The organism is Paracoccus sp. S3-43 (genome assembly GCF_029027965.1).
Lineage (GTDB): Bacteria > Pseudomonadota > Alphaproteobacteria > Rhodobacterales > Rhodobacteraceae > Paracoccus.
The window spans coordinates 1-111008 of record NZ_CP119082.1 but is presented as its reverse complement, the minus strand read 5'-3'; the positions used below and the strand labels follow the sequence as shown (position 1 = coordinate 111008).

Here is a 111008-nt window from a genome sequence, read left to right as displayed (position 1 = left end):
TCTGGCCGGCGATCTTGTCGCCGTCGCGATAGAACACGAACAGCGCGATCAGCATGAACAGCAGGTTCAGCGCCAGGTGGAAGGCCAGGTTCCCCGCCGCCAGCACGCTGCGATAGATCGAGGCGATGGTGTTGCCGCTGGTCAGCTGCACCAGATCCGCGATGGCGCCGGGCCTGCCGATATGGCGCATCCACTGTTCGTCGATCCAGTCGCCGATCTGCGGCAGGTCGACCATCCACAGCGGCGTGTCGGCGCCGTTGGCGTTCACCTCGAACACCCAATAGATCCATTGCTGCAACTCGCGGAACGCATAGAGCAGCGCCATCGTGACCGGCACGACCAGGAACAGCACGATCACCAGCACGAACAGCGCCGCCGTGGCAGTGCGGTCGATTCCCAGGGCGCGCTGCGCACTGCGCGACAGCGGCCAGCTGGCGAAAGCGATGATGGTCGCGGCCAGCACCGGCACCAGGAAGCCGTGAAAGAAATAGATCGCGGCGGCGATGATGAAGACCAGCAGCCAGCGGGCGGCCGAGATGTCGCTGATCAGCGGAAAGGGCATCGTCGCCGGATCCTCGGCGGCGGGGGCGCCGGGGGGGACATCGGGCCGGGGCGTTGCCTGTTGTGGGTCGATCATGCGGTCGCGCCTGCCTTCCGGGTGCTTCGCCTTGTTTCCCTGACTGTTGCATTGTTGATCGCGGCGTCAACCCGTCTTTCGGCCGCGGCGCTTGCCGCGTCGCGCATCTTGGGATAGCCGCCGGGACTTTCAGCAGGAAAGGTCCAGCCATGACCCGCAGCCTTGCCATCGACTTCGGAACCTCGAACACCGCCGTGGCGGTGCTGGATCGGGGGGCGGTGCGGCGGGTCCCGGTCCAGGCGGGATCGGACACCCTGCCCACCGCCGTCTTCTTTCCCGCACGCGGCGGCGCGATGCAGATCGGCGATGCGGCGGCCCAGGCCCTGATCGGCGGACAAGAGGGGCGCTATATGCGCGCGCTGAAAAGCGTGCTGGGAACGCCGCTGCTTCACGAATCGCGGCTGATCGCTGGCCGGCGCCGGACCCTTGCGGATGTGATCGCCGCCTTCCTGGCCGAACTGCGCCGGCGGGCCGAAGCCGCGACCGGCCAGCCCCAGACCCGCGCCCTGTCGGGCCGTCCGGTGCATTTCCACGCCGATCCCGCCCGCGACGCCCAGGCCCAGGCGGATCTGCGCGACTGCTATCACGCGGCGGGCTTTGATCATGTCGCCTTCCTGCCCGAACCCGAGGCCGCCGCCCTGGCCTGCCACGGCATGGGGGCGGCGGGCCGGACCGGGCTGATCGTGGACATTGGCGGCGGCACCTCGGACTTCTCGGTCTATCGCGCGGAAGGCGGGCGGGTGCGGATTCTGGCCAGCCACGGCATCCGCCTGGGCGGGACCGATTTCGACGCCGCCCTGTCGCTGACCCACGCCATGCCGCTGCTGGGCCACGGTTCGCAGCTGCGCCGAGAGATGGGGCCGGGCCTGCTGCCGGTGCCCAACGCGATCTATGTCGACCTGGCCGCGTGGGCGCACATTCCCTTTGTCTATACCCCGGAAAACCGCAGGCTGGCCCAGCAGATGGCCCGGCTGGCGGTGGATCCGGCGCGCATGGACCGGCTGGTCACGGTGCTGACGGACGAGTTGGGCCACGACCTGGCCTTCGCCGTCGAACGCGGCAAGATCGCCGCCAACCGGGGCGACGAGGCGCGGATCGGCATGGGCTTCATCCAGCCGCGTCTGGCCGCGCCGATCGACGCCCGGTCCCTGGCCGAGGCGCTGCACGGCTTCGGCGCGGATCTGCAAGGGGCGGTCACGGAGACCCTGTCGCGCGCCGGCGTCGGGGCGGGCGAGATCGGCGACGTGGTGCTGGTCGGCGGGTCCAGCCTGATGCGGCTGGTCACGAATCTGGCGGCGCGGATCCTGCCCGATGCCCGGCTGCACCGGTCCGAGGCCTTTACCGCCGTGGCCGATGGTCTGGCTTTGGCGACCGGCTTGGAACAGTATTCCGGCGTTTGACGAACAGGCAGGAAACACTGGTTTTTCTGCTGGCCGAAACTTGCATTTTTACCTCCGCTGAAGAATAGCGTTCCGCGAACCGGAGGATTCCGCCCCGGCCAGATCAAGAGTTGACGCCATGAACAGCCAGGCCCCAACCCCGATTCCCCCAACCCCGATTCCCCCGGCGACGCTGACGCATTTGCAGCGGCTGGAAGCCGAAAGCATCCACATCATGCGCGAGGTGGTGGCGAATGCCGAAAACCCGGTGATGCTGTATTCGGTGGGCAAGGATTCCGCCTGCATGTTGCACCTGGCGAAAAAGGCCTTTTATCCGGCCCCCCCGCCCTTCCCGCTGCTGCATGTGGACACGACCTGGAAATTCCGCGCGATGTACGATCTGCGCGACCGCGCGGCCCAGGCGGCGGGGATGGATCTCATCGTCCATCACAATCCCGATGCGATGGCCCAGGGCATCAACCCCTTCGACCATGGCAGCCTGCATACCGACCTGTGGAAGACCGAGGGGCTGAAGCAGGCGCTGACCCAATACAATTTCGACGTGGCCTTCGGCGGCGCCCGCCGGGATGAGGAAAAGTCCCGCGCCAAGGAGCGGATCTTTTCCTTCCGCTCGGCCAACCACCGCTGGGATCCGAAGAACCAGCGGCCGGAACTGTGGAAGCTCTATAACACCCGCAAGGCCAAGGATGAATCGATCCGGGTCTTTCCGCTGTCGAACTGGACCGAACTGGATATCTGGCAATATATCCACCTGGAAGGCATCGACATCGTGCCGCTGTATTTTTCCGAACCGCGCCCGGTGGTCGAACGGGACGGGCTGCTGATCATGGTCGATGACGACCGCTTTCCGCTGCGCCCCGGAGAGGTGCCGCAGATGCGGTCGGTCCGGTTCCGCACGCTGGGCTGCTATCCCCTGACCGGCGCGGTGGAATCCGACGCCCGCACCCTGCCCGAGGTGATCCAGGAAATGCTGCTGACCACCACCTCCGAACGCCAGGGCCGCGCCATCGACAAGGACCAGGCCGCCTCGATGGAGAAGAAGAAGCAAGAGGGGTATTTCTGATGAACGCGCCCGATCCCGTTTACGTCACCGACGCGCTGATCGCCCAGGACATCGACGCCTATCTGCTGAAGCATCAGCACAAGACCATGCTGCGCTTCATCACCTGCGGGTCGGTCGATGACGGCAAGTCGACGCTGATCGGGCGGCTGCTCTATGACAGCAAGATGATCTTCGAGGATCAGCTTGCCAACCTTGAACAGGACAGCAAGGTCTCGGGCACCCAGGGCGGGGATATCGACTTCGCGCTGCTGGTCGACGGGCTGGCGGCGGAACGCGAACAGGGCATCACCATCGACGTGGCCTATCGCTTCTTCGCCACCGACAAGCGCAAGTTCATCGTAGCCGACACGCCGGGCCACGAACAATACACCCGCAACATGGTCACCGGCGCGTCCACCGCCGATCTGGCGGTGATCCTGATCGACGCGCGCCAGGGCGTGCTGACCCAGACGCGGCGGCACAGCTATCTGGTTAACCTGCTGGGCATCAGGAATATCGTGCTGGCCGTCAACAAGATGGATCTGGTCGATTACTCGGCCGAGCGCTTCTATGAGATCGTCGCGGATTATTCGCATTTCGCCAAGCAGATCGGCATGGACAGCTTCCTGCCGATCCCGATTTCCGGGCTGAAGGGCGACAATATCGTCACCAAAAGCCCCGAAATGCCCTGGTATCAGGGGCCGACGCTGCTGGGCCATCTGGAAGACGCGCCGATCAACGACGCGCGGATGCAGGACCGCCCCTTCCGCATGGCGGTGCAATGGGTGAACCGCCCGCATCTGGATTTCCGCGGCTTCGCGGGCCAGATCAGCGCGGGCACCGTGCGGCCGGGCGATGCGATCCGGGTGCTGCCCTCGGGCAAGACAACCACGGTCAAGGCGATCCCCGGCTTCGACGGCGATCTGGCGCAGGCCGTCGCGGGCCAGTCCGTGACCCTGACCTTCGCGGATGAGATCGACTGTTCGCGCGGCGACGTGATCGTGCAGGCCGACGCGCCTTGCGAGGTCGCCGACCAGTTCGAGGCGACGCTGGTCTGGATGGCCGAAGCCGAGATGCTTCCGGGCCGACCCTATCTGCTCAAGATCGGCACCCAGACCGTCACCGCCACCGTGACCGAGCCGAAATACGAGGTGAACGTCAACACGCTGGAACATCTGGCCAGCAAGACGCTGGGTCTGAACGCCATCGGCGTGGTCAATATCTCGACCGACCGGCCCGTCCCGTTCGAAGCCTATGCCGACAACCCCGACCTGGGCGGCTTCATCCTGATCGACCGGATGAGCAATGCCACCATCGCTGCCGGGATGCTGCATTTCGCGCTGCGCCGGTCGCAGAACATCCACTGGCAATCGACCGACGTGGACCGCGACGCCCATGCCGCGCAGAAGAACCAGCGGGCCCGCGTGGTCTGGTTCACCGGCCTGTCGGGGTCGGGCAAATCGACCATCGCCAATATCGTCGAACGCAAGCTGCACGCGATGGGCAAGCACACCTTCCTGCTGGACGGCGACAACATCCGCCACGGCCTGAATCGCGACCTGGGCTTCACCGATGCCGACCGGGTGGAAAACATCCGCCGCGTAGGCGAGGTCGCCAAGCTGATGGCGGATGCCGGGCTGATCGTGCTGACAGCCTTCATCTCTCCGTTCCGGGCGGAACGGCGGATGGTGCGCGACATGATGGCAGAGGGCGAGTTCATCGAGGTCTATGTCGACACGCCGCTGGAGGTCGCCGAGGCCCGCGACGTGAAGGGCCTTTACAAGAAGGCGCGGTCCGGCCAGCTGAAGAACTTCACCGGCATCGACAGCCCCTATGAGGCGCCGGAAGGCCCGGAACTGGTGGTCAACACCACCACCCTGTCGGCCGAGGATGCCGCCGACCGGGTGATCGCCGCGATCCTGTCCCAGGGCTGAAGCCGCGTTTTCATCGCCCGATCAGGGGCGGTCGCCCGTCAGGCGGCGGGCGACCAGTCCATGTTCGCGAACCCCTCGCGGAAGGCGAAGCGCGCCAGATGGCGGTCGATGATGTCCTGAAGCGTCGCGACCGCAGCCGTGTCGGCGCCCGCGACAACGCAGGTCAGTTCCGCCTGGCTGGCCGTCAGCCGGGCGGTGCCCAGGTCAAAACGGATGCTGCCGGCGTCGCCCTCGACCTCGGCGGGGATCTTGTGGGCGAAATGCTTGCACAATTGGACCATGTAACGATGCGCCTGTCCGGTCGCAAAGCGGCCCGTGCTGGAAAGCTCGTTGGTCATCGCCTGTCCCGTTTTCCGTTGCCACCTTGCCGCAACAGGCGTCGGGCGGTCCGGTTTGTCAATGCGCAAGAAAGTGAACGGAGATGTCTTGCCAAAAGGGTAATTTCTTGGCGCGCGCAGGAACCCCCTTGCGCCTCAAACGTTGAAAACCCGTAGTGAAATTGCGTTTTTGCAATGGCTTATCGAGTATGCCCGCCCTTTTCTGGCGGGCATTTTTCTGGGCCGGTCATGGCATGGCGCGACCACTTGGACCCGAAGATGTCGTCCGCAACCTGCGCTATCGTCAGGGTTGTATCCGCGCCGATGATGCGGTCGCCGCCGCCCAGGTCGATCACCACCCCGGCCGAGGTCCGGGTCATGCGATCGCGCATGATACCGCCGGATCCGCATCCGGCAGCCGATCCGGGGCGTCGGAACGGCGGCCCTGTCATGCGCCCTCAGTAATCCCGTTCGAAATAGATCCCCAGGGTGCTGTCGCCCTCGGTGCCCACCGATCCGCGCGCGGTCAGGGAATCGGTCACGTCCAGGTTCAGGTTCAGGCTGCTTTTGCCGTCCGCGCCCACCGCGACATCGGTATAGAGGTTGTCGGACAGGTATTTGCCCGCGCGGACCTGGACATTGCCGTCGTCGTCGGTGGCCAGATCCAGGTCGTCCAGGCCCACCTGGTTGCGCAGGTTGCCGATGATCCCCTCGCCCCCGCGCCCGGCCAGGGTGGCGATGGCATTGGCAAGCTGGGCGGCCTGGAGCGGGCTGATATTGTCCAGGCCCCGGCCGAACAGCAGTTGCGACAGAACCTCTTCCTCGGGCAGTTCGGGCGAGGATTCGAAGGTGATCTCGGGGTCGCGCACCTCGCCGTCGATGATGATGCGGGTGGTGATGCCGTCCTGTTCGGTTTCGGCGACCAGCCGGATCACCGGGATCAGGCTGCCTTGCAGTTCGACCAGCCCCTCGGACAGGGTGAAGCGTCGGCCCAGCAGGTCCACGCGCCCCCGGATCAGTTCCAGAAAGCCGATAGGGATGGCGTTGCGCGCGGTGCCCTGCACCCGCAGCGACCCGCCCAGTTCGGCATCGACGCCCCGGCCCCGCACGAACACCTGGTTCGGCGCGTTGATGACCAGATCCAGCCGCGGCGGCGCCGAGGGCGGGGTCGAGGGCGGCCCGGCCAGCCCTGCCTCTCGGGACGCATCGCTGGGATAGGGTTCCAGCCCGGCCTTGGCGCGGGTGGACCGGACGGGGCGGGTATCGCCGACATGATGGATGTCGGGAATCGCCTTGGCGCCGCCCAGCCCGGTCGAGGGGATGCGGATTTCCGTCTCGCCCAGGTCGATGGTGCCGGAAATCAGCGGCCCGTCCGCATTGCGGCCCGACATGCGCAGGTTGCCGCTGATCTCGGTCTGATACAGGTTCGGGTCGCGCGCGATCACCCGGTCCAGCACAATCGCCAGATCCAGCGTCCCGCCGGTCAGGTCGACCGGGCCGCTGACCTGCACCCGCCCCCCGGCCGAGACATCGGCCCCCGCGTCCAGGGCGATCCGCCCGCCCGCCAGATCGGCGGTGGCGTTCACCCCCTCCAGCCGGATGCCGACGCCGGGATCGGTGATCTGACCGTTCGTCAGCTGGACGCGCCCGCCAAGCGATTGCAGCGATGGCGGGCCGTTGACGGTCAGGTTCAGCGACAGCGGGCCTTCGATGCTGCGGGTGCGGATGAAGGTATTGGCGATCGAGGCGTCGCTGCGGCCCGTGATCGACAGGTTCATGGTGGAAAAATCCCGCGCCACGCTGCCCGCCGCCTGCAATTGCGTGCTGCCCGGCGCGGTGGCGGTCAGGTTCAGGGCGAAATTCGCGCCCTCCTCTCGCACGGTGCCGTCGACCTGCACGGGGCCGGGGAATTCGGGCTGCACCAGGCCCAGGTCGGCCAGCCGCGCGGCGACGGTCATGCCGCTGGCGGTGTCCCCACCGGCCTGGATCTGCACCTGAGGGTTCTGCACGTTCAGCCGCTGGAAGGACAGCCCGGCAGGCGCCTGGGTGGCCGCGATATCGAAGCTGGTCTGGCCGCGCAGCAGCGGATCGACGCGGGGCTGGCCCAAGGACAGGCCGGTCCCGGTTCCGGTGGCGGTGATGCGGCGGGTATCGCCCTGCTGGACCACCTGGGCATCGGCGTTCAGGGCGCCGCTGATGCCGTTACCCAGAAACCGCAGATCCTGGGCATTCACCTGCGCCGTCACGTCGGTCTGGTCGCCCCCGACCGTGCCTGTCGCGATTGCGTTCAGGCGGGGATTGTCGATGCGGGCCTGTTCGATGGCCAGGACGCCGTTCCGTTCGGTCCCCGTCACGGCCAGCCGGGTCTCCCCGGCCAGCGCGCCATCGACCTGCGCTTGGCCGAAGGCCAGGTCGCGCCCGGTGCCCGACACTTCCAGCCGCCGGACGCCGTCGCCCGCCTCGCGGAAGCTGCCGGTCAGATCCAGCGCGCCGCGCCAGCCGGGGCCGAAGGGCGCCAGGGACCGGACCGCGACATCGGCGGCGATATCCGTGACGCCGGGACCATAGACGCCGCGCGCGGTCGCGTTCATCTGGTCGTTGACCAGTTCGACGTCGCGCAGGGTGACGGTGCCGTCCTTCTCCTCGGCCTGGACCCGCAGGCGGGTGGTGCCGGTCAGCGCGGCGTCCGCGTTCTGGACGCCGAAGGACAGGTTCTGGCCCGACCCGGTCATGTCGACGAACCGGGTGCCGTCGCGTTCGGTCAGCCGGGCCATGGCGTCGAAGCCCCCGGTCCAGCCGTCACGGATCGCCGCGAGATCGGGCACGGCCAGATCGACCGTCGCGTCCAACGCGCCTTCGGCAAAGCTGCCGCGTCCTTCGGCGCGCAGTTGCGGGTTGGCGATGCGGAACACCTCGACTTCATAGCCCTGCGGCTTTTCGGCGGCCAGGACGGTCAGCGTGGTCTGGCCTTGCAGGGCGTTGTCCAGGGCTTCAACGCCGATGCGCAGATCCTCGGCCTCGCCGCTGACGGTCAGCTGGCGCGCGCCCGACGCGCCCGACAGCTTGGCATCGGCCTGCAACGCGCCCGAGAAATTCGGATCCGCGTCTTGCAACGACGGCATGGAAATCGTCGCCGTCACGTCGCTGGACAGGCTGTTCACATAGCCCTGGGCTTGGGCGGTCAGCCGCTGGGCGTTGATGGAAAGATCGGTCAGCTTGATCCCGGTCCGGTCGCGCCTTGCGCGCAGGTCGATGGTGGACCGGCCTGCCAGAAGGCGGTCGAGCTGCGGCTGATCGACAGTGATATCGGTCCCCGCCACGGTCGAGGTGATGGCGAAGTCACGCCCCAGAAAGTTGTAATAGCCCAGGACGCTAGCATCGGTCTGCCCGGACAGGTCGCGCCCCGCAAGGGTCGATATCCGGCTTAGATCGTCATGACGCGCCTGCATGTTGCCGGACAGCACGAAGCCGGTGGACAGGCCCGACAGTTGCAGCATGCCCTGCAATCCGTAATCGGAGCCGCTGACATTCAGCGCCGTCATCTTCACCGCGTTGCCGGGGGTGAAATCGAAATCGCTGCTGCCGGTGATCTCTGGGCCGACGGCCTGGGCCAGACCCGCATCGGCAAAGACCATCTGCCGCGATCCGAACCGGATGCCGCCGTTCACCGATTGCAGGCTGCCGCCGTCCAGAACCACCGCGCCGGACCCATCCAGCCGCAGGTCGCCCAACAGCACGTCGCCCAGATCCAGGGCGCCGACACGGCCGTTCAGCGTCCAGCCCTGGCCACGGGCCGCGTCGTATTGCAGTTCAAGCCGCCCGGATTCCACGGTCGAGTCCTCGCCCGCGAAGGGCAGGGGGACCGGCACCTGCGCCGCGCCCGCGTCGGATCCAAGTGCGATCAGCAGGTTCGCGTTCTGCGGCGCCCCCTGGGCATTGACCGCCAGCGACCCGTCCAGCGACAGGGCCTCGGTCGCAAGGTTCAGCGTGGGGATGTCCAGCCGCCCGTCGTCGCCGCGCCAGCCTTCGGCGCGAAGCTGGACCTGGTTGCCGAAAAAGGTCCGGTTCTTCGGCGCCAGCAGCGAGGCGACGTCGCCGCCCAGTTGCAGCGCGAAATTCGTGCCCGGATTGCCCGACGCATCGGGACCGCCCGCCGCCGAGACCCGCCCCGTCACGCGCGGCAGGCCATCGGTGGCCAGCTTGATGTCGACGCCGAAATCCTTGATCTGGCCTTCGCCGCTGATCTCCGCCACGACCGAGGGCTTGTCGTAAAGGTCGATCAGGTTGACCAGCAGCCCGTCCGCGGCCTCGTCCAGGGTCAGGTTCACCCGCAGAACCTGCGTCGCGTTCGAATAGCCGGTGTCCAGGTTGAAGCTGCCGCGCGGCCCGTCCAGCCGCTGGATCGCCAGCTTGGCTTGCCCCTCGCCGCCTTCCAGGCTCATGCCGCCGGCCATCGAGATGGCTGCGGCCAGGCCGATCACGGGTTCGCCCAGCTCCACCCGGTCGGCCCGGATCTGGGTGATGTTCAGGGCCACGGGCAGTTCCGGCAGGGCGAAGCCGCCGAATTCGCGCGCCTCGGCCGTGGGGGTCTGGCCGGTCGCGGGCAGGCGGGGCAGCAGGATCTCGCGGGCCGACATTTCGGCGATCTCGATCCTGCCGCGCAGCAGGGCCGAGCGGTTCCACTGGATCGCCCCGTCGTTCAGCGTCAGCCAAGCGCCCTCGCCATCGGCGATGGTGATCCGGCGGAAGGTCGCGCGCGACGACAACGCGCCTTCGAAGCCGTCGATCACGACCTCGCGCCCGGCACTGGACAGGTTGCGTTCCAGAAGCCGGGTCAGAAAGCCCCGGTCGTCGCTTTCCTGCTGCGAAATCTCGGCGGCGGTCTGGGCCATCACCGACAGCGGGAACAGGATCGCGAAGGCGAGCAGCCACAGTTTGCGCATCAGCCCGGCGCTCGTCAGTCCCGTGTTCATCGGCCCGGTCCTCATCAGAACGCCTGCCCCAGTCCCAGATACAGTTGCACGCCATTGCCGGTGTCCCCTCCGGTCGGCCCGGCCACGTCGAAACGCAGCGGCCCGATGGGCGTGTCGTACCGAACGCCGATCCCCGCCCCCGAGTGCCATTCGCTGGCCCCGTTCCAGCCATCTTCCGCCCAGACCTCGCCGTAATCGGTGAAGGCCACCACGCCGATCCGTTCGCGGACCTGCCAGCGGACCTCGGCGGACAGCGCCGCCACGCTCATGCCGCCGGTCTTGATCGGGCCGTTCGGGCCCTGGATTTCCTCGACGCCCAGCGACTGATAGGGCTGGCCGCGCACGCTGCCGCCGCCGCCCGAGAAGAACAGATAGTTGCGCGGGGTATTCTGGATCTCGCTGCCCAGGACGCTGCCGAAGCGGGCGCGGCCCGCCAGGGTGAAGCGGTCGCCCTCGCCCAGGGACCGGAAGGCGCGGCCCTCGCCCAGGACGCGGATGCCGGTATCGGTGCCGTCGAAACCCTTGAAGGGGGTGGCGTCGCCTTGCAGGTAATAGCCGCGCCTGGCGTTGTTTTCGTTGTCGCGCGCGTCCCACATCACGCTGGTCGGAAAGGCCAGAACCTTGAAGTCGGTCTCGCCCAGGTCGTCATAAACGCGCGAGAACTGGTACTGGATCGCCGTGTCGAAGGTGAAGCGGTCGCTGAAGATGTGGTTGAAGCCCAGCCCGACGATGCCGGTATCCTCGTCGTAATCCTCTTCTCGCATCCGGGCCAGGCTGGTCAGGACATAGGCGGTGGTGTCCGGCGTGACCGTGGCGGGACGGTCGATGCGCAGGGTCACTTCCTCATCCTTGCCGCTGGTGTCGGATCCGATATCCTTGACCTTGGCGTCGATGCGCAGCCGTTCGCCGCCGCCCAGCAGGTTGCGGTGCATCCAATAGGCCGACAGCATCGCCCCGTCGGTGGTCGAGATCTCGAACCCCGCGCCGATCCGGCGGGGCTTCTGTTCGACCACGGTCAGGTTGACGTCCATGCTGCCGTCGGGGTTCAGCGTCTCGGCCTCTTCCAGGGTGATGGCGGAAAAGACGCCGGACCGGCGCAGGCGCTTCCTGACATCCTCGACATCGTCGGGGTCGAAGCGTTCGCCCTCGGGCAGGCCGGCGATCTTGTGCAGCCGGCGCGGGTTCATGCGGTCATGGCCGCGGATGTTCAGCCGCCCGAACCGGACCGAGGGGCCGGGCGACAGGTCGATGCGGCTGTCCACCACATTGGCGAGGTGATCGGCGGTGATCTCTTGCCCCGACACCTCGGCCTTGGCATGGCCGACATCGCGCCAGCCGTCCACCCCCGCGCGGGCGGCGCCGCGGATCGTGCCGGTTCCCGCGATCCCGCCCTGGCGATAGTCGCCGGGCAGGTCGGTCCGGGGCGCCACCGGCGCGATGGCGGCGCGCGAAAAGCGGAAGCGGGGGCCGGTCTGGACGCTGACGACGACCTGCCGGACGATGCCCGGCGCGTCCAGGGGGGCGATCTCGGCCGCCTCGACCCCGTCCAGGGTGATGTTGATGATCGCCGAATAATAGCCCCGGTCATACAGGTTGCCCAGGATCCGCGCGTAATCGCCCCGCGCGGCGGCCAGCACGTCCTGGCCGGTGGTGCGATCCTCGGACAGCGCGCCCGCGATCAGCGAGGCGTTGCGCAGCGGCTGGTCCAGGTCGTCGGCCCCCTGGACGCGGAATTGCAGATCGACCGGCCCTTCGTCGCTGCGGCCCCCGAACAGCCCCGAAAACGGCGAGGACGCGGATTGCGCCCAGGCCATCCCCCCCAGGCCCATCACCGTGGATGCCACCAATGCCGCCCGCAGATATGCCCGCATCGTCCTGCCTTGTGCGTTCTTGCTTTGCGCCCATAAGAACAGGACGCCCCGGCGAATCCAAGCGATTCATCCGCGAAAGCCGGGGCAGAGGACAGGTTTCCGCCGCCTGTTGCGTTCAGGCCAGCGCGGCCAGGCAGCCTTGCAGCGCGGCCATGTCGTCGCGGATCAGGAAGATCGGCGTGTTTTCAGGAATGTGGCGCATATAGGGCTGGGCCAGGAAGGACGCGTTGAACAGATCCATCCGGTCGGCGATGCTGCGCCCGACGCTGCCCGCCAGGAACAGCCCCTCCAACGGCATGAATCGCAGCGCCAGTTCGCGGCACAGCAGGCCCACCAGGTCGGTGAACAGGTCATAGGTGGCATTGGCCGCCGCATCCCCCGCGTCCGAGGCCGCGTCGATCTGTTCGCTGCGCACCGGCGGGGTGCCGGTCAGCGCCGCGTGCAGGCGCGACAGCCCGCGCCCGGCAAAGGCCTCCTCGGTCGAGATGAAGCCCTTGATCGCCTCGGGTCCGACCGCCTCCAGCAGCCGCAGATAGATGTTGGCGGGCAGGTGGGTATGGCCTTCCTCGGCCTCCATCGCGGCGATCGCGCCGCCGGGCAGGCTGCGCACGGCGCAGACGTTGAAGCCGGTGCCCAGGTTCACGACCAGGGCCTGGCCGTTGCGCGCCCGGTCGGCGGGCGCGTGGCGCAGGGTGGCAAGGCCATCGCCGGACAGGACGGGGGTGGCATAGCCCATCGCGGTGAGGTCGTTGATCAGCCGGACGTGGTCGGCATCGGTCAGCCGCGCCAGCCGATCCTCGTCGAAATCCCAGTCGCGGTTGGTCAGGCGCGCCCGCCCGCCGCTGACCGGGCCTGCCACGGCGATGCAGACGGCGCTGATGCGCGGCTGGTCCTGTTCCTGAAGGAACTGGCGGACAACATCGTCGAAGCTGGCATGGTCGTCGCCCCGGAAGCGCGTCACCGTCTGCGTGTCGATGCTGCCGTTGCGCGCGATGGCCAGCCGGGCATTCGTGCCCCCCACATCGCCCAGAAGTATCGCCATCGGGGACCGTCCTTCCTGTCGCCTCAGCCGCCTGTTCGCCGACAGGATTGCCCGGTTTCGATGGGCGGCGCAACGCCGCGTCCGGGCGAATGTCGGAACCCTTGTCGGCACCGGGGTGTTTTTCCACAAGCAAACACTGGATGAAAGGCCCTGATCATGACCCGCATCGCACTCCGCATCGCCCGTCTTGGGCTGGCCGGCAGCGTCGCGGCCTTGATGGCCATGCCCGCCCTGTCCGCCACCCGCCCCGACCAGCCCGTGCAGGCTTGGCCCGCCATGGCCGGGGTCGATACCGCCACGCTGCTGGAACAGGCCCAGGATCTGCCCACCTCCGACATGGCGGTGGACGACCAGCCCTATTGCGCCGACAACGCCGAGATCCGCGCGACCCTGCGACACGACTTCAACGAAGCCCCGGTCCCCGGCGACGGCCATGCCGCGACCGAGCTGTGGGCATCCGAACAGATGGGCACCTGGACCCTGGTCGCCCCGCGCCGCGACGATACCAGCTGCATCATCGCCTCGGGCATCGGCTATGACCAGGCGCGGGACGTGGACGTCTATTACCAGACGGCGGGCCTGCGCTAACCCACCCGCCGCAGGAAGGCCCGCGTCCGGTCGTCCCGCGGATCGCCGAAGATCTGCGCGGGTGGGCCCTGCTCGACGATCCGCCCGCCGTCCATGAAGACGATCCGGTCGGCGATCTCGCGCGCGAACTGCATCTCGTGGGTGACGATCAGCATGGTCTGGCGGCCGTCGGCGATGCTGCGGATCAGATCCAGCACCTCGCCCACCCATTCGGGATCCAGCGCGCTTGTCGGTTCGTCGAACAGCAGCAGATCGGCCTCAAGCGCCATGGCCCGGCCGATGCCCACCCGCTGCTGCTGGCCCCCCGACATGGCCGAGGGATAGCTGTCGCCGCGATCGGCCAGCCCGATCCGCGCCAGGACCTGGTCCGCACGCGCGGCGGCCCTGGCCTTGGGCCAGCCGCGCACGGTGGTCAGTCCCTCCATGATGTTCTGCCGGGCGGTCTTGTTGGCGAAGAGCGCATAGTTCTGGAATACGAAACCCGTCCGCCGCCGCAGCGCCAGCACATCCGCGCGGCTGGCGCGCGCCGCGTCCACGGACAGATCGCCGATGGTGATCCGCCCCGCATCGGGCCTGTCCAGCCAGTTGATGCAGCGCAGCAGCGTCGATTTTCCGGTCCCCGACGGGCCGATGACCGCCACGCGCTCGCCCGGCTTCAGGCACAGGTCGATGCCGTCCAGCACGGTGTTCGCGCCGAACCGCTTGACCAGCCCGGCGATGTCGATTTCGCATTTCATCGCGCCACCGCCTTTCCCAGATGGCGTTCCATCCAGCGTTGTCCGACCGACAGGATCTCGACCATGATCCAATAGATCACGGCGACGACCAGGAAGGCTTCCAGATACAGGAAACTGCCCGCCGCCTCTTTCTGCGCCGCGCCCATCATCTCGGTCACGCCCAGGGTGAAGGCCAGGGACGTGCTTTTGATCAGGTCGATGAAATAGTTCATCAGCGTCGGCGCGGCGACGCGGGACGCCTGCGGCAGCACGATGCGACGCAGAAGCTGGCCCTGGGTCATGCCGATGGACTGCGCGGCCTCCCATTGGCTGCGGTCCACGCCCAGGATCGCGCCGCGGATGGTTTCCGCCATATAGGCCGCGAAATGCAGCGTCAGGCCGATCACCGCCGCCGTGATCCCGTCGATATTCGTCAGCGCCGGGACCAGTTGCGGCAGCCCGTAATAGAACAGGAACAGCTGCACCAGCAGCGGCGTGCCGCGAAAGAAGCTGATGAACACCGCCACGATGCTGTCGGCGACCGGCACGCGCAGCACGCGCAGGATGGCCAGCAGCACCGCCAAGGCCAGCGCCGCCGCCATCGCGATCAGCGCCATGCCCAGGGTCAGCGGGACATAGCCCAGGATGACCGGGACCAGATCCCCCATATAGGCGGTGTCCAGCCCCCTCATTCAGCGGCGTCGGCCAGGGGCTTGGTCACATCGGCATCCAGCCATGTCCGCGAGATCTCGGCCAGCCTGCCGTTTTCCTTCAACTGGGTGATCGCCGCATCGACCCTGTCGCGCAGCGCGATCCCGGCCTCGTCCTTGCGGAAGGGCAGGGCGTTTCGGATCTCGTCGAAGGGCTGGCCCGCCAGCGCCAGGGGCAGGGGGCTTTGCTTGATGACCTGGGCCGAGGACACGCGGTCCATCACGAAGGCATCGACCCGGCCAAGCGCGGTGTCCTGTTCGATGTTGCTTTCATAGGTGCGGATGTCGATTTCGTCGGCATAGGGCAGGGCGCGCAGCAATTCCTCGAAATTGGACCCCAGGTTCACCGCGACCGACTTGCCCTTGAGGCTTTCGGGTCCGGTGATGGTGTCTTCGTTGCCCGCCTTCACCACCACCTGCGCGCCGTCATAGACATAGGGCTGGGTAAAGGCGAATTTCGCCTCGCGCTCCGGGGTGATGGTGATCTGGTTGGCCACCGTGTCGATGCGGCCCGATTCCAGCGCGCCGATCAGCCCGGAAAAGGACATGGTGACGAATTCGATCTGGTCGCCGGTGATTTCGCCCACGGCGTTCATCAGATCCACCTCGAAGCCCTGCAATTCGTCGGCGCGGGTGAAGGTGAAGGGGAAATAGCCGCCCGACATGCCGACGCGGATCGTATCGGCGGCGGCGGGCAGGGCAGCGGGCAGGGCGGTGGTCAGCGCAAGGGCGGCAGAAAGGATCAGGCTGCGCATGGAAAACTCCTTTATCTCCATCACGTTCAGATGCGCCGGGCGGGCAGGCCGCGCAAGCGTCTGGGCCGCGAAAAGGACCGGCGCCACCGCTCTGACAGGCAAGCCGGGAAAACGGTTGCCGGGAAACGGCGCAGCGGGAACAATGTTCCGCCCGCTTCCGGCGAACCACGGGGCCGCCAAGCGGACAGGATGGATGAATATCAGCCTCCGTCGCATCCTCGGCCCGCCACCAACGGCAGGGCCGAAGGGCTGGCACGAGGGCTGGACGCGGCCATCGACCGATACGACCTGCCGACCGCAACAGGTGTCGCGCGGTCCGGGCGCGAAGCCGCCTATGCCTGACCCGTCAGCGCCTTGATCGCCGCGACGTGATCCGGCGCGGCGGCCAGGGCGTCGGCCGTCAGCGCGCGGGCTTGGTCCATCAGTTCGTCCGGCGGCGCGATGCGGTCGATCAGGCCCCAGGACAGGGCTTCGGCCGCGTCGATCCGCGCGCCCGCCATCAGGATCATCCTGGCCCGCGCAGGCCCCACCAGGGCCGCAAGGCGCGGCGGATCCGAGGGCTGCGGCAGAAAGCCCAGCCGCATCACCGGATAGAAGAACCGCGCCTCGGGCACGGCGATGCGCAGGTCGCAGGCCAGCGCCATGCCGAAGGCGCCGCCCGCCAGCGTGCCGTTCAGCGCCGCGACCGTCAGGCAGGGCAGGGCGGCGATGCGGCCCGACAGGCGTTCCCATTCGGGCGAGGTGGCAAGCCCGGCCTTGGCCTGATCCAGGTCGGCCCCGGCGGAAAAGACCTTGCCCGCCGCGGTCAGCACCACGGCCCGGCAGCCGGCATCCGCAACCTGGTCGAAGGCCGCCCTCAGATCCCGCAGCATCTGTTCGGTCAGCGAATTGGCCTTGCCGGGCCGGTCGATGGTGACGACGGCCAGGCCGTCCTGGTTCACGAAACGGATCACGCGATTGCTCCCTTGGCGTTGCCGGGCCACTGTGCGACAAATCCCACGAGCAACGACTTTCCGAAAGGTATCAGGCATGGTCCGCCCCCTTGCAACATCCCTCCTGGCGCTGACCCTCGGCGCGGGTTCCGCCCTGGCAGATGTCACCCCGGCCCAGGTCTGGGAAAACCTTCAGAAATACAGCGCCGATTATGGCTATCAGGTCAGCGGCAATGTCGAGGACGCGGGCGGCACGCTGACCGTCACCGACGCCGTCTTCACCATGGCGGGCGAGACGGGCGCCAGTTCCGTCACATTTCCGAAGATGACCTTCCAGGAAACCGGCGACGCCAAGGTCCGCGTCACGGTGGACGGGGACGTGGCGCTGGACAGCCGCTTCACCGTCCCGGCCCAGCAGGAACCCGCCCCGGACGCGCCCGAGGGCACCGACGCCCCGGCCGATCCCGCCCCCGCGGAAACGGTCGAGATGACCGTAACCGGCACGATCAAGGTGCCCGGCAACGAGATGGTCGTATCCGGCACGCCCGAGGACATGCTGTACGAATACACCTATCCGACGATGGCCTTCGATTTCATCCTGCCGACCGAACCGGGGCGGGATGCGACGATCCCCGTGACCGGCACCGTGACCGAGATGACCGGATCGCAGCGCAATGTCGCAGCGGAGGGCGGCATCGACAGCAGCTTCGACATGAAGGCCGCCCAGGCCGAGATGCGGATCGACGCCCGGATCCCCGGCGACGGCACCGCCGGCGGCACCCCTGGCGGCACGGGCGACGGCGCGGGCGCGGGCAGCGGCACCATGGACGTCCAGGTGGCGGTCACCAACCTGACCGGCAAGGGCACCGCCAAGACCCCCGGCCAGTCCTTCGACCTGGGCAGCCAGATGGCGCAGGCCCTGGCCGCCGGCCTGGTGTTCGACACGACACTGGCCTATGAGACGCTGGCAGGCAGCTTCGATGTCGCGGGCAAGGACGACAGCGGCCAGGACCAGAACGCCAAGGGCAGCTTCGCGTCCGGGGCCAGCGACATCGCCGTTCGGATGTCGGGGCAGGGCCTGGGCTACAAGGCGGCGTCCGCCGATGCCAAGGCGGAAATGACCGTCAACACCCTGCCCTTCCCGATCAGCTATGCCGTCCGCCAGATCTCGGCCGAGATGCTGCTGCCGGTGTCCAAGGGCGATGCCGCGCAGCCCTTCAAGTTCGCCTATGTGCTGGACGGGCTGACCTTCTCGGACGCGATCTGGAACCTGTTCGACCCGACCAGCCAGCTGCCGCGCGACCCGGCCAGCCTGACCGTCGACCTGTCGGGCGATGCGGTCGTGACCCAGGATCTGTTCGACCCGGCCCTGGCCCAGCCGCAGCCCCAGGCCGACGCTGGCACTGGCACTGGCGCCGATGCCGCGCCCGAGGCGCCCTTCGCGCCCAAGTCGCTGACCGTCAACAAGGTTGCGCTGGATGCGGTGGGGGCCAAGGCCGACATCGCCGGAACGCTGGAATTCGGCGACAACCCGAACGAACCCGTGGGCAAGCTGAACGGCAGCTTTGAAGGCGTGAACGGGCTGATGGACAAGCTGGTCACGATGGGCTTGGTCCCGCAGGAACAGATGATGGGGATGCGGATGATGCTGGCGATGTTCGCCAAGCCGGTGGACGGCCAGCCCGACCAGCTGACCTCGGAAATCGAGTTCCGTGAGGGCGGGTCGATCTTCGCCAACGGCCAGCAGGTCAAGTAACCCAGGCCCAAGGGGCCATCGGCCGGGGCCACGGTCCCGGCCTTGTCATTCGCCGCCATCAAGGAGAGACGCATGTCACCCGTGGATTTGCAGGTGCTGGCCGAATCGCTGGTCGATGCGGCGCGGCGCGCGGGGGCCGAAGCCGCCGACGCGCTGACCAGCAGCGGGCAATCCATCGGCATCGACATGCGCGGCAGCGCCCTGGAACATGCGGACCGGGCCGAGGGCGTGGAAATCGGCCTGCGCGTGCTGATCGGCGGGCGGCAGGCCAGCGTCTCGGCATCCGACCACAGCCCCACCACCATCGCCCAGATGGCCGAACGCGCCGTCGCCATGGCGCGCGAGGCGCCGGTGGACGACATGCTGGGCCTGGCCGATCCCGGCCAGCTTGCCCGCGACACCGATGCCCGCGCCTTGCAGATCGCCGAGGACCGCCCCGATCCGTCGCCCGACCACCTGCAAGACCTGGCCCTGCGGGCCGAGGCGGCGGCCCGCGACATGCCGGGCATTTCCCAGGTTGAATCCGCCAATGCCGGGTTCAGCCGCCGGTTCCTGTGGCTGGCGGCCTCGAACGGGTTTTCGGGCGGATACGAGCGCACCACCCACACCATCTCCACCGTCGCCATCACCGGCGAGGGGCTGGGCATGGAACGCGACTATGCGGGCGAATCGCGCGTCTGGGCCGAGGATCTGCCCACCCCCGAGGAGATCGGCCGCCTGGCCGCCGAACGCACCCTAGCCCGCGCCGGATCCCGGAAGCCGCCGACCGGGGCCTTTCCGATCCTCTATGACCGCCGGGTCGCCTCGTCGCTGATCGGCCACCTGCTGTCGGCGGTGAACGGCTCGGCCGTCGCGCGCGGCGCAAGCTGGCTGCGCAAGGATCTGGGCCAGCCGGTCCTGCCCGAAGGCTTCGATCTGACCGAGGATCCGCTGCGCCCGCGCTATCCCTCGTCCCGTCCCTTCGATGCCGAGGGGCTGGCGACGCGTCCGCGCAAGATCGTCGAAAACGGCGTCTTGCAAGGCTGGACGCTGGATCTGGCGACCGCGCGCAAGCTGGGCATGGACAGCACCGCATCCGCCGCGCGGGGCATGTCGTCCGCGCCTTCGCCCAGCAACAGCAACGTGGTCCTGACGCCCGGCGCGGCGACGCAGGACGACCTGATCGCGCGGATGGGAACGGGGCTGATCGTGACCTCCATGCTGGGCGCCTCGATCAACGCCACCACCGGGGATTATTCGCGCGGCGCCGCCGGGTTTTGGGTGGAAGGCGGGCGCATCGCCTGGCCGGTCAACGAATGCACCATCGCCGGAAACCTGCGCGAGATGCTGATGACCATCGTCGCCGCGAACGACGCCCTGCCCTGGCGCGCGGCCGAGGTGCCCAGCCTGCTGGTCGGGGGGATGACGGTTGCCGGGGCCTGAGGACGACCTGGCGCTGCTGGTCCGCGCGGCGCAGATCGCCGGGCCCATCGCGCTGTCCTTCTGGCGCGCCCAGCCCAAGGCCTGGGACAAGCCCGACGACGCCGGACCCGTGACCGAGGCCGACCTGGCCGTCAACGACGCGCTGCAATCCCTGCTGACCGGCGAACGCCCCGATTACGGCTGGCTATCCGAGGAGAGCGAGGCCGATGCCGCCCGGCTGGACGCGCGGCGCTGCTTCATCATCGACCCCATCGACGGCACCCGCGCCTTCATCGCCGGGCAGGAAGGCTTTGCCCATTCGCTGGCGGTAGCCGAGGGGGACCGGATCATCGCGGCGGTGGTGCATCTGCCCGCGATGGACCTGACCTTCACCGCTCATGCGGACGGCCCGGCGCTGCTGAACGGCGGGCCGATCCGGCCCAGCGGCGCGGGAATCACCGGCGCGCGGGTGCTGACCTATAAATCCGCGACCGATCCCGAATATTGGAAGGACGGCCGGACGCCGCCGTTCCGCCGCGAGTTCCGGCCCTCGCTGGCCTGGCGGCTGTGCCTGGTGGCCCAGGGTCGCTTCGACGCCGCCCTGTCGGTGCGTCATGTCTGGGAATGGGACATCGCGGCGGGCAGCCTGATCGCCAGCCGCGCGGGCGCCCTCGCCACCGACCGGCACGGCCAGCCGATGCGCTTCAACAGCCCGCGCGCGATGGTGGACGGGATGGTCGTCGCGGGTCCAAGGCTGCATGAGGAATTGCGGGCCGGGATGCGCGATCCGTGATATGATCGGGCGAACCCCCTGGCCGCGACAGGCATTCCGATGGCCCGCAAAGACGTCAGCATCGCCAATTTCAACCTTCTGAACCTGAACCTGCCCGGCCAGCCGATCTATGACGGCGACGGCTGGACCCAGGCCCAATACGACGCCAAGATCGACTTTTCGGAACGCGTCCTGGACGACATCGACGCCGACATCATCGGCTTCCAGGAATGCTGGAACGCCGAGGCCTTGGCCGAGATTTTCGACCGCCCCGCGCTGCGCGGCCGCTATGACCTGGTGGCCCGCACCACCGATCCGCCGGGGATCCAGGTCGCCCTGGCAGTACGCAAGGGGATGCTGCAAGGCCCGCCCGAATGGATCGCGGATCTGCCCGACGATGCCCGCTTCATCGACCTGAAGGAAGCCCGTGACGCCGAAGAATCGGTCAGCGTCACGATCCGCAGGTTTTCCCGGCCCCTGCTGCGGGTGCTGGTCAACAAGGCCGACGGGACGCCCGACATCACCGTCTTCGTGGCCCATCTGAAATCCAAGGGGCCGACCACGCTGCGGGACGACGACGGCAACCCGGTGCTGCGTCGGCACCGCTTCATCGCCCAGACGGTGGTGTCCCATGTCCGCCGCATGGTCGAGGCGGGGGCGTTTCGCGCCATCCTGAACGATACGATGCGCCGCAACGACCGGCCGGTGGTGGTGCTGGGCGATCTGAACGACGCCACCACCTCGGTTTCGACCGAATTGCTGACGGGAAATCCCGGCTATCGCTTCTTTGCCAAAAGCACGGCGGGCAGCAAGTCGGATGCCGGGCTTTACACCGTCGAAAAGCTGCAACAGCTGCGGTCCTTCCGGCACGTCTATTACACCTATATCCACCAGAACCAGATGGAATCGCTGGATCACATCCTGGTGTCGGATTCGTTCTACGACCATTCGTCGATCCGCCAATGGTCGTTTCGGGAAATGCGCGTGCTGAACGACCACCTGACGGCCACGGATGCCAAGCGCAGGCGGCTGGGCTATAACGACCACGGCATCATCGTGGCGCGGTTCGACTGGAATCCGATGGTCGAAGAGGCCGAGAAGATCCTGGCCCAGGAAGGCCCGGCCGCCTAGATCAGCCCCGACCGCGTGACCCCCAGCAGCCCGCCCTGGCGCAGGGTGGCGACCGGATAGCTGTCGCTGCCCATCAGGTCCAGCGAAAAGCCCGGCTCGTTCCGGCGCAGCGCCTGAAGCGCCGCCAAGGCGCCCGGCTCGTCATGGCGGTGGTATCGCAGCGCCGCCAGGAACCGCAGCGAGGGGCGGTTTTCCGGCGCGAACTGCTGGACGGCGTCGAACCGCTGTTCCGCCTCGGCAAAGCGGCCCAGCCGGGTCAGGGAAATGCCCATCCGCAACTGCCAGGTCGCGGGGTTCAGCACCGACAGCGCCTCGGCCAGACCGGCCCGCGCCTCGCGATGGGCCTCTTTGTGGCGGCCCAGATCGGTCAGCGCCTGCGAATAGGCATAGCGCGCCAGCGGGTTGCGCGCATCCGCCTGGACCGCCTGCTGGGCCAGCCAGAAGCTGACCTGGCCATGGTTCATATACCCCTCGACCACGGAGCCCACGGCTAGGGCGGTCGCGCTGTAGGGGTCGGCCTCGCGCGCCTTGGTGGCGAATTCCCGCGCCTCCTGGATGCTTCGCTCGGGGTCGGGCACCAGGCGCTCGAAGACCTGCGTGGTCAGCACCCAGGCCCGCAACGCCATGGTCAGCGAGGCGTTGACCCCGTCATCCATGCCAGCCAGGGCCTGTTCGGCGCGTTCCAGCCGAGCCCGGTTGAAGCTGAACACATCGGCGAAGGAGACGCCCAGTGCCGCGTCGATGGTGCGCAGGGCTTCCAGCACGCGCATGACGCCCACGCAGATCTGGGCGGTGCAGTCGCCCATGGCGGTGGTCAGATCGCCCCGGTCCAGCACGAACTTGTGGGACCAGAACAGCCGGCTGCTGGGCCGGTGGGACAGCTTGACCAGCACATGGATGGCCTGGCCCAGGCGGTTCGCCACCGCCGACAGGACGATGGCGGACTGTCCCGGATCCGCCCGGTCGGGCATGGCGACCATCGGCACCAGGTCGCAGACCCGGCCCGCGGCCTCGCCCAGGATCATCGCCGCGATCACCCCGGTTTCGCTGTCGCCCGCGACAGGATCCGCCGTCAGCAGGACCGGCAGCAGCGAAGGCGCGGGCGCCTGGGGCGTGACGGCCTGTTCCGCGTGCATCCGCGCGTCGCGCAGCCAATCCTCGAATTCGGGGTCGGGAATATCCAGGTCGGCGGCGAATTCCGGCATCTGCCCGTCGGGGCCGGGCATGGCGGTCATGTCCAGCCGGACCATCTGCCCGTCAAGGCCCACCCATCCCGGCCCGCCGACCAGCGCTTCGCGCGCGTCCGCCAGGCTGATGCGGATTTCCCGCAGCACCTGGCGCAGGCTGGCATTGGCGTTTTCGGGTTCGCGCGTGCTGAACAGCAGATCCTGCAACCGCGCCCGCAGCACCCGCATCGCGGTCGCGCTGCCCATCACCGCCAGGGCGCCACGCGCCCGCATCCCGCGCGGCGTCAAGCGCACGCGGCCCGGCCCGGTCAGTTCGACAGGGCCCATGAGGCGAAGGGTAAGCGGTTGCATGCAAACAAAAGCTATAGGCGAAATCCAGAGTCGTTGTTACGCTTTCCCCTGCGGCAAAGATACAGCGTTTTCGATTCCCAGTCGGCGAGGTTCCGTCATGTCCCTGCAACACGGCCAGCATGGTCAGCACGGCCAAGCCGCGAATGCCGCAGGCCAGACCTCCGACGAAGCGCTGCTGGCCGCCGCCCTGATGCGGTCGCGCGATGCCATCTCGGGCACGGAAATCGTCACGCCCGACCCCTTCCAGGCTGGCGAACTGGACCTGGCCGCCCGCCTGCCCCGCCTGGCGCGCGAATACCGCAATGCCGTCATGATCTCGGAATTGCTGGAGGATCTTGTCTTCGTCTCTGAAGACGACGCCCCGCCAGGCAAGACGGCGCGGGCGGTGGCGCTGTCGCGGCGCAAGACCGGGGATCCCGTCGATCATGTGCCCCTGGCCCGGATCGTCCGGCCCGGCCTTGCGGATTTCAGCCAGGCCGCGCCGCTGGTGGCCGCCTATGCCGAACTGCGCGCGGACCGCCTGACCGAGATCCTGGCCCAGCAACGCCACCTGATCCCCTTCCTGTCCAGCATCCTGCCGCTCGACCCCGTCCGCAACCCGGCCCTGGCCGAGATGCTGGAGGTGGGGCTGGATCTGGTCACGCCCGTGGTGATGCGCGTCAAGCTGGCGCTTGGCTGCCCCCGGCCGAACCAGTTCAGCGACCGCATCCAGCCGCTGATCCCCGAACCGGCCCATCCCACGCTGCCCAGCGGCCATGCGACGCAGATCTTCACGCTGGCGACCATGCTGTCGCTGCTGGCCGATCCGGATGCGCAGGTGAAGCCCGACCATCAGATCTATCGCCTGGCCTGCCGCATCGCGGTCAACCGGACGGTGGCGGGCGTGCATTTCCCCGCCGACAGCGCCTCGGGCGCGGTGCTGGGCATCCAGCTTGGGCGCTATGTCATGGCGCGGGGGCTGGGCGGCACCGTGGGGTCGGCGGAATTCGACGGCGGCCTGTTCAGCAACCAGGCGGAACCGCGCGATTTCCATGCCGAGATCCTGGACCAGATGATGAACGGCGACGATCCGTCGACCCGGTTCGGCGATGACAGGACAGCCGCCCGCGCCGCCCCCCTGTGGCGGGCCTTGTGCCAGCGCGCCCGGCAGGAGTGGCAGAATCGATGGAGCTGAAGCGCGATCCGCCCCCCGCCCGCTGGTCCGAACCGCGCGCCGCCTATGACAGCCTGCGGACCGGCATGTCGCCCTATCTGCATTACGTCCATGATCTGCGCGCGGAACGAGGAGAGGCGCCGCACCGCGAGGATCACGGGCCCGACGCGGGCGCGGATCTGCCCGGACAGATGGAACGGGCGGTGCAGGCCCTGATCCGGCAGAGCTTCGAATGACGGCCCTGGCCATGGCCATCCTGTCCGCGTTCCGGGACTTCCTGGACGACCCGGCCGGCGTGCTGTCGCAAGGGTCCGCCAATCCCGTCGATCGCGACTGGCAAAGCCCGGATCTGGACGATCCCGCCTGGGAGTTCCTGTCGCCCCAGGCGCTGCCCGATCCCAGGGCCGGCTGCATCATCGGGGTGATCGACGACGCGATCCCCTTTGTCCACCAGCGGTTCACGCTGCCGGGGAACCTGTCGCGGACGGCCTCGGTCTGGTTGCAGGATGCGCGGTTCCGGGCGGACCGGGGCGGCGACCTGCCGTCGGGCGCCGAATGGCGGGGGGCCGAACTGTCGGATCTGCTGGCCCGCGCCGCCACCGGCGATCTGCCGGGCGAGGATGCGATCTATCGCCTGACCGGGGCGGTGGATCTGGCCCGCCCGGCCATTCCGTCGGGCGCGTTCGAAACCGGCCATGGCGCGGCGGTGGCGACGCTGGCGGCGGGCTTCGATCCATCCGACAGCCGGGCGCGGAACCATCCGCTGATCGCGGTCTGCCTGCCGCCCCGGATCACGGCGGATTCCTCGGGCGTGCTGGCGCCGCTGCCGATCCTGACGGGGATCCTGTTCATCATCACCCGCGCCCGCCGCCTGTGCCGGTTCATCGAACGGCGGGGCGGGCTTCCACACGGGTCGGTCCGGCTGCCGGTGGTGATCAATATCAGCCTGGGCCTGACCGCCGGGCCGCGCGACGGATCCACGCTGATCGAACGGTTCATGGACGCGGTCTCTGCCCGGCAGGCGGCCGATCTGGGACCGGTGCGTTTCGTGCTGCCCTCGGGCAATCACCGGCAGGACCGGCTGCGCGCCCGGCTGCGGCCCGGCCAGCAGATCGGCTGGCGCCTGCCGCCCGGCGACACCACCTTCAACGCGATCGAGATCTGGGGTCCGCCCCAGGATCACGCCCCCCGCGGCGACGTGCAGATCACCCTGACGGCGCCGGGTCTGGCGCCCGCCACGACGGCCCTGACCCTGCCCTGGCAATATTCGGTCCTGTCTGGCCCGGACGGCCGGCCGCTGGCGCGCGCCTATTACACGCCGCACCATCTGCGCGACGGGCGGTGGCGCGACGGCATCGTGGTGATCGCCCTGCCCACCTGCCCCGAACGACTGGGCGAGCCCTTCGCGCCGCCCGGCGAATGGCGGATCCAGATCGCCGAGGGGACGCCCGAGGGCATCTATGACCTGTCCGCGCAGCGCGACGCGGTGATCCGGGGCTTTCGCCGGGGCGCGCTGCAAAGCTGGTTCCACGATCCCGCCTATCGCAACTGGGACGCAAGGGGATTCCCGATCCTGACGGATGCCCAGAACGGCGGCGATCCCCTGGCGATCCGCACCGATACGGTCAACACCTATGCCACCGGCGACTGGCCGCTGCGGGGCGGATCGGCCTGTCGGCGGGACGAACGGGCGACGGTGCCGACCGCGCTGCTGAACGACACGCAGCCGGGCGATTGCCTGGCGCCGGTCGATCAGGCGGTGAACAATGCCCGCATGATCGTGCGCGGGCGCGACAGCGGCAGCTTTGCCCTGTCCTCGGGCACCTCGCTGGCCGCGCCACAACTGGCGCGATGGATGGCCCTGCAACTGTCCCAGGGCAAGGTGCTGGACAGCCGCGCCGCGATTCGCCGCCTGGCGGAAAGCCAGTCGGCCCGGCCCGCGCCGACGCCGCTGGTCGATTTTCCGGCGCGTTTTCACGAATACTGACCCCCGCCCCGCGTTTTTCACGCTTTTCCGGGCGAACAGGCCCGCCGGGATTCACGCCCGTTTCACGGCCCCGGCCCAGAGTGATTCCATTGTAACCGATCATCGGTCGCACGGGGTGACGCCTCGCTTGGCAGCAGCAGGAGGAAAGAACGACATGCCGGGTGACACAATTCCGAATTTCAACAACGTGATCGCCGCGCTTCAGCTTCTGGGCGGTGGGCCGGGGGGTGCGCGGAATGCGCCGGTCCAGACGCCCGACGACCTGACGGTGGCGGTGCCGGGACGATCAGGAATCGGCGCTCCTCTCGCCGAGGCCGACCGTCCCACCTGGGCCGCGTTCCGGCGGCTCGAGCAGGAGAACCGGCTTCTTGTCGATCATGTCGAGATGCTGGCCTGCGCCCTGGGTGCCTGCCCGAATTGCTGGGGCGGCATCGAGGATTGCGAAGATTGCGGAGGCGTCGGGCGTCCCGGTGCCTTCGCGCCCGACCGGGCCTGTTTCGACCGGTTCGTGCTGCCGGTCATCGTGCGCGTCATGGGTCGCGCCGATCCGGACTGCGACCCTGCATCCCGCCCCGGCGATTACCGGGATCGGGATAACCCGCCAAGTCCCTCTGTTTAAACGGTGTTCCCTGTCCCTTGCGGGTTGTTTGGCGGATGGTTTCCGGGCCATCCGCCAAATTTTTTTCTGCCCTCAGATTTTCCTGCCCCTCAGAACAGGGGATCCAGGGCGAAGGGATCGGCGGGGGCGGTGGTGGCGATGGTGCGGCCCGGACCTGACAGGGTGGCGATCTGCTGGGCCAGCAGCGTGATGGCCGACGACGCCGCCGCAGCCGAGGCCGCCGGGCTGGACGATCCCATCGGCACGGAAATATCAAAGCTGCGGGCGTGGTTCGCCCCCCCGCTGGCCTCGTCCCCCACGAAATAGCGCCCCGACAGGCGATAGACGCCGTTGGCCTGGGCCAGGGCCTTTTCGACGCGGACCTCCAGCACCCGCTGGGGCGGTTCGGCCAGGGGCCAGGGCTCGCCGATCACCGTCGCGCCCGAGACGTCCGAAATGGCGCGCGCCAGCGACTGGGTGAAGGCGCGCTGCGGGTTGTCGGCCCACAGGCTGTCGGGGTTCGACCGGACGGCGCCGTCCTGGGTCTGGAAGGCGACCTCTTGCGCCGAGGCGTATTCGGGCAGCGACACATCCTTCAGTTCGGCGCTGCCCAGGCGGTTGGGCACCTGCCCCCCCGTGGCCGGCGGGTCGATCAGGTAACGCGCGGTCTTTTCCGGGTCGGAACAGGCGGACAGCCCCAGAAGGCCAAGGCAGGCAAGGGCAAGCGGCAGGCGGTGGGTCATGTCATCGTCCCAGAATGAAGGCGCGGGGGTTGCGTTCGATCAGCCGGGCCAGCGACCCGAAGGCCGCCGTCGCGCGGCGCAGTTCGCGCAGCATGTTGATCGCCTCGGTGTTGAAGGCCGAACGGTCGCCATAGGAGGCCAGCACCCCGTCCGCCCGTGCCGCCGTCGCCTCCAGCCGCTGGATCAGCTGCGGCAGGCGCTGAACGGATTGCGCCACCTGGTCGGCGGCGGTGCTGGCGCTGTCCAGGGCGTCGTTCAGGCTGCCCGCCGCATCGCCGTCGCGCAGGTCGTTCAGCAGGCCGGAGGCGGCTTGCAGCGTGTCGGACAGGTTGCGCGGCAGTTGTTCGGCATCCTCGCTGCCCAGCATGGCGCGCAGGTCGGCCAGGATACCTTCGGCCTGGGCGCTGATTTCCGAGAAGTTGAAGTCTTCGACCGCCGCCGCCGCCGCGTCGATCTGTTCGACCATCGCGGGGGCATCGGCGGCGGCCAGCTTGACTGCCTCGGCGGCGGCGGCGGCTTCCTCGACCAGGCGGGCGATGTTTTCCGCGGTGCCGCTGTCGCGCAGGTCGCGGGCCATGCTGCCGATATCGGTCGCGGCGCCGCGCGTCTGGTCCAGCGTCTGCCGCAGGGCTTCGGGAATGGCGCGGGTGTCGTCGGAACTGGCGATGTCGGTGATGCTGTTCATCATGTCGGTGGCCGACCGCAGCACCTCCTCGAACGGCAGGTTGCCGATGCGGGCCATGAATCCCTGGGCGCTGGCGCTGAAATCGTCCAGTTCGCCCGCGACCGAAGGAATGATCGGGTTCGGTTCGGCCGCCAGGTCGATGCTGGCCGGTTCGGCATCCGGAATTTCGACCAGTTCGACCTTCAGCGAGGTGCCCAGGAACCCGGCGCTGGCGACGCGCGCGCGCAGCCCGTCGGCCACCGCCTGTTGCAGGAAGGCCAGCGCGTCTTCGGGCGTGGCCTCGGCGCCCAGGCCCAGCCGCACGGGCGAGATCGCCAGGGTCACGGCCTGCCGGATCTCTCCCTCGGGCTGGTCCAGCGTCACCGCCAGATCGGTGACCTGGCCCACCCGCAGGCCCTGGAACTGCACATCCGCGCCCTTGGCCAGCCCTTGCAGGGAATCGTCGATCAGCATGGCGATGCGCAGCGGCTCGCCACTCTCACTGGCCAGGATGTCGTTGCGGGCGGTCTCCTCGTCGGGTTGCAGGGTATAGACATGGCCCGGCTCGACCGGGCGGCCGCCGCTGACCAGCGTGTCGAAGGCGACGCCGCCTTGCAGGACCGAGGACAGCGAGTTCACGTTGAAGGACACGCCCGACGCACCCAGCGACAACGAAAAGCCCGACGTGTCCCAGAACACGGTCGAGGTGGTCAGCCGCTTGTCATGCGGCGCCTCGATGAAGGCGTCGGCGATGACCTGATCCTCGGTATCGGCCAGCCGCAGGTTTTCCATCCGCCCGACCTGGACGCCGCGATACAGGACCGGCGCGCCCTCGCTGATGCCGTCGGCATTTTCCATCGACAGCGTGACCTGGGTGCCCGGCGTGTCCACGCGGATCAGCGGCGCGCGTTCCAGCCCGAGGAAATGATCCTGGGGCGTGGTCACGTTCGCGTCCCAATAGCCTTCGATAAAGGATCCGGTCAGCACCGTGTCCAGGCGCGTCACCCCCTGGGCCGTGACCTGCGGGCGGACGATCCAGAACGACGTCTCGGCGTCGATATAGGGGGCGACATCCTTGTCCACGCGGATCTTGACCACCACCCGCGACAGATCCGAGGTGAAGCTGACGGATTCGACCTGGCCCACGGTGATTTCCCGGAACCGCAGCGCGGTTTCGCCGGGCGTCACGCCGGTCGCATCGGTGAATTCGACCTCGATCACCGCGCCCCGGTCGGCATAGGCGTTCCAGGCGATGCCCAGCGTCACGATCAGGGCGATGATCGGGACCACCCAGATGACGTTGATCCCGGCCTGGGCGGCGCGCGCGGCGGTCTTGCGCACGGGGCTTGCCGGTCTCAGCGGCGGCGGCGTGTCGGTCATCGCGGTGTCAGTCCTGCCCCTGGGATCCCGTCCGGCTGCGCAGCGGAAGCCCGCGCCAGATCAATCTTGGATCAAAGCTTTGCGCGGAAAGCATGGTGAAGGCAACAGACAGCGCGAAGGACACGGCGGCCGGGCCGGGATGGATGGATGCGACGAAGCCCAGTTGCACCAGGGCCGACAGGATCGCCACCACGAACACGTCGATCATCGACCAGCGGCCGATGAATTCCACCACCTCATAGATCTTCAGCCGGGCATGGGCCTGTTCGACGGTGGCGGGACGCCCGGCGACGGTGGCCAGCCAGGCGATCGCCAGGAACTTGGCCACCGGCACGATCACCGAGGCGACGAAGACGATAATGGCGATGTCGTAATTGCCGTAATGGATCAGCTCGACCACGCCTTGCAGGATCGTCGCCTCGGAACTGCCTTGCAGGCCGGCGAAGGTCTGGGTGCGCATCATCGGGAACAGGTTGGCGGGGACATACATGATCAGTCCGGCGGCCCACCAGGCCCAGACCTTTTGCAGGCCCCGCCGGTCGGGCGGCACCAGATCCGCGCCGCAGCGGTCGCAGGTCGTCCGGTCCTGCGGCCAGACGCGGCCGCAGGACCGGCAGCCCAGCAGGCCTGCGCGATGCGCGGTCGGGATCGGGGCGCTGTCTTCGGTCACGAAACGCGGCTCCCGGCCATTTCGCGCCCGTCGGTATGCAGGCCCGCATCCTCGATCGCGTCCCAGATGGTCGTCTGGCACATGAACCCGCGCGAGGCGAGGTTGACCAGGATCAGCGCGCAGAACGCCCAGAAGGCGGGGCCAAGATGCACCGTCGCCAGCCCCGCGACCTTGATCAGGGCGACGGCGGTGCCGATCACGAAGATCTCGGCCATGGACCAGGGGCGCATCAGTTCGGACCAGCGAAAGGCCCGCGCCGCGTGGCGGTAAGGCGGCCGGCCCTGGGCCAGCGGGGTCAGCGTATAGACCAGCAGGAAGGCCCGCAGCACCGGCAGGCCGACGATCATCACCATCACCGCCAGCACCAGGGGCAGCAGCACCCCGTCGGCAAAGGCCATGCCCACCCCGAACAAGGATGTGGCATTGCCGAACCCCATCCGCGAGATCTCCAGGAACGGAAAGAACACCGCCCCCATCATCAGCACCATCGACGTGAAGGACAGCGCGATCAGCTGCACGAAGGCTCCGGCGCGCGGCTTGGCCAACACGAAGCCGCAACGGATGCAGCGCGCGGTTTCGCCGGGTTGCAGCTCTTCCTCGACATGCAGGGCATCGCAGCGCGGGCAGGCCATCAGCCCCCGTCCGGTCGTCAGATCAATGCCGTCCCGCGCGTCCATGCCTGCCAAGATAATGCCCCGCCCTGCCTGCGCAAGCGGTCAATGCCGCGCGCCCGCCCGCGCGGCCGAGGTCAGCACCACATTGCGTCCGTCCGCCGCGACATTGCCCGCCTGGACCGCGAATTCCAGCCGCAGCACGAAGCTGTCGCCCTCGACCCCGGTGGTGGCCTGACCCTCCAACTGGGTCGTGAAAGCCTCGATCAACTGGCTGCCAAGGCCGGTGCCGCCCGATTTGTCGGTCTGGTCGATGGAATTCGCGATCTCCAGCACCCCCCGCCCCGGCGCCGGAGAGGTCAGGCTGATCCTGACCCAGGGCGCATCCTGGCCGGGGGCGGCGCCCGCGTATTTCAGCGCATTCGTGAAGGCCTCGGTCGCCAGCAGGGACAGGGGCACGGCCTGGTCGGGCAGCAGGACCAGGGCCTCGATCTGGGTCTCGACGCGCAGATCGCTGCCCGGCTCGACCGAGGCGCTGACCATCTGGTTCACGATGTCGCAGATCAGCCGCCCGGCCTCGACCGCGTCCAGATGTTCGGCCTGATAAAGGTTGCGATAGATCGTCGCCAGGGCCGCGACCCGATCCTGGACCGACCGCAGCACGCGTTTGGCATCGGGATCGTCGATCACCCGGCTTTGCATGTTGATGATCGAGGCGATCAGTTGCAGGTTGTTCTTGACGCGGTGGTGAACCTCTTTCAGCAGGACGGTCTTTTCGGCGACCGCCTCCTCCATCGCTTCCTCGTCGCGGATCAGGATCCGGGCCATGTTGTGGAAGGTCTGGCTGACATCGAAGATCTCGGTCGGGGCGTCGGACAGCACGGGCGGCGGTGTGGTGCGGTTGCCGATGGCGAAGCGGCGCATCTGTGATCGCAGGACGGTGATGTGACGCAGCACCATGCGGAAGACCGCGAAATAGGCCACCGCCAGCGATACCAGCCACAGGGCCACGGGGATCGTCACCGCGCCCAGCCGCGACAGCTGGAACAGGCCGACGCTGGCGGTCCGGGGCGACCAGCTTCCCAGCGCATAGACCAGCCCCGGAACGGCGGGGACCACCGTGAAGGTGCGCGTCTGCCCGTTGCCCGCATGCGCCTTGAAGGTGGTTTCCGTGCGCGACAGCAGATCGACCAGGTTCACGTTCTGCGGCAGGATGTCCCGGGTCGAGATCTGGGCATCGCTGTCCGAGGTCAGGATTTCGCCCCGATGGTTGAAGGTCACGATGCGCGCGCCCTCGGTGCCGAAGGTGATGTTGTGGGTCGACCGCAGCAGCTCGGTGGTCAGCGTCAGGCCGATATAGCCCAGCATCTGCCGGTCGCGATACAGGGGCTGCGTCACCAGCACCACCGGACGCTGGGTCACGGTCCCGGCATGGAGCGAGGTGACCAGCGTTCCGGGTTCTTCCATGAACCGCTTGTATCCTTCGGACTGGGTGAAATCGACTGGCTGGTCCGCGCCAGACGAATTGCAGATGCTGATCCCGTCCAGCGGCACGAATCCCGCAAAGACATAGGTGGCGCTGCGTTCGATGAAATTCCGCATCAGGTCGGCGCAGTCCTGCGGCCGGTCCAGCGATTCCAGCACCGCAGGGCCAAGCGCGTCGGCCGATCCCAGCGCGCTTTGCAGCAGTGCCCGTTCCCCCGCCGCGGCCGAGGAGGTGCGCCCCAGCAGGGCCAGTTCGACCCCGCGCTCGGCCTCGCGCACCAGGCTGAAGTTCTGGATCAGAGAGATCAGCCCCAGCGGCAGGATCGCCACCGACAGAAGGGCGCCCAGCCGGAATCCCAGCTTGCGCGTGAAATCCAGCCGATCGCTGATCCGCCGGAACACCGGCGCCGCCTAGCGGGCGATGGTGTGGCTGGACGCCATCACGGCACGGGTGGCCTGATCGGTCATGTCCAGATCCTCGCCGTTTTCCATGTGCAGCAGTTCGGCCAGCTTGCGCCGCCCGCGATTGGCCCGCGACTTGACGGTGCCGATGGCCACGCCGGTCATGTCCGCCGCTTCCTCGTAGGAAAAGCCCGAGGCGCCGACCAGGATCAGGGCTTCGCGCTGTTCGTCCGGCAGTTGCTGGAACGCCGTCCGGAAATCCTTGAGCGCCAGCCGCCCGTCGTGGTCGGGGCGCGTGGCCTGGCGCGCGGCGTGGATGCCGTCGCTGTCGCTGACCTCGCGCTTGGTCTTGCGGCGCGCGGAATAGAAGGTGTTGCGCAGGATCGTGAACAGCCAGGCCCGCAGGTTGGTGCCCGGCTGGAACTTGTCCATGTTGGTCCAGGCCTTGACGATGGTGTCCTGGACCAGATCGTCGGCGCCTGCGCCTTCGCGGGTCAGCGACAAGGCAAAGGCGCGCAGGGCCGGCAAATGGTCCACCAGCTGATCGCGCGGATCAATGGTCGTGGAAGTCTTCATCCTGTCACCGTCCACCGTCGCGGGTCGTCGCTTTTGGAAATGGGTCACTCTGCTGGCGCAGTTGTTCGAGAAGAGCAAGAAAACGGTCGGGAATGTCTTCGGTCGTGTCCTGTTCAAAGGCGCGACGCAAGTTTTCGTCGATCTGCTTCTCGACTGCCGCCTTGCGACGGTCATCTCGCTTCGGTGTCATTCTTTTGTTAGTCCCGGTAATCTTGTGCGCACGTTGACCAACCTGTAGGGGTTAGGACAGGTTCCGCACAATATGTGAAATTCGAAGGATGTGAAACATGTCGTCTGCCGACCTTGCCCAGTCCATCGGGCGCGAGCTGCCCTATCTGCGGCGATATGCGCGTGCGCTGACAGGCAGCCAGCACGCCGGTGACAATTATGCCGCAGCCACCCTGGAAGCCATCCTGTCGGACCGCTCTGTCCTCGAGGCCGAGGAGGATATCCGCATCGGCCTGTTCCGCACCTTCCATGCGATCTGGCAAAGCTCGGGCCAGCCCATCGACGATGCCGACCGCACCGCGCGCGAGGCGCGGGCGCAGGACCACCTCCGGGGCCTGACCGCCAATTCCCGCGAGGCGCTGCTGCTGCGCACGATCGAGGAATTGCGCTATGACCAGATCGCCCGCGTCATGCAGATCGACCAGGCCGAGGCCGAGGAACTGGTCCAGATCGCCCTGTCGGAAATGGGCGCGTCGCTGCGCGGCAAGGTCATGGTGATCGAGGACGAGATGATCATCGCCATGGACCTGAAGGGCATCGTGCAGGCCATGGGCCACGAGGTGACGGGCGTGGCCCGCACCCATACCGCCGCCATCGAACTGGCGGGCCAGTCGCGCCCGGATATGATCCTGGCCGATATCCAGCTGGCCGACGGATCGTCGGGCATCGACGCGGTGAACGAACTGCTGGGCGACCTGGGCGACATTCCGGTGATCTTCATCACCGCCTTCCCGGAACGGCTGCTGACCGGCGAACGGCCCGAACCGGCCTTCCTGATCTCGAAACCCTATACCGAGGAACAGGTCCGCTCGGCCGTCAGCCAGGCGATGTTCTTTTCCTCGACCGAAGGGCTGGACGCGGCCTGATCCGTCTTTTTGCGCAGACAAAAGGCGGCGGGTCATTCCGCCGTCTTTTTCGCATCCGCCAGCAGCGATGCCCGCGCCTCGCGCGCGGCGCGGATGCGGCGGCGGCGGGCCAGTTCGACATTGATCAGCGCCCCCAGCAGCACCGAAAACCCGGCCAGATAGAACCACATCAGCAGCGCCACCACCGTGCCGATGGATCCGTAAATCCGGTTATAGCTGTTGAAGCTGCTGAGATAGGCCGAGAAGGCGACCGAGGCCGCCGCCCACAGGATCGCCGCGAAGAGCGCCCCCCAGGTAAAGACCGGGGTGCGCGGTGTCTTCACGTTCGGGCCATAGCGATACAGGATGCCGATCCCCAGGACCACCAGCAGGAACATCGCCCCCCAGGGCAGGCCCGCCACCAGCCAGCCGCGCACCTGCTCGAAGACCTGGAAATTCAGAAGGATCGGCACGATCACGATGGTGGCAAGCCCGGCCAGCGAAATGCCGACGATGGCCAGGGTCAGCGCATAGGCCAGCACGAAGCCGAAGATCGTCGAATGGCCGCGCACCCCATAGGCGGCGTTCAGCCCCCCCACCACCGCCTCGACCCCGGCGCGGGCGGCGATGGTCGCGACCATGAAGGACACGAAGGACGTCCAGCCGACCGAGGTGCGCCCGGTCGAGGTCAGCGACAGCACCTGCGCGTCGATCAGGTCGGCGGCGCCATCGGGCAGGAATTCATGCGCCACGTCCATATAGGTCATGATCACGTTCGGATCGAACCACAGGCTCCACAGCGCCAGGATCGCGGCAAGGCCCGGAAAGACGGCGAACATGGCATAAAAGGCCACGCCCGCGGCGATCAGGCCCATATGGATCTTGTCCATGCGTTCGAAAACGGCCGCCCAGAAGGACCAGATTTCTCGCAGCATCGGCACCGCCGTCCTTGTGTCAGCCCAAGGTCATGGCGTCACCGGCAGGCGGATCTGTCAACCGCCATATCGCGCCCAGACCGCGCTTTCCCCCAGACGTGCGACAAATTCGGCATGGGCCGCGGCCTCGGCCGGGGTCAGGCGCGAAGGCAGCGGCGCCGGGCGGGGATGGCGCGGGCCGCCGGCGCCCTGGGGTCCGGCGACCACGCCGCCCAACGCGGGCTGGTCCAGCACCAGGTCGGGCTGCCTGCCGCCGATCAGCTCCAGATAGACCTCGGCCAGAAGCTCGCTGTCCAGCAGCGCCCCGTGCCGCTGCCGGTTCGAGTTGTCGACGCCGAAACGGCGGCACAGCGCGTCCAGCGAGGCGGGCGAGCCGGGGAATTTCTCTCGCGCCAAGGCCAGGGTGTCCAGGGCGCGCGACCAGGGAAGGGCGGGGCGGCCCAGGCGGCGCAGTTCGGCATTCAGGAATTTCATGTCGAAGCTGGCATTGTGGATCACCAGCCGGGAATCCTCGCCGATGAAAGCCACGAAGTCCTGAACGATCTCGGCGAATTTCGGCTTGTCGCGCAGGAAGTCGTCGCCCAGGCCATGCACCTCGAACGCGTCGGGGGGCATGGGACGTTCGGGGTTGATATAGACGTGATAGGTCCGGCCGGTGGGCAGGTGGTTGAAAAGCTCGATCCCGCCGATTTCGACGATGCGGTCGTCCTTGTCCGCGTCGAAGCCGGTCGTTTCGGTGTCCATCACGATCTCACGCACGGGCGGCGATCTCCTTCACGATATGGTCGACGGCGCGGCGCGCGGCATGGCGGCTGTCGGTCGGGATGATCCAGTCGGCCCGCGCCCGCTTGTCCGCATCCGGCATCTGCCGCGACAGGATCAGGGCCAGCAGGTCGTCCGTCATGCCCGGCCGCGCCAGCACCCGCCGCCGCTGCGTGTCGGCATCCGTCGAGACCACCGCCACGCCGTCCATCAGCGCCTGATAACCGTTTTCGTAAAGCAGCGGAATATCCAGAACGACCAGCGGCGCATCGGCGTGGCGGGCGACATGCGCCTCGCGATCCGCCGCGACGATCGGATGGACGATGGCCGACAGCCGGTCCAGGGCGGCCGGGTCGCCCGCGATCACGGCCTTCAGCGCCGCGCGGTCGATGCCGCCGTCCCGCAGCGCCGCCGGAAAAGCCGCCGCCACCGGCCCGACCGCCGCGCCGCCGGGCGCATACAGGCGATGCACGGCCTGGTCCGCGTCCCAGACCGGATGGCCCAGGTCGCGGAAGATCTGCGCCGTGGTAGACTTGCCCATGCCGATGCTGCCGGTCAGGCCCAGCCGGAAACTCATTCCAGCACGACCCTGCGGGTTTCTTCGTCAATCTCGGGGCGGCGGCCGAACCAGCGTTCGAAGCCCGGCGCGGCCTGGTGCAGCAGCATCCCCAGCCCGTCCACCACCCGGCAGCCCCGCGCCTGGGCGTCCAGCAGGAATGGCGTCATCAGCGGCGTATAGACCAGATCCGTGACCAGGGCGGCCGGCGACAGCGCGTCCAGCGGCACGCGCAGCGGCTGCTTGCCCTCCATCCCCAGGGACGTCGCGTTGACCACGGTCGCCGCGCCTTCCAGCATGTTGCCCGCCTGCGCCCAGTCATAGACGACCAGCCGCGCCCCGAATTCCGCCTTGATCTGTTCGGACCGGATCCGGGTGCGGTTGGTGATGCGCAATTCCTTGACGCCGCTGTCCAGAAGCGAGGCGACCACCGCCCGCGCCGCGCCCCCCGCGCCGATGATCGCCGCAGGCCCGGCATCGGGCTGCCAGTCGGGCGCGTTCTGGCGCAGGTTGGCAATGAAGCCATAGCCGTCGGTATTGTCGGCATGGATCTTGCCGTCGGGCCGGAAGATCAGCGTGTTCGCCGCGCCGATCAGCGCCGCCCGGTCGGTGACGGCATCGGCCAGGGTCAGCACGGCTTCCTTGTGCGGGATCGTCACGTTGATACCGACGAAGCCCAGGCGGGGCAGGGCGCGCAGAACCTCGGCCAGGTGTTCGGGCATCACCGGCATGGGGATGTAATGCCCGGCGATCCCGTAACGGCGCAGCCAATGGCCGTGCAGGCGCGGCGACCGGGAATGGGCGATGGGCATCCCGATCACTCCGGCAAGCGGGACATGGGCGGGTCGGCTGGGCTGATCGTCGGTCATGGCAGGCATCCCTTGGCTTGCCGTCCAGCCTAGGCCGCCCCGCCCCCGAAAAAAAGCATCCTTTTGCAAGGGGATGCCCAGTGTGGCCATCCTGCCTGTGGATAAGATCCGGGGGGAATCGGGTCGAATCATGGGGGCAGGATGGGGCGCCGCGGGCCGGGGTGAAATCCCAGCCGGAACGTCCGACGAACGCGGGTGTTGCGTCCCCAGGTGCATAACTGCCCCGCCCGCCGCCGCGGATCTGTGGAGAACGCCGCAGCAGCACCCGTCTCCACAGACTTATCCACATCTTAACTTTTTGAAAATCTTTAGGTACTTAAATTTTTTTCGTAATCTTCCCGGAATTATCCACATCCGGCGGATCCGGGGACGAATCGTTGGATTTCCGCTTTATCCCGCTGTCCACAGGCCCTACATCAACATCATCCTTTATCTTTCTTTTCTATTTAAGAAGAAGAATGGCGATGCTGGACGGGCTTTCGGTGATCTATCCCTATGCCAAGGCGTTTCACGTCATGGCGGTGATCTCCTGGATGGCCGGGCTGTTCTACCTGCCCCGGCTGTTCGTCTATCACGTCGAACGCGGTCAGGGGCCGGAACCCGCCAGCAGCCTGATCATCATGGAACAGAAGCTGCTGCGGCTGATCATGAACCCGGTGATGATCGCCACCTGGATCAGCGGGCTGGCCCTGGTGCTGACGCCGGGCATCGTCGACTGGTCGATGGTCTGGCCCTGGACCAAGGCCGCCTGCGTGCTGGGCATGACCTGGTTTCACATGTGGTGCGCCGGTCAACGGCGCGTCCTGCTGGCGGGGCAGGGCCATCCCGGACGGCGCTATCGCATGATGAACGAGGTGCCGACCCTGCTGATGGCGGGGATCGTGCTGTCGGTGATCGTCAAGTTCTGACCGCCACGATTGACTCGGGCGCCGCCGTTGTCTATGTGACCACCAAGCCCGGCCGTCCGGCACGGGGATTCCCGATCTGTATCTTGACCAGCCGTGCGGCCATGCCGCGCGCGATTGCGGTGCCATCATGTCCGAAGAACGTCTGAACCTGTCCGAACTCAAGGCCAAAAGCCCGGCCGAACTGCTGTCCCTGGCCGAGGAATGGGAGATCGAGAACGCCTCGACCATGCGCAAGGGCGAGATGATGTTCTCGATCCTCAAGGAACATGCCGAGGAAGGCTTCGACATCGGCGGCGACGGCGTGCTGGAGGTCGTGCAGGACGGTTTCGGCTTCCTGCGGTCCACGGCCGCCAACTATCTGCCCGGCCCCGACGACATCTATGTCAGCCCCGAGATGATCCGCCAGCACAGCCTGCGCACCGGCGATACGGTCGAAGGCGTGATCCGCGCGCCCGGCGAGAATGAGCGTTACTTCGCCCTGACCAAGGTCGAACGCATCAATTTCGAAGACCCCGATAAGGCCCGCCACAAGGTTGCCTTCGACAACCTGACGCCGCTTTACCCGAACGAGCGACTGAAGATGGAGATCGAGGATCCGACCCTGAAGGACCGTTCCGCCCGGATCATCGACCTGGTGGCGCCGATCGGCAAGGGCCAGCGGTCGCTGATCGTGGCGCCGCCGCGCACCGGCAAGACGGTGCTGTTGCAGAACATCGCCCATTCGATCGAACGCAACCATCCCGAATGCTATCTGATCGTGCTGCTGATCGACGAACGCCCCGAGGAAGTCACCGACATGCAACGCTCGGTCAAGGGCGAGGTCGTGTCCTCGACCTTCGACGAACCGGCCAGCCGTCACGTCGCGGTGTCCGAGATGGTCATCGAGAAAGCCAAGAGGCTGGTCGAACATAAACGAGATGTTGTGATCCTTTTGGACTCGATCACCAGGCTTGGTAGGGCGTTCAACACCGTCGTCCCCAGTTCCGGCAAGGTTCTGACCGGCGGCGTCGATGCGAACGCCTTGCAGCGGCCCAAACGCTTCTTCGGTGCCGCGCGCAATATCGAGGAAGGCGGATCGCTGACCATCATCGCGACCGCGCTGATCGACACGGGCTCGCGGATGGACGAGGTGATCTTCGAGGAATTCAAGGGCACCGGCAACAGCGAGATCGTGCTGGACCGCAAGGTGGCCGACAAGCGTGTCTTCCCGGCCATGGACATCCTGAAATCCGGAACGCGGAAAGAAGAATTGCTGGTCGATTCCAAGGACTTGCAGAAAACCTATCTACTGCGCCGAATCCTGAACCCGATGGGCACCACCGACGCCATCGAGTTCCTGATCTCCAAGCTGAAGCAGACCAAGTCCAATTCGGAATTCTTCGATTCGATGAACGCCTGACGGGGCCGCTATGGATCTGATCTTTGCCGAAGCCACCCCGCCTGGGCGGGGTGGCGTTTCCATTATTCGGATCAGCGGTGACGGCGCGCGGTCGGCCGCCGAACGACTGGCGGGCGCCCTTCCCTTTGCCCGCCGCGCCTATCTGCGCGATATTCGGGACGGCGACGACATCCTTGATCGGGCCTTGGTGATGTGGTTCGAGGCAGGCCGCAGCTTCACCGGCGAGGAAGTGGCCGAGATTCACTTGCACGGCGCGCCGGTTATCCTTCGCCGCATGGGCCAGATCCTGACAGTCCTGGGCCTGCGTCTGGCCGAGGCGGGGGAATTCACACGCCGGGCGTTCCTGAACGGCAAGATGGACCTGTCCGAAGTCGAAGGCTTGGGCGATCTTCTGGCCGCCGAAACCGAATCGCAACGCCGCATGGCCTTGCGGATGAGCGGCGGCGAACTGGCGCGCAAGGCCGACGGCTGGCGATCCCTGCTGATCCGGGCAGGCGCGCTTGTGGAAAGCAGCGTCGATTTCGCCGACGAGGAGGTTCCCGAGGAGATCCCGGCGGAAGTCTCTGATCTGCTGGCGAAGTTCCGAGAGGAGTTGGACGGCCAGATCAAGGGATATGCCGCGGCGGAACGGATCCGCAATGGTTTCGAAGTGGCGATCATCGGTCCGCCGAATGCAGGCAAGTCGAGCCTTATCAACCGCCTAGCGCGCCGCGAGGTAGCCTTGGTGTCCGAGATCGCGGGAACCACCCGCGACATCATCGAACTGCGGCTGGATTTGCGGGGATTGGCGGTGACCCTGCTGGATACGGCCGGGCTGCGTGATGCACGGGACAGAATCGAGAGCTTGGGGATAGACCGCGCGCGCGGGCGTGCCTTGGCAGCGGATCTGCGGATCCATCTTTCGCCAACAGGGGCGGTGGATGAGTCTTTGTGGCAGCCGGGCGATCTGAAGGTGGTCAGTAAAGCGGATCTGGGGGGAATCTCCTCTGATTTGTCCGTCTCATCGGTAACGGGCGAGGGGATCGACCGCTTGCTGAATGATCTGTTTGACGCTTTGTCTGACAGGACGGCGGGTGCCGGCTTGGTAAGCCATCAGCGACAGTTGGGCGCCTTGATCGAAGCGCGGGAGGCGGTGACCGTAGTGGAGAATCTTCCCGCAGAATTATTAGCCGAAGCGATCCGCCGTGCGGCCAGTTCACTGGATCGTTTGCTTGGCAGAATCGGTGCAGAAGACTATCTGGATGTCATCTTCACCTCGTTCTGCATCGGAAAATAGGTGTTTCACGTGAAACAATACGACGTCATTGTGATCGGTGCCGGCCATGCGGGAATCGAAGCCGCCTCGGCTTCGGCGCGCGTGGGTGCGCGAACGGCGCTTGTGACGATGAGGCGGGAAGACATCGGAACCCTGTCCTGCAATCCCGCGATTGGCGGGCTGGGCAAGGGCCATCTTGTCCGGGAAGTCGACGCCCTTGACGGGTTGATGGGTCGAATTGCCGATCAGGCGGGTATCCAGTTCCGGCTTTTGAACCGCAAGAAAGGTCCGGCTGTTCAAGGGCCTCGGGCACAGATGGATCGTGCATTGTACCGAAACGCGGCTTTCAAGGCTGTCTCCAGGCAGGCCGATCTGACGCTTATCTTTTCGGAGGTCGCCTCGCTGATCGGAACTGATCGAGAGGTATCGGGAGTCGAACTGGCTGACGGGACGGTTCTTTCTTCGGCGGCCGTCGTATTGACGACCGGAACTTTTCTGAACGGCATCATTCATATCGGCGACGTCAGTCGGCCAGCAGGGCGTTGGGGGGATCAGGCGTCCAACCGTCTTGCAGACTCGTTGATGCGTTATGACCTCCCCTTAGGGCGATTGAAGACGGGGACGCCGCCGCGATTGGATGGCCGGACGATCAACTGGGAGATTCTGGAAACCCAGCCTGGCGATGACGAGCCGACACTGTTTTCGTACCTGAGTCACGATATCGAAGCACCTCAAATCAGCTGCGGTATTACGCACACCAACTCCGCCACTCACGATATCATTCGCCGAAACCTGTCCCGTTCGGCGATGTATGGGGGGCATATCTCGGGTCGGGGACCGCGCTATTGCCCGTCGATCGAGGATAAGGTAGTGCGTTTCGCCGACAAGGAATCCCATCAGATTTTTCTTGAACCCGAAGGCGTGAATGATCACACTGTTTATCCCAACGGAATTTCTACCTCGCTGCCTGACGATGTCCAACTGGAATATGTTAGATCGATCAAAGGGTTAGAGAATGCCGATATCCTTCAACCCGGATATGCTGTCGAATATGATTACGTCGATCCACGTGCGCTGACGCAGACGCTGGGCCTGAGGGACGTCCGCGGACTTTATCTTGCAGGCCAGATCAACGGCACCACGGGATACGAGGAAGCGGCCGCGCAAGGCGTCGTCGCGGGATTGAATGCAGCGATGACGGCACTTGACCGGGACGAGGTCGTTTTCAGCCGGGCTGACAGCTATATCGGGGTAATGATCGACGATCTCACGACACGTGGCGTGACCGAGCCATATCGGATGTTTACCTCGCGGGCAGAGTTTCGCCTGACCTTGCGGGCGGACAATGCTGATCAACGATTGACTTCCATGGGTTTGAAATTGGGCTGCGTCGGCGCGGAAAGACGTGCTGCCTTTGAAGCCCGGCAAACGCGCTATGAGGCCGCACGGCAGAATCTCGAAGCTGCCAGCTACAGTCCCAGTGCCCTGAGCAGGGCGGGTATTGCGGTCCGGCAGGACGGTCAGCCGCGGACGGTCTTTGGCCTTCTCGGTCAAACCGATCTTCCGCTCGCCCATTTGACGGATCTTTATCCTGCCTTGAGCAGCATTGGGCCGGAAACATTACAGCAGATCAGAAATGACGCTCTCTATCATCAATACACCGAGCGCCAAGCCCGCGATGCTGAAATGCTGCGGAATGATGAAGCGATTTCTCTGCCTCAGGATTTTGATTATCGTCAATTATCTGGTCTTTCAGGAGAATTGACTGCCAAGCTGACGTCGGCCAAGCCGACAACCTTGGCGGCTGCCGCCAGGATCGAGGGAATGACACCTGCCGCGCTGACCCTCTTGCTGACCGTGACGCGCATGGCAGGCAAGCGTCGCGCATGAGTGTTTCACGTGAAACAACGGAGCGGCTGGAGATCTATCGCGCTCTGCTAAAGCAGTGGAACCCGCGCATAAACCTTGTTGCGCCGTCCACCCTGGTGAATTTTCAGACCCGGCACATAGCCGATTCCCTGCAGCTTGCTGAACTTTCCGACGCCTCGGAAGGGGCGTGGATCGACCTGGGAAGCGGCGGCGGGCTGCCCGGCCTCGTTATGGCAATTGCAAAAGCCGACTCCAAGGTCGCGTTTACCTTGGTGGAAAGCGATCAGCGCAAGGCAGCTTTTCTGCGAACCGTCGCCCGGCAGGCCGATTTGCCTCATGTCACGGTGCTGGCACAAAGAATCGAAGCCATTTCTCCGCTGAATGCCGCCTATGTCAGCGCCCGCGCCCTTGCCCCGCTTCCGCAGCTTATGGCATATCTGGATCTGCACCTTGCGCCGTCTGGGACAGCCTTTCTCATGAAGGGCCGGCAGTGGCAGGCAGAAATCGAACAGGCCAGCCAACACTGGAGATTCGATTACGTCTCCCATCCCAGTCGCACGCAGGAGGGTGCGGCGATATTGGAAGTAAGCGGGGTCAAATATGGCGCATAGCGTCGTCGCCATTGCCAACCAGAAGGGCGGGGTGGGCAAGACCACCACGGCGATCAATCTGGGCGCGGCCCTGGCCATGCAGGGGCACCGGGTTGTCCTGGTCGATCTCGATCCGCAGGGAAATGCCTCGACCGGCCTGGGGATCAATGTCGAGCAGCGGCTAAAGACCGTCTATGACCTTCTGGCGGTTCAGGATTCCTTGGCCGATTGCAGCATGGAAACCGATATTGCGAACCTCTCCATCGTCCCGGCCACCTCGGATCTGTCGTCGGCCGATGTGGACCTGTCGCAGGTCAAGGATCGCACCCGCCTTTTGCGGCGCAAACTGGATCAGGCCGAGGCGGACAGTATCGTTCTGATCGATTGCCCGCCGGCCTTGGGACTGCTGACCGTGAATGCGATGGTGGCGGCCGACGCCGTTCTGGTGCCGCTGCAAGCGGAATTCTATGCGCTTGAAGGGCTGTCGCAACTGCTGTCGACGGTCAAGCATGTCCGGCAAAGCGGCAATCCGAACCTGCGGGTAAACGGCGTTCTGCTGACCATGTCGGATTACCGCAACAACCTGTCCCAGCAGGTCGAGGCGGATGCCCGCGCCACCTTGGGCGATCTGGTCTTTGCGACCGTCATTCCCCGCAACGTGCGCGTCTCTGAGGCGCCGTCCTTTGCGCAGCCGGTCCTGCTCTACGATCCCGCGTCCAAGGGCAGCGCGGCCTATCGCCAATTCGCGGCCGAATTCGCCGCGCGCCTGAAACTGGTCAAGGAGGAAGCCTGATGTCCGACAGTAAACTTGCCAAGCGCGGTCTGGGGCGCGGCCTGTCGGCGCTGATGGCCGATCTGGATCTGGATGGACCGGCAGATGCGAAGCCGATCAAGGACCGCACCATGGTCCCCATCGAACAGATCACTGCGAATCCCGACCAGCCCCGGCGGCATTTTGATCAAACCGCCTTGCAGGAACTGGCGGATTCGCTGCGGCAAAGGGGGGTGTTGCAGCCGCTGATCGTGCGCAGCCATCCCCAGGACGATGGGCTTTACCAGATCGTCGCCGGCGAACGCCGCTGGCGCGCCGCGCAGATGGCGCAATTGCACGAACTGCCCGTCATCATCCGCGACCTGACGGATACCGAGGTTTTGGAAGTCGCGATCATCGAGAACATTCAGCGCGCGGATCTGAATGCCATCGAAGAAGCCGCGTCATTTCGGCAGCTGATGGACAAATTCGGTCATACCCAGGAAAAACTGGCCGAGGCGTTGAACAAAAGCCGCAGCCATATCGCCAACCTGTTGCGCCTGCTGACCCTGCCCGACCAGATCCAGGATTATGTCAAGGATGGAAAGCTGACGGCGGGCCATGCGCGCGCCCTGATCACGGCGGATAATCCCCTGGCCTTGGCTCGTCGGGTGATCGACAATGGTTTGTCTGTCCGGGAGACCGAAGATCTTGTGCGTCTCAAGACGAAAGCCACTACGGATGGTGAGAAGGTCCGATCAGCGCGGAAAACGGACAAGGACGCCGATACGCGCGCCCTGGAAGCCGACCTGTCTGCCCAGTTGAAGATGCCCGTGACGATCGACCACGCGTCGAATGGGGCGGGGGTCGTCACCATCGGCTATCGACACCTCGAAGACCTTGAGCGCCTTTGCCAGATTCTCGGCCGATAGGCTCTAACTTATTGAAATCTAAAGAATATCTTCGGATATATCTATATCCCGAAGCCTTCCCGCATCGACATGGACAAGGTATAAATCCGGTCGCCTTCGCAGCACCGCCCCTGCGCCCTGATCGCCGGATAGCTGTGCGATATCCGCGAACATGGATCGCGGCAGGCTGGCGGGCGGCGTGATGCGGTTGCCATCGCTTGCCGCCGCCGGGGCAGGCGCCAAGGCGATGCGCAGCAGCAGCGCTGCATCGACATGCGGCATATCGCCCAGCACGACCAGGGCGCGGTCATCGTCCACCGCCGCCAGTCCGGCGCGCAGGGACTGCGATTGTGGTCCGATGCTGCGGATGATGCGGAACTCGGGCAGCAGGTCTTCCACCGCGGGGTCGGCGGTCACGGCCACGGCAGGCAATCCGCTTGCCAGGATCGCCTCGGCGACATGACGGACCAGAGGTTTGCCTCGATAAGGGGCTTGCAGCTTGCAGGCGGTCCCGAACCGCCGCGATGCGCCAGCCGCCAGCAGGACGACCGTGGTCACGATGCCCGCTCCAGAACCTCGGCCAGGACCGAGACCGCCAGGACGCGCGGGTCGCGGGCCGATTCGATCAGGCCGATCGGGCCGTGCAGGCGGTCCAAGCCCTTCGTGACGCCCAACTGGCGCAGCCTTTCCATCCGCATATCGCGGGCGCGCCGCGATCCCTGGGCGCCGATATAGAAGGCAGGCGATTCCAGGGCGCGGGCCAGGATCGGCGGTTCCCAGTCGTGATCGTGGAAGAACAGGACCACCGCGCTGCGGTCGTCGATGTCCAGATCGGCGGGCAGGGCGGGCCAGGGCAGCAGGCGGGTGGGCGAAGCCCGCGCCTCGGCCCGCGACAGGGTTTCCCGGTCGGGTGCCAGCACCAGATGGGGATAACCGGCCGCCCGCACCAGATCGGCGAAGATGGCGGCCTCGGGGCCCTGACCGAAGATCAGGAAGCGGGGCGGGGGCGGCAGCGCGATGCGAAGCCCGTCCGGCGTCGCGCCGGTCGGTCCCGGCTTGCAGCGGTGCAGGCGCAGATCCGGGCTGATGCAAAGCGCGACATGCTGGCGCGCCGCGCGTGCCGCCGCGATCTCGGCCAGCAGGGCCGGGCAGGGGCGGGGGATCAGGGTCACCTCCAGCCCGCCGCCGCAGGGCAGGCGCAGGTCGAACCAGGGCGAGCCTTCGCCATAGCGCAAGCGAACCGGCCCGTCGGACAGGGCCGTCCGGGCATGGCGCGCCAGATCCGTTTCGATGCAGCCGGAACTGAGCGTTCCGACCTGTCGATCCCCACAAAAGGCCATCATCTCGCCCAAAGGGCGATAGGATGGGCCGGTGATGCCGGTGATGATCGCCAGGATCGGATGATCGCAGGCCAAGGCCGCCGCCAGCGGATCGTCCGGCGCGGCCCCCGGCAGGGCAGGAAAGGCCCCTGCCTGCATCACTCCAATCCGGCGATGATCTTGTCCGGCGTTGCCGGAAGCTGCCGGACGCGGACCCCGCAGGCGTTGTGGATGGCGTTCAGAACAGCCGCGCCCGCGCCGCAGATGCCCAGTTCGCCCAGGCCCTTGGCTTGCAGCGGGCCGACATAGGCATCGCGTTCGTGCAGGAAATGCACCTCAAGTTCTGGGACATCGGCGTGGCAGGGAATATGGTATTCCGCCAGGTCTCGGCTGACGGCATGGCCGTCGCGAGGGTCGTGTTCCATTGTCTCGGTCAGGGCGATGCCGATGCCGAAGCTCATGCCGCCCAGGCATTGCGACCTCGCGGTCTTTTCGTTCAGCACCCGTCCGCAGGCGAAGACGCCCATCATCCGGCGGACGCGGACCTCTCCGGTCCAGCGGTTCACGGCAACCTCGGCCCAGTGGCTGCCCCAAGTCGCCTGACGGTGGGTCTTTTCCGTCTTGCCGGGCTGCAAATGCCCTTCGGCGGTGATCTGGCCGTCGATCAGCTCCGACAGCGGGCGCGACACATTCCCGGCGCGGGCCATGCCGTCGTGCAGCGTCAGGTCGGATTCGCCGCAACGCATCGTCCTGGCGATCTGGCTGCGGATCTCTTCGCAGGCGAGATAGACCGAATTGCCGCTGGAGGCCGCGCCGAAGGACCCCCCCGATCCCGCTGCGGGCCGGAAATCCGTGTCGCCCAGCCGGACCTCGACCCGATGGGCGGGCAGACCCAGCATTTCGGCGGCAAGCTGGCCCAGGATCGTATAGGTGCCGGTGCCGATATCGGTCATGTCGGTCTCGACAATGGCCTGGCCGTCCTGGTGCAGGGTGACGCGCGCACGGGATTCCACCAGCATGTTGACGCGCACCGCCGCCGCCATGCCCATGCCGATGAACCATTCCCCCTCGACGCGCCGCCCGGTGGGTTGGCGCGCCGACCAGCCGAAGCGTTGAGCGCCGTCGCGCAGCGCCTCGGCCAGCTTGTGGCTGGAAAAGGGGCGGTCCGTCACCGGCTCGGCATCGGGGATGTTGCGCAGGCGAAGGTCGACCGGGTCGATCCCGGCGGCCTCGGCCAGTTCGTCCATGGCGCATTCGAAGATGGTGACGCCGACCGCCTCGCCCGGCGCGCGGACCGATCCGGCGCAGCCGCGATGGATCCGGGCAATGGCATGGACGATCTGGCGATGCGCCGCCTGATAGGTGAAGGGCGTGGCCTGGGTGACGGGTTCGGAAAACTCGCTGCCCGGCAGGTTGGATACCAGAACGTCGTGGCCGATGCCCGACAGCACCCCGTCCGCATCGCAGGCCAGCCGGATCCGCTGGCGGGTTTCCGACCGGCGATGCGCCAGGTCGAAGACCTGCTGGCGGGACATCGCCACCATCACCGGCCGGTCCAGCTCGCGCGCGGCGATGGCCGCCGCCACGGCTTCGGCATTGATGCCCAGCTTGGATCCGAAACCGCCGCCGACATAGGGCGCCAGCAGCCGCACCTTGCTTTCGCGGATGCCCAGGGCGTCGGCCATCTGCTTGCGGTTCGACGACAGCATCTGCAATCCGGCCCGGATCGTGACGGTGCCGCCGTCCCATTCGGCGATCGCGGCATGGGGTTCCATCGCGGCGGCCATCTGCGACGGCGTGTGCCAGACCTGATCGACGGTCACGGCGGCGTCGCGCATCGCCTGGTCCAGATCGCCCGTGGCCGACTGCTTTTTCGGCGGCAGTTCGGGCGTCACCGATTCCGGGATGACCGGCACCGTTTCGGGGGCATAGCGGATGGCGATGTTCTGGGCGGCATGACGCGCCCCCTCGAACGTGTCGGCCACGACCAGGGCGATGGCCTGGCCCATGTATTCGACCCGATCCGGGCCCGAGGGCGGGGCCTTCTGGGCCTGCCCTTGAGCGGCATAATGGATCATCCGCTTGTCCCGGATCACCGCCAGGGCGCCCGGCGCATCGCCGATCTCCAGCACCTTGCCCGCCGGAATCTCGGCCTGGACCAGCACCCCATAGGCCATGTCGCGGGGCCGCGCCTCGGCGGCATAGGTGGCGCGGCCGGTGACCTTCAGCGGACCCTCCAGCCGGTTGAGGGGCTGGCCCAGCACGCCTTGCGCCATATGGTCCAGGCGGTCGTCATGGTTCGGGCCATCGACCCGCAGGTGCCGTGTCATGGCCTGGCCTCCATTCCGGTTGCATCGCGCAGGGTGGCGATCAGGCTGCGCCGCAGCAGGGGAATCTTGAACTGGTTTTCGCCCCAGGCCTTCGCAGGGCGCAGCAGGATCGCCGCCGCCTCGGCGAACAGCGCGTCCGAGGGCTCCCGGCCCGTCAGCGCCGCCTCGACCGCGGGGTCGCGCCAGGGCTTCGCGGCCACCCCGCCGAACGCCAGGGCGGCATGAGAGATCCGGCCGTCCTCGATGCCGATCACCGCCGCGACCGAGACCAGGGCAAAGGCATAGGAGGCGCGGTCGCGCACCTTGCGATAACGGTGCTGTCCGCCGATCGGGGCGGGCAGGGTGACGCCGGTGATGATCTCGCCCGGCCGCAGCACGGTTTCGACATCGGGGGTATCGCCGGGCAGCAGGTGGAAATCGGCCAGCGGCACCCGGCGGGGGGCGGGGCCGTCGATCTCGACCACCGCATCCAGGGCGCGCAGGGCCACGGCCATGTCGCCGGGATAGGTGGCGATGCACTGGTCCGACCCGCCCAGAATCGCATGGTTGCGCGTCACCCCGCCGATGGCCGCGCAGCCCGCGCCGGGATCGCGCTTGTTGCAGGCCATGCGGCGGTCGTAGAAATACGGGCAGCGGGTGCGCTGCATCAGGTTGCCGCCGGTCGTGGCCATGTTGCGCAACTGGCCGCTGGCACCCGCCAGCAGCGCGCGCGACAGAACCGGATAATCGCGCCGGATGATCGGATGCGCGGCCAGGTCGCTGTTTCTGACAAGCGCGCCGATGCGCAGCCCGTCGCCCTCGGGTTCGATCCGGTTCAGATCCAGGCGGGTGATGTCGACCAGGGCATCGGGGGCCATCACCTCGTGCTTCATCAGATCCAGCAGGTTGGTGCCGCCCGCGATGATCGTGGCGCTTGCCGGCAGGTCGGCCAGCGATCCCGCCCGGAGATAGGTGAATTCCCTCATGCCGCGTCCTCGTGCCGGTCGCCCGCGCCGGCCGCCTGGCGGATGGCCGCGACGATATGGGTATAGGCGGCGCAGCGGCACAGATTGCCGCTCATCCGTTCGGCGATTTCCGCGTGGGACAACTCGAACGGCCCCTCCAGGCTGGCCGAGGCGTGGCTGGGCCAGCCCGCCGCGATCTCCTCCAGCATCCCGGCCGCCGAACAGATCTGGCCCGGCGTGCAATAGCCGCATTGGAAACCGTCATGGTCCAGGAACTGCTGTTGCAGGGGCGACAGGCGGTCGGGACTGCCCAGCCCCTCGATGGTGGTGATCCGCGCGTCCTCGGCCATGCAGGCCAGGGTCAGGCAGGAATTGACCCGGCGGCCGTCGATCAGCACCGTGCAGGCGCCGCATTGGCCGTGGTCGCAGCCCTTCTTGGTGCCCGTCAGCCCCAGGTAATGGCGCAGCGCATCCAGAAGCGTGGTGCGCGTGTCCACGTCAAGATCATGGGTCGCGCCGTTCAGGTGAAGTGTGATCTGCATGGATCCCCCCGGAGGCTGGCATGGGTCGCTGGCTGGTGGCAGGGTCTCAACCGCCAGCCGGGCCGGACGTTCCATGCGTCCGCAGCTTTCCGGCAGGCGGTTCGACCCGTCCCGATGCGCGTCCTAACGCGCGGCGATGTCCTGGCCGCCCATTTCCGCGAAGGCGTCGCGGACCAGATCGGCCTTGTCCGCCGCCACATCGGCCGACAGCCTGATGCCGCCGCGCAGGGCCGGATCGGACGGGGCATCGCCCTTGGAGGCATCGCCGCCCGAGGGGCGGGTGCCCGCCGTGTTGTCGTCGCCCTGCGCCTCGGCAAAGATGTCGGCGCGGTTCAGCCCGTGCTGCTGGACCAGATGTTCGATGGCATAATCCGCGGCCTCGCGCGTCTGGAAGATGGCGACGATGGTCCTGGTGGCGTTGTCCGACATGGGATTCTCCTGCGATGGGGGGTTGGGGGGCAACAGCAGATCGACCAGCCGCGCGGCCGTCAGGCCAAGCGCCGCACCGGCCGCGACATCCGCCGGGTAATGCTTGGCGTGCGGGATCTGCACCCCGGACATCAGCGCGGCGGCGGTCCAGGCGGGCAGGGACAGGGGCGGCATGTCGCGGGCCAGGATGGAAGCCACCGCCACCGCGCCCGCCGTATGGCCCGACGGGAACGAGGTGTCGTACCCGCCCTGCGTCTCGCCCGGCTCGAAGGTATAGGCGCAATCCTTCACGACCTCTTCGGGGCGGATGCGGCGCAGGCGGTTCTTGATCTGCTGCTTGACGGCATTGGCCAGCACATGCGCGGCCATCATCCGCATCCCGGTCCGGGCCAGATCGGGACGCCCGGCGGCCAGCCCGCCGGCGATCACCGCGCCGCAGATCGCGCCCAGCGGGATCTGGTCGGCCAGTTCGCTGGCCGCGCCCAGGGCCCTGACCAACGGGTGATGGCGATGCCGGGCAGCCAGGGCGGCGGCTTCGACATCCATCCGCTCCAACCCTTCGGTCTGGGGGGCGGGATGGTCGGCGGGATCGGTGCGCTGTGACATGGCTTGGTAACGGCGCGCCCTGGGGGCGGTTCCCGCCGGGGGCGGAACAAATCGCCGCGCGTCCCGGTTTTCCCCTGCGACCATCAGAACGAACAGGAGGATCGGCAATGGCCAATGCAAGCAGAAAGTCATTCGGCGCGGGCCAGCAGGACCAGGGCAAGGGCGACGGCAGCGGCGGCATGTCCCCCGCACAGTCGGACGACCTGCCGGAAAACGAGGTTCTGTCAAACCGCGACAAGTCCCGCCATTCGGACCAGCGGGGCCTGGATTCCCGCCATGTCGAAACCGAACAGCATCACGATCACGTGGCGAACCGCCAAGGCGACGATGCCGGCGACGCGCGGGACCGCCGCACATCCCCCAGCACATAGGAGGCCGTCATGGTCGGAAAGAAAACCCATGACCAGCAACGGCGGATCATCGAAAAGAAGGTCGATACCACCAATGCCGATCCCGATTTCGACCCGCGCCCGGATCTGAAAGCCTCGGACCGGCGCGAGGACCGGAAAGAGGATCGGGCCAAGGAACAGGACCGATAAGACGAAATCCGGGCAGCGCGGTCAGATGGCCGCCGCTGCCCGGATTGGCTTTGCAGGGGCCGCGTCAGGCCCGGTGCGACTTATTCGCCGCCGTTGGTGGCGCGGTCGTTCTGCCGCGCCTTGCGGTCGCCCGCCTCGCGGTTCTGGCCGCCCGCATTGGGTTCATGGGACGGATGGATCTGCTTGGGATTCAGATCCGCATGGCCCATCTTGGCCTGCTGCGCCGCCTGCTTGGTGGCGTATTTTTCGTTTTCCGCCTTGGGATCGAATTTGTCAGCCATGATCTGCTCCTTTCCAGGGGTGCGGGGGTCAACCCGCAAGGGGCCGCGTCCGTTCCCGGCTGCGGCTTTCGCTTGCCTTTTGCGGGGGATCTGGTTTCGTGGATCCGACCTGTGCCGGCCCTTGCAATCCGCCGGACGCAACATCCGGGGAACCGCCATGTCACTCGACCTGAACCAGAACGACCTGTCCCATGTCGTGGCCGCCGACCGCGCGCATGTCTGGCACCATCTGAGCCAGCACAAGCAATACGAGACGGCCGACCCGCGCGTGTTCGTGGAAGGCAAGGGGATGCGGCTGTGGGACACGACGGGCCGGGAATATCTGGATGCGGTCTCGGGCGGGGTCTGGACGGTCAATGTCGGCTATGGCCGCACCAGCATCGCCGATGCGATCCGCGACCAGCTGGTCAAGCTGAACTACTATGCCGGGGCGGCGGGCAATGTCCCGGCGGCGCTGTTCGCCGAGCGGCTGGTCCAGAAGATGCCCGGGATGAGCCGGGTCTATTATTCCAACTCGGGCTCCGAGGCCAACGAGAAAGCCTACAAGATGGTCCGCCAGATCGCCGCGCGTCAGCATGGCGGGCGAAAATGGAAGATCCTCTATCGCGACCGCGATTATCACGGCACCACCATCGGCACGCTGGCGACCAGCGGTCAGGACCAGCGGGCGGCGCAATACGGACCCTATCCCGACGGCTTCGTGCGGGTGCCGCATTGCCTGGAATACCGCGCGCAATGGGATGTGGCGAACTATGGCGAACGGGCCGCCGACGCCATCGAGGAGGCGATCCTGCGCGAAGGCCCTGACAGCGTGGGCGCGATCGTGCTGGAGCCGATCACCGCAGGCGGCGGCGTGATCGTGCCGCCCGAGGGATACTGGCCGCGCGTGCAGGAAATCTGCCGCAAATACGACATCCTGCTGATCCTGGACGAGGTGGTCTGCGGACTGGGCCGCACCGGCACCTGGTTCGGCTATCAGCATTACGGCATCGCCCCCGACATCGTGACCATGGCCAAGGGCGTGGCCTCGGGCTATGCGGCGATCAGCTGCACGGTGACGACCGAGGCGGTGTTCGAGATGTTCAAGGACGATGCCTCGGACCCGCTGGGCTATTTCCGCGACATCTCGACCTTCGGCGGCTGCACCGCCGGGCCGGTGGCGGCCTTGGAGAACATGCGCATCATCGAGGACGAGGGGCTGCTGGAGAACACCGTCGCCATGGGCGAGCGCACGCTTTCGAACCTGCGCGCCTTGCAGGAGAAGCATCCGGTGATCGGCGAGGTGCGCGGCAAGGGGCTGTTCTGCGGGGCCGAGCTGGTCGCCGACCGGGCCACGAAGGAACCGCTGGACGAAAAGCGCGTCCAGGCGGTGGTGGCCGAATGCCTGGCTCAGGGCGTGATCATCGGCGCCACCAACCGCAGCCTGCCGGGGCTGAACAACACGCTGTGCCTGTCGCCCGCCCTGATCGCCACCAGGGACGACATCGACCGCATCACCGATGCCATCGACGCGGCGCTGGCCAAGGTCGCGGGGTGAGGGCCCCAATTCGCGATTGATCTGGCAATGCGCGGAAAATATTCATACTGTCGACAAACCCCCTCGCGCATCGGAGACCGGATTGATGACAGAAGCCGGCGGCATTTCAGAACGCAAGCGCGGCTCCGGTGTCAAGCTTGTCTATGACCAGCTTCGCGACGAGATTTTGGATCTTGTGCTGCTGCCCGGCAGCCCCATTGACGAGGTTCAGCTTGCCGAACGGTTCGGGATGTCGCGTACGCCGATCCGCGAGGCCCTGGTGCGGCTGTCGGGCGAGGGGCTGGTGGAAACCCTGCCCAACCGCTCGACCATGGTCGCCAATATCGACTTCCTGAACCTGCATACCTTTTTCGACGCCATGACGCTGATGTATCGCGTCACCACGCGGCTTGCCGCGACCTATCACCAGCCTGCCGATCTCAAGGCGATCCGCAGGCACCAGGCGCGCTTCGCCGCCGCCGTGTCCGCCCAGGACGCCCTGGGGATGATCGCCTCGAACCGCGACTTCCACGCCGCCATCGCCGAAGCCGGGCGCAACCCCTATTACACCAGCCTGTTCCTGCGGGTGCTGGACGAGGGGCGGCGGCTGCTGCGGCTGTATTACCAGTCCTTCGACGACCGCCTGCCGCGCGAATATGTCGACGAGCACGAGGCCATCATCGACGCGATCGTGGCGCGCGACGTGGATCTGTGCGACCGGCTGGCCAGGACTCATGCCGACCAGATCATCCGCCAGATCCAGCATTTCCTGGCACGCGACGAACGACGGACCATCGCCTTATAAGTCGGCATGGCGGATTCTTGTCGACAAATAAAATGCAGAGACTAGAATGCGGGGCATCGAATCCGCAATGCCATGCCGTTCCACAAGGATCCCGCAATGAACACCCAGATTTTCACCGGCGTCATTCCCGCCCTGATGACCCCCTGCACCGCCGATCGCGGCCCCGATTACGACGCGCTTGTCCGCAAGGCGCGGGAGCTGATCGCAGCGGGCATGTCGGCGGTGGTCTATTGCGGCTCGATGGGCGACTGGCCGCTGCTGACCGACGCGCAGCGGATGGAGGGGGTGGAACGGCTGGTCGGCGCGGGGATCCGGGTGATCGTGGGGACCGGCGCGGTCAATTCGCAATCGGCGGTTGCCCATGCGGCGCATGCGCAGAAGGTCGGCGCGGCGGGGCTGATGGTGATCCCGCGGGTGCTGTCGCGCGGGCTGTCGGCCGCCGCGCAGCGCCACCATTTCAAGGCGATCCTGTCGGCGGCGCCGGACCTTCCGGCGGTGATCTATAACAGCCCCTATTACGGGTTCGAAACCAAGGCCGACCTGTTCTTCGCCCTGCGGGCCGACCATCCGAATCTGCTGGGCTTCAAGGAATTCGGCGGCGCCAAGGCCATGACCTATGCCGCCGAACACATCACCAGTGCCGATGACGACGTGATCCTGATGGCGGGGGTCGATACCGGCGTCTATCACGGCTATGTCAAATGCGGCGCCACCGGCACCATCACCGGGATCGGCAATGTGATCCCGCGCGAAATCCTGCATTTCGTGGCGCTTGCCAAGGCGGCGGCAAAGGGCGATCCGGACGCCCGGACCCGCGCGCAGGAACTGGGCGAGGCGCTGGAGGTTCTGTCGTCCTGGGACGAAGGCACCGATCTGGTCCTGTATTACAAGCACATGATGGTGCTGCAAGGCGAGGCCGAATACAGGCTGCATTTCAACGAGACGGACGAGCTGACGCCCAGCCAGAAGGGCTGGGCCGAACGCCAGCTGGCCCAGTTCAAGACCTGGTACGGGGACTGGAGCAAGCTTCCCGGCGCCGTCCAGTCCTGCAAGCCCTGATCCGGCCGGCCCCCCGAAACCGGGGGGCTTTTTCGTTCAGGCGACCGCGTCCAGGCCAAGCGCCAGGAAGCGGTCCAGTTGCGCCGTCTCGGCCTGGGTCAGCACGATGCCCTGGGCCATGGCCCTGGCGCGGGCGGCATAGCGGCGCTCCGAGGGTAGGCGCGCGCCCTGGCCCTGGATCGCCTCGAACAGCCGTTCGGCGCGCGCGAAGGGATCGCCCGACCGCCCGGCGGCGAATTTTTCCGGGCACAGCGTCAGGACCAATTCGCCATGGAACGGCGCCAGCGTCGTGGTTCCCAGGAAATCCAGCACCTCGGGGCTGGTCAGGTCGCCGATCATGACGCCCGCCAGCAGCTCGATCATGGTGCCGATGGCCGACCCCTTGTGGCCGCCAAAGGGCAGCATCGCGCCCCCCAGGGCCGCGTCGGGGTCGGTGGTGGGCCGGCCGTCCGCGTCGATGGCCCAGCCTTCGGGCAGGGGCTTTCCGGCGCGGCGGTGCAGCTCGATCTCGCCCCGCGCGGCGACCGAGGTGGCGAAGTCGAAGACATAGGGATCGCGCCCCGGCCGCGGCCAGCCGAAGGCCAGGGGGTTGGTGCCCAGCAAGGGCCGGTTGCCCCCGGCAGGCGCCACCGTCGCATAGCTGGGGCACATCACCAGACCGGCCAGGCCCTGCGCCGTCACGGCCTCGCCCTCGGGCCACAGGGCCGCGAAATGGGCGCAGTCGTTCACCAGCAGGGCGGCCAGCCCCAGTTCCCTGGCGCGATCGGCCAGAACGGGCAGGCCCAGGTCGAAGGCGGGATTCGAAAAGCCGCCCGCCGCATTCACCCGGACGATGGCCCCGCCCGAGGCCGGATCCAGGAAAGGTTCCGCCGTGCCCGACACCTTGCCCGCCCTGAGGGTCCGCAGCACGCCCTCGATCCGGTAGATGCCGTGGGACTTGCAGCCGTCGCGTTCGCCCGCCGCGATGACCCGCGACAGGGGCGCCGCCTGAACGGCCGACATGCCCGCCCGCAGGAAGATGCGCTCGACCCGCTGGCGCAGATCCTCGACCGATACCGTTTCGTCCATTGTATCCCTCCTTTTGGCTTTCCCGCTTTGCATACATGAAACATGCAGGAAACAAAGCGCGATCCCCGGCGCGCCCGCAATCTGTATATTACTTGTATTTTTAATTTGCTTTGACGGCGGGTCTGCCCGATAGTGGGCGCAGGAATCGGCCGTGAAAAGGCCGGCATGACCGACAGGAGAGACTTCATGAAAAAGACCGCCCTGGCCCTTGGGCTTCTGGCTGCGACGGCTGCGGCCGCGCCGTCCTATGCCGACAAGCTGGACGACATCATCGCGTCGGGGACGCTGCGCTGCGCGGTGGTGCTGGACTTCCCGCCGATGGGGATGCGCGACGAAAGCAACACCCCGGTGGGCTTCGACGTGGATTACTGCAACGACCTGGCCACCGCCCTGGGCGTCACGGCGGAAATCGTCGAAACCCCTTTCCCCGAACGCATCCCGGCGCTGATGTCGGGCCGCGTGGATGTGGGCGTCGCCTCGACCTCGGACACGCTGGAGCGGGCCAAGACCGTCGGCATGTCGATCCCCTATTTCGCCTTCCAGATGGCCGTCACCGCCAACGACGCCTCGGGGATCACCTCGTTCGAGGGGATGAAGGGCAAGACCGTCGGCGCCACCGCCGGCACCTTCGAGGCGATCGCGCTGGAAAAGCAGGTCACCGAATGGGGCGAGGGCACCTTCCGTCCCTATCAGACCCAGGCCGACGTGTTCCTGGCGCTGAGCCAGGGCCAGATCGACGCCACCGTATCCACCTCGACCGTGGCGCAGTCGAACGTCAAAGGCGGCAATTTCCCCGGCATCTCGGTGGTGGGCAACGCGCCCTTCGACATCGACTATGTGGCCCTGTTCACCAACCGCGAGGAATACGGGCTGATCAACTATCTGAACCTGTTCGTGAACCAGCAGGTGCGCACCGGCCGCTATGCGGAACTGTATGAAAAATGGGTCGGCGGCGACCTGCCCCCGCTGACGGTCGACAACGTCTATCGCTGATGACTGCCGGGGCGGCGCCGATGCGCGCGGCCCCGACGCTTTGCGGCAGCAGCAGGACGGCCGATGTTCAACTATACCTTCCAATGGAAGCAGGCGCTGGCCCGGCTTCCGCAGATGCTGGACGGCGCGCTTGTCACCATGCAGATCGCGCTGTTGTCCATGGCGATCGGCATCCTTCTGGCGCTCCTGCTGACCGTGTTCCGGCTGTCGGGCCTCCGCCTGCTGTCCGCCATCGCGAAGACCTGGGTGGAGATCGCGCGCAACACGCCCGCGCTGTTCCAGATCTACATGGCGCATTTCGGGTTGGGCAGCTTTGGCATCCACCTGTCGCCCTTCGCCTCGATCCTGCTGGGCATCACCTTCAACAACGCGGGTTATCTGACCGAGAACTTCCGCGGCGCGCTGAAGGCGATCCCCGACACCCAGGCCCGCGCCGCGCGGTCGCTGGGCTTTCCGCAGGCAGGCGCCTTCCGCCATGTGGTGCTGCCGCAGATGCTGCGCATCGCCTTCCTGCCGATGACCAACCAGATGGTCTGGGCGATCCTGATGACCTCGCTGGGGGTCACGGTGGGGATGAACAGCGACCTCTATGGGGTCACCCAGGATCTGAACGCGCTGACCTTCCGCACCTTCGAGCTGTTCGCCCTGGCCGCCGTGATCTTCTATGTGATCACGAAGGTCATCACCCTGGGCGCGCGGCTGATCGCCGCCCGGCTGTTCCGGTATTGAGGGGGGCAGGGCCATGTTCGATACCGCATTGACCGCCGCCGACTTCGCCTTCCTGGCCCGTGGCGCGGGCATGACGATCCTGGTCACGATCATCTCGGTCGCGGTGGGCACGGTGCTGGGGATCGTCTTCGGCATCTTCCGCTATCAGGTCGGGCCTGTCTGGGCCGCGCCGCTGACCTTTGTTCTGGACGTCTTCCGGTCGATCCCGCTGCTGATCCAGCTTGTGCTGGCCAATGCCTTTCTGGGCACGATCCTGCGGCTGAACATGTCGGGCTTCACGGTCGCCTGCATCATCCTGTCGCTCTACACCGCCGCCTTCTGTTCCGAGATCGTGCGCGGCGGGATCGAGGCGGTGCCGGTCACCACGCGGCGCGCCGCGCGGTCGCTGGGCATGAGCTGGGGCCAGGACATGCGCGAAATCGTGCTGCCGCTGGCCACGCGGGTGGCGCTGCCGTCCTGGATCGGGCTGGCGCTTGGGGTGATGAAGGATTCCGCGCTTGTCTATATCGTGCAGGTGACGGAACTGCTGAAATCCACGCAGATCCTGATCACCCGGTTGCAGGAACCGCTGCTGCTGCTGCTGATCTGCGGGGCCTTTTACTTCGTCATCTCGTTCCCGCTGGCCCGGTTCGGCGGCTATCTCGAAAAACGGTGGTCCCATGATTGAGATCGAAAACGTCCGCAAGTCCTTCGGCACGCTGGAGGTGTTGAAGGGCATCGACCTGACCGTCAGCAAGGGCGAGGTGGTGACGGTCATCGGCGGATCGGGGTCGGGCAAATCCACCCTGCTGACCTGCATCAACGGGCTGGAGCCGATCGATTCCGGCCGCATCCTGGTCGACGGGACCGAGGTTCATGCCAGGGGCACCGACCTGAACAGGCTGCGCCGCAAGATCGGCATCGTCTTCCAGCAATGGAACGCCTTCCCGCACCTGACCGTGCTGGAAAACGTCATGCTGGCGCAGCGCAAGGTGCTGGGCCGGTCCAAGGCCGAGGCCGAGGCCGAGGCGGTCAAGCAGCTGAACCATGTGGGTCTGGGCGACAAGCTGGCCGTCTATCCCTCGCGCCTGTCGGGGGGCCAGCAGCAGCGCATGGCGATCGCCCGCGCCCTGGCCATGTCGCCCGACTACATGCTGTTCGACGAGGTGACATCGGCGCTCGATCCGCAGCTTGTGGGCGAGGTTCTGGACACGTTGCGGATGCTGGCGCGCGAGGGGATGACGATGATCTGCGTCACGCATGAGATGAAATTCGCGCGCGAGGTGTCCGACCGGGTGGCCTTCTTCCACAAGGGCGTGATGGCCGAGATCGCCCCGCCCGAGCAGCTGTTCGGAAATCCCAGAGACCCCGAATTGCAGAAATTCCTGTCAGCCACGCATTGACATGGCGGATGTGATCGTCATCGGGGCGGGCGTCGTCGGCCTGTCGGCGGCCCTGGCCTTGCAGGCGCGGGGGCTGTCCGTCACCGTGCTGGACCGCGAAGGCCCGGCGGCGGGGGCCTCGGCCGGGAACGCGGGGGCCTTCGCCTTCACCGACATCCTGCCCCTGGCCTCGCCCGGCATCATCCGCAAGGCGCCGAAATGGCTGCTGGATCCGCTGGGACCGCTGTCGGTGCCGCCCGCCTATGCGCTGAAGATCGCGCCCTGGGGCTATCGCTTCTGGCGCGCCTGCCAGCCTTCGCGGGTCGCGGCCTCGACCGCCGCGCAGACCGCGCTGATGGATCTGTCCCGGGCGGAACTGGAACCCTTCCTGGCGGCCACCGGAACGGCCCCCATGCTGCGCAAGGAGGGCAATCTCCAGGTCTATGAATCCCAGGCCGAATTCGACGCCGCGCTGCCCGGCTGGCGGGCGCGGGCCGATCACGGCATCGACTTCCGGCACATGACCCCGGAACAGATGGCGCAGATCCAGCCCGGACTGTCGCCGCGATTCACCCATGGCACCTTCACCCCCGGCTGGTATTCCATCGCCGATCCGCGCGACTTCACCCTCGCCTTGGCCGAACGCTTCCGCGCCGATGGCGGCAGCATCGCCATCGTCGAGGCCACCGCGCTGACCGAGGACGGCGTGCTGACCGCGAATGGCGCGATGCGGGGCCGGGTGGTGCTGGCGGCGGGCGCCTTCTCGCACCGGCTGGCCCGCACCTTGGGCGTGCGCATCCCGCTGGAGACCGAGCGCGGCTACAACACCACCCTGCCGGGCGACGCCTTCGACCTGCGCACCCAGGTGACCTTCGGCGGGCACGGCTTTGTGGTCACGCGGCTGTCGTCGGGAATCCGGGTCGGCGGGGCGGTGGAACTGGGCGGGCTGGACCTGCCGCCAAACTTCAGACGCTCCGAGGCGATGCTGAAAAAAGCCGCCGCCTTCCTGCCCGGCCTGCGCACCGCCGGCGGCACGCAATGGATGGGGTTCCGGCCGTCGCTGCCCGACAGCCTGCCCGCCCTCGGCCCGCTGCCCGGCCATCCGAACGTCACCTGCGCCTTCGGCCACGGCCATCTGGGCCTGACGCAATCGGCGGGCACCGCCCGCATCGTCGCCGACATTCTGACCGGGCAACCGGCCGCCATCGACCTGGCCCCCTTCTCTCCAGCCCGCTTTTGAAGGCCACCATGACCCAATACATCTTCCCCTGCCTCGACGGCCATACCTGCGGCAACCCGGTCCGCCTGGTCGCGGGCGCCGCGCCGCGTCTGGAAGGCGCCGACATGCTGGAAAAGCGCGCCCATTTCCTGCGCTACTTCGACTGGATCCGCACCGGCCTGATGTTCGAGCCGCGCGGCCACGACATGATGTCGGGCGCCATCCTCTATCCCCCCACGCGCCCCGATTGCGACGTGGCGGTGCTTTATATCGAGACCTCGGGCTGCCTGCCGATGTGCGGACACGGCACCATCGGCACCATCACCATGGGCATCGAGAACGGCCTCATCACTCCCCGCGCCCCCGGCCGCCTGTCCATCGAGACCCCGGCGGGCAAGGTCGACATCGAATACCGGCAAGAGGGCCGTTATGTCGAGGAAGTGCGCCTGACCAACGTGCCGGGCTTCCTTCACGCCGAGGGCCTGAGCGCCCAGGTCGAGGGCCTGGGCGAGATCGTCGTGGACGTGGCCTATGGCGGCAACTTCTACGCCATCGTCGAGCCGCAGAAGAATTTCCGCGACATGGCCGACCACACGGCGGGCGAACTGATCGGCTGGTCGCCGAAGCTGCGCGCGGCGCTGAACGCGAAATACGACTTCGTCCATCCCGAGCATCCGGCGATCCACGGGCTGAGCCATATCCAGTGGACCGGCGCCCCCACCGTGCCCGGCGCCCATGCCCGCAACGCCGTTTTCTATGGCGACAAGGCCATCGATCGCAGCCCCTGCGGCACCGGCACCTCGGCCCGGATGGCGCAGCTGGCGGCCAAGGGCAGGCTGAAGGTCGGCGACGAATTCCACCACGAATCCATCATCGGCAGCATCTTCAAGGGCCGCGTCGAGGCCGCGACCACCGTCGCAGGCCGTCCCGCCATCATCCCCTCCATCGCAGGATGGGCCCGACAGACCGGCATCAACACAATCTTCATCGACGACGAACGCGACCCCTTCGCACATGGCTTCGTCGTCAAGTAGGGAAACCCCATGCCGCTGATCCGTATCGAGATGTTCCCCGGCCGCAGCGCCGAGGCCAAGCAGCAGATCGCCGAAGGCATCACCCGCCTGCTGCATGAGACCGCCGGGATCAGCCCCGCCGCGACCACGATCATCTTCCAGGAAACCCCGCCGCAGGACTGGTTCGTCGCGGGGCGTTCCCATGCCGCGCCCAGGGACTAGGACAGCACGATGCGTTCCCGCCTCTCCATCAACGTGATCGGCTGCCATGCCGAAGGTGAGATCGGCGACGTGATCGTCGGCGGCGTCCTGCCCCCCGCGGGCGCCACGATGATGGAGCGGATGATCGCCATGGAGCGCGATCACGACCATATCCGCCGCCTGCTGATCTGCGAGCCGCGCGGGTCCGTGGCGCGCCATGTCAACCTGATCGTCCCCGCCATCACCCCCGGCTGCGCGGCGGGCGCGATCATCATGGAGCCGACGGAATACGTCCCGATGTCCGGGTCGAACACGATCTGCGTGGCGACGGTCCTGCTGGAAACCGGCATGGTGCCGATGGTCGAACCCGTCACCCGCTTCAAGCTGGACATGCCCGGCGGCTTGATCGAGATCACGGCGGAATGCGAGGGCGGCAGGTGCCGGTCCGTCACCTTCCGCAACGCCCCCGCCTTCGCCGCCCTGCTGGACGGCGCGCTGGAGGTTCCCGGCCACGGCACCATCCCGCTGGACATCGCCTATGGCGGAATGTTCTTCGGCATCGTCGATGCGCAGGCCCTGGGTTTCCGGATCGTCCCGGACGAGGCGCGCGACCTGGCAACCCTGGGCGAAAAGATCCGCAAGGCCGCGCGCGAACAGTTCGATGTGGTCCATCCCGACTTTCCGAATGTGCGCGGCGTCTCGATCGTGCAATTCGCCATGCCCTTCAACGGGTCGGGCAAGGTCGCGCGCAATACCTGCATCGTCTCGCCCGGCCGGTCGGACCGGTCGCCCACCGGCACCGGCACCTCGGCGCGGATGGCGGTGTTGCAGGCGCGCGGGCTGATGGGCCGGGGCGACGTGCTGATCCACGAATCCATCATCGGATCGCGCTTCACCGGCCGGATCCTGGACGTGCGGGACAGCGGCGGGCGGACCACGATCATCCCGCAGATCACCGGCCGGGCCTGGATCACCGGGCAGCACAGCTATTGCCTGGACCCGGAGGATCCGTGGCAGACCGGATACATGCTGTCCGACACCTGGGGCGTCACGCCGACGCTGAAACAGTGACGGCGCTGTCGATCCTGCCGGGCGTCGCGGAAGGGCCGGTCCTGGCCTGCGACGAACCGCTCAGCTTCTGGGGCGGGGTGGATCCGGCCACGAGGACGGTGATCGACGTGCATCACCCGCTGCATGGCCGCGCCGTCACGGGGACGGTGCTGATGATGCCGTCGACGCGCGGATCCTGCACCGGGTCGGGCGTCCTGCTGGATCTGGTCCTGTCCGGGCGCGGCCCGGCGGCGCTGATCTTTTCCGAACCCGAGGATGTCGTGACCTTGGGCGCCCTGATCGCGGCCGAGATGTTCGGCCGCCCCCTGCCGGTGCTGCGCCTGGCGCCCCCGGACTTCGCCGCCCTGGCGGGCCGGGACGCGGCGCGGATCGGCGTGGACGGCATCGTCGCGGGGGATCTGGCGATCCCGGTCCGCCCGCCCGCCACGGCCCTGCTGGACCTGACCGGGCGGGACCGCGCGATGCTGGAGGGCGTCGACGGCACGGCGACCGCGCTGGCCATGCGGATCGTCTGCGCGATGGCCGCCCAGCAGGGGGCCGAACGGCTGGTGGATGTGACCCAGGCCCATATCGACGGCTGCATCTATGCCAGCCCGGCCAACCTGACCTTCGCCGAACGGATGGCGTCGCTGGGCGCGCGGGTCCGGGTGCCGACCACCATGAACGCGATCTCGGTCGATCATGCCAACTGGCGGGCGCAGGGCGTGCCGCCCGATTTCGGCCGCCCGGCGCAGCGGCTGGCCGATGCCTATGTGGCGATGGGCTGCCGACCGACCTTCACCTGTTCGCCCTATCTTCTGGACAGCGCCCCCGCGGCGGGCGAGGCGGTCGCCTGGGCGGAATCGAACGCGGTGATCTTTGCCAACAGCGTCCTGGGCGCGCGGACCGCCAAGCATCCCGATTTCCTGGACCTGTGCATCGCCATGACCGGTCGCGCGCCCCTGTCGGGCGTCTATCTGGACCGGCATCGCCAGGCGCGGCGGATCATCGACCTGGCCATGCCCGCCGGGGCCGACGACGCAGTCTGGCCCTTGCTGGGCTGGCTGGCCGGAAAGCTGTCGCCCGACCGCATCCCGCTGTTGCGCGGGCTGGCCGCCGCCCGGCCGGGCACCGAGGCGCTGAAGGCCCTGTGCGCGGCCTTCGGCACCACCTCGGCCGCGCCGATGCTGCATGTCGAGGGCGTGACGCCCGAGGCGGGGCAGGTCGCCACCGACGCCGACCGCTGCCGCATCGGGCTGGACGACATGCGCGACGGCTGGCGGCTGCTGAACGACGGCCCGTCCGGCATCGACCTGGTGGCCCTGGGCAGCCCCCATGCCTCGCTGGACGAATGCCGCGCCCTTGCCCTGGGGCTGGGGGGCCGGCAGGTCACGGTGCCCACGATCCTGACGGCCGGGCGCGACACCCTCGCCCAGGCCCGCGCCGAGGGCACGCTGGCCGCGCTGGAACAGTCTGGCGTTCAGGTTCTTCCCGACCTGTGCTGGTGTTCGATTTCCCGTCCGGTCTTCCCGGACCGGACCCGGACGCTGATGACCAATTCCGGCAAATACGCCCATTACGGTCCCGGCCTGTCGGGCTGCGCGGTCCGGTTCGGCAGCCTGGACGGATGTATCCAGGCCGCCCTGACGGGCCGTGCCAGCGACGCCCTGCCTGCCTGGCTGGCCTCCTAGGACCGCGCCTGCGGCGGGAACGGGCGGCTGTGGCCGCGAATCCCCGCCAGGCCGAAGCGCCAGGGCAGATCCTGCGCCCGGCTGATGCCGATGCGCGGGCCGACCAGCAGATCCGGCGGGGCCGGAGGCAGGGCGATGGCGAAATCGGTTCCGTCGAAGGCCCTGCCGTCGTCCTCGACCCCGATGCCAAGCGCCTGAGCCAGCCGCCCCGGTCCGCTGCACAGCAAGGGGCTGTTCCGGCGCGCCGTCATCGCCGCGATCCCCGTGGTGGGGGCCAGGGCGCGGATCAGGACGGCCTCGCCCGGACGGGCGACCACGTTCAGGCACAGGTGGATGCCGTAGGAGCGATAGACATAGGCGTGGCCCGCCGGTCCGAACATCGAGGCGTTGCGCGGCGTCGGGCCGCGAAAGCTGTGGGATGCGGGATCGTCGCGGCGATAGGCCTCGGTCTCGATGATGGTGCCGCCCGCGCCGCGCACCATCAGCGTCGCCCCGATCAGGCGGCGGGCCAGATCCACCGCGCCCAGCCCAAGGATCCGGTCGGCAAGCGGGCCGGTCATGGATCAGGCCTCGGGGCGGGTGACCAAGAAGGCGGCGACGGCGGTGCAGATCATCGCCTGCATCGCCACCACCCACAGCGGCATTCCGGCAATCAGGCTGAAGCCCACGCCGCAGGCCATCGCCAGCGTCGCCCAGATCTTCGCCAGCCGGCTGATGGCGCCGCGTTCCCGCCAGGCCCGGACCGGCGGGCCATAGGTCGGGTGATTCAGGATCCGCCGTTCCAGGCGCGGGCTGCTGCGCGCGAACGCCGCCGCCGCCAGCAGCAGGAAGGGCACCGTGGGCAGGACCGGCAGGGCGATGCCGACGATGCCCAGGACCAGGGCGATCATGCCGAGGACATACCACATCCGCCGCATCTCAGGCCGCCAGTTCGCGCAGGATGGCGTTCAGCAGCGGGCGCCCGTCGCGGGTGGCCCGCAACTGCCCGCCCTGCGTCTCGACCATGCCCAGATCGGCCAGGCGGCCGATGGTGGCAGGGTCCAGGGGCGCCCCCGCCAAGCGGGCATGGCGGGCCAGATCCAGGCCCTCGGACAATCGCAGCGACATCAGCAGGTATTCCGTGGCCTGTTCATCCATCGGCACCAACTCGCGCAGGGATTCCCCCGTTCCCTGGGTCTCGACGGCGTGAAGCCAGGCGCCGGGGGCGCGATGCGCCTCGGTCGCCAAGCGGCCCTGCGGAAGGGTGATCCGCCCATGCGCGCCCGGCCCGACCGCCGCCCAGTCGCCTTGCCGCCAATAGACCAGATTGTGGCGGCTTTCCGAACCGGGGCGGGCGTGGTTCGAGGTCTCGTATCCCGCCATCCCCGCCGCCTCGCAGATGTCCTGGGTTTCCAGATACATGTCGGCGGCCAGGTCGTCGTCGGGCAGATCCCGCAGCTTGCCTGCCGCCGCGCGGGCACCGAAGGCGGTGCCGGGTTCGATGGTCAACTGATACAGCGACAGGTGATCGACCGCCATCGCCAGCGCCCGGCCCAGTTCCGCGCGCCAGGCGTCGCGGGTCTGGCCCTGCCGGGCATAGATCAGATCGAAGCTGACCCGGCCGAAGCAGGACCGCGCCACGTCGAAGGCCGCGCGGGCCTCGGCCACGGAATGCATCCGGCCAAGACGGCGCAGGTCGGCGTCGTTCAGCGCCTGGATGCCCATCGACAGCCGGTTGACCCCGGCATCGGCGAAACCCTGGAAGCGGCCGCGTTCGACGCTGGTCGGGTTGGCTTCCAGCGTGATCTCGATATCGTTGGCGAAACCCCAGGCGGCGCGGGCGGCGCGCAGCACCGCATCGACGGTTTCCGGCAGCATCAGGGACGGCGTGCCGCCGCCAAAGAAGATGCTGCCCAGGTGGCGGCCCGGCAGTTCCGCGCCAAGCCGGGCGATTTCGGAGGACAGCGCGGCGGCCCAGCGGGCCTGGTCCACCGCAGGCACGACATGGCTGTTGAAGTCGCAATAGGGGCATTTCGCCTGGCAGAAGGGCCAGTGGACATAGAGGCCGAATCCCCCGGCCCGCCAGTCCGCATCCGAAAAGCTGTCAGGCCCCGGCAGGATCATCCGCGAAACGCCGTCACTTCGATCTCGACCTTCATCTCGGGCCGGATCAGCCCGGCGACGACCATGGTCGCGGCGGGGCGGATGGTGCCCAGGGCCTCGCCCAGAACCGGGGTGATCGCCTCGACCAGGGCGGCGTCGGTGACGGTGTATTGCACGCGCACGATGTCGCCGGGGGTGAAGCCTGCTTGGTCCAGCACCGAAAAGATCGTGGCAAAACAGTTCCGCGCCTGTTGGGCCGGATCCTCGGGCATGGTCATCGTGGCATAATCATAGCCGGTGACGCCCGACAGGAAGCACCAGCCGCCCTTAACCACCGCGCGGCTGTAGCCCATCGCGGCCTCAAAGGGCGATCCGGTCGAGATCCTATGCAAAGCTGGCCCTTATCATCTGGTCCACCGCCCGCGCCCGGTGGCTGAGGCTGTTCTTCATCGCGGGCGGCATCTCGCCCAGGGTCACATCGTGCCCGTCCGGCATGAAGATGGGGTCATAGCCGTGGCCTTCAACCCCGCGCGGCGGCCAGACGACCTGGCCGGGCAACACGCCCTCGAACACCTCGTCATGGCCGTCGGGCCACATCAGCACCAGCGTGCAGCGGAATTGCGCGCGGCGCGGGGCCGGGGCGTTGCGCGCCTCAAGCTCGTCCCAGGTGCGCTGCATGGCCATCCGGAAATCGCGGCCCTGGCCGGTCTCGGCCCAGTCGGCGGTGTGGACGCCCGGCGCGCCGTCAAGCGCATCGACGCAGATGCCGCTGTCGTCGGACAGCGCGGGCAGGCCGGCGGCCTTTACGGCGGCGCGGGCCTTGATGCGGGCATTGCCGACGAAGCTGTCCTCGGTCTCGGCAGGCTCGGGCAGGCCCGCCTCGGCGGCGCCTACGACCTCGACGCCGTAAGGGGCCAGCAGGGCGCGCATCTCGTCCAGCTTGCCCGCATTACGGGTGGCGACCAGCAGGCGCTTGTCGGTAAAGGCCCTCATGCCACGGCGGCCTTCTGCGCGGCGACCAGATCGGCCAGCCCTGCCTCGGCCAGGTCCAGCAACTGCCCCATCTGGTCGCGAGAGAAGGTCGCGCCTTCGGCCGACATCTGCACCTCGATCAACCGGCCCGCGCCGGTCAGGACGAAATTGCCGTCGGTGCCCGCCTCGCTGTCCTCGGCATAGTCCAGATCCAGCACCGGCTGGCCCGCATAGATGCCGCAGCTTACCGCCGCCACATGGTCCATGATCGGATCGCTGGTGATCGCGCCCGCCTTCAGCAGCTTGTTCACCGCCAGCCGCAGCGCCACCCAGCCGCCGGTGATGGACGCGCAGCGGGTGCCGCCATCGGCCTGGATCACGTCGCAGTCGATGGTGATCTGGCGTTCGCCAAGCGCGCTGCGATCCACGCCCGCGCGCAAGGACCGCCCGATCAGCCGCTGGATTTCCTGGGTGCGCCCCGATTGCCTGCCCGCCGCCGCCTCGCGCCGGTTGCGAGTGTTGGTGGCGCGCGGCAGCATCCCGTATTCCGCCGTGACCCAGCCCAGGCCGGTGCCCTTCAGAAAACGCGGCGGCGTTTCCTCAAGCGAGGCGGTGCACAGCACATGGGTGTTGCCGACCCGGATCAGGCACGACCCTTCGGCATGGGCCATCACGCCGGTTTCGATTGAAATCGGACGCATTTGGCTTAGATTCCGGCCAGAGGGGCGCATGGTCATTCCTTTCGCGAAGATCGCTGCCCCATACCGCCCCGGCGGCCCATCACGCAACCCCGCGAGGGACATGGACCAGACATCGCCCCTGCAGGATCTGAACGACCGCTCGCGCGAGATCTTCCGCCGCGTGGTCGAGACCTATCTGGAAACCGGCGAACCCGTGGGATCGCGGACCCTGACGCGCGCGCTGTCCGAAAAGCTCAGCGCGGCGACGGTCAGGAACGTCATGCAGGATCTGGAATACATGGGGCTGCTGGACAGCCCGCATGTCTCGGCCGGGCGGATGCCCTCGCAACAGGGGCTGCGGCTGTTCGTGGACGGGATGATGGAGGTCGACACCGTCAACGCCACCGACCGCGCCGCCATCGACCAGACGCTGGGCAACGACGATCCCGATACCGGCGTGCTGCTGGACCGGGTCAGCACGGCGCTGTCGGCGATCACGCGCGGCGCGTCCCTGGTGCTGATGCCCCGGCACGAGGCGCCGATCCGCCATATCGAATTCGTCAGCCTTGGCCCCGACCGCGCGCTTGTGGTGCTGGTCTTCGCCGACGGGCATGTGGAAAACCGCCTGTTCACCCCGCCCGCGGGCCAGACGCCCTCGTCCATGCGTGAGGCGGGGAATTTCCTCAACGCCATGGCCGAGGGGAAGACCCTGTCGGAACTGCGCGGTCAGATCGGCCGCGAGATCGCCGCGCGGCGTCGGGAACTGGATGTGCTGGCCGCCGAGCTGGTCCAGTCGGGGCTGGCGCTGTGGGATGCCGAATCGTCCGACCCGCGCCTGATCGTGCGCGGGCGCGCGAACCTTCTGGACCAGGAGGTCGCCGATCTGGACCGCATCCGGGTGCTGTTCGACGACCTGGAACGCAAGCGCGACATCGTGGAATTCCTGGAACTGGCCGAGAAGGGCGAGGGGGTGCGGATCTTCATCGGATCCGAAAACAAGCTTTTTTCGCTTTCGGGTTCCGCTCTGGTGGTTTCGCCCTATATGAATGCCGACCGGAAGATTGTAGGCGCGGTGGGCGTGATCGGACCGACACGGCTGAATTACGGCCGCATCGTGCCGATCGTCGACTATACCGCGCAGCTGGTCGGGCGGGCCCTGTCCGGCCGGAAAGGATGAGAGTGATGAACGAGCAGAACGAACAGCCCAGTGACGACATCCTGGCGGATCCGCTGGCCGACCCGGCGGACGAGATCGCGGTCCTGACCGCCGAACGCGACGAATACCGCGACAAGTTCCTGCGCGCCCTGGCGGATGCCGAAAACTCGCGCAAGCGCGCCGACAAGGACCGCCGCGACGCCGAACAATATGGCGGCTCGCGCCTGGCCCGCGACCTGCTGCCGGTCCATGACGCGCTGACCCGCGCCCTGGACGCGGCGGGCGAGGAACAGCGCACCGCGGCCGCCGCCCTGATCGAGGGCGTGGAGCTGACCCTGCGCGAGCTGTCGAACGTCTTCGCCAAGCACGGCATCGCCGTGATCACTCCCAAGCCGGGCGACAGGTTCGACCCGCTGGAACACGAGGCGATGTTCGAGGCCGCCGTCCCCGGCACCGTCCAGGGCGAGATCATCCAGGTCATGGACAACGGCTTCCGCCTGCATGACAGGCTGCTGCGCCCGGCCAAGGTCGGCGTATCCTCGACCCCTGCCAGCTAAGGGGTTTGCTACAACCTTCCGCTGACTTGCCGAAAGCTCCCGATGGCGCGACGTTGACGAGACGGGCTCATCGGGAGGGAAGGACCATGGCCAGGACCGAGGGGGTGCTGATTCACCCCGCCGTGGACAATGGCGTCAGGCAAGGCCATGCCGGTTTTTCGGGCGGGATCCTGACCTGCAAATGCGCGACGAACCCCGTCAAGGTCCGGGTCGGGGCGCAGACCGCGCATAACCATGTCTGCGGCTGCACCAAATGCTGGAAACCCGATGGGGCGATCTTCAGCCAGGTCGCCGTCGTGGCGCGCGAGGCGGTCGAGGTTCTGGAGAACGCCGACAGGTTGCAGATCGTCAACAAGGACGCGCCGATCCAGCGTTACGCCTGCACGGGTTGCGGCGTCCACATGTATGGACGGATCGAGAACAAGGACCACCCGTTCTACGGCCTGGATTTCGTGCATACCGAATTGTCTTCCGAGGATGGCTGGTCGGCCCCGGAATTCGCGGCCTTTGTCAGTTCTGTCATCGAATCCGGCGTCGATCCGTCGCGGATGGGCGGCATCCGCGCGCGCCTGCGCGAATTGGGGCTGGAACCCTATGACACGTTGTCGCCGCCCCTGATGGACGCCATTGCCACCCATGTCGCCAACCGGACCGGCAAGCTGGCGGCTTGACGGCGCAAGCGAGTCCCGCGCACAACCAAGGCCGCCTCGCGGCCCCTGTGGCTTTATAAGAGAACGCCCGAACGGATAGGAGAATAGCGATGAGAACCCGTGCCGCCGTGGCCCTTGAGGCAGGCCGACCGCTGGAAGTGATGGACGTCAACCTCGAGGGCCCGAAGGCGGGCGAGGTGATGGTCGAGATCAAGGCCACCGGCATCTGCCACACCGACGAATTCACCCGCTCGGGCGACGATCCCGAAGGCATCTTCCCGGCGATCCTGGGCCACGAGGGCGCGGGCGTCGTGGTCGAGGTCGGGCCAGGCGTCACCAGCGTCAAGCCGGGCGATCATGTCATCCCGCTTTACACCCCCGAATGCCGGCAATGCGCGTCCTGCCTGTCGGGCAAGACCAACCTCTGCACCGCGATCCGCGCCACCCAGGGCCAGGGCCTGATGCCCGACGGCACCACACGGTTTTCGATGCTGGATGGCACGCCGCTCTATCACTACATGGGCTGCTCGACCTTCTCGAACTATACGGTGCTGCCGGAAATCGCGGTTGCGAAAGTGCGCGAGGACGCGCCTTTCGACAAGATCTGCTATATCGGCTGCGGCGTGACCACCGGCATCGGCGCGGTGATCAACACTGCCAAGGTGGAAATCGGCGCCAAGGCGGTGGTCTTCGGCCTGGGCGGGATCGGGCTGAACGTGATCCAGGGCCTGCGGCTGGCGGGCGCCGACATGATCATCGGCGTCGATCTGAACAACGACAAGAAGCCGATGGCCGAACATTTCGGGATGACGCATTTCGTCAACCCCAAGGAAATCGACGGGTCGGTGGTCCAGCATATCGTGGACATGACCAAGACCCCCTTCGACCAGATCGGCGGCGCGGATTATTCCTTCGACGCGACCGGCAGCACCAAGGTGATGCGCGACGCGCTGGAATGCACCCATCGCGGCTGGGGCCAGTCGATCATCATCGGCGTGGCGGCGGCCGGTGCGGAAATCAGCACCCGCCCGTTCCAGCTTGTCACCGGCCGGATCTGGAAGGGCACGGCCTTCGGCGGCGCGCGCGGCCGCACCGACGTGCCGAAGATCGTCGACTGGTACATGGACGGCAAGATCGAGATCGACCCGATGATCACCCACACCATGGGCCTGGACGACATCAACAAGGGCTTCGACCTGATGCACAAGGGCGAGTCGATCCGCTCGGTCGTCCTTTACTGATCGTTCATCCCTGCATAGGTAAAAGAACGGCGGGGCCATGGTCCCGCCGTCGCCATGAGGAATAAAGGAGCAGGCCGATGCGTCACCAGTGGCTGGACGATGACGACGACGACGAACCGGAAGAGGATGACCGGCGCCACGAGGGCGAGAAGGACGGCGGCCTGGGCCTTCCCGAAGGCGACAAGATCGGCAAGCTGTATTTCAAGTCGCGCACCGTGATCGTCGCGGGCACCATCAACGACAAGCTGGCGCAGCGCACCGTGGCCCATCTTCTGGCCTTGGCCGAGGACTCGGACCGCCCGATCAACATGCTGATTTCCTCGCCCGGCGGGCATGTGGAATCAGGCGACATGATCCATGACGTGATCAAGTTCATCCGCCCGACCGTGCGCACCATCGGGTCGGGCTGGGTGGCCAGCGCGGGCGCGCTGATCTTTGTGGCGGCGAAGAAGGAAAACCGCTTCTGCCTGCCCAACACGCGCTTTCTGATCCACCAGCCCTCGGGCGGGATCGGCGGCACCTCCTCGGACATGATGATCCAGGCGGAACAGGTGCGGCTGATGCGCGACCGGCTGAACCAGATCTTCGCCGAGGCGACCGGCCAGAGCGTCGAGCGCATCGAAAAGGACACGCAGCGCGACTTCTGGCTGAATACGGCCGAGGCGCTGGATTACGGGTTGCTGGGCAAGGTGATCCGCAGCGTGGATGAACTGGAATGACCGGGGGCGCGGGGTGAAGATCCGCCCCGCGACCCCGGCCGATCACGGTGCCATCTGGGCGATCCTGGAGCCGGTCTATCGCGCGGGGGAAACCTATTGCATCCCGCGCGACATCTCTCGCGGTGACGCCCTGGCGGACTGGTTCGCCCGGCCCTTCACCGCCTTTGTCGCCACGCTCGGCGGCCGGATCCTGGGCACCAGCCATGTCGGCGCGAATCGTCCGGGGCCGGGGGCGCATGTGGCCAATGCGTCCTTCGCCACCCACCCGGACGCGCGCGGCCAGGGCATCGCGCGCGCCTTGGTCGAGCACGCGAAATCCTGGGCGGCGGCACAGGGTTTCACGGCAATGCAGTTCAACTTCGTCGTCTCGACCAATGCCGATGCCGTCCATTTGTGGCAGAAGGCCGGATTTGCCATTGTCGGCCGCCTGCCGGGCGCGTTTCTTCATCCCCGGCTTGGGCCGGTCGATGGGCTGGTCATGTTTCAGAACCTGGAGGATGTCGGATGACACTTGAAACCCTTTCGGAAAACCGCAGCTTCGGCGGCACCCAGGGCGTTTACCGCCACAAGTCGCAATCGACCGGCACCGACATGACCTTCGCGGTCTTCATGCCCGAACTGGTGGCGCATGAACGCGTGCCGGTCCTGTGGTATCTGTCGGGCCTGACCTGCACCCATGAAAACGCCATGACCAAGGCCGCCGCGCAAGCATGGTGCGCGGATGCGGGCATCGCCATCGTCTTCCCCGACACCTCGCCGCGCGGCGAGGGCGTGCCCGATGACGAGGCCTATGACCTGGGCCAGGGCGCGGGCTTCTATGTCGACGCCACCCAGGATCCCTGGAAGCCGCATTTCCGCATGTGGCAATATATCGTCCACGAATTGCCGGAACTGCTGGGCGACAATTTCGCCATCGACCGCGAGGCGATGGGCATCACCGGCCATTCCATGGGCGGGCACGGCGCGCTGACCATCGCCATGACCCATCCCGAGCGCTACAGGTCGGTCTCGGCCTTCGCGCCGATCGCCAACCCGACCGAATCCGACTGGGGCCGGAAGCAGTTGACCGCCTATCTGGGCGATGACCGCAGCACCTGGCGCGCCCATGACGCGACCATCCTGATGACCGAACGCGGCTTTCCGGGCGAGGTGCTGATCGACCAGGGCAGCGCCGACCAGTTCCTGGACAAGCTGCGTCCCGAATCGCTGGCCCAGGCGATGATGGCCCGCCGCCAGCCGGGGCAGTTCAGGATGCAGCCCGGCTATGACCACAGCTATTTCTTCGTCCAGTCCTTCATGGGCGATCATGTGATGTGGCACGCCGAAAGACTGCTGTAGGAGGCTTGCCGAAGTTTCCCGTCCGTTCTGGCAATTCGACCTAAGACTTTAGGGGCAATTGCCGGGACGGCAGATTGACGCAAGGCATTGTCCGCCAAAGACTACCTTCAGGACGGCGACCGGAGGAGGGAACCTGTCGCCCGCGTCCAAGCAGCGGAGGAACTTTCATGAAAAGATTGCTGAACAGCACGGTCGCCGTGCTGCTTCTGTCGGGCACGGCCTATGCCAATGACAGCGTCATGGCCGAGGTGGCCAAACCTGAACAATGGGCGATCCAGACCGGCGACTATGCCAACCATCGCTATTCCGAACTGGACCAGATCAACCGCGACAACGTGGGCGATCTGCGGGTGGCCTGGACCTTCTCGACCGGCGTGCTGCGCGGTCACGAGGGCAGCCCGCTGGTGATCGGCGACATCATGTATGTCCACACGCCGTTCCCCAACAACGTCTATGCCCTGGATCTGGCCAATGACGGCAGGATCCTGTGGCGTTACGAACCCCAGCAGAACCCCGACGTCATCGCCGTGATGTGCTGCGACACCGTCAACCGCGGCCTGTCCTATGCCGACGGCGTGGTCTTCCTGTCGCAGGCCGACACCACCGTGGTGGCTCTGGACGCCAAGAGCGGTGAGGTCAAATGGTCCACCAAGGTCGGCGACTCGGCCATCGGCGAGACGCTGACCATGTCCACCATGCCGGTCAAGGACAAGCTGATGGTCGGCATTTCGGGCGGCGAATACGGCGTGCGCGGCCGGGTGACGGCGCTGAACCTGGCGGACGGCTCGGTGGCCTGGAAAGCCTATTCCACCGGCCCGGACGAAGAGATGCTGGTCGATCCCGAAAAGACCACCCATCTGGGCAAGCCCATTGGCCCGGACAGCAGCCTCAACAGCTGGGAAGGCGACCAGTGGAAGATCGGCGGCGGTCCGATCTGGGGCTGGTTCTCCTATGACCCGGATCTGAACCTGTTCTATTACGGCACCGGCAACCCGTCCACCTGGAACCCGTCGCAGCGTCCGGGCGACAACCGCTGGTCGATGACCATCATGGCGCGCGATGTCGATACCGGCATGGCCAAGTGGTTCTATCAGATGACGCCCCATGACGAATGGGACTTCGACGGCGTCAACGAGAACATCCTGACCGACCAGGAAATCGACGGCCAGCCGCGCAAGCTCTTGACCCATTTCGACCGCAATGGCTTTGCCTATACGCTGGACCGGGAATCGGGCGAATTGCTGGTCGCCGAGAAGTTCGATCCGGCCGTGAACTGGGCCACCCATGTCGAGATGGATCCCAACAGCGACCAGTACGGCCGCCCGCAAGTGGTCGCCGAATACTCGACCGCCCAGAACGGCGAGGACGAGAACACCACCGGCATCTGCCCGGCGGCACTGGGCACCAAGGACATGCAGCCCGCCGCCTATTCGCCCAAGACCCAGACCTTCTATGTGCCGACCAACCACGTCTGCATGGATTATGAACCGTTCCGCGTCGCCTATACCGCGGGCCAGCCCTATGTCGGGGCCACCCTGGCGATGTATCCGGCCCCGAACAGCCATGGCGGCATGGGCAACTTCATCGCCTGGGACAATATCGAGGGCAAGATCAAGTGGTCCCTGCCCGAGCAGTTCTCGGTCTGGTCGGGCGCGCTGGCGACCGCTGGCGACATTGTCTTCTACGGCACGCTGGAAGGCTATCTGAAGGCCATCGATGCCGACACGGGCGAGGAGCTTTACAAGTTCAAGACGCCGTCCGGGATCATCGGCAACATCATGACCTATGAGCGCGAAGGCAAGCAGTATATCGGCGTCCTGTCGGGCGTCGGCGGCTGGGCCGGGATCGGCCTTGCGGCGGGCCTGACCAACCCGAACGAGGGTCTGGGCGCGGTGGGCGGCTATGCCGCGCTGGCGGATTACACCGAACTGGGCGGCCAGTTGACCGTGTTCGAGCTTCCGGGCGAAGCCTCGGCCGCGGCGGAACCGGCAGCCGATCCCGCAGCCGAGCCGGCACCTGCCGAAGGCGGCACCAGCGGCTAATACTTTCGGCCCGCTAACGCGAAGTTGCGCTATCCAACGCTCCCCCCGAGGATAATCTCGGGGGGAGTTTTACCTGGGGAGGACGGGTAAATTGATCTTTGGGAGGAATGACAGCATGAACGCCATCACCAGCCTTGCGTCGCTGGTCCTTGCCGCGACCGTGGCAACGACCGCCTGGGCGCAGGACACGACGACCCAGACACCGCCGCCCGCCGAAGCCAGCGCAGGCGCGGCAGCCGCGACATCGGGCGCGGCGGCTGCGGATCCCGCAGCCGGAGAGGCGGGCGATGCGCCGGTCGAGATGGCCGAAGGTGCGACCACCCTTCCCAACGGCATGGACATCACCCCCGTCACCCAGGAAAACGGCCGCTGGTACAACGCCGAAGGCATTCCGACCTTCAAGATCGAGAACGGCGTCGTCGATTTCGCGACCTTCAACGGTTTCCGCCGCTATTCCGCCGAATGCCATGTCTGCCACGGCCCCGATGGCGAGGGATCAACCTATGCGCCCGCGCTGAAGAATTCGGTCCTGCGGATGGATTACTATGATTTCCAGGAAATCGTCGCCTCGGGCAAGCAAGAGGTGAACACCGCCCAGAACCAGGTGATGCCCGCCTTCGGCACCAACAAGAACGTCTGGTGCTATATCGACGACATCTATGTCTATCTGCTGGCGCGGGGCATCGACGAGTTGCCGCGCGGCCGTCCCGCCGAACGCGCCGACAAGTCCGAGGAATACACCGCGCAGGAAGATTCCTGCATGTCGATGTAACATGGGCATCCTTCGCTGGCTGATGGCGGCAGTGATCCTGGGCGCGGCGCCTGCGGCGGCCCAGGTGGCGGATCTGCGGTCCACCACGCAGTTCCGCGTCTGCGCCGATCCGGCCAATGCGCCCATGTCGACGCAGGACGGGACGGGGTTCGAAAACCGGCTGGCCCGGGCCTTCGGCGAATGGCTGGGCGTGCCCGTGACCTATACCTGGTTCCCCTCGGGCATGGGCTTCATCGCCAAGACCCTGCGCGAGGGGGATTGCGACGTGGTCATGGGCTATGCCCAAGGCGACGAGCTGGTGCAGAACACCAACCACTACTACACCTCGGTCTTCGGCATCGTGACGCGCAGGGACGGCGCCCTGGCGGGCGTCGATCACCTGACGGATCCGGCGCTGAAGGATCATCCCATCGGGGTGATCGCCGGATCGCCGCCTGCCACGATCATGGCCCAGGCCGGGCTGGCCAAGGACATGCGCGGCGCCGACCTGTTCGTGGACCGGCGGGTCAAGGATCCGGTGGGCGACCTGATCGCGGGCGTCAAGGACGGATCGCTGGACGCCGCCGTGCTGTGGGGGCCGCTGGCCGGGCCGCGCGTCAAGGACGACCCCGACTTGCAGTTCACGCCGCTGCTGAAGGAAACCTCGGGGCCGAAGATGTTCTATCGCATCACCATGGGCGTGCGGCTGCCGGAACAGGAATGGAAGCGGCAGCTGAACAGCCTGATCCGCCGCCACCAGGACGAAATCCACGCCATCCTGCGCGACGCGGGCGTGCCGCTGGTCGACGATTACGGCAAGGAACTGATCCAATGATCCGCGCGGTCCTGCTGGCCTTGCGCCTGGCGGGACCGGCCGTCGCCCAGGTTCCCGAACCCGACGCCTATCGGGGAGAGCCTTACCGCGCCCCGGTCCCCGCGACCCTGCAAGGCGCCGTGGCCATCGACGCGGCCCAGGCGCTGCGGCTGCACGACCAGGGCGTGCCGTTCCTGGACGTGTTGCCGCGCAAGACCCGGCCCCAGGGCCTGCCCCAAGGCACCCTCTGGCGCGAACCGCCGCACGAGACGATCCCCGGCGCCGTCTGGCTGTGGGATACCGGCTGGGAAAACCTGGCCCCCGCCGAACAGGCGCGGCTGGAACGGGGGCTGGATCAGGCGTCCCAGGGCGACAAGGCCGCGCCGCCGGTGATCTTCTGCCGCGCCGACTGCTGGATGAGCTGGAATGCCGCCCGCCGCGCCGTGGCCCTGGGCCATGACGGCATCCACTGGTTCCCCGGCGGGATCGAGGGCTGGCTGGCCGCAGGCGGCGCGCCGCTGGTCAAGGCCGTGCCTGCCGACCCGTGAACTGCCCGAAGGCGCGCGGTCCCGAGGGCATGTCGATTTCCGCCGTGATCGTCAGGCTTTCGGCATCGACCAGCACAAGCGTGTCGGAATCCCAATTGGCGACCGCCACGGCATCGCCGCCGGGCAGGGGGCTGATCCCCTCGGGGTAATCGCCGACGGGGATTTCATCCAGAACCGACAGGCTGGCGGGGTCGAACACCGTCAGCGTGCCCGCATACTGGTTCGTCACGAACCCCCGTCCCGCCGCAAAGGCCAGGGCATAGGGATGGCTGCCGGTCGGAACCTGCCCCGCCAGCGTGCCGCTCGCGGCGTCGATCGCCGATACCGTGTCGCCCTGCACATCCGCCGTCCAGAACCGCCCTTCATGGAAGGTGATGCCGAAGGGATGCGCGCCCGCCGTCTGGACCTTGTGCAGCAGCGCCCCGGTGGCGGCGTCGAAGATGCTGATCCGGTCGTCGTCGCGATCCGCCGTCGCCACCCATCGCCCGTCATCGCTGACGGCGACTCCGGCAGGGGCGGCGCCGGTGGGCACCTGCCACAGCGGCTTCAGGTCGGCGTCCAGCCGGGTCAGCCGCGCCCCGAACCAGTCGGTCACGAACAGCCCGCCCCCCGGCGCCACGGCCAGGCCGAAGGCGCCTTCGCCCAGGTCGCGGCCGACGGTCACGCCGCCGCCTTCGTCCAGAACGGACAGCCGCCCAGTCTCTGCCGCGATCACGTAGGCGCGGCCCGTTGCGGGGTCATAGGCCACCGGCGCGGGCTTGCCCGCGACCGGCGTCCGGGCCAGAACCTGCCCCGTGCCGGTATCGACCAGCGTCACCATGTCGGCGTTCTGGCTGGTCACGAAAGCCAAATCCCCCGCCAGGGCGGGGGATGACAGCATCATCAGGACAAGCGCGGCAAGCCTCATTCGGCCTTGCCGAAACGGTCGGCCAGGGCGTCCAGCCCCGCCTGATGGAGAGCGTTGACCGCCGCCATGGCCGTATCGTCGTTCAGATTCGCAGGAGGATCGTTGTTCGGATAGCCGCGATAGAACCCGGCCTTCCAGACCACCTCGGCCTTGCCGTCCTTGTCCTTGACCTGGATGGTGGACGAATAATTCGTCACCGGCAGGATCTCGACCGCGACATCGGTGATCATGTACTTGTACTGCCGCTTGTCCGGGTCGATGGACATCAGCTTTGCGGTGATGGTCGGATCGCCGCTTTCCGCGCTCAGGTGCAGGATGCGGGTCGATTCCTCGGGGATATCGGCGGGCGCCCCCTGGGGCGTCATCTCGGTGCGGGCGACGGCGGGGTGCCAGTCGAAGTCGTCGAACCTGCCGATGACCTGCCATACCTCGTCCGGGGTGGCGTTCAGCACGACCGACTGTTCGGTCTTCAGCCGCGACGGGCCGTGGGCCTGGGCTGTCAGGGTCAGGGCCAGCGTGGCGGCAACGGCAAGGCCCAGGATCTTCTGCATCATCTGTTCCGCTTTCTGTCGAATGCCCTTCGACCATGCGACGGTCGTCCGCCCGCGTCCATACGACCTAAGATTGATCCAAATCTTCCCGGCCGCGCCGGGAACATAAACCGTCTTGTCCCAGGACGGCCCGCGACCCAACATGACCGGCAGGGAGAGATGAAATGTTCAAGGGAATCATAGGACTTTTGGCTGGTGCCACGGCATTGGCCGCGCCCGTCATGGCCCAGCAGCAGCCGCAGATGCAGCAGATCCGCGTCGCCGTGCTGCGCGTGGACGCCGAAAGGCTGCCGCCGATTTCCCGGCTGGATCTGCCGGTCGCGGACCAGGGATTCGCGGGCGCGCGCCTGGCCATCGAGGATAACGACACCACCGGCCGCTTCATGAACCAGGATTTCGAGGCGGTCGAGGTCACGGCCAGCCCCGAAACGGCGGCGGCCGAGCTGGACAGGATCATCGCCGAGGGCATCCAGTTCGTCGTGGTGCTGGCCGATGGCGCGACCACGCTGGCCCTGGCCGACCAGGCGGGCGACCGGGCCATGCTGCTGAACGCGCGGGCGCGGGGCGACAACCTGCGCGGCGCCGATTGCCGCGCCAACACCATCCATGTCGCGCCCAGCCATGCGATGCTGGCCGACGGGCTGGCGCAGTTCCTGATGTGGAAGAACTGGCCGGACTGGCTGCTGGTCAAGGGCAGCCATCCCGAAGACGAGGATCTGGCCGCCGCCTATCGCCGCGCCGCCGCCAAGTTCGGCGCCAAGATCGTCGAGGAACGGGTCTATGAGGATACCGGCGGCGCCCGCCGCACCGATTCGGGCCATGTGCAGGTGCAGGCGCAGATGCCCGTCTTCACGCAGCGCGCCCCCGATTACGACATCCTGGTCGCGGCGGACGAAAGCGACATCTTCGCGCCCTATCTGCCCTATCTGACCTGGGATCCGCGCCCCGTCGCCGGGTCCGCCGGGCTGGTGCCCAGAAGCTGGCACCCGGCGATCGAGGCCTGGGGCGCGATGCAGTTCCAGAACCGCTTCGAGAAGCTGGCGAACCGCCCAATCCGCGAGGACGATTACCAAGCCTGGCTGGCGCTGCGCATCCTGGGCGAGGCCGCGACCCGCACCCAGTCCGCCGATCCGGCCACCCTGCGCGAGTTCATCCTGTCGGACCAGTTCGACGTGGCGGGCTTCAAGGGCCAGAAGCTGACGGTGCGCGACTGGGACCACCAGGTCCGCCAGCCGATCCTGCTGACCACCGGGGTGCTGACCACCTCGGTCAGTCCGCAGGACCAGTATCTGCACCAGACAAGCGCGCTGGACACGCTGGGCATCGACCGGCCCGAAACCGAATGCACATTCCCGGAGGTTCCATGAAACAGATCCTGATCCTTACCCCGGCGCTTGCGGTCCTGGCCGAACCCGCCCTGGCCAACCGCGTCTTCGTCAGCAACGAAAAGGGCAATGACGTCACCGTGCTGGACAGCGAGACGCTGGAGGTGATCGGCACCTATCCGGTCGGCAACCGCCCGCGCGGCATCACCATCTCGCCCGACGGGACCGAGCTTTACGTCTGCGCGTCCGACGACAACCTGGTCCGCGTCTTCGATCCGAACACCATGGAGGAACTGCACAGCCTGCCCTCCGGCCCCGACCCGGAGCTGTTCGTGCTGCATCCCTCGGGCAACCCGCTGTATGTCGCGAACGAGGATGACAACCTGGTCACAGTGGTCGATGTGAAGACGCATCAGGTGCTGGCCGAGATCCCGGTCGGCGTCGAACCCGAGGGCATGGGCGTCAGCCCCGATGGCAAGATCGTCATCAACACCTCGGAAACCACCAACATGGCGCATTTCATCGACACGGACACGTTTCAGATCGTCGCGAACGTGCTGGTCGATTCGCGCCCCCGCTTTGCTGAATACAACCACGACGGCACGAAACTGTATGTCAGCGCCGAGATCGGCGGCACGGTCAGCGTGATCGACCCGGCCACGCAGCAGATCATCAGGAAGATCACCTTCGATGTGCCGGGCGTGCTGCCCGAGGCGATCCAGCCGGTCGGCGTGCGGGTGACGAATGACGGCAAGAAGGTGTTTGTCGCGCTCGGCCCCGCCAACCGCGTCGCGGTGATCGACGGCGAGACCGACGAGGTGACGGACTATCTGCTGGTCGGCCAGCGGGTCTGGCAGATGGCCTTCACCCCGGACGAGAAATACCTGTTCACCACCAACGGCAATTCCAACGACGTGTCGGTGATCGATGTGGCCGCCGGTGAAGTCGTGAAATCCGTCCCCGTGGGCCAGCAGCCCTGGGGCGTCGTGGTCGCGCCGAACTGACGCGGACCGAACCGAATCTGTGAGGGAGGAAACCTGATGACCCGTTTGCTGACCATCCTGATGATCATGGCCGGCCTGTCCGTCCCTGCCGCCGCGCAGGAGACCGCCGCCCCCGAAGGCGCCGCCGCGACCGAGGCCGCCCCCGATGCGGCGCCAGCCGAGGAGGAGGAGGACGACGAGGAAGGCGAGGACGCGGGCGCGGCTGCGGCCACCTATGACGCACAGGGCAAGTTCGATTACGGCTTTTCCGGCATCATGGCGCGCGACAACCGCACCGATCTGGCGCCGCTGACGCTGGCATCGGGATCGCCCGTCGCGGGCGGCGAATACACGCTGAAATCGGGCGGCTTCTACCGCATCGACATCAATGCCGACGGCAGCCAGGAACTGGCGCTGTCGGGCGGCGACTTCTTCCGCGCCATCTGGATCAACGAGATCGTCATCAACGACATCGAGATCCGGCCGATGGGCGTCCACAGCATCGAATTCGACAATGCCGGAACCGCGACGATCAGCTTTATTGCCGTGACGCCGGGACGCTATACACTGTCGGTTCCCGGATCCTCGGGCGAGACGCAGCAGGCGGTGTTCAACATCCAGTAGGAGAGGCGATGCGACAAGCCTGGCCCATTCCATCTTGACCGGCCCGAGTGCGGACGCCCTGCGCATCACCGGCCTGTCGCATCGTTTCGGCAGCGTCCAGGCGCTGTCGGACGTGTCCCTGACAGTGCCGCGCGGCAGCTTCACCGCGCTTCTGGGCGTGAACGGCGCGGGCAAGACCACGCTGTTCTCGCTGGTGACGCGGCTTTACAGCAACGTCTCGGGCAGGATCGAGGTCGCGGGCCATGACCTGCGCCGCCAGCCCGCCCAGGCCATGGCCCGGCTGGGCGCGGTGTTCCAAAGCCGCGCTTTGGACGCCGACCTGACGGTGGCGCAGAACCTGGCCTATCACGCCGCCCTGCACGGGATCTCGCGCCGTTCGTCGCGCGACCGCATCGCGCAGGTTCTGGCGCAGGTCGGGCTGGACCACCGGGCGCATGACCGCGTGTCGGCGCTGTCGGGCGGCCAGCAGCGCCGCGCGGAAATCGCCCGCGCGCTGATCCACCGCCCCGACCTGTTGCTGCTGGACGAGGCGACGGTGGGCCTGGACGTGAAATCGCGGGCCGAGGTTCTGGCTCTGACCCGCCGCCTGATCGCCTCGGAAGGCGTGTCGGCCTTGTGGGCCACCCATATCATGGACGAGATCCAGCCGGACGACGATCTGGTGATCCTGCACAGGGGCCGCGTGTTGCGGGCGGGCAAGGCCGCCGCCATCGCCGGGCCCGCAGGGCTGACCCAGACCTTCCTGTCCCTGACCGGGGCCGCCGCATGACCGAACGCCGCTTTCCCGCCTCCGCCTGGTTCACCGCCTTCCGCGGCATCGCCTGGCGCGAGACGCTGCGCTTCGTCCAGCAGCGCGGGCGGTTCCTGGCCGCCCTGGTCCGCCCGCTGGTCTGGCTGTTCATCTTCGCAGCCGGGTTCCGCGCCGTCCTGGGCCTGTCGATCACGCCGCCCTATCAGACCTATGTCCTTTACGAGGTCTATGTGACCCCCGGCCTGGTGGCGATGATCCAGTTGTTCAACGGGATGCAGTCTTCGCTGTCGATGGTCTATGACCGGGAAACCGGGGCCATGCGGACGCTGCTGGTCAGCCCCTTTCCCCGCTGGTTCCTGCTGGGGTCCAAGCTGATGGCGGGGGTGATCGTGTCGATCATCCAGGCCTATGCCTTCCTGCTGATCGCCTGGTTCTGGGACATCCGCCCGCCCGCCTGGGGCTATGTCGCGGTGTTCCCGGCGCTGATCCTGTCGGGGCTGATGCTGGGCGCGTTGGGGCTGTTCCTGTCCTCCGCCATCCGGCAGTTGGAGAATTTCGCGGGGGTGATGAACTTCGTGATCTTCCCGATGTTCTTCGCGTCCTCGGCGCTTTATCCGCTGTGGCGGATGAATGAAAGCTCGCCCCTCCTGCACGACATCTGCGCGGCCAATCCCTTCACCTATGCGGTCGAACTGATCCGCTTCGCGCTGTATCTGCACTGGAACGGGCAGGCCCTGGCGGTGGTCGCGGGCTGCCTTGCGGTGTTCTTCGGCGCCGCCGTCTTCATGTATGATCCCGCCAAGGGCCTTTGGGCCAGAAGGAAGGAGAGGGGATGAAACCCGTCATCGCATTCGCCCTGATGCTTGCCGCCGCGCCCGGCTGGGCCGCCACCGGCACCGATCCCGACTGGCCCTGCATCCAGCGCAAGCAGCCGCATCTGTCGCTGGGTCAGGTCTGGACCGGGCCGGTCCCCGACGACCGGGTGGCGGATCTGGCCCGCGATCCGCAGATCGAGGCGCTGGCCGCGCGGCTGGAACAGCGCCGCCTGCCGCTGGAGGATGCCGAAGCCGCCATCGCCGAGTTCGCCAGGGGTGCGGACGACGCGCATCTGACGGCGCTGATGGTCGCGATCTTCGACAGGATCGAACCCGACCGCGCCGCCCTGATCGCGGGCATCGCCCGATACGGCCACAGCCAGGTCGATCTGGCCCGGCGGATCGCGGAACGCCGCGCGACGATGGCGGAACTGGAGCAGGCCGACCCGCCCGATTTCGACGCCCTCGACGCCGCCGAGGAGGCGCTGGACTGGGACCAGCGGGTCTTCACCGAACGCCAGCAGTCGCTGACCTATGTCTGTGAAACCCCGGTGATCCTGGAACAGCGCGCCTTTGCCCTGGGCCGGGCGATCGCGGGGCATCTGGAGAAGTGAAGCGGATTGGCGAAGGCCATCGCTCCCGCCCATTGACCGTTGATCTAAGCCGAATCAGCCCGCTTGGGCGCGTCCCAGGGCCGCAGGTCCGCCTCCATCCATGTCCCATGGGCGGCGTTCGGGAAGACGATCCAGTCCTCGCCGAAGCGGTCGGCGTGATCCTCGGCCAGGCGGTGCTGGTCTTCCAGCGTCGCATTCGCGAAGCAGCCGTGGAAATCGTGCAGCGTGTCGCCCAGGTGCAGGATGACGCGGTGGTCGCGTTCCACGGCGGCGCGGCGTTCGGCCTTGGGCGGGCCGAACAGCAGCACATGGTCGGCATGGACCTGCGGCAGGCCCAGGCGCGACAGCGTGGCGATGGTCGCCAGCTTGTTTTCCTCGAATCGGTCCGAGACGTAGAAGATCGTCACCTCCAGCCGGTCGGCCAGATGGAAGAAATCGGCCGCCCCCGGCAGCAGATGCGGCGCGCCCTCGCGTTCCCACAGCTTCCAGGTCTCGAACCCGTCCATGGCCTCGCCCAGGGTCATCGCGTGGGCCATCACGGCGGTGTTGTCCAGGATCGTCTCGTCGATGTCGCTGACCACGGCCAGGCCCTTGCCGGTGCCGTTCGCCTCGACCGCCGCGCGCAGGCGCAGCGTCGCCAGGGCATAGCACTGGCGTTGCAGGGCCTTCACCTCGGCCGATCGCTGCTGATAGCGGATCGCGATGGCGCGTTCCGACGGGTGATGGCGGCGGGGCGGGCTGGTCATGGGCGAATCCTGTTGGTGGCGCGCCGGACCCTAGAACCGCTGCCCGGTGGCGTCAAACCGCCGCAGCCGCCGCGGGCAGGCGGGCGGGTGCTTCCCGCACCGGCAGGTGGATCAGCGCGCTGAGCGCGCCGACGCCCACCCCGACCCACCAGACCAGCGTGTAATCGCCCTGCGCGTCATACAGCGCGCCGCCCAGCCAGACGCCCAGGAACGACCCCAATTGATGCGAGAGGAACACGAACCCGTAGAGCGTCCCCATATAGCGCAGCCCATAGATATAGGCGATCAGCCCCGAGGTCAGCGGCACCGTCGCCAGCCACAGCGCGCCCATCACCAGCGAAAAGACGATGACGCTGACGGGCGTGATCGGCAGCAGGATGAAGGCCGCCGCCGCGATGGTCCGCAGGGTATAGATCCCCGCCAGCAGGTATTTCTTGGTATAGCGCTTGCCCAGCCAGCCCGCGAGGATCGAGCCCGCGATATTGGCCAGCCCGATCAGGCTGATCGCCGCCGCGCCCAGGGCGGATGTGGTGGTGATGCCGATGCTGGCCAGAGTCCCCATCGGGCTGATCGGCCCGCACATTTCCGTCACCATGGCCGGGAAATGCGCGGTGATGAAGCCAAGCTGATAGCCGCAGGAAAAGAACCCCGCGAAGATCATCAGATAGGACGGGTCGCGGAAGGCGCGGCCCAGGACACTGCCCAGGCTTTCCTCAAGCTCGTGGCGGCTGGCGGGCTTGCCGTCGCCCAGCATCGGCAGGAACAGCAGGCAGGCCAGCACGATCGCGCCGAAGATCACGAACACCATCTGCCAGGAATAAAATCCCAGCAGAACCTCGGCCAGGGGGGCGCCGAAGACCTGTCCCGCCGATCCGGCGGCGGTGGCGATTCCCAGGGCCAGGCTGCGGTTGTCGTCGCTGGCGGCGCGCCCGACCACGGCCAGGATCACCCCGAAGCCGGTCCCGGCGATGCCGAAGCCGACCATGATTTCCAGCAGCTGCATGGTGGCCGGGGTTGTCGCCGTCGAGGTCAGGATCAGCCCCGCCGAATACAGCAGCGCGCCCAGGATAATCGCCCAGCGGTCGCCCCAGCGTTCGGCAAGCGCGCCGAAGATCGGCTGGCCGATCCCCCAGGCCAGGTTCTGGATGGCGATGGCCAGCGAGAAGTCCGCCCGTGGCCAGCCGAAATCGGCGGCGATGGGGATCTGGAACACGCCGAAACTGGCCCGCAGCGCGAAGTTGATCAGCAGGATCAGCGATCCGCCGATCAGGATGGGCGTGAACAGGCGGGACTGGGTGGGCATGGCTGGACCTGCGCGGCGAAACGTCGCAGCCAGCGTTGGACGCGTCCCGCCCGAAGATCAAGCCCCGGCGTGGTGATGCGACCCATCAACCGCCGTGATGAGTCCGCCTCGACCGATCATTCGCGCCGCGCCAGTTCGTTGTTGATCGAGAACTTCGAGGCCGGGATCGACCCGCCCTCGCGCATCTCGCCCAGGATCACGGTGGTCTTCTGGCCGCTGTCGTCGGTCACGACCCATTGGCGCAGCTGCGTCGGACCGCCGGTGAAGACCATCTGGATATTGCCGTATTGCGGGTTCTGCGGATCCTGCGCGGTCACGACCGTGGCGTTCTTCTGTTCGGTATGCGCCGTGACCATGTTCGCGCGGCCCAGGTTCACATTGGCGTCCAGGATGATCGACAGCGGCGTCTGCGACAGCGGATATTGCTGCGGCCCGCCGGATTTCGGATCGAACACCGCGACGTTTCCGCCCGACGCCATGACCAGCGTCTTGTCGTTGTTGTATTCGAACCGCACCCGTCCGGGCCGCTGGATATAGACCGTCCCGGTCGAGATCGAGCCATCGGGATTGACCTGCGTGAACTCTGCGGTGGCCGTGGTCAACCGGTTGAGATAGTGCGACAATTCATTCAGCGGAATCTTCTCGGCCAGGGCCGGGAAGGCGAGACCGAGCAACAGGGCGGGCGCAAGGGCGAGCGATTTGATGTTCATGGCGCCGATCATATCCTTTCCGAACGGGGATGCACATCACGTCTGACGGATGGGACGGGCGGCGAACGCTCTCGGGGGCGTGAGGGTTCCGGGCCCGCCTTGCGCGGCAATGCGGCGGTGAGGCGGCGGCAAACATAGATCATCTTGATCGGAACATTCAGCGAACATAGATTGCTCGCATGGCCCCGCGAACCTTGCAGCAGAAGCTCGCGATCCTGTCGGATGCGGCGAAATACGATGCCTCCTGCGCCAGCAGCGGCACGACGCGGCGCGATTCGCGCGCGGGCGGCATCGGCTCGACCGAGGGCATGGGGATCTGCCACGCCTATACGCCCGACGGGCGCTGCATCAGCCTGCTGAAGATCCTGATGACGAATTTCTGCATCTACGACTGCGCCTATTGCATCAACCGGGTCAGCAGCACTGTGGAACGCGCCCGCTTCACCCCGGACGAGGTCGTGACGCTGACGCTGGAATTCTATCGCCGCAACATGATCGAGGGGTTGTTTCTGTCCTCGGGCATCATTCGCAGCCCGGACGACACCATGGCGCAGATGGTGCGCATCGCCCGGACGCTGCGGATGAACCACGGCTTTCGCGGCTATATCCATCTGAAGACCATTCCCGACGCCTCGGCCGATCTGGTGGCGCAGGCAGGGCTGTTCGCCGACCGGCTGTCGGTGAATATCGAACTGCCGCGGGACGCCAGCATCCGCGAACTGGCCCCCGAAAAGCGGCCCGAGACGATCCGCGCCGCCATGGCCGATGTCCGCCTGTCGCGAGAGGCCGCGACGGAAAAATCCCATACCGGCAGGCGCCCGCCGCGCTTCGCGCCCGCCGGCCAGTCCACGCAGATGATCGTCGGCGCCGACGACACCACCGACCGGGACATCCTGAGGACGTCGGCCAACCTCTATTCCGGCTATGACCTGAAGCGGGTCTATTATTCGGCCTTCAGCCCGATCCCGGATGCCTCGGCCGCGCTGCCGCTGATCAAGCCGCCGCTGATGCGCGAACATCGCCTGTATCAGGCCGACTGGCTGATGCGCTTCTATGGGTTCGAGGCCGAGGAGATCGGCGCGGCCCATCCCTCGGGCAACCTGGATCTGGCGATCGACCCAAAGCTGGCCTGGGCCCTGGCGAATCGCGGGCAATTCCCGGTGGACGTTGCGCGGGCCGCCAAGGACATGCTGCTGCGCGTGCCCGGTTTCGGCACCAGGACGGTGACGCGGATCCTGGCCGCGCGGCGCAACGGGCCGCTGCGATACGCGGATCTGCTGCGGATGGGGGCGATCATGTCCAAGGCGCGCGCCTTCGTGACGCTGCCCGACTGGCATCCCGGCGCGCTGACCGACAGCGCGGACCTGCGCGCCCGCTTCGCGCCGCGGCCCGAACAGTTGCAACTGCTGTGATCCGGGTCGATCTGCCTCGCTTTGGCCGGTTCCAGGCCTGGCGCGACGCGGCCCGCCAGCTTGCGGGCAACCGCGTGGCGCCCGATCAGGTGGCCTGGGGCGATGCCGGGCTGTTCGGCACGGGTCCGGTCCCGCCGCCCGGCCCGCATCCGGTGACGGCCAGCAAGGAATTCCTGGCCCTGGCCCGGACGGTCGCCAGCCATTCCGACCCCGAACGCTGGGCGCTGCTCTATGCCGCGCTGATCCGGTTGCAGCAGGATCGCGGCTTCATCGCCAATCCCGCCGATCCGCTGGCCGACCGGCTGGCGCGGATGGCGAAATCCGTGCGCCGCGACATCCACAAGATGCACGCCTTCGTCCGCTTCCACGAACTGCCCTCGGAGGGGCCGCGCCGCAGCTTCGCCGCCTGGTTCGAACCCGAACACCCGATCCTCGAGGCCGGGACGCCCTTCTTTGCGCGCCGCTTCGGCGACATGGACTGGCTGATCGCCACGCCCGAGGGGATCGCACGCTTCGACGGCAGGCTGAGCTTCGAACCGCCCGCGCCGCGTCCGAACCTGCCCACGGATGCCAGCCATGATCTGTGGCGGATCTATTTCGCCAATATCTTCAACCCGGCCCGCATCAAGACTCAGGCGATGCGGTCGGAAATGCCGGTGAAATACTGGAAGAACCTGCCCGAAACCGGGCTGATCGCGCAGATGCTGGCCGATGCGCCGCGCCGGGTGCAGGCGATGCGCGACGCGGGCGCGACCGACGCCCCTGCCTTCGCCGCCCGTGTCACGGCGCGCATCCGCCACGCCCCCGACGACCGCCCGCCCGACAGCCTGGACGCCGCCCGCCAGCAGGCCAGCCGCTGCACCCGCTGCGCGTTGTGCCACGCCGCGACCCAGACCGTCTGGGGCGAGGGCGACCCCGACGCGCCCCTGATGATCCTGGGCGAGGCGCCGGGCGATCACGAGGATCTGCAAGGCCGTCCCTTCGTCGGCCCGGCGGGCCAGCTGCTGCGACAGACCATGGCGGGCGCGGGCCTCGATCCCGCGCGGGCCTGGCTCACGAATGCGGTGAAGCATTTCAAGTTCACCCCGCGCGGCAAGCGCCGCATCCACCAGAACCCCGCCACCGGAGAAATTCGGCACTGCACATGGTGGCTGGATCTGGAACGCCGCTTCGTCCAGCCCCGCCTGACCGTGGCCCTGGGTGCGACGGCCGCCTTCGCGCTGACCGGCGACCGCGCGCCGCTGACCCCCCGGCGCGGCACGGTAGAGACGACGCTGGACGGCGGCCCGGTGCTGATCACCTGGCATCCCAGCCTGATCCTGCGCCTCGACCCCGGCCCCGCGGCGCGGGCGCGGGCGCAATTCGCAGCCGACCTGACGCAAGCCGCGCGGATGATGGCCGCCTGAGTTTTGCCTTGGCCGAAATATCCCACGGGGGTTCGGGGGTGTGAAACCCCCGGCTTACAGCGCCCGGCCCGTCAGCAGCCGCGGCATCGGATCGACCGACAGCCCCGCCGCCTGCCGCATGAAGCCGCGCCGCAGCGCCGGCACCGCGCTGACCACCCCCATGCCCAGGCCCCGGGCCGCCGCCAGGATCGGATTGCCGCTGGCGAACAGCCGGTTCACCCCGTCCATGCCCAAGGCCAGGGCGGTGCCGTCAAAGCGCCGCCAGCCCTGATAGCGTTCCAGCACCAGGCCCGATCCGATATCCTCGCCCCGCCGGGCGGCGTCCACCAGCACCTCGGCCAGCGCGGCCACGTCGCGCAGTCCCAGGTTCAGCCCCTGTCCCGCGACGGGATGCACGCCATGCGCCGCATCGCCCACAAGCGCCACGCGATCCGCGACATAGCGGTCGGCCAGCGTTAGGCTCAGCGGATAGGTGAAGCGCGCGCCCGCCAGTTCGATCCGGCCCAGGTAATCGCCGAAGCGGGGGCGCAGCACGTCCATGAAGGCGTCGTCGGGCAGGGCGGCGATGGCGCGGGCCTCGGCATGGCGCTCGGACCAGACGACGCTGCTGCGGTCGCCCGGCAGGGGCAGGATCGCCAAGGGGCCGTGGGCCATGAAATACTGCTGCGCGATGCCGTGATGCGGACGCTCATGCGCGATGGCGGCGACAAGCGCGGTCTGGCCGTAATCCCAGCCGCGCCGCCCGATCCCGGCCCGCGCCGCCACGCCCGACCCGCGCCCGTCCGCGCCGACCAGCAGCCGCGCGCGCATCTGCCGTCCGTCGGACAGCGTGGCCGAGACCCCGCCGGGCGCGGGCTGGTGATCCGTCACCGACAGGCCCGGCAGATGCCGCACCCGGTCCCGCATCGCCGCCAGCAGCGCGCGATAGAGGAACCGATCCTCCAGCATATGGCCGACCGGGCCTTCCTCGATCTCGGCGCTGTCGAAATGCAGGAAAAAGGGCGCCGCGCCCTCGCCGGGCCGGCCTTGGGACGCCTTCACCTGAAGGATAGGCTGGCTGTCCGCCCCCAGCCCGCCCCACAGCCCAAGCGCCTTCAGCAGCCGCTGGGACGCCACCGCCAGCGCATAGGCGCGCCCGTCGAAATTGTCGCCTGCCCGGACGTCGGCGGGCCGGGGATCGACGACCGCCACGCGCAATCCGGCCTGCGCCAGCGCAAGGGCCAGCACCGGCCCGTTCAGCCCGCCGCCGGCGATCAGGATATCCACATCGGTGCCCATGCCGACGGATCATGCACGCGCCGCCCCGAAAGGCAATCCGGCACGGGTCAGAACCGCAGCGCCAGGCCGATATTCACCGCATTGGTGATGATGTCGGTTTCCAGCGTGCCGCCGCTGTCCAGATCGGCTGCATGGCTCGAATAGGTGAACTGGTATTCGACCGTCGCCTCCCACCGGCGGCCCAAGGGCCAGGAGACGCCGGCAAAGGCCCGCATCGCCGGACCGGTCAGCTGATAGTCATGGGTCGAATCGAAATTCGGGTCGTTGTCGTCGTCGACCTCGACATGGGGCACCGCGACGCCGAGGCCGGCGCCGACATAGGGGGTCACGCGCGCGCGCGGCCAGCGCCGCAGGGCGTTCACGGTGACGAGGTTCAGCCCGTCGGTGAATTCCAGATGCGTCAGCCCGGCACGTTCCATGGTGCGGTCGTCGGCGTAGATCTTGGCATGGGTGAACTCGGCCCCCCATCCCCAATCGCCCTGCCAGCGGGTCAGCCGGACGCCCCAATAGGGCGGCATCTCGAACGACTTGCCCTTCCAGCCGGCGCGGACCTCATGGCCGTCGATGGTCACGTCCGAATGCGGCGCCGTCTGATAGCCGCCGTAAAGCCCGATCGTGGTCTCGGCCCGCAGCGGCAGCGCAGCCAGAAGCATCGTCGCAGTCGCGGCCAGCGCGACGCGCAGCCTTGTCGTGCGACGGCGCAGCCCTGCCATGCGGCGGTGCAGCCCGGCCATGCGACCGCGCAAGCCCGGCCGCCGCGCCCGGAACTGCGCCCGCAGCCGGTCGGCCAGCCGCCGCGTCGGCACCGCCAGCCTATCGCCGACCCGCGCCAGCCCGCGCGTGGCGGCCGAGCGCGCCCATGAGGGCCGACGCAGCGCGCGGTCGCAGATCAGGCCCCAGATCGCGCCCAGCAGCACCTGCCAGATCGAATGGGCGTCGGCCTCGATCCGGCTGGCGCCGGTGAAGGCCGCCGCCAGCACGATGCCGGCCCGTACGAACAGGTTATGCCTTACGCAGTCGTGAAGCAGGGCCGAGGCGCCGAACACCGCGGTCGCCGTGTGTCCCGACGGCATCCCCCCGGGCGACCCCGAGGGCCGCCGGTTGAGAGGGGCGTCGCCAAGGGCGGCTTTCGGGGTGTGGATGCCCGCGAACAGCACCGCATAGCGCAGCAGCAGCTCTGGCGCCTTGCCCTGGGCGATCTGGCAGCCAAGCGCCAGGAGCGGCAGCCCGATCTGGAAATTGTCGCCCCATCGTTCCGCGCGCGGCCCGCTGACGAAGATCAGCCCGGCCAAGACCGCCATCACCAGCCAGCATCTGAGTTTGCGCGCGTGATCGAGAAGCATGGCCGGACTCCATCAGGATTCCCGACCGCGCTAGCAATGAACTATGGTGTTCGTGTGACGGTCATGCGGATTCCGCGTCCAGGGTGGCGGCCAGCCCGCTGCGGTAATCGGGATAGCGCAGGCGCACGCCCAGATCGCGCTTGATCCGGTCGTTCCGCACCCGCTTGCTGTCCTGATAGAAGGACCGCGCCATCGGCGTCATCTCGGCATCCTCGAAGGCGATTTCGGGCGGCGGCGGCAGGCCCAGCAGATCCGCCGCATGGGCCAGCACGTCCTGCGGCGGGACCGGGTCGTCGTCGCAGACATTATAGGCGGTGCCCGGCGCGGGCCGGTCCAGGGACGCCAGCAGAACCTGGGCGATGTCCTCGACATGGATGCGAGAGAAGATCTGGCCCGGCTTGACGATCCGCCGCGCGGTGCCGTTGCGGACCTTCTGGAACGGTCCGCGTCCGGGACCATAGATCCCCGCCAGCCGGAAGATATGCAGCGGCAGGTCCGCGCCCTGGGCCAGATCGCGCCAGGCGCGCTCGGCCCGGATGCGGGCCTGCCCGCGCGGGCCCGAGCCGTCGAGGACGCTGTCCTCGTCCACCCAGCCGCCGTCGCGGTCGCCATAGACCCCGGTCGTGGACAGATAGCCCAGCCAGCGCAGCCGGGCGCGGGCCAGATCGTCGCGGAACGCCGCCAGCACCGGATCGCCCTGCGGGCCGGGCGCGGTCGACACCAGCACGGCATCGGCCCGCGCGATCTCCTCGCGCAGCCGGGCCTCTTCTCCGGGCCACAGGATCGGGGTCGCGCCCGCCGCCGCCACCCGGCCGGGGTCGCCGCGCGTGGTGCCAAGCACCTGCCAGCCGCGCGCGCGCAACAGGGGCGTCAGGAAACCGGCCGAATAGCCGTGACCGAAAACAAGCATCTTCATGACGCCAGCGTAACGGCCCCGGCCCCCCGGCGCCAGACGCTTGCCTGCTCGGGGCGGGGCTGGCAGGGTCGGGGGAAAGAAGGATAACAAGAATGGACACGGATTCCCGATACCTGCCGGTCGAAAGCCCCGATGCGCCGGGCCGCCGGCAATTCACCGATGCCGATGCCGCCGTGGCGCGGTTGCAGGATCTCTATGCCCAGTCGACGGGCTTCCTGCTGGACCGCTTCATCAAGGCGCTGGAGGGCGACAAGCCCGCCGCCCGGTTCCGCGCCTATTATCCCGAACTGCGCCTGACCGTGCCGACCCATCCGCAGGTCGATTCGCGCCTGTCCTTCGGCCATGTCGTGTCGCCAGGCAGCTATTCGGCGACCGTGACCCGGCCGGATCTGTTCGGCAATTACCTGCGCGAACAGATCGGGCTGCTGATGCGCAACCACGGTGTTCCGGTGACGGTGGGCATCAGCGAGACGCCCATGCCGGTGCATTTCGCCGTCGCCGCGCAAAGCGAACTGGCGGTGCCACAGGAAGGCGTCTTGGACTTCAGCCTGCGCGACGTGTTCGACGTGCCGGATCTGAACACCATGAACGATGACATCGTGAACGGCGTCGCAGGCCCGATGCCGGACGGTTCGCTGCATCTGGCGGCCTTCACGGCGCAGCGCATCGACTATTCCCTGGCGCGGCTGCAACATTACACCGCCACCGCGGCCGAGCATTTCCAGAATTTCGTCCTGTTCACCAATTATCAGTTCTATGTCGACGAATTCGAGGCCTTCGGCCGCCGCGCGCTGGCCGATCCCTCGCTGGGATATGAGAGCTTCGTGGCGCCCGGAAACCAGCAGATCTTCGAGACCGACGCGCCGCTGGCGGCGCTGGCGAAGATGCCGCAGATGCCCGCCTATCACCTGAAGCGGGCGAACGGGCAGGGGATCACCCTGGTCAATATCGGCGTCGGCCCGTCCAACGCCAAGACCGCGACCGACCATATCGCCGTGCTGCGCCCCCATGCCTGGCTGATGGTTGGCCATTGCGCGGGGCTGCGCAATTCCCAGCGGCTGGGCGATTTCGTGCTGGCCCATGCCTATCTGCGCGAAGACCATGTGCTTGACGCCGACCTGCCCGTCTGGGTGCCGCTGCCCACCCTGTCCGAGGTCCAGGTGGCCTTGCAGGAAGCCGTGGCCGAGGTCACCCAGCTTGAGGGATACGAGCTGAAGCGGATCATGCGCACCGGCACGGTCGCCACCATCGACAACCGCAACTGGGAACTGCGCGACACGCCGATCCATCGCCTGTCGCTGTCGCGCGCCGTGGCGCTGGACATGGAAAGCGCCACCATCGCCGCCAACGGGTTCCGCTTCCGGGTGCCCTACGGCACGCTTCTGTGCGTCAGCGACAAGCCGCTGCACGGCGAATTGAAGCTGCCGGGCATGGCCACCGACTTTTACCGCACCCAGGTCGCCAGCCATCTGCTGATCGGCATCCGCGCCATGGAAAAGCTGCGCGAGATGCCCCTGGAACGGATCCATTCGCGGAAATTGCGGTCCTTCCACGAGACGGCCTTCCTGTGACCCGGCGTCAACTGGCCGGGCGGCGCCTGCTTTCGGGGAAAGGGGCGAAAAACGCTTGATCTGTTGGGCAAAACCGTGTGTAGCAGGCGATATGCCGAAAAAGGCGCTATTCGCAGCCCCCGAAAACCGGGCAAGAGGAGACAGATTCATGGCCACGCCATCCGCGAAACCGATGACCAAGACCCAGCTTGTCGCGTCCCTGGCCGAGGAAATGGGTTCGGACAAGAAATCGGCCGCGACCGCGCTGGACGCGATCGCCGCCGTCGTCAGCCGTGAAGTCGCCGCCGGCGGCTCGGTCACGATCCCCGGCATCGGCAAGATCGCCTGCCGTGCCCGCCCCGAACGCCAGGTCCGCAACCCGCAGACCCAGGAAATGATGACCAAGCCCGCCGACAAGCAGGTCAAGGTGACGGTCGCCAAGGCGCTGAAGGACAGCGTGAACAGCTGATCCTTGCGACATCGCAGATGTCAGGGCCGTGCCGCCGGGCGCGGCCTTTTTCGTTTTCCTGCCCAAGCGGGCCGCGGCGCCCGCGCAATCCGCGGATGACCCTTCCCGCCGCCCCCATGACCTGCTAGCCCTTCTGCATCATCTGCAAGTCACGGGGCCAGAATGGACATTCGCGCGATCTTCATGGGGGTGTTCTTCGCGGTGATGTGGGCTTCGGCCTTCACCTCGACCCGGATGATCGTGACCGAGGTGCCGCCGCTGTTCGCCCTGGCCCTGCGCTTTCTGCTGTCCGGCACGGCAGGCTTCGTCATCGCCTTGGCGATGGGAGAGACCTGGCGCGCCCTGACCCGCGCGCAATGGCGGGCGGTGGTGATCCTGGGGCTGTGCCAGAATGCGCTGTATCTGGGCCTCAACTGGGTGGCGATGCAGTGGATCGAGGCCGGGCTGGCCTCCATCATCGCGGCCACCATGCCGCTGATCGTGGCGCTGCTGGGCTGGATGCTGATGGGCGAGAGGCTGCGCCCGCTGGGGGTCGGGGGCCTGGCCCTGGGGCTGGCCGGGGTGGCGATCATCATGGGCGCACGGCTGCAAGGCGGCGGCAGCGACCCGCTGGGCATCCTGATGTGCTTTGCCGCCGCCCTGGCCCTGGCCGTTGCCACGCTGTCCGTTCGGGGCGCCAGCTCGGGCGGCAATGTGATGATGATCGTCGGCCTGCAAATGCTGATCGGATCCGCGACCCTGTGGGTCATCGCCCCGTTCGTCGAGGATTGGCATGTCGATTACACCTCTCGTCTGGTCTGGGCATTTCTCTATACGGTGATCGTGCCCGGCCTTGTGGCGACCTGGGTCTGGTTCAAGCTGGTCGGCCGCATCGGCGCGGTGCGCGCGGCGACCTTCCATTTCCTGACGCCCTTCTTCGGGGTCGCGACCGGGGCGCTGCTGCTGGGTGAACAGCTTGCCCTGGGCGACGTGATCGGCGTGGGCGTGATCATGGCGGGCATCCTGGCGGTGCAACTGTCCAAGGCGCCCGCGCCCGTGGTCCCCGTCAGGCGCCCGCCCCCGGCTTAGGCTGCGCGCATCCGTTCCGCGCAGCGATCCACCCAGCCCTTCACCACCGGCGTCACCGGCATCATCTCGCCAAAGAACACGAAGGGCGAGGCGCAGAGCAGATCCGCCGCCGAGAAATCCGGCCCCAGCAGGAAGGGCGCGTCCGCCACCCTGTCCTCGATCTGCTGCACCACCGTGTCATAGTCGCGGAAGGTCGCCTGCAAGGCCGGATGGTCGATCCTGAGAGAATAAAGCAGGCCCACCGGCTCGATCACGCCCTGGTAATAGAACAGCCAGGACAGGAAGGCGCCGCGCTGCGGATCGCCCACCGGACGGCCCAGGCCGCTTTCGGGAAAGCGGTCGGTCAGCCAGGTGATGATCGCGCCGCGTTCGCGGACATGGTCGTCGCCGTCCACCAGATAGGGCACCTTGCCCTCGGGGTGGGGGTTCTTCGGATCGCGCCCGCCGCTGCCGTCGCGGCGGGGGATCGTCACCTCGACGATGTCCAGCCTGTCGCGGATGCCCATCAGGTCGATCAGCGTGACGATGGTGTCCGACCGGCTTTGCGGTGCGTGATAGAGTGTCGGCATGGGCTTGTCTCCGTGGTTGCTATGGCGACAGGATAGCGCAAAGCCCTGACAGATGGTGACAGCATGGCCCGCACCGACCGCCTGATGCGCCTGATGGATACGCTGCGCCGCCTGCCCGCGCCGGTGACCGCCGCGCGGCTGGCGGCCGAGACGGGCGTATCCCCCCGCCAGCTTTACCGCGACATCGCCACGCTGCGGGCGGGCGGTGCGCTGATCGACGGGGCCGCGGGGCTGGGATACACCCTGACCGAGGATCCGGCCCTGCCGCCGCAAAGCTTTTCCCGGCTGGAGATCGAGGCCCTGCGCCTGGCCGTCGAATCGCTGGCGGGCGTGGGCGACGCGGAACTGGTCCAGGCGGGCCGCGACGCCCTGGCCCGGATCGTGGCGACCCTGCCGGAACGCCAGGCGCGCCAGGCGCTGCACGCGATCACCCGCTGCTTTTTGCAGACGCCCGACAGGCCCGCGCCGCTTGTCGATCTGGCGCTGATCCGGGCGGCCTGCTGGGACGAACAGGCGCTGCGGATCGACTATACCGACCTGAACGGCCAGCGGACCCGCCGCGAGATCTGGCCGCTGGGCCTGTCCTATTCCGACCGCTCGCTGATGCTGCTGGCGCATTGCCGGTTGCGGATGGATTACCGCGTCTTTCACGTGAACCGCGTCGCGGCGGCCAGCCTGACGGGCGACAGCTTCCGCCCGCGCCGGGTGGCGATGGTGCGCGACTATGCCCGGATGCGCGGGGAACGGGGCGGCGCGGCGCAGCGTTGATTTTCATGGAATGTTCACCATCTTGGACCCATGCGCGCCGATCAGATCCTGCATCCCACGCCGGCCGGGCTTTACTGCCCTCCCGGTGATTTCTACATCGACCCGATCCGCCCGGTCCCGCGCGCGCTGATCACGCATGGCCATGGCGACCATGCCCGGTCGGGTCATGGCGCGGTGATGGCCACGCGGCAGACGCTGGACATCATGGCGATCCGCTATGGCGCGGATTTCGCCGGTCACAGCCAGGCGGCGGACGGTCCCATCCGCATCGGCGATACCACGGTCAGCTTCCATCCCGCCGGGCACATCCTGGGATCGGCGCAGATCGCCGTGCAGCCGGACAATGGCCCGAAGATCGTCGTGTCGGGCGATTACTGCCGCCACCCGAACCCGGTCAGCGCGGCATATGACCCCGTGCCCTGCGACATCTTCGTGACCGAGGCGACCTTCGGCCTGCCGGTCTTTCGCCATCCCGACCCGGCGGGGGAAATGGCGCGGCTGCTGGCCAGCATGGCCGAATTTCCCGAACGTCCCCACCTGATCGGCGCCTATGCGCTTGGCAAGGCGCAGCGGCTGATCATGCTGGCCCGCGCGGCGGGGATCGACGGCCCGATCGCCATCCACGGCGCGCTGCAACGTCTGTGCGATTACCATGTCGCCCAGGGCATCGACCTTGGCCCGCTGGTTCCCGCCACCGCCGACACGGTCGAGGCGCAGCTGGTGATCGCTCCCCCCTCGGCCTTCGCATCCGCCTGGGTGCAGCGGTTCCGCGATCCGGTGATCGGCTTCGCCTCGGGCTGGATGGCGGTCCGGGCGCGGGCGCGGCAGCGCGGGGTGGAACTGCCCCTGGTCATCAGCGACCATGTGGACTGGCCGCAGGTCACGCAGACGATCCGGGAACTGGCTCCGCAGGAAGTCTGGATCACCCACGGCGCCGAGGACGGCCTGCTGCGCTGGTGCGAGATCGAAGGCATCCCCGCCCGCCCCCTGCGCCTTGTCGGCTACGAGGACGAGCCGGAATGAGGGGTTTTGCCACCCTGCTGGAACGCCTGGCCTTCACGCCCGCGCGCAATGCCAAGCTGCGGCTGTTGCGGCATTACCTGGAGGCCACGCCGGATCCCGACCGGGGCTTCGCCCTGGCCGCGCTGACCGGCGATCTGAAGCTGCGCACGGTGACGCCCGGCCTCTTGCGCGGGCTGATGGTCGAACGGGTGGACGAACAGCTTTTCGCGCTGTCCTATGATTTCGTGGGCGATCTGGCGGAAACCATCGCGCTCTTGTGGGACACGGACCGGGATGAGGACGTGCCGCTGCATCAGGCCGTCGCCCTGCTGTCGGACACCGGCAAGGCCGGGCTGCCCGCCGCCATTGCCGCGATGCTGGACCGGCTGGGACCGTCGCAGCGGCTGGCCTTCCTGAAGCTGGCGACCGGCAACATGCGCGTGGGCCTCTCCGCCCGCATGGCCCGCATCGCCTTGGCCGAGATGGGCACCCCCGACGTGGCCCAGATCGAGGAGATCTGGCACGGCCTGACGCCCCCCTATCAGCCGCTGTTTCACTGGATCGCGGGCGGGACGCGGCCCGAACACGCGGCCAAGGCCCCGTTCCGCCCGGTGATGCTGTCCACGCCGGTCGATCTGGACCAGTTGCGGGCTTTCGATCCCGCCGATTACGTCGCGGAATGGAAATGGGACGGCATCCGCGTGCAGGCGATCAACGATGGCGGGGTGCGGCGGCTCTATTCCCGGACCGGAGAGGATATCGGCCACAGCTTCCCCGACCTGATCGAGGCGCTGAATTTCGACGGCGCCCTGGACGGCGAATTGCTGGTGCGGCGGGGCGAGGACGTGGCGGTGTTCGGCGACCTGCAAAAGCGGCTGGGCCGCAAGCAGGTTGGGCGCGGGATGCTGGACAGCCACCCGGCCGGGCTGCGGGTCTATGACGCGATGATCTGGCAGGGCCGCGACCTGCGCGACCTGCCGCTGATGGATCGCCGCACTGTCCTGGACGGCGCGGATTTCGGCAGCGACCGGATCGACCTGTCGCCGCTGCTGGACTTTGCCACCTGGGACGACCTGGCCGCCCTGCGCGCCGATCCGCCCGCCCCGGTGATCGAGGGGGTGATGATCAAGCGCCGCGATTCCGCCTATGTCGGCGGCCGCCCGCGCGGGCCGTGGTTCAAGTGGAAGCGCGACCCGCATGTGGTCGATGCGGTGCTTCTGTATGCGCAGCGGGGCCATGGCAAGCGGTCGGGATTCTACAGCGACTTCACCTTCGGCCTGTGGGACGGCAACCAACTGGTGCCGGTCGGCAAGGCCTATTTCGGCTTCACGGACGAGGAACTGCGCGAACTGGACCGCTTCGTCAGGAACAACACCGTCGAACGCTTCGGCCCGGTCCGCTCGGTCGCGCCGAAGCTGGTGCTGGAGGTCGCGTTCGAGGGGCTGAACGCATCCGGCCGCCACAAGTCTGGCGTTGCCATGCGCTTTCCCCGCATCAGCCGGATCCGCTGGGACAAGCCCCCGTCCGAGGCCGACCACCTGTCCACCCTGAAGGCGATGATCGCGTGACCCTGCCGCCCGATCTCCAGGACTGGTTCGCCCGCCAGGGCTGGCAGCCCCATCCGCATCAGATCGCGCTGCTGGAGGCCAGGGGCGACACGCTGCTGATCGCGCCGACCGGCGGCGGCAAGACGCTGGCCGGTTTCCTGCCCTCGCTGGTCGATCTGAAGGACGGCCACAAGGGGCTGCACACGCTCTATGTCTCGCCCCTGAAGGCGCTGACGGCGGATATCGCGCGCAACCTGGCGCGCCCGGTGGCCGAGTTGAACCTGCCCGTGCGGGTCGAGGATCGGACCGGCGACACGCGATCCTCGCAGCGCGCGCGGCAACGGATCGATCCGCCGCAGATCCTGCTGACCACGCCGGAATCGCTGGCCTTGATGCTGTCCTATGAACAGGCGCCGCAGATCTTCGGCAGCCTGCGCCGGGTGGTGCTGGACGAATTGCACGCGCTTGCGGAAAACAAGCGCGGCGACCAGCTGATGCTGTGCCTGGTGCGGCTGCGCACGCTGGCCCCCGGCCTGATCGCGACCGGCCTGTCGGCCACCGTCGAGGATCCGCAGGCGCTGGCCGATTTCATGGGCGGCGCGGCGGTCATCCAGGCCGATCCCGGCCCGGAACCCGACATCGCCATGCTGGCGACCGCGCGCCCCGCGCCCTGGTCCGGCGGCGGCGGCCATTACGCGGTCCCCGAGGTTCTGGACCAGATCCGGCAGGCCCGCACCACCATCATCTTCATCAACACCCGCGCCCAGGCGGAACTGTTCTTTCAGGCGCTGTGGGCGGCGAATGACGACAACCTGCCCATCGGTCTGCATCACGGCAGCCTGGCCCGAGAGGCGCGCCAGCGGGTCGAGGCCGCGATGGCGGCGGGCGCATTGCGCGCCGTGGTCGCGACCGGCAGCCTGGATCTGGGCATCGACTGGGGCGCGGTCGATCTGGTGATCCAGGTCGGCGCGCCCAAGAACGTCAAGCGGCTGGTCCAGCGGATCGGGCGCGCGAACCACCGCTATAACGCCCCTTCCCGCGCGCGGATCGTGCCCGCCAACCGCTTCGAGGTGATCGAATGCGTGGCGGCCCTTGAGGCTGTCCACGAACACGACCTGGACGGCGACCCGCGCGGCCCCGGCCCGCTGGACGTGCTGTGCCAGCATATCCTGCTGACCGCCTGCGCCGGTCCCTTCGACGCCGATGCGCTGTTCGCCGAGGTCCGCACCGCCGGTCCCTATCGCGGCCTGACCCGCGCGCAGTTCGACGATTGCCTGGATTTCGCGGCGACCGGGGGCTACGCCCTGCGCGCCTATGACCGCTGGCAGCGGCTGATGCTGAAGGGCGGGCTGTGGCGGCTGCGCGACCCCCGCGCCGCCCGCGACCTGCGCATGAATGTCGGCACCATCGTCGAGGCCGAGATGCTGAAGGTCCGGCTGCGCGGGCGCGGCGGCGTGCCCCTGGGCGAGGTCGAGGAAAGCTTCGCCGCGACCCTGGTGCCGGGCGACACCTTCCTGATCGGCGGGCAGACCGTGCGCTATGACGCGATGCGCGAAATGGTGATCGAGGTGACGAAGCAGCCGACCCGCCAGCCCCGGATCGCGGTCTATTCGGGACTGAAGCTGGCGACCTCGACCCAGTTGTCGCATCGGGTGCAGGCGCTGATCGGCGATCCCGCGCGTCATTGGGTGCTGCCGCCCGATACCGCCGACTGGCTGGCCCTTCAGGACCAGATCAGCGTCCTGCCGCGCCCCGGCGTGCTGGTCAGCGAGAGTTTTCCGTTCCAGGGCAGATGGCATTTCGCGCTCTATGGTTTTGCCGGGCGCAATGCGCTGCAAACCCTGGGCCTGCTGATGACCCGGATGATGGAGGAGGCGGGGCTTGGTCCGCTGGGCTTTATCGCCACCGATTACGCGCTGCTGATCTGGTCGCTGGATCCGGTCACGGATCCCGCGCCGCTGCTGGACCGCGACGGCTTGCGGGCGGGCTTGGGCGACTGGCTGGCGGGCAATGCGGTGATGAAGCGGACCTTCCGCAACGTCGCCATCATCTCGGGCCTGATCCAGCGGAACATGCCGGGCGGGCGCCGGTCGGGCAAGCAGGCGACCTTTTCCAGCGACATCCTTTACGATACCTTGCGCCGCTATGACCCCGACCACCTGCTGCTGCGGATCACCGCGGACGAGGCGCGCCGGGGTCTTGTCGATTTCGACCGGATCGAGGAGATGCTGGACCGTTCCCCCCAGATCGACCACCGCATGACGGGCCGCGTCACCCCGCTGGCCGCGCCGCTGCTGCTGGAATACGGCCGGGTGCCGATCACCGGCGCGGGCCGCGAACGCCTGGCCGAGGCCGAGGCCGCCGCCCTGATGGCCGAGGCGGGGCTGGCGTGAGTTACCGCTTCGATTTCGCGGGGCAGCAGTTGCAGGCGCGTCCGTCCGGCGCGCTGTTCTGGCCCGACCGCCGCTGGCTGATCGTCGCCGACCTGCATCTGGGCAAGTCCGAGCGCATGGCGCGTCGGGGCGGGTCGCTGCTGCCGCCCTATGAGGTGCTGGCGACGCTGGACCGGCTGGAGGCCGAGATCGCCGCCACCGATCCCGCCTGCGTGGTCAGCCTGGGCGACGGCTTCGACGACGATGCGGCGGCGCTGGCGCTGCCCGACATGCTGTGCGATCGGCTGCGCGGCATGGGGCGGGGCCGCCGCTGGATCTGGGTCAGCGGCAACCACGACCCGTCCCCCGTCTGCCCGCGCCTGCCGGGCGAGACGGTGGCGGAACTGGCCGACGGGCTGGTCCTGCGCCACCAGGCCGGGCGGGGGCCGGACGTGTCGGGCCATTTCCATCCCTGCCTCCGGCTGGCCGGAGAGCGGCGGCGCTGTTTCCTGATCGGCCCGGACCACCTGATCCTGCCCGCCTTCGGCGCCTATACCGGCGGGTTGGCCATCGACAGCCCGGCCCTGTCGTCCCTGGTGCCGCAGGGGCTGGCCATCGCCTGCGGCGGAACGCGGGCGCTGCCGGTTCCGGTCGGCGCGATCCTGCGCCGCAATCATCGGGCCTGAAAAAGGCCGGGCCGCCATGCGCGCCACGCCAGGCTGCCGCAGCTTTCAGACAGAAGCGCGGCGGCGGCAAATCCGTTACCGGCCCGGTCAGGTATCCAGGTTTTCCACACTCAGCGCGTTCTGCTGGATGAATTCGCGGCGCGGTTCGACCACGTCGCCCATCAGCTTGGTGAACAGATCCTCGGCCTCGGCCACGTCCTCGACCCGGACCTGCAACATGGTCCGCGCGCCGGGATCCAGCGTGGTTTCCCACAGCTGTTCGGGATTCATCTCTCCCAACCCCTTATATCGTTGCAGCGACAGGCCCTTTTCGCCTTCCAGGAAGATCGCCTGCAACAGTCCCAGCGGGCCGAAGATCGGCTGGTCGCGGTCGCGGCGCACCAGCCGCGCGCCCCGGCCATAGACATCCTGCAAGGCCTGGGTCATCTCGCCCAGGCGGCGGCTTTCGGCGCTGCGCAGCATCTGGCCGTCAAGCGTCCGGTTCTCCTCGACCCCGCGCAGGGTGCGGGTCAGGCGGATCCCCGCGTCCTGGGTCGGGCGGCCGGTCCAGCCGCGTTCGTATTCCTCGGCGATCATGTCCAGGCGGGCGGCGACGGCATTGGCCGCGCCCTGGGCGTCCGCGTCGATCCGGCCCGGCAGCAGCGCGCCCGCGATGGCCGCCTGTTCGGTGATATGGGGCGGATAATGGGTCGGATAGGCGCGCAGAATGCGGCGCGCGGTCCGCGCCTCATCCACCACGCGGGCCAGGTCGGCTCCGGTGATTTCCTCGCCCGAGGCGAGCCGCAGCGCCGCCCCGTCGATGCCCTGCTGGATCAGGTAATCCTCAAGCGCGGCCTCGTCCTTCAGATAGACCTCGGACCGCCCGCGCGACACCTTATACAGCGGCGGCTGCGCGATATACAGGTGCCCCGCGTCGATCAGAGCCGGCATCTGCCGGAAGAAGAAGGTCAGAAGCAGCGTGCGGATATGCGCGCCGTCCACATCGGCATCCGTCATGATGACGATCTTGTGATAGCGCAGCTTGGACAGCTTGAATTCGTCGCGCCCGATGCCGGTGCCAAGCGCGGTGATCAGCGTGCCGATCATTTCCGATGACAGCATCCGGTCGAAGCGTGCCCGTTCCACGTTCAGGATCTTGCCGCGGAGCGGCAGCACCGCCTGGTTCTGGCGCGACCGGCCCTGCTTGGCGGATCCGCCCGCGCTGTCGCCCTCGACGATGAACAGTTCCGACAGGGCCGGATCCTTTTCCTGGCAATCCGCCAGCTTGCCGGGCAGGGATGCCACGTCCATCGCGGTCTTGCGCCGGGTCAGTTCGCGGGCCTTGCGCGCGGCCTCGCGCGCCAGCGCGGCCTCGACGATCTTGCCGGTGATGGCGCGGGCTTCGGTGGGGTTTTCCTCGAACCACTCGGCCAGCTTTTCGCCGACGAGGTTCTCGACCGCCGGACGCACTTCGGACGAGACCAGCTTGTCCTTGGTCTGGCTGGAGAATTTCGGATCGGGCACCTTGACCGACAGCACGCAGGTCAACCCCTCGCGGGCGTCGTCGCCGGTGAAATCGACCTTCTCGCGCTTGGCGATGCCGCTGTCCTGGGCGTATTTCGTGATGACGCGGGTCAGCGCGCCGCGAAAGCCCGCCAGATGGGTGCCGCCGTCGCGCTGCGGAATGTTGTTGGTGAAGGGCAGCACGGTTTCATGATAGCTGTCGTTCCACCACATCGCGACCTCGACCCCGATGCCGTTCTTCTCGCCGGTCATGAAGATCGGCTCGGCCATGACGGGAGTCTTCGACCGGTCCAGGTATTTCACGAATTCCCGCACGCCACCATCATAGAACAGTTCGGTGCGCTGAACCTCGGCATGGCGCTCATCCTCCAGGATGATGCGGACGCCGCTGTTCAGGAAGGCCAGTTCGCGCAGGCGGTTTTCCAGCGTTTTGTAGACGTAGTCCAGGTTGGAAAACGTCCCGTTCGGATCGTTGGTCTTGGCCGAGGCGAGGAACCGCACCTCGGTCCCCTTTTCGCCCGGCGCGGCATCGCCCACCACGCGCAGATGTTCGGCGGTGTCGCCATGTTCGAACCGCGCGTAATGTTCCTTGCCGTTGCGCCAGATGCGCAGTTCCAGCCAGTCCGACAGGGCGTTCACCACCGACACGCCGACGCCGTGCAACCCGCCCGAGACCTTGTAGCTGTTCTGGTCGAATTTCCCGCCCGCATGAAGCTGGGTCATGATGACCTCGGCGGCCGAGACGCCTTCGCCGGCATGGATGTCGGTGGGGATGCCGCGGCCGTTGTCGCGCACCGAGACGCTGTTGTCGGCATGGATCTTCACCCGCACATAGTCGGCGTGACCGGCCAAAGCCTCGTCGATGCCGTTGTCCACGACCTCGTAGACCATGTGGTGCAGGCCGGACCCGTCGTCGGTATCGCCGATATACATGCCGGGCCGCTTGCGCACGGCCTCCAACCCTTTGAGAACCTTGATGGAATCGGCGCCGTATTCGGCGCTTTGCGGGATCGTGTCGGCCATGCGTGAAATTGTCCTGTTCCTGTGCTGCCGATATAAGCCTTCCGGCAGCGAAAGTCACGGGAAAGACGGGATTTTTTTGCCTTTTCGGCAGGGTTCAGCCGGGGATTTCCACAGCCCCGGAACCCTCTTCGGCGCGGGTCACCGCCAGCCGCCGGGCGCGGGGTCCGAAGCTGTCGAAAAGCTCGGTCCCGGTGCCGGTCAGCAGGCTTTGCGCGGGCAGGGCGCAGATCCGGTCGTACAGCGCCGCGCGGCGGTCGGCGTCCAGATGGGCCGCCACCTCGTCCAGCAGCAGAACGACCGGCTGGTCGGACAGCGCGCGGGCATTGGCGAGGATCAGGGACAGCAGCAGCGCCTTTTGCTCGCCGGTGGACGACAGCGCGGCGGGCATGTCCTGCGGACCCCAGACCGCGCCCAGATCGGCGCGGTGCGGGCCGGTCAGGCTGCGGCCCGCGCCCAGGTCGCGCGGGCGCATCGCGGCAAGGCGGGCGGCGATGCTGTCGGGGTCGGGGTCGTCGGCCTGGCCTTCGCCCGGCAGCAGGGTCAGGGTCGCGGCCGGAAAGTCGCCGCCGTCCTGCGCGGCCATGATGGCCGTCAGCGCGGCCTGGCGGTTGCGGGTCAGGGCCGCGCCCGCGTCTCCCATCTGGGCTTCCAGCGCGCGATACCAGCCGGGATCGCCGATCTGGTCCTTCAGCAGGCGGTTCCGTTCCCGCATCGCCCGGTCATAGGTCAGCGCCAGGTCGGCATGGTCGGGAAACAGGCTCAGCGTCACGCGGTCCAGGAAACGCCGCCGCGCCTCGGGCGGGTCGGACCACAGCCGGTCCATGGCGGGCACTAGCCACAGGATCCGCAGCAGCCGTCCCAGGGCGGTCTGCGCCGCCGGCTTGTCGTCGATCAGGACGCCGCGCGACTGGCCCGGCGGGGCGGCGGTCTCGATCGCGTGGTCGTCGATCGCGGCCCGGATCCGCCAGCCTGCGTCGCGCCCCTGCCGGGCCTGATCGGGGGCGGGCGCTGCACGCAACCCACGGCCCGGCGCCAGCATCGATGCGGCTTCAAGGATATTGGTCTTGCCCGAACCGTTCGGGCCGAAGATCGCCAGCGGCCGCCGGTCCAGATCCAGATCCAGCCGGGACCATGACCGGAACTGCGCCAGCGACAGATGCCGAAGCGTCACACCCGCATCGGCATGACGACATAGACCGCGCTTTGATCCGACCCTTCGCGGATCAGCGCGGCATCACCCGAGCCGTTGAACAGGAACACCGCGTTGTCGCGGTCCACTTGGCTGGCGATTTCCTGCAAATACTTGGCATTGAAGCCGATTTCCAGAGGGTCGTCGGCATAGGCGACGATCAGTTCCTCCTCGGCGGCGCCCGCGTCGGGGGCGTTCACCGACAGGATCAGCCGGTCCTGATCCAGCGCCAGCTTGACCGCGCGGGACCGTTCGCTGCTGACGGTCGCCACCCGGTCCACCGCGCGGGCGAAATCGGCGGCGTCGACTTCCAGCTTGCGGGCGTTGTTCATCGGGATCACCCGCGAATAATCCGGGAAGGTGCCGTCGATCACCTTCGAGGTCAGCGTCAGCGTCGGCGTGGCGAAGCGCACCTTGGTTTCGCTGACCGACACGGCGATGTCGGTATCGTCGTCGTCCAGCAGCTTGCGCAGTTCGGCGACCGTCTTGCGCGGCACGATCACCCCCGGCATGTCATCCGCGCCGACCGGCAGCGGCGCGTCGATCCGCGCCAGCCGGTGCCCGTCGGTCGCCACGCAGCGCAGCATGGGCTGGCCGTCGACCTGCGCCACATGCATATAGACGCCGTTCAGGTAATAGCGCGTCTCCTCGGTCGAGATGGCGAATTTCGCCTTGTCGAACAGGCGGCGCAGCAGATCGGCCCTGGCCTTGAAATTGACGCTGTATTCGCTGGACGCCATGACCGGGAAATCCTCGCGCGGCAGCGTGGCCAGGCTGAAGGACGACCGCCCGGCCTGCACCGCCAGCCGCCCCGCCGCGTCGTCGCTGCTGATCTGGACCAAGGCGCCGTCGGGCAGCTTGCGCGCGATCTCGTTCAGCATCACCGCGCTGACGGTGGTGGCGCCGGGGCGTTCCACCTGGGCGGGGGCGCGGTCCACGACCTCGGTATCCAGGTCGGTGGCGCGGAAGCTGACGCCCTCGGGCGTGGCCTCGATCAGGACATTGGCCAGGATCGGAATGGTGTTGCGCCGTTCCACGACCGACTGGGCCTGAGAGACGGCCTTGACCAGAACGGCGCGCTCGATCGAGAATTTCATCGCTTTTCCCTGTGCCTGCGGCCATTCCGGCCCGTAAACGGACCTGTTTTGTAACGGCCCGCGCAGGCAGTCACAAGCGTTTCGTTCACGCTTCCAGCAGGCGCTTCAGCAGGGCCACATCCTCGGCCAGGGCGTGATCCTCGACCACGAGCTCCTCGACCTTGCGGATGCCGTGCATGATCGTGGTATGATCGCGCCCGCCGAAGCGGCGGCCGATTTCCGGCAGGGACCGGCTGGTCAGCTGCTTGGACAGATACATGGCGATCTGCCTGGGACGTGCGACGTTGCGGGCGCGCTTGGGCCCCACCATGTCGGCCAGGCGGATGTTGTAATGTTCCGCCACCTTGCGCTGGATGTCGTCGATGGAGATCTTGCGGTCGTTGGTGCGCAGGATGTCGGCCAGGCATTCCTGGGCCACCTCCAGCGTGATCTCGCGGCGCAGCAGGCTGGCATGGGCGAACAGCCGTTGCAGCGCGCCTTCCAGCACGCGGACGTTGGTGGTGATCCGGTGGGCCAGGAATTCCAGCACCCCGGCGCCGATTTCCAGATCGGGCTGCTGGGCGCGGAAGCCTTCGGTCTTGGATTGCAGGATGCCAAGCCGCAATTCGTAGGTCGTCGGATGCAGATCCACGATCAGCCCGCAGGACAGGCGCGACTTGATGCGTTCCTCAAGGCCCTTGATCTCGGCCGGGGCGCGGTCGGCGGAAATGACGATCTGCTTGCCCTGATCGACCAAGGCGTTGAAGGTGTGGAAGAATTCTTCCTGGGTGCTGTCCTTGCCGGCGATGAACTGCACGTCGTCGACCATCAGCATGTTCACGTTGCGGAACATGCCCTTGAAATCCATGATCGTGCTTTCGCGCAGGGCCTGCACGAAGCGGTACATGAACTGTTCGGCCGACAGATACAGCACCTGCGCCGCCGGGTGGCGGGCCTGATAGTCATGGGCGATGGCGTGCATCAGGTGGGTCTTGCCCAAGCCGACGCCGCCATAGAGAAACAGCGGGTTGAAGCCGACCGGCCCGCCCTCGGCCACGCGGCGGGCGGCGGCATGGGCCAGTTCGTTGGGCTTGCCGACCACGAAATTGCCGAAGGTATAGCGCGGATCCAGCGGCGCGCCCAGGTCGGCGCGCGCCACCCGCGCGGTCGCGGGCGCGGCGGCCGAGGCGATGGGGCGCGCAGGCTTCGCGGCGGTGGCGGTGGCGGTGGCCGGACGGGCGCGGCCGGGCGCGGTCTGGGGGACGACCTCGAAGCGCAGGCGTTCCACGGACGCGCCATGGCGGCTCAGCTCGCCCAGGATGTCCTTGGCGAAATGGCGGTTCACCCAGTCGGAAATGAAGCGCGTCGGGCTGGCGAAATGGGCGATCCCCGAATCCACGCCGGTCAGGCGCAGGGGCTTGATCCAGTGGTTGAAGTTGTTCGGTCCCACGCTTGTTTCAAGCGCGGCACATGCCTGGCCCCAGATGTCGTCCATGGTCTGCCCTATCTTTCCTGTCCCCAGCCTTCGCCGGACCTTCCGACGAAACAGGATCCCCGACGCGGGTCGGACGGACTGAACTGCGGCAACACCCCAC

Annotated in this window: 111 protein-coding genes (1 of these 111 running past the window's edge); 62 read left to right on the top strand and 49 right to left on the bottom strand. The window is 67.4% G+C overall.

The window, feature by feature from the left end; genetic code table 11:
• A protein-coding gene (locus PXD02_RS00555) for an AI-2E family transporter (RefSeq protein WP_473092090.1) crosses the window boundary here: on the bottom strand, window positions 1–562 show its 5' portion. The gene continues 509 nt to the left of window position 1, outside the view; the window shows 562 of its 1071 coding nt (coding positions 1–562); its start codon is at window positions 560–562; its stop codon lies off the left edge, out of view.
• A gap of 224 nt (window positions 563–786) precedes the next feature.
• Between PXD02_RS00555 and PXD02_RS00550 the strand changes: the two genes are divergently transcribed.
• From PXD02_RS00550 to cysN, 3 genes are all read left to right on the top strand, one after another.
• Window positions 787–2037, top strand: a complete 1251-nt coding sequence (locus PXD02_RS00550; RefSeq protein ID WP_275105048.1) for an Hsp70 family protein — start codon at window positions 787–789, stop codon at window positions 2035–2037.
• Window positions 2038–2155: 118 nt separating this feature from the next.
• The gene (gene cysD, locus PXD02_RS00545) at window positions 2156–3100 is read left to right on the top strand and encodes a sulfate adenylyltransferase subunit CysD (RefSeq protein WP_275105047.1); all 945 of its coding nucleotides are present in this window, start codon (window positions 2156–2158) and stop codon (window positions 3098–3100) included.
• Entirely contained in the window at window positions 3100–5013 is a 1914-nt protein-coding gene (gene cysN, locus PXD02_RS00540) for a sulfate adenylyltransferase subunit CysN (RefSeq protein ID WP_275105046.1), read from the top strand. The genes cysD and cysN overlap by 1 nt, the downstream gene beginning before the upstream one ends.
• 38 nt (window positions 5014–5051) lie before the next feature.
• Here the strand turns inward: cysN and PXD02_RS00535 are convergent, their stop codons facing one another.
• The 5 genes from PXD02_RS00535 to PXD02_RS00515 form a co-directional block, all read right to left on the bottom strand.
• Window positions 5052–5351, bottom strand: coding sequence for a DUF2218 domain-containing protein (locus tag PXD02_RS00535; protein WP_275105045.1), 300 nt, complete (start codon window positions 5349–5351; stop codon window positions 5052–5054).
• Window positions 5352–5530: 179 nt separating this feature from the next.
• Window positions 5531–5722 carry a hypothetical protein gene (locus tag PXD02_RS00530; protein WP_275105044.1) on the bottom strand — a complete coding sequence of 64 codons (192 nt, stop codon included), beginning with the start codon at window positions 5720–5722 and terminating at the stop codon, window positions 5531–5533.
• 66 nt (window positions 5723–5788) lie between these two features.
• Complete coding sequence (locus PXD02_RS00525) at window positions 5789–10303, bottom strand: translocation/assembly module TamB domain-containing protein (RefSeq protein ID WP_275105043.1); 4515 nt, start codon at window positions 10301–10303, stop codon at window positions 5789–5791.
• 14 nt (window positions 10304–10317) lie between these two features.
• Window positions 10318–12174: an autotransporter assembly complex protein TamA gene (locus PXD02_RS00520; RefSeq protein WP_275105042.1), complete on the bottom strand. Its 1857-nt coding sequence runs from the start codon at window positions 12172–12174 to the stop codon at window positions 10318–10320.
• Window positions 12175–12289: 115 nt separating this feature from the next.
• Entirely contained in the window at window positions 12290–13216 is a 927-nt protein-coding gene (locus PXD02_RS00515; protein WP_275105041.1) for a glucokinase, read from the bottom strand.
• Window positions 13217–13372: 156 nt separating this feature from the next.
• Between PXD02_RS00515 and PXD02_RS00510 the strand changes: the two genes are divergently transcribed.
• Window positions 13373–13804, top strand: a complete 432-nt coding sequence (locus PXD02_RS00510) for a hypothetical protein (RefSeq protein ID WP_275105040.1) — start codon at window positions 13373–13375, stop codon at window positions 13802–13804.
• Here PXD02_RS00510 and PXD02_RS00505 read toward each other — a convergent pair.
• The 3 genes from PXD02_RS00505 to PXD02_RS00495 are packed head-to-tail and all read right to left on the bottom strand — an operon-like array spanning window position 13801 to window position 15985.
• Window positions 13801–14541 (bottom strand): amino acid ABC transporter ATP-binding protein, encoded by a 741-nt coding sequence (locus PXD02_RS00505; RefSeq protein WP_275105039.1) that lies wholly within the window; start codon window positions 14539–14541, stop codon window positions 13801–13803. The genes PXD02_RS00510 and PXD02_RS00505 overlap by 4 nt on opposite strands.
• On the bottom strand, window positions 14538–15212 hold the full coding sequence (locus PXD02_RS00500) for an amino acid ABC transporter permease (RefSeq protein ID WP_275105038.1): 675 nt from the start codon (window positions 15210–15212) through the stop codon (window positions 14538–14540). Before PXD02_RS00500 ends, PXD02_RS00505 begins: the two co-directional genes overlap by 4 nt.
• Window positions 15209–15985, bottom strand: coding sequence for an amino acid ABC transporter substrate-binding protein (locus tag PXD02_RS00495; RefSeq protein WP_275105037.1), 777 nt, complete (start codon window positions 15983–15985; stop codon window positions 15209–15211). Before PXD02_RS00495 ends, PXD02_RS00500 begins: the two co-directional genes overlap by 4 nt.
• A 189-nt stretch (window positions 15986–16174) precedes the next feature.
• On the opposite strand from PXD02_RS00495, the gene PXD02_RS00490 reads away from it, so the two are divergent.
• Entirely contained in the window at window positions 16175–16327 is a 153-nt protein-coding gene (locus PXD02_RS00490) for a hypothetical protein (protein WP_275105036.1), read from the top strand.
• On the opposite strand, the gene PXD02_RS00485 is transcribed toward PXD02_RS00490, so the two are convergent.
• Window positions 16318–16938 carry an enoyl-CoA hydratase/isomerase family protein gene (locus PXD02_RS00485; protein ID WP_275105035.1) on the bottom strand — a complete coding sequence of 207 codons (621 nt, stop codon included), beginning with the start codon at window positions 16936–16938 and terminating at the stop codon, window positions 16318–16320. The two genes, PXD02_RS00490 and PXD02_RS00485, sit on opposite strands and share 10 nt — an antisense overlap.
• Before the next feature lie 76 nt (window positions 16939–17014).
• On the opposite strand from PXD02_RS00485, the gene PXD02_RS00480 reads away from it, so the two are divergent.
• The 4 genes from PXD02_RS00480 (at window position 17015) to PXD02_RS00465 (ending at window position 21977) form a co-directional block, all read left to right on the top strand.
• Complete coding sequence (locus PXD02_RS00480; protein WP_275105034.1) at window positions 17015–18673, top strand: DUF2125 domain-containing protein; 1659 nt, start codon at window positions 17015–17017, stop codon at window positions 18671–18673.
• A gap of 72 nt (window positions 18674–18745) precedes the next feature.
• Window positions 18746–20095, top strand: coding sequence for a TldD/PmbA family protein (locus PXD02_RS00475; RefSeq protein WP_275105033.1), 1350 nt, complete (start codon window positions 18746–18748; stop codon window positions 20093–20095).
• Window positions 20082–20867 carry an inositol monophosphatase family protein gene (locus PXD02_RS00470; RefSeq protein ID WP_275105032.1) on the top strand — a complete coding sequence of 262 codons (786 nt, stop codon included), beginning with the start codon at window positions 20082–20084 and terminating at the stop codon, window positions 20865–20867. The genes PXD02_RS00475 and PXD02_RS00470 overlap by 14 nt, the downstream gene beginning before the upstream one ends.
• Window positions 20868–20906: 39 nt before the next feature.
• On the top strand, window positions 20907–21977 hold the full coding sequence (locus tag PXD02_RS00465) for an endonuclease/exonuclease/phosphatase family protein (RefSeq protein ID WP_275105031.1): 1071 nt from the start codon (window positions 20907–20909) through the stop codon (window positions 21975–21977).
• Here PXD02_RS00465 and PXD02_RS00460 read toward each other — a convergent pair.
• Complete coding sequence (locus PXD02_RS00460; RefSeq protein ID WP_275105030.1) at window positions 21974–23515, bottom strand: SARP family transcriptional regulator; 1542 nt, start codon at window positions 23513–23515, stop codon at window positions 21974–21976. The two genes, PXD02_RS00465 and PXD02_RS00460, sit on opposite strands and share 4 nt — an antisense overlap.
• 97 nt (window positions 23516–23612) lie before the next feature.
• Between PXD02_RS00460 and PXD02_RS00455 the strand changes: the two genes are divergently transcribed.
• The 4 genes from PXD02_RS00455 (at window position 23613) to PXD02_RS00440 (ending at window position 27274) form a co-directional block, all read left to right on the top strand.
• Window positions 23613–24689: a phosphatase PAP2 family protein gene (locus PXD02_RS00455; protein ID WP_275105029.1), complete on the top strand. Its 1077-nt coding sequence runs from the start codon at window positions 23613–23615 to the stop codon at window positions 24687–24689.
• Window positions 24680–24904 (top strand): hypothetical protein, encoded by a 225-nt coding sequence (locus tag PXD02_RS00450; protein WP_275105028.1) that lies wholly within the window; start codon window positions 24680–24682, stop codon window positions 24902–24904. Before PXD02_RS00455 ends, PXD02_RS00450 begins: the two co-directional genes overlap by 10 nt.
• Complete coding sequence (locus PXD02_RS00445; protein ID WP_275105027.1) at window positions 24901–26655, top strand: S8/S53 family peptidase; 1755 nt, start codon at window positions 24901–24903, stop codon at window positions 26653–26655. Before PXD02_RS00450 ends, PXD02_RS00445 begins: the two co-directional genes overlap by 4 nt.
• 154 nt (window positions 26656–26809) lie before the next feature.
• Window positions 26810–27274, top strand: coding sequence for a hypothetical protein (locus PXD02_RS00440; protein WP_275105026.1), 465 nt, complete (start codon window positions 26810–26812; stop codon window positions 27272–27274).
• 89 nt (window positions 27275–27363) lie between these two features.
• On the opposite strand, the gene PXD02_RS00435 is transcribed toward PXD02_RS00440, so the two are convergent.
• Genes PXD02_RS00435 through PXD02_RS00405 form a run of 7 tightly spaced genes read right to left on the bottom strand, consistent with a single transcriptional unit; the run spans window position 27364 to window position 33974 of the window.
• A complete protein-coding gene (locus PXD02_RS00435) occupies window positions 27364–27996 on the bottom strand; it encodes a PqiC family protein (RefSeq protein ID WP_275105025.1) in 633 nt (210 codons plus the stop codon).
• Between the two features lies 1 nt (window position 27997).
• A complete protein-coding gene (locus tag PXD02_RS00430) occupies window positions 27998–30040 on the bottom strand; it encodes a PqiB family protein (RefSeq protein WP_275105024.1) in 2043 nt (680 codons plus the stop codon).
• Window positions 30041–30047: 7 nt separating this feature from the next.
• On the bottom strand, window positions 30048–30710 hold the full coding sequence (locus tag PXD02_RS00425; RefSeq protein WP_275105023.1) for a paraquat-inducible protein A: 663 nt from the start codon (window positions 30708–30710) through the stop codon (window positions 30048–30050).
• Complete coding sequence (locus tag PXD02_RS00420) at window positions 30707–31387, bottom strand: paraquat-inducible protein A (RefSeq protein ID WP_275106468.1); 681 nt, start codon at window positions 31385–31387, stop codon at window positions 30707–30709. The genes PXD02_RS00425 and PXD02_RS00420 overlap by 4 nt, the downstream gene beginning before the upstream one ends.
• Before the next feature lie 39 nt (window positions 31388–31426).
• Entirely contained in the window at window positions 31427–33208 is a 1782-nt protein-coding gene (locus PXD02_RS00415) for a histidine kinase dimerization/phosphoacceptor domain -containing protein (RefSeq protein ID WP_275105022.1), read from the bottom strand.
• Window positions 33209–33217: 9 nt separating this feature from the next.
• The gene (locus PXD02_RS00410; RefSeq protein WP_275105021.1) at window positions 33218–33784 is read right to left on the bottom strand and encodes an RNA polymerase sigma factor; all 567 of its coding nucleotides are present in this window, start codon (window positions 33782–33784) and stop codon (window positions 33218–33220) included.
• 4 nt (window positions 33785–33788) lie between these two features.
• On the bottom strand, window positions 33789–33974 hold the full coding sequence (locus PXD02_RS00405) for a NepR family anti-sigma factor (RefSeq protein WP_275105020.1): 186 nt from the start codon (window positions 33972–33974) through the stop codon (window positions 33789–33791).
• A 97-nt stretch (window positions 33975–34071) separates the two neighbouring features.
• Between PXD02_RS00405 and PXD02_RS00400 the strand changes: the two genes are divergently transcribed.
• Window positions 34072–34878: a response regulator gene (locus PXD02_RS00400; protein WP_275105019.1), complete on the top strand. Its 807-nt coding sequence runs from the start codon at window positions 34072–34074 to the stop codon at window positions 34876–34878.
• A gap of 32 nt (window positions 34879–34910) precedes the next feature.
• Here the strand turns inward: PXD02_RS00400 and PXD02_RS00395 are convergent, their stop codons facing one another.
• The 4 genes from PXD02_RS00395 to PXD02_RS00380 are packed head-to-tail and all read right to left on the bottom strand — an operon-like array spanning window position 34911 to window position 37979.
• Window positions 34911–35792 carry a YihY/virulence factor BrkB family protein gene (locus tag PXD02_RS00395; protein WP_275105018.1) on the bottom strand — a complete coding sequence of 294 codons (882 nt, stop codon included), beginning with the start codon at window positions 35790–35792 and terminating at the stop codon, window positions 34911–34913.
• A gap of 57 nt (window positions 35793–35849) precedes the next feature.
• Complete coding sequence (dnaQ, locus tag PXD02_RS00390; protein WP_275105017.1) at window positions 35850–36551, bottom strand: DNA polymerase III subunit epsilon; 702 nt, start codon at window positions 36549–36551, stop codon at window positions 35850–35852.
• Window positions 36544–37131, bottom strand: coding sequence for a dephospho-CoA kinase (gene coaE, locus PXD02_RS00385; RefSeq protein WP_275105016.1), 588 nt, complete (start codon window positions 37129–37131; stop codon window positions 36544–36546). Before coaE ends, dnaQ begins: the two co-directional genes overlap by 8 nt.
• A complete protein-coding gene (locus PXD02_RS00380; protein WP_275105015.1) occupies window positions 37128–37979 on the bottom strand; it encodes a shikimate dehydrogenase in 852 nt (283 codons plus the stop codon). Before PXD02_RS00380 ends, coaE begins: the two co-directional genes overlap by 4 nt.
• A 464-nt stretch (window positions 37980–38443) precedes the next feature.
• Here PXD02_RS00380 and PXD02_RS00375 point away from each other — a divergent pair, with 464 nt between their 5' ends.
• The 7 genes from PXD02_RS00375 (at window position 38444) to PXD02_RS00345 (ending at window position 45683) form a co-directional block, all read left to right on the top strand.
• Window positions 38444–38887 (top strand): CopD family protein, encoded by a 444-nt coding sequence (locus PXD02_RS00375; protein WP_275106467.1) that lies wholly within the window; start codon window positions 38444–38446, stop codon window positions 38885–38887.
• A 127-nt stretch (window positions 38888–39014) separates the two neighbouring features.
• Window positions 39015–40286 carry a transcription termination factor Rho gene (rho, locus tag PXD02_RS00370; protein ID WP_275105014.1) on the top strand — a complete coding sequence of 424 codons (1272 nt, stop codon included), beginning with the start codon at window positions 39015–39017 and terminating at the stop codon, window positions 40284–40286.
• 10 nt (window positions 40287–40296) lie between these two features.
• Window positions 40297–41562, top strand: coding sequence for a tRNA uridine-5-carboxymethylaminomethyl(34) synthesis GTPase MnmE (mnmE, locus tag PXD02_RS00365; RefSeq protein WP_275105013.1), 1266 nt, complete (start codon window positions 40297–40299; stop codon window positions 41560–41562).
• A gap of 9 nt (window positions 41563–41571) precedes the next feature.
• Window positions 41572–43431: a tRNA uridine-5-carboxymethylaminomethyl(34) synthesis enzyme MnmG gene (gene mnmG, locus PXD02_RS00360; protein WP_275105012.1), complete on the top strand. Its 1860-nt coding sequence runs from the start codon at window positions 41572–41574 to the stop codon at window positions 43429–43431.
• The gene (gene rsmG, locus PXD02_RS00355) at window positions 43428–44021 is read left to right on the top strand and encodes a 16S rRNA (guanine(527)-N(7))-methyltransferase RsmG (protein WP_275105011.1); all 594 of its coding nucleotides are present in this window, start codon (window positions 43428–43430) and stop codon (window positions 44019–44021) included. The genes mnmG and rsmG overlap by 4 nt, the downstream gene beginning before the upstream one ends.
• Complete coding sequence (locus PXD02_RS00350) at window positions 44011–44793, top strand: ParA family protein (protein ID WP_275105010.1); 783 nt, start codon at window positions 44011–44013, stop codon at window positions 44791–44793. Before rsmG ends, PXD02_RS00350 begins: the two co-directional genes overlap by 11 nt.
• Entirely contained in the window at window positions 44793–45683 is an 891-nt protein-coding gene (locus PXD02_RS00345) for a ParB/RepB/Spo0J family partition protein (protein ID WP_275105009.1), read from the top strand. The genes PXD02_RS00350 and PXD02_RS00345 overlap by 1 nt, the downstream gene beginning before the upstream one ends.
• 18 nt (window positions 45684–45701) lie before the next feature.
• Here the strand turns inward: PXD02_RS00345 and PXD02_RS00340 are convergent, their stop codons facing one another.
• The 6 genes from PXD02_RS00340 to PXD02_RS00315 all read right to left on the bottom strand — a co-directional run bounded on the left by PXD02_RS00340 (window position 45702) and on the right by PXD02_RS00315 (window position 51832).
• Window positions 45702–46220 (bottom strand): NTP transferase domain-containing protein, encoded by a 519-nt coding sequence (locus tag PXD02_RS00340; RefSeq protein ID WP_275105008.1) that lies wholly within the window; start codon window positions 46218–46220, stop codon window positions 45702–45704.
• Window positions 46217–47140: an XdhC family protein gene (locus PXD02_RS00335; RefSeq protein WP_275105007.1), complete on the bottom strand. Its 924-nt coding sequence runs from the start codon at window positions 47138–47140 to the stop codon at window positions 46217–46219. The genes PXD02_RS00340 and PXD02_RS00335 overlap by 4 nt, the downstream gene beginning before the upstream one ends.
• Entirely contained in the window at window positions 47140–49311 is a 2172-nt protein-coding gene (locus PXD02_RS00330) for a xanthine dehydrogenase family protein molybdopterin-binding subunit (protein WP_275105006.1), read from the bottom strand. The genes PXD02_RS00335 and PXD02_RS00330 overlap by 1 nt, the downstream gene beginning before the upstream one ends.
• Window positions 49308–50276 (bottom strand): FAD binding domain-containing protein, encoded by a 969-nt coding sequence (locus PXD02_RS00325; protein ID WP_275105005.1) that lies wholly within the window; start codon window positions 50274–50276, stop codon window positions 49308–49310. Before PXD02_RS00325 ends, PXD02_RS00330 begins: the two co-directional genes overlap by 4 nt.
• Window positions 50273–50797 carry a 2Fe-2S iron-sulfur cluster-binding protein gene (locus PXD02_RS00320; RefSeq protein WP_275105004.1) on the bottom strand — a complete coding sequence of 175 codons (525 nt, stop codon included), beginning with the start codon at window positions 50795–50797 and terminating at the stop codon, window positions 50273–50275. The genes PXD02_RS00325 and PXD02_RS00320 overlap by 4 nt, the downstream gene beginning before the upstream one ends.
• 123 nt (window positions 50798–50920) lie before the next feature.
• Entirely contained in the window at window positions 50921–51832 is a 912-nt protein-coding gene (locus PXD02_RS00315) for a phosphatase PAP2 family protein (RefSeq protein ID WP_275105003.1), read from the bottom strand.
• Between the two features lie 107 nt (window positions 51833–51939).
• Here PXD02_RS00315 and PXD02_RS00310 point away from each other — a divergent pair, with 107 nt between their 5' ends.
• Window positions 51940–52203, top strand: coding sequence for a hypothetical protein (locus tag PXD02_RS00310; RefSeq protein ID WP_275105002.1), 264 nt, complete (start codon window positions 51940–51942; stop codon window positions 52201–52203).
• Between the two features lie 9 nt (window positions 52204–52212).
• Window positions 52213–52371, top strand: a complete 159-nt coding sequence (locus PXD02_RS00305; RefSeq protein ID WP_275105001.1) for a hypothetical protein — start codon at window positions 52213–52215, stop codon at window positions 52369–52371.
• An 80-nt stretch (window positions 52372–52451) separates the two neighbouring features.
• On the opposite strand, the gene PXD02_RS00300 is transcribed toward PXD02_RS00305, so the two are convergent.
• A complete protein-coding gene (locus tag PXD02_RS00300) occupies window positions 52452–52652 on the bottom strand; it encodes a hypothetical protein (protein ID WP_275105000.1) in 201 nt (66 codons plus the stop codon).
• Between the two features lie 157 nt (window positions 52653–52809).
• Here PXD02_RS00300 and tpa point away from each other — a divergent pair, with 157 nt between their 5' ends.
• From tpa to PXD02_RS00285, 3 genes are all read left to right on the top strand, one after another.
• Entirely contained in the window at window positions 52810–54189 is a 1380-nt protein-coding gene (tpa, locus tag PXD02_RS00295) for a hypotaurine--pyruvate aminotransferase Tpa (protein WP_275104999.1), read from the top strand.
• Between the two features lie 85 nt (window positions 54190–54274).
• Window positions 54275–54973 carry a GntR family transcriptional regulator gene (locus PXD02_RS00290; protein WP_275106466.1) on the top strand — a complete coding sequence of 233 codons (699 nt, stop codon included), beginning with the start codon at window positions 54275–54277 and terminating at the stop codon, window positions 54971–54973.
• A gap of 96 nt (window positions 54974–55069) precedes the next feature.
• Entirely contained in the window at window positions 55070–56032 is a 963-nt protein-coding gene (locus tag PXD02_RS00285) for a dihydrodipicolinate synthase family protein (protein WP_275104998.1), read from the top strand.
• 36 nt (window positions 56033–56068) lie between these two features.
• On the opposite strand, the gene PXD02_RS00280 is transcribed toward PXD02_RS00285, so the two are convergent.
• Window positions 56069–57100: an Ldh family oxidoreductase gene (locus PXD02_RS00280; RefSeq protein ID WP_275104997.1), complete on the bottom strand. Its 1032-nt coding sequence runs from the start codon at window positions 57098–57100 to the stop codon at window positions 56069–56071.
• A 165-nt stretch (window positions 57101–57265) separates the two neighbouring features.
• Between PXD02_RS00280 and PXD02_RS00275 the strand changes: the two genes are divergently transcribed.
• The 9 genes from PXD02_RS00275 (at window position 57266) to lhpI (ending at window position 65357) form a co-directional block, all read left to right on the top strand.
• A complete protein-coding gene (locus tag PXD02_RS00275; RefSeq protein WP_275104996.1) occupies window positions 57266–58093 on the top strand; it encodes an ABC transporter substrate-binding protein in 828 nt (275 codons plus the stop codon).
• A 63-nt stretch (window positions 58094–58156) separates the two neighbouring features.
• The gene (locus tag PXD02_RS00270) at window positions 58157–58822 is read left to right on the top strand and encodes an amino acid ABC transporter permease (RefSeq protein WP_275104995.1); all 666 of its coding nucleotides are present in this window, start codon (window positions 58157–58159) and stop codon (window positions 58820–58822) included.
• A gap of 13 nt (window positions 58823–58835) precedes the next feature.
• Window positions 58836–59489: an amino acid ABC transporter permease gene (locus PXD02_RS00265; RefSeq protein ID WP_275104994.1), complete on the top strand. Its 654-nt coding sequence runs from the start codon at window positions 58836–58838 to the stop codon at window positions 59487–59489.
• Window positions 59482–60204, top strand: a complete 723-nt coding sequence (locus tag PXD02_RS00260; RefSeq protein WP_275104993.1) for an amino acid ABC transporter ATP-binding protein — start codon at window positions 59482–59484, stop codon at window positions 60202–60204. Before PXD02_RS00265 ends, PXD02_RS00260 begins: the two co-directional genes overlap by 8 nt.
• Window position 60205: 1 nt before the next feature.
• Window positions 60206–61423 (top strand): NAD(P)/FAD-dependent oxidoreductase, encoded by a 1218-nt coding sequence (locus PXD02_RS00255; protein ID WP_275104992.1) that lies wholly within the window; start codon window positions 60206–60208, stop codon window positions 61421–61423.
• An 8-nt stretch (window positions 61424–61431) separates the two neighbouring features.
• A complete protein-coding gene (locus PXD02_RS00250) occupies window positions 61432–62436 on the top strand; it encodes a 4-hydroxyproline epimerase (protein WP_275104991.1) in 1005 nt (334 codons plus the stop codon).
• A gap of 9 nt (window positions 62437–62445) precedes the next feature.
• Window positions 62446–62637, top strand: coding sequence for a tautomerase family protein (locus PXD02_RS00245; RefSeq protein ID WP_275104990.1), 192 nt, complete (start codon window positions 62446–62448; stop codon window positions 62635–62637).
• Between the two features lie 9 nt (window positions 62638–62646).
• A complete protein-coding gene (locus tag PXD02_RS00240) occupies window positions 62647–63687 on the top strand; it encodes a proline racemase family protein (RefSeq protein ID WP_275104989.1) in 1041 nt (346 codons plus the stop codon).
• Entirely contained in the window at window positions 63684–65357 is a 1674-nt protein-coding gene (gene lhpI / locus PXD02_RS00235) for a cis-3-hydroxy-L-proline dehydratase (RefSeq protein WP_275104988.1), read from the top strand. The genes PXD02_RS00240 and lhpI overlap by 4 nt, the downstream gene beginning before the upstream one ends.
• Here the strand turns inward: lhpI and PXD02_RS00230 are convergent.
• The 6 genes from PXD02_RS00230 to rph are packed head-to-tail and all read right to left on the bottom strand — an operon-like array spanning window position 65354 to window position 69142.
• The gene (locus PXD02_RS00230) at window positions 65354–65917 is read right to left on the bottom strand and encodes a DNA-3-methyladenine glycosylase (protein WP_275104987.1); all 564 of its coding nucleotides are present in this window, start codon (window positions 65915–65917) and stop codon (window positions 65354–65356) included. The genes lhpI and PXD02_RS00230 overlap by 4 nt on opposite strands.
• A 3-nt stretch (window positions 65918–65920) precedes the next feature.
• Window positions 65921–66274 (bottom strand): YbaN family protein, encoded by a 354-nt coding sequence (locus PXD02_RS00225; protein WP_275104986.1) that lies wholly within the window; start codon window positions 66272–66274, stop codon window positions 65921–65923.
• 1 nt (window position 66275) lies between these two features.
• Window positions 66276–67460, bottom strand: coding sequence for a radical SAM family heme chaperone HemW (gene hemW / locus PXD02_RS00220; RefSeq protein ID WP_275104985.1), 1185 nt, complete (start codon window positions 67458–67460; stop codon window positions 66276–66278).
• The gene (locus PXD02_RS00215; protein ID WP_275104984.1) at window positions 67457–67831 is read right to left on the bottom strand and encodes a RidA family protein; all 375 of its coding nucleotides are present in this window, start codon (window positions 67829–67831) and stop codon (window positions 67457–67459) included. The genes hemW and PXD02_RS00215 overlap by 4 nt, the downstream gene beginning before the upstream one ends.
• Window positions 67824–68432, bottom strand: a complete 609-nt coding sequence (locus PXD02_RS00210) for a non-canonical purine NTP pyrophosphatase (RefSeq protein ID WP_275104983.1) — start codon at window positions 68430–68432, stop codon at window positions 67824–67826. Before PXD02_RS00210 ends, PXD02_RS00215 begins: the two co-directional genes overlap by 8 nt.
• The gene (rph, locus tag PXD02_RS00205) at window positions 68429–69142 is read right to left on the bottom strand and encodes a ribonuclease PH (RefSeq protein WP_275104982.1); all 714 of its coding nucleotides are present in this window, start codon (window positions 69140–69142) and stop codon (window positions 68429–68431) included. Before rph ends, PXD02_RS00210 begins: the two co-directional genes overlap by 4 nt.
• 70 nt (window positions 69143–69212) lie before the next feature.
• On the opposite strand from rph, the gene hrcA reads away from it, so the two are divergent.
• The 11 genes from hrcA to PXD02_RS00150 all read left to right on the top strand — a co-directional run bounded on the left by hrcA (window position 69213) and on the right by PXD02_RS00150 (window position 78907).
• Window positions 69213–70268, top strand: a complete 1056-nt coding sequence (hrcA, locus tag PXD02_RS00200) for a heat-inducible transcriptional repressor HrcA (RefSeq protein ID WP_275104981.1) — start codon at window positions 69213–69215, stop codon at window positions 70266–70268.
• Between the two features lie 5 nt (window positions 70269–70273).
• Complete coding sequence (grpE, locus tag PXD02_RS00195) at window positions 70274–70804, top strand: nucleotide exchange factor GrpE (protein ID WP_473092039.1); 531 nt, start codon at window positions 70274–70276, stop codon at window positions 70802–70804.
• Window positions 70805–70890: 86 nt separating this feature from the next.
• Window positions 70891–71475 carry an S-(hydroxymethyl)glutathione synthase gene (gfa, locus tag PXD02_RS00190; protein ID WP_275104979.1) on the top strand — a complete coding sequence of 195 codons (585 nt, stop codon included), beginning with the start codon at window positions 70891–70893 and terminating at the stop codon, window positions 71473–71475.
• Window positions 71476–71564: 89 nt separating this feature from the next.
• Window positions 71565–72695: an S-(hydroxymethyl)glutathione dehydrogenase/class III alcohol dehydrogenase gene (locus PXD02_RS00185; protein WP_275104978.1), complete on the top strand. Its 1131-nt coding sequence runs from the start codon at window positions 71565–71567 to the stop codon at window positions 72693–72695.
• A gap of 77 nt (window positions 72696–72772) precedes the next feature.
• Complete coding sequence (locus tag PXD02_RS00180) at window positions 72773–73414, top strand: ATP-dependent Clp protease proteolytic subunit (protein ID WP_275104977.1); 642 nt, start codon at window positions 72773–72775, stop codon at window positions 73412–73414.
• On the top strand, window positions 73401–73922 hold the full coding sequence (locus PXD02_RS00175) for a GNAT family N-acetyltransferase (RefSeq protein WP_275104976.1): 522 nt from the start codon (window positions 73401–73403) through the stop codon (window positions 73920–73922). Before PXD02_RS00180 ends, PXD02_RS00175 begins: the two co-directional genes overlap by 14 nt.
• A complete protein-coding gene (gene fghA, locus PXD02_RS00170) occupies window positions 73919–74752 on the top strand; it encodes an S-formylglutathione hydrolase (RefSeq protein WP_275104975.1) in 834 nt (277 codons plus the stop codon). Before PXD02_RS00175 ends, fghA begins: the two co-directional genes overlap by 4 nt.
• Window positions 74753–74919: 167 nt before the next feature.
• The gene (locus PXD02_RS00165; RefSeq protein WP_275104974.1) at window positions 74920–76794 is read left to right on the top strand and encodes a methanol/ethanol family PQQ-dependent dehydrogenase; all 1875 of its coding nucleotides are present in this window, start codon (window positions 74920–74922) and stop codon (window positions 76792–76794) included.
• Window positions 76795–76909: 115 nt separating this feature from the next.
• A complete protein-coding gene (locus PXD02_RS00160) occupies window positions 76910–77566 on the top strand; it encodes a c-type cytochrome, methanol metabolism-related (RefSeq protein WP_473092038.1) in 657 nt (218 codons plus the stop codon).
• Between the two features lies 1 nt (window position 77567).
• A complete protein-coding gene (locus tag PXD02_RS00155; RefSeq protein ID WP_275104973.1) occupies window positions 77568–78380 on the top strand; it encodes a quinoprotein dehydrogenase-associated putative ABC transporter substrate-binding protein in 813 nt (270 codons plus the stop codon).
• The gene (locus tag PXD02_RS00150; RefSeq protein WP_275104972.1) at window positions 78377–78907 is read left to right on the top strand and encodes a PQQ-dependent catabolism-associated CXXCW motif protein; all 531 of its coding nucleotides are present in this window, start codon (window positions 78377–78379) and stop codon (window positions 78905–78907) included. Before PXD02_RS00155 ends, PXD02_RS00150 begins: the two co-directional genes overlap by 4 nt.
• Here PXD02_RS00150 and PXD02_RS00145 read toward each other — a convergent pair.
• Window positions 78882–79814: a YncE family protein gene (locus PXD02_RS00145; protein ID WP_275104971.1), complete on the bottom strand. Its 933-nt coding sequence runs from the start codon at window positions 79812–79814 to the stop codon at window positions 78882–78884. The two genes, PXD02_RS00150 and PXD02_RS00145, sit on opposite strands and share 26 nt — an antisense overlap.
• The gene (locus PXD02_RS00140) at window positions 79811–80368 is read right to left on the bottom strand and encodes an SRPBCC family protein (RefSeq protein ID WP_342759306.1); all 558 of its coding nucleotides are present in this window, start codon (window positions 80366–80368) and stop codon (window positions 79811–79813) included. Before PXD02_RS00140 ends, PXD02_RS00145 begins: the two co-directional genes overlap by 4 nt.
• A 218-nt stretch (window positions 80369–80586) precedes the next feature.
• Here PXD02_RS00140 and PXD02_RS00135 point away from each other — a divergent pair, with 218 nt between their 5' ends.
• From PXD02_RS00135 to PXD02_RS00110, 6 genes are read left to right on the top strand one after another with little or no spacing between them, the layout of a single operon-like run.
• The gene (locus PXD02_RS00135; RefSeq protein ID WP_275106463.1) at window positions 80587–81732 is read left to right on the top strand and encodes an ABC transporter substrate-binding protein; all 1146 of its coding nucleotides are present in this window, start codon (window positions 80587–80589) and stop codon (window positions 81730–81732) included.
• On the top strand, window positions 81729–82694 hold the full coding sequence (locus tag PXD02_RS00130) for a YVTN family beta-propeller repeat protein (RefSeq protein WP_275104970.1): 966 nt from the start codon (window positions 81729–81731) through the stop codon (window positions 82692–82694). The genes PXD02_RS00135 and PXD02_RS00130 overlap by 4 nt, the downstream gene beginning before the upstream one ends.
• Window positions 82695–82730: 36 nt before the next feature.
• Window positions 82731–83297: a cupredoxin domain-containing protein gene (locus PXD02_RS00125; protein ID WP_275104969.1), complete on the top strand. Its 567-nt coding sequence runs from the start codon at window positions 82731–82733 to the stop codon at window positions 83295–83297.
• Window positions 83298–83331: 34 nt separating this feature from the next.
• On the top strand, window positions 83332–84066 hold the full coding sequence (locus PXD02_RS00120) for an ABC transporter ATP-binding protein (RefSeq protein ID WP_275104968.1): 735 nt from the start codon (window positions 83332–83334) through the stop codon (window positions 84064–84066).
• Window positions 84063–84884 carry an ABC transporter permease gene (locus PXD02_RS00115; protein WP_275104967.1) on the top strand — a complete coding sequence of 274 codons (822 nt, stop codon included), beginning with the start codon at window positions 84063–84065 and terminating at the stop codon, window positions 84882–84884. The genes PXD02_RS00120 and PXD02_RS00115 overlap by 4 nt, the downstream gene beginning before the upstream one ends.
• Window positions 84881–85477 carry a hypothetical protein gene (locus PXD02_RS00110; protein ID WP_275104966.1) on the top strand — a complete coding sequence of 199 codons (597 nt, stop codon included), beginning with the start codon at window positions 84881–84883 and terminating at the stop codon, window positions 85475–85477. The genes PXD02_RS00115 and PXD02_RS00110 overlap by 4 nt, the downstream gene beginning before the upstream one ends.
• A gap of 44 nt (window positions 85478–85521) precedes the next feature.
• Here the strand turns inward: PXD02_RS00110 and PXD02_RS00105 are convergent, their stop codons facing one another.
• The 3 genes from PXD02_RS00105 to PXD02_RS00095 all read right to left on the bottom strand — a co-directional run bounded on the left by PXD02_RS00105 (window position 85522) and on the right by PXD02_RS00095 (window position 88236).
• A complete protein-coding gene (locus PXD02_RS00105) occupies window positions 85522–86223 on the bottom strand; it encodes a 5'-nucleotidase, lipoprotein e(P4) family (protein WP_275104965.1) in 702 nt (233 codons plus the stop codon).
• A 52-nt stretch (window positions 86224–86275) separates the two neighbouring features.
• On the bottom strand, window positions 86276–87526 hold the full coding sequence (locus PXD02_RS00100) for an MFS transporter (RefSeq protein ID WP_275104964.1): 1251 nt from the start codon (window positions 87524–87526) through the stop codon (window positions 86276–86278).
• Between the two features lie 116 nt (window positions 87527–87642).
• Entirely contained in the window at window positions 87643–88236 is a 594-nt protein-coding gene (locus PXD02_RS00095) for a LolA family protein (protein ID WP_275104963.1), read from the bottom strand.
• 179 nt (window positions 88237–88415) lie between these two features.
• On the opposite strand from PXD02_RS00095, the gene PXD02_RS00090 reads away from it, so the two are divergent.
• Both PXD02_RS00090 and PXD02_RS00085 read left to right on the top strand, forming a co-directional pair.
• Window positions 88416–89648 (top strand): putative DNA modification/repair radical SAM protein, encoded by a 1233-nt coding sequence (locus tag PXD02_RS00090; protein ID WP_275104962.1) that lies wholly within the window; start codon window positions 88416–88418, stop codon window positions 89646–89648.
• Window positions 89645–91054: a UdgX family uracil-DNA binding protein gene (locus PXD02_RS00085; RefSeq protein WP_275104961.1), complete on the top strand. Its 1410-nt coding sequence runs from the start codon at window positions 89645–89647 to the stop codon at window positions 91052–91054. The genes PXD02_RS00090 and PXD02_RS00085 overlap by 4 nt, the downstream gene beginning before the upstream one ends.
• Before the next feature lie 54 nt (window positions 91055–91108).
• On the opposite strand, the gene PXD02_RS00080 is transcribed toward PXD02_RS00085, so the two are convergent.
• The 3 genes from PXD02_RS00080 to PXD02_RS00070 form a co-directional block, all read right to left on the bottom strand.
• On the bottom strand, window positions 91109–92332 hold the full coding sequence (locus PXD02_RS00080) for a UbiH/UbiF/VisC/COQ6 family ubiquinone biosynthesis hydroxylase (RefSeq protein WP_275104960.1): 1224 nt from the start codon (window positions 92330–92332) through the stop codon (window positions 91109–91111).
• Window positions 92333–92379: 47 nt separating this feature from the next.
• A complete protein-coding gene (locus tag PXD02_RS00075; protein WP_275104959.1) occupies window positions 92380–93675 on the bottom strand; it encodes a phosphatase PAP2 family protein in 1296 nt (431 codons plus the stop codon).
• Between the two features lie 61 nt (window positions 93676–93736).
• Window positions 93737–94591 (bottom strand): SDR family oxidoreductase, encoded by an 855-nt coding sequence (locus PXD02_RS00070; protein ID WP_275104958.1) that lies wholly within the window; start codon window positions 94589–94591, stop codon window positions 93737–93739.
• Window positions 94592–94683: 92 nt separating this feature from the next.
• On the opposite strand from PXD02_RS00070, the gene PXD02_RS00065 reads away from it, so the two are divergent.
• The 3 genes from PXD02_RS00065 to PXD02_RS00055 all read left to right on the top strand — a co-directional run bounded on the left by PXD02_RS00065 (window position 94684) and on the right by PXD02_RS00055 (window position 97678).
• Window positions 94684–96162, top strand: a complete 1479-nt coding sequence (locus PXD02_RS00065; protein ID WP_275104957.1) for an AMP nucleosidase — start codon at window positions 94684–94686, stop codon at window positions 96160–96162.
• A 148-nt stretch (window positions 96163–96310) separates the two neighbouring features.
• On the top strand, window positions 96311–96610 hold the full coding sequence (locus PXD02_RS00060) for an HU family DNA-binding protein (RefSeq protein ID WP_275104956.1): 300 nt from the start codon (window positions 96311–96313) through the stop codon (window positions 96608–96610).
• A 162-nt stretch (window positions 96611–96772) separates the two neighbouring features.
• Entirely contained in the window at window positions 96773–97678 is a 906-nt protein-coding gene (locus PXD02_RS00055) for a DMT family transporter (protein ID WP_275104955.1), read from the top strand.
• On the opposite strand, the gene PXD02_RS00050 is transcribed toward PXD02_RS00055, so the two are convergent.
• On the bottom strand, window positions 97675–98247 hold the full coding sequence (locus tag PXD02_RS00050; protein ID WP_275104954.1) for a glutathione S-transferase family protein: 573 nt from the start codon (window positions 98245–98247) through the stop codon (window positions 97675–97677). The genes PXD02_RS00055 and PXD02_RS00050 overlap by 4 nt on opposite strands.
• 63 nt (window positions 98248–98310) lie before the next feature.
• Between PXD02_RS00050 and PXD02_RS00045 the strand changes: the two genes are divergently transcribed.
• From PXD02_RS00045 to pdeM, 5 genes are read left to right on the top strand one after another with little or no spacing between them, the layout of a single operon-like run.
• The gene (locus PXD02_RS00045; RefSeq protein WP_275104953.1) at window positions 98311–99015 is read left to right on the top strand and encodes a helix-turn-helix transcriptional regulator; all 705 of its coding nucleotides are present in this window, start codon (window positions 98311–98313) and stop codon (window positions 99013–99015) included.
• Between the two features lie 30 nt (window positions 99016–99045).
• On the top strand, window positions 99046–100038 hold the full coding sequence (locus tag PXD02_RS00040) for a ligase-associated DNA damage response exonuclease (RefSeq protein ID WP_275104952.1): 993 nt from the start codon (window positions 99046–99048) through the stop codon (window positions 100036–100038).
• Window positions 100035–101585, top strand: coding sequence for a cisplatin damage response ATP-dependent DNA ligase (locus tag PXD02_RS00035; protein WP_275104951.1), 1551 nt, complete (start codon window positions 100035–100037; stop codon window positions 101583–101585). Before PXD02_RS00040 ends, PXD02_RS00035 begins: the two co-directional genes overlap by 4 nt.
• On the top strand, window positions 101582–103957 hold the full coding sequence (locus tag PXD02_RS00030) for a ligase-associated DNA damage response DEXH box helicase (RefSeq protein ID WP_275104950.1): 2376 nt from the start codon (window positions 101582–101584) through the stop codon (window positions 103955–103957). The genes PXD02_RS00035 and PXD02_RS00030 overlap by 4 nt, the downstream gene beginning before the upstream one ends.
• The gene (gene pdeM, locus PXD02_RS00025; RefSeq protein WP_275104949.1) at window positions 103954–104622 is read left to right on the top strand and encodes a ligase-associated DNA damage response endonuclease PdeM; all 669 of its coding nucleotides are present in this window, start codon (window positions 103954–103956) and stop codon (window positions 104620–104622) included. Before PXD02_RS00030 ends, pdeM begins: the two co-directional genes overlap by 4 nt.
• 87 nt (window positions 104623–104709) lie before the next feature.
• Here pdeM and gyrB read toward each other — a convergent pair whose 3' ends face one another.
• From gyrB to dnaA, 4 genes are all read right to left on the bottom strand, one after another.
• Window positions 104710–107148 carry a DNA topoisomerase (ATP-hydrolyzing) subunit B gene (gene gyrB / locus PXD02_RS00020; RefSeq protein WP_275104948.1) on the bottom strand — a complete coding sequence of 813 codons (2439 nt, stop codon included), beginning with the start codon at window positions 107146–107148 and terminating at the stop codon, window positions 104710–104712.
• 94 nt (window positions 107149–107242) lie between these two features.
• Window positions 107243–108319, bottom strand: a complete 1077-nt coding sequence (gene recF, locus PXD02_RS00015) for a DNA replication/repair protein RecF (protein WP_275104947.1) — start codon at window positions 108317–108319, stop codon at window positions 107243–107245.
• Window positions 108316–109434 carry a DNA polymerase III subunit beta gene (gene dnaN / locus PXD02_RS00010; RefSeq protein ID WP_275104946.1) on the bottom strand — a complete coding sequence of 373 codons (1119 nt, stop codon included), beginning with the start codon at window positions 109432–109434 and terminating at the stop codon, window positions 108316–108318. Before dnaN ends, recF begins: the two co-directional genes overlap by 4 nt.
• 85 nt (window positions 109435–109519) lie before the next feature.
• A complete protein-coding gene (gene dnaA / locus PXD02_RS00005) occupies window positions 109520–110908 on the bottom strand; it encodes a chromosomal replication initiator protein DnaA (RefSeq protein ID WP_275104945.1) in 1389 nt (462 codons plus the stop codon).
• Window positions 110909–111008: the final 100 nt, after the last annotated feature.

What these genes read in the sequence shown, in the direction of transcription:
- PXD02_RS00320 (WP_275105004.1), bottom strand. Translation starts at nt 50,797, where the DNA reads ATGCAGATCACACTTCACCTGAACGGCGCGACCCATGATCTTGACGTG.
- PXD02_RS00175 (WP_275104976.1), top strand. Translation starts at nt 73,401, where the DNA reads ATGAACTGGAATGACCGGGGGCGCGGGGTGAAGATCCGCCCCGCGACC.
- PXD02_RS00535 (WP_275105045.1), bottom strand. Translation starts at nt 5,351, where the DNA reads ATGACCAACGAGCTTTCCAGCACGGGCCGCTTTGCGACCGGACAGGCG.
- PXD02_RS00305 (WP_275105001.1), top strand. Translation starts at nt 52,213, where the DNA reads ATGGTCGGAAAGAAAACCCATGACCAGCAACGGCGGATCATCGAAAAG.
- PXD02_RS00240 (WP_275104989.1), top strand. Translation starts at nt 62,647, where the DNA reads ATGCGTTCCCGCCTCTCCATCAACGTGATCGGCTGCCATGCCGAAGGT.
- PXD02_RS00465 (WP_275105031.1), top strand. Translation starts at nt 20,907, where the DNA reads ATGGCCCGCAAAGACGTCAGCATCGCCAATTTCAACCTTCTGAACCTG.
- PXD02_RS00250 (WP_275104991.1), top strand. Translation starts at nt 61,432, where the DNA reads ATGACCCAATACATCTTCCCCTGCCTCGACGGCCATACCTGCGGCAAC.
- PXD02_RS00520 (WP_275105042.1), bottom strand. Translation starts at nt 12,174, where the DNA reads ATGCGGGCATATCTGCGGGCGGCATTGGTGGCATCCACGGTGATGGGC.
- PXD02_RS00090 (WP_275104962.1), top strand. Translation starts at nt 88,416, where the DNA reads ATGGCCCCGCGAACCTTGCAGCAGAAGCTCGCGATCCTGTCGGATGCG.
- PXD02_RS00350 (WP_275105010.1), top strand. Translation starts at nt 44,011, where the DNA reads ATGGCGCATAGCGTCGTCGCCATTGCCAACCAGAAGGGCGGGGTGGGC.
- PXD02_RS00420 (WP_275106468.1), bottom strand. Translation starts at nt 31,387, where the DNA reads ATGGACGCGCGGGACGGCATTGATCTGACGACCGGACGGGGGCTGATG.
- PXD02_RS00490 (WP_275105036.1), top strand. Translation starts at nt 16,175, where the DNA reads ATGGATGAATATCAGCCTCCGTCGCATCCTCGGCCCGCCACCAACGGC.
- PXD02_RS00180 (WP_275104977.1), top strand. Translation starts at nt 72,773, where the DNA reads ATGCGTCACCAGTGGCTGGACGATGACGACGACGACGAACCGGAAGAG.
- gfa (WP_275104979.1), top strand. Translation starts at nt 70,891, where the DNA reads ATGGCCAGGACCGAGGGGGTGCTGATTCACCCCGCCGTGGACAATGGC.
- PXD02_RS00140 (WP_342759306.1), bottom strand. Translation starts at nt 80,368, where the DNA reads ATGATGCAGAAGATCCTGGGCCTTGCCGTTGCCGCCACGCTGGCCCTG.
- PXD02_RS00330 (WP_275105006.1), bottom strand. Translation starts at nt 49,311, where the DNA reads ATGACACGGCACCTGCGGGTCGATGGCCCGAACCATGACGACCGCCTG.
- cysD (WP_275105047.1), top strand. Translation starts at nt 2,156, where the DNA reads ATGAACAGCCAGGCCCCAACCCCGATTCCCCCAACCCCGATTCCCCCG.
- PXD02_RS00155 (WP_275104973.1), top strand. Translation starts at nt 77,568, where the DNA reads ATGGGCATCCTTCGCTGGCTGATGGCGGCAGTGATCCTGGGCGCGGCG.
- PXD02_RS00310 (WP_275105002.1), top strand. Translation starts at nt 51,940, where the DNA reads ATGGCCAATGCAAGCAGAAAGTCATTCGGCGCGGGCCAGCAGGACCAG.
- PXD02_RS00515 (WP_275105041.1), bottom strand. Translation starts at nt 13,216, where the DNA reads ATGGCGATACTTCTGGGCGATGTGGGGGGCACGAATGCCCGGCTGGCC.
- PXD02_RS00105 (WP_275104965.1), bottom strand. Translation starts at nt 86,223, where the DNA reads ATGACCAGCCCGCCCCGCCGCCATCACCCGTCGGAACGCGCCATCGCG.
- rsmG (WP_275105011.1), top strand. Translation starts at nt 43,428, where the DNA reads ATGAGTGTTTCACGTGAAACAACGGAGCGGCTGGAGATCTATCGCGCT.
- cysN (WP_275105046.1), top strand. Translation starts at nt 3,100, where the DNA reads ATGAACGCGCCCGATCCCGTTTACGTCACCGACGCGCTGATCGCCCAG.
- rho (WP_275105014.1), top strand. Translation starts at nt 39,015, where the DNA reads ATGTCCGAAGAACGTCTGAACCTGTCCGAACTCAAGGCCAAAAGCCCG.
- fghA (WP_275104975.1), top strand. Translation starts at nt 73,919, where the DNA reads ATGACACTTGAAACCCTTTCGGAAAACCGCAGCTTCGGCGGCACCCAG.
- PXD02_RS00435 (WP_275105025.1), bottom strand. Translation starts at nt 27,996, where the DNA reads ATGACCCACCGCCTGCCGCTTGCCCTTGCCTGCCTTGGCCTTCTGGGG.
- PXD02_RS00095 (WP_275104963.1), bottom strand. Translation starts at nt 88,236, where the DNA reads ATGAACATCAAATCGCTCGCCCTTGCGCCCGCCCTGTTGCTCGGTCTC.
- PXD02_RS00040 (WP_275104952.1), top strand. Translation starts at nt 99,046, where the DNA reads ATGCGCGCCGATCAGATCCTGCATCCCACGCCGGCCGGGCTTTACTGC.
- PXD02_RS00080 (WP_275104960.1), bottom strand. Translation starts at nt 92,332, where the DNA reads ATGGGCACCGATGTGGATATCCTGATCGCCGGCGGCGGGCTGAACGGG.
- PXD02_RS00445 (WP_275105027.1), top strand. Translation starts at nt 24,901, where the DNA reads ATGACGGCCCTGGCCATGGCCATCCTGTCCGCGTTCCGGGACTTCCTG.
- PXD02_RS00060 (WP_275104956.1), top strand. Translation starts at nt 96,311, where the DNA reads ATGGCCACGCCATCCGCGAAACCGATGACCAAGACCCAGCTTGTCGCG.
- PXD02_RS00230 (WP_275104987.1), bottom strand. Translation starts at nt 65,917, where the DNA reads ATGACCGGCCCGCTTGCCGACCGGATCCTTGGGCTGGGCGCGGTGGAT.
- PXD02_RS00495 (WP_275105037.1), bottom strand. Translation starts at nt 15,985, where the DNA reads ATGCGCAGCCTGATCCTTTCTGCCGCCCTTGCGCTGACCACCGCCCTG.
- dnaN (WP_275104946.1), bottom strand. Translation starts at nt 109,434, where the DNA reads ATGAAATTCTCGATCGAGCGCGCCGTTCTGGTCAAGGCCGTCTCTCAG.
- PXD02_RS00410 (WP_275105021.1), bottom strand. Translation starts at nt 33,784, where the DNA reads ATGAAGACTTCCACGACCATTGATCCGCGCGATCAGCTGGTGGACCAT.
- PXD02_RS00075 (WP_275104959.1), bottom strand. Translation starts at nt 93,675, where the DNA reads ATGCTTCTCGATCACGCGCGCAAACTCAGATGCTGGCTGGTGATGGCG.
- PXD02_RS00280 (WP_275104997.1), bottom strand. Translation starts at nt 57,100, where the DNA reads ATGGACGAAACGGTATCGGTCGAGGATCTGCGCCAGCGGGTCGAGCGC.
- PXD02_RS00315 (WP_275105003.1), bottom strand. Translation starts at nt 51,832, where the DNA reads ATGTCACAGCGCACCGATCCCGCCGACCATCCCGCCCCCCAGACCGAA.
- PXD02_RS00115 (WP_275104967.1), top strand. Translation starts at nt 84,063, where the DNA reads ATGACCGAACGCCGCTTTCCCGCCTCCGCCTGGTTCACCGCCTTCCGC.
- PXD02_RS00285 (WP_275104998.1), top strand. Translation starts at nt 55,070, where the DNA reads ATGAACACCCAGATTTTCACCGGCGTCATTCCCGCCCTGATGACCCCC.
- PXD02_RS00150 (WP_275104972.1), top strand. Translation starts at nt 78,377, where the DNA reads ATGATCCGCGCGGTCCTGCTGGCCTTGCGCCTGGCGGGACCGGCCGTC.
- PXD02_RS00290 (WP_275106466.1), top strand. Translation starts at nt 54,275, where the DNA reads ATGACAGAAGCCGGCGGCATTTCAGAACGCAAGCGCGGCTCCGGTGTC.
- PXD02_RS00480 (WP_275105034.1), top strand. Translation starts at nt 17,015, where the DNA reads ATGGTCCGCCCCCTTGCAACATCCCTCCTGGCGCTGACCCTCGGCGCG.
- PXD02_RS00325 (WP_275105005.1), bottom strand. Translation starts at nt 50,276, where the DNA reads ATGAGGGAATTCACCTATCTCCGGGCGGGATCGCTGGCCGACCTGCCG.
- gyrB (WP_275104948.1), bottom strand. Translation starts at nt 107,148, where the DNA reads ATGGCCGACACGATCCCGCAAAGCGCCGAATACGGCGCCGATTCCATC.
- PXD02_RS00145 (WP_275104971.1), bottom strand. Translation starts at nt 79,814, where the DNA reads ATGAGGCTTGCCGCGCTTGTCCTGATGATGCTGTCATCCCCCGCCCTG.
- grpE (WP_473092039.1), top strand. Translation starts at nt 70,274, where the DNA reads ATGAACGAGCAGAACGAACAGCCCAGTGACGACATCCTGGCGGATCCG.
- PXD02_RS00375 (WP_275106467.1), top strand. Translation starts at nt 38,444, where the DNA reads ATGCTGGACGGGCTTTCGGTGATCTATCCCTATGCCAAGGCGTTTCAC.
- PXD02_RS00255 (WP_275104992.1), top strand. Translation starts at nt 60,206, where the DNA reads ATGGCGGATGTGATCGTCATCGGGGCGGGCGTCGTCGGCCTGTCGGCG.
- PXD02_RS00130 (WP_275104970.1), top strand. Translation starts at nt 81,729, where the DNA reads ATGAAACAGATCCTGATCCTTACCCCGGCGCTTGCGGTCCTGGCCGAA.
- PXD02_RS00035 (WP_275104951.1), top strand. Translation starts at nt 100,035, where the DNA reads ATGAGGGGTTTTGCCACCCTGCTGGAACGCCTGGCCTTCACGCCCGCG.
- PXD02_RS00225 (WP_275104986.1), bottom strand. Translation starts at nt 66,274, where the DNA reads ATGCGGCGGATGTGGTATGTCCTCGGCATGATCGCCCTGGTCCTGGGC.
- PXD02_RS00525 (WP_275105043.1), bottom strand. Translation starts at nt 10,303, where the DNA reads ATGAACACGGGACTGACGAGCGCCGGGCTGATGCGCAAACTGTGGCTG.
- PXD02_RS00045 (WP_275104953.1), top strand. Translation starts at nt 98,311, where the DNA reads ATGGCCCGCACCGACCGCCTGATGCGCCTGATGGATACGCTGCGCCGC.
- PXD02_RS00210 (WP_275104983.1), bottom strand. Translation starts at nt 68,432, where the DNA reads ATGAGGGCCTTTACCGACAAGCGCCTGCTGGTCGCCACCCGTAATGCG.
- dnaA (WP_275104945.1), bottom strand. Translation starts at nt 110,908, where the DNA reads ATGGACGACATCTGGGGCCAGGCATGTGCCGCGCTTGAAACAAGCGTG.
- PXD02_RS00475 (WP_275105033.1), top strand. Translation starts at nt 18,746, where the DNA reads ATGTCACCCGTGGATTTGCAGGTGCTGGCCGAATCGCTGGTCGATGCG.
- PXD02_RS00505 (WP_275105039.1), bottom strand. Translation starts at nt 14,541, where the DNA reads ATGAAATGCGAAATCGACATCGCCGGGCTGGTCAAGCGGTTCGGCGCG.
- PXD02_RS00185 (WP_275104978.1), top strand. Translation starts at nt 71,565, where the DNA reads ATGAGAACCCGTGCCGCCGTGGCCCTTGAGGCAGGCCGACCGCTGGAA.
- PXD02_RS00265 (WP_275104994.1), top strand. Translation starts at nt 58,836, where the DNA reads ATGTTCGATACCGCATTGACCGCCGCCGACTTCGCCTTCCTGGCCCGT.
- PXD02_RS00065 (WP_275104957.1), top strand. Translation starts at nt 94,684, where the DNA reads ATGGACACGGATTCCCGATACCTGCCGGTCGAAAGCCCCGATGCGCCG.
- PXD02_RS00405 (WP_275105020.1), bottom strand. Translation starts at nt 33,974, where the DNA reads ATGACACCGAAGCGAGATGACCGTCGCAAGGCGGCAGTCGAGAAGCAG.
- PXD02_RS00245 (WP_275104990.1), top strand. Translation starts at nt 62,446, where the DNA reads ATGCCGCTGATCCGTATCGAGATGTTCCCCGGCCGCAGCGCCGAGGCC.
- PXD02_RS00300 (WP_275105000.1), bottom strand. Translation starts at nt 52,652, where the DNA reads ATGGCTGACAAATTCGATCCCAAGGCGGAAAACGAAAAATACGCCACC.
- PXD02_RS00135 (WP_275106463.1), top strand. Translation starts at nt 80,587, where the DNA reads ATGGCCCAGCAGCAGCCGCAGATGCAGCAGATCCGCGTCGCCGTGCTG.
- rph (WP_275104982.1), bottom strand. Translation starts at nt 69,142, where the DNA reads ATGCGCCCCTCTGGCCGGAATCTAAGCCAAATGCGTCCGATTTCAATC.
- hemW (WP_275104985.1), bottom strand. Translation starts at nt 67,460, where the DNA reads ATGATCCTGCCGGGGCCTGACAGCTTTTCGGATGCGGACTGGCGGGCC.
- PXD02_RS00335 (WP_275105007.1), bottom strand. Translation starts at nt 47,140, where the DNA reads ATGCAGGCAGGGGCCTTTCCTGCCCTGCCGGGGGCCGCGCCGGACGAT.
- PXD02_RS00430 (WP_275105024.1), bottom strand. Translation starts at nt 30,040, where the DNA reads ATGACCGACACGCCGCCGCCGCTGAGACCGGCAAGCCCCGTGCGCAAG.
- tpa (WP_275104999.1), top strand. Translation starts at nt 52,810, where the DNA reads ATGTCACTCGACCTGAACCAGAACGACCTGTCCCATGTCGTGGCCGCC.
- PXD02_RS00380 (WP_275105015.1), bottom strand. Translation starts at nt 37,979, where the DNA reads ATGACCGACGATCAGCCCAGCCGACCCGCCCATGTCCCGCTTGCCGGA.
- PXD02_RS00530 (WP_275105044.1), bottom strand. Translation starts at nt 5,722, where the DNA reads ATGCGCGATCGCATGACCCGGACCTCGGCCGGGGTGGTGATCGACCTG.
- PXD02_RS00160 (WP_473092038.1), top strand. Translation starts at nt 76,910, where the DNA reads ATGAACGCCATCACCAGCCTTGCGTCGCTGGTCCTTGCCGCGACCGTG.
- PXD02_RS00125 (WP_275104969.1), top strand. Translation starts at nt 82,731, where the DNA reads ATGACCCGTTTGCTGACCATCCTGATGATCATGGCCGGCCTGTCCGTC.
- PXD02_RS00100 (WP_275104964.1), bottom strand. Translation starts at nt 87,526, where the DNA reads ATGCCCACCCAGTCCCGCCTGTTCACGCCCATCCTGATCGGCGGATCG.
- PXD02_RS00050 (WP_275104954.1), bottom strand. Translation starts at nt 98,247, where the DNA reads ATGCCGACACTCTATCACGCACCGCAAAGCCGGTCGGACACCATCGTC.
- coaE (WP_275105016.1), bottom strand. Translation starts at nt 37,131, where the DNA reads ATGAGTTTCCGGCTGGGCCTGACCGGCAGCATCGGCATGGGCAAGTCT.
- PXD02_RS00270 (WP_275104995.1), top strand. Translation starts at nt 58,157, where the DNA reads ATGTTCAACTATACCTTCCAATGGAAGCAGGCGCTGGCCCGGCTTCCG.
- PXD02_RS00110 (WP_275104966.1), top strand. Translation starts at nt 84,881, where the DNA reads ATGAAACCCGTCATCGCATTCGCCCTGATGCTTGCCGCCGCGCCCGGC.
- hrcA (WP_275104981.1), top strand. Translation starts at nt 69,213, where the DNA reads ATGGACCAGACATCGCCCCTGCAGGATCTGAACGACCGCTCGCGCGAG.
- PXD02_RS00500 (WP_275105038.1), bottom strand. Translation starts at nt 15,212, where the DNA reads ATGAGGGGGCTGGACACCGCCTATATGGGGGATCTGGTCCCGGTCATC.
- PXD02_RS00510 (WP_275105040.1), top strand. Translation starts at nt 13,373, where the DNA reads ATGACCCGCATCGCACTCCGCATCGCCCGTCTTGGGCTGGCCGGCAGC.
- PXD02_RS00400 (WP_275105019.1), top strand. Translation starts at nt 34,072, where the DNA reads ATGTCGTCTGCCGACCTTGCCCAGTCCATCGGGCGCGAGCTGCCCTAT.
- mnmE (WP_275105013.1), top strand. Translation starts at nt 40,297, where the DNA reads ATGGATCTGATCTTTGCCGAAGCCACCCCGCCTGGGCGGGGTGGCGTT.
- PXD02_RS00055 (WP_275104955.1), top strand. Translation starts at nt 96,773, where the DNA reads ATGGACATTCGCGCGATCTTCATGGGGGTGTTCTTCGCGGTGATGTGG.
- PXD02_RS00450 (WP_275105028.1), top strand. Translation starts at nt 24,680, where the DNA reads ATGGAGCTGAAGCGCGATCCGCCCCCCGCCCGCTGGTCCGAACCGCGC.
- PXD02_RS00345 (WP_275105009.1), top strand. Translation starts at nt 44,793, where the DNA reads ATGTCCGACAGTAAACTTGCCAAGCGCGGTCTGGGGCGCGGCCTGTCG.
- PXD02_RS00070 (WP_275104958.1), bottom strand. Translation starts at nt 94,591, where the DNA reads ATGAAGATGCTTGTTTTCGGTCACGGCTATTCGGCCGGTTTCCTGACG.
- PXD02_RS00440 (WP_275105026.1), top strand. Translation starts at nt 26,810, where the DNA reads ATGCCGGGTGACACAATTCCGAATTTCAACAACGTGATCGCCGCGCTT.
- PXD02_RS00455 (WP_275105029.1), top strand. Translation starts at nt 23,613, where the DNA reads ATGTCCCTGCAACACGGCCAGCATGGTCAGCACGGCCAAGCCGCGAAT.
- PXD02_RS00395 (WP_275105018.1), bottom strand. Translation starts at nt 35,792, where the DNA reads ATGCTGCGAGAAATCTGGTCCTTCTGGGCGGCCGTTTTCGAACGCATG.
- PXD02_RS00165 (WP_275104974.1), top strand. Translation starts at nt 74,920, where the DNA reads ATGAAAAGATTGCTGAACAGCACGGTCGCCGTGCTGCTTCTGTCGGGC.
- PXD02_RS00460 (WP_275105030.1), bottom strand. Translation starts at nt 23,515, where the DNA reads ATGCAACCGCTTACCCTTCGCCTCATGGGCCCTGTCGAACTGACCGGG.
- PXD02_RS00550 (WP_275105048.1), top strand. Translation starts at nt 787, where the DNA reads ATGACCCGCAGCCTTGCCATCGACTTCGGAACCTCGAACACCGCCGTG.
- PXD02_RS00275 (WP_275104996.1), top strand. Translation starts at nt 57,266, where the DNA reads ATGACCGACAGGAGAGACTTCATGAAAAAGACCGCCCTGGCCCTTGGG.
- PXD02_RS00260 (WP_275104993.1), top strand. Translation starts at nt 59,482, where the DNA reads ATGATTGAGATCGAAAACGTCCGCAAGTCCTTCGGCACGCTGGAGGTG.